Annotated in this window: 106 protein-coding genes, 3 tRNA genes and 1 pseudogene (2 of these 110 only partly in view); 50 read left to right on the top strand and 60 right to left on the bottom strand. The window is 55.5% G+C overall.

Translation table 11 applies throughout. The annotated features are described in order from the left end of the window. Positions 1–1,493, top strand: the 3' portion of a protein-coding gene (locus C1J03_RS13955; protein ID WP_114887153.1) for an FMN-binding glutamate synthase family protein. It extends 100 nt beyond the left edge of the window; 1,493 of the gene's 1,593 nt are visible here — the last part of the coding sequence; the start codon falls outside the window, past its left edge; the stop codon is at positions 1,491–1,493. A gap of 113 nt (positions 1,494–1,606) precedes the next feature. Then, positions 1,607–2,371, top strand: a complete 765-nt coding sequence (locus tag C1J03_RS13950) for a nuclear transport factor 2 family protein (RefSeq protein ID WP_114887152.1) — start codon at positions 1,607–1,609, stop codon at positions 2,369–2,371. 115 nt (positions 2,372–2,486) lie between these two features. On the opposite strand, the gene C1J03_RS13945 is transcribed toward C1J03_RS13950, so the two are convergent. The 4 genes from C1J03_RS13945 to C1J03_RS13930 all read right to left on the bottom strand — a co-directional run bounded on the left by C1J03_RS13945 (position 2,487) and on the right by C1J03_RS13930 (position 5,778). Then, on the bottom strand, positions 2,487–2,987 hold the full coding sequence (locus tag C1J03_RS13945) for a bactofilin family protein (RefSeq protein ID WP_114887151.1): 501 nt from the start codon (positions 2,985–2,987) through the stop codon (positions 2,487–2,489). Further along, a complete protein-coding gene (locus C1J03_RS13940) occupies positions 2,977–4,296 on the bottom strand; it encodes a M23 family metallopeptidase (RefSeq protein WP_114887150.1) in 1,320 nt (439 codons plus the stop codon). Before C1J03_RS13940 ends, C1J03_RS13945 begins: the two co-directional genes overlap by 11 nt. Before the next feature lie 214 nt (positions 4,297–4,510). Continuing rightward, positions 4,511–5,302 (bottom strand): ferritin-like domain-containing protein, encoded by a 792-nt coding sequence (locus tag C1J03_RS13935; protein ID WP_174234502.1) that lies wholly within the window; start codon positions 5,300–5,302, stop codon positions 4,511–4,513. Positions 5,303–5,316: 14 nt separating this feature from the next. Continuing rightward, on the bottom strand, positions 5,317–5,778 hold the full coding sequence (locus C1J03_RS13930) for a peroxiredoxin (RefSeq protein WP_114887148.1): 462 nt from the start codon (positions 5,776–5,778) through the stop codon (positions 5,317–5,319). A 153-nt stretch (positions 5,779–5,931) separates the two neighbouring features. On the opposite strand from C1J03_RS13930, the gene C1J03_RS13925 reads away from it, so the two are divergent. The 5 genes from C1J03_RS13925 (at position 5,932) to lpdA (ending at position 13,941) form a co-directional block, all read left to right on the top strand. Beyond that, positions 5,932–9,321, top strand: a complete 3,390-nt coding sequence (locus C1J03_RS13925) for a YhdP family protein (protein ID WP_114887147.1) — start codon at positions 5,932–5,934, stop codon at positions 9,319–9,321. A 10-nt stretch (positions 9,322–9,331) separates the two neighbouring features. Further along, a complete protein-coding gene (queA, locus tag C1J03_RS13920) occupies positions 9,332–10,384 on the top strand; it encodes a tRNA preQ1(34) S-adenosylmethionine ribosyltransferase-isomerase QueA (RefSeq protein WP_114889009.1) in 1,053 nt (350 codons plus the stop codon). A 95-nt stretch (positions 10,385–10,479) separates the two neighbouring features. Beyond that, a complete protein-coding gene (locus C1J03_RS13915) occupies positions 10,480–11,760 on the top strand; it encodes an MFS transporter (RefSeq protein WP_114887146.1) in 1,281 nt (426 codons plus the stop codon). A 103-nt stretch (positions 11,761–11,863) separates the two neighbouring features. Further along, positions 11,864–12,451, top strand: coding sequence for a DUF924 family protein (locus tag C1J03_RS13910; protein ID WP_114887145.1), 588 nt, complete (start codon positions 11,864–11,866; stop codon positions 12,449–12,451). Positions 12,452–12,546: 95 nt separating this feature from the next. Further along, positions 12,547–13,941 carry a dihydrolipoyl dehydrogenase gene (gene lpdA, locus C1J03_RS13905; protein WP_114887144.1) on the top strand — a complete coding sequence of 465 codons (1,395 nt, stop codon included), beginning with the start codon at positions 12,547–12,549 and terminating at the stop codon, positions 13,939–13,941. Here lpdA and C1J03_RS26090 read toward each other — a convergent pair. Then, complete coding sequence (locus C1J03_RS26090; RefSeq protein WP_368073900.1) at positions 13,932–14,249, bottom strand: hypothetical protein; 318 nt, start codon at positions 14,247–14,249, stop codon at positions 13,932–13,934. The two genes, lpdA and C1J03_RS26090, sit on opposite strands and share 10 nt — an antisense overlap. Before the next feature lie 38 nt (positions 14,250–14,287). Here C1J03_RS26090 and C1J03_RS26085 point away from each other — a divergent pair, with 38 nt between their 5' ends. Together C1J03_RS26085 and uvrA are read left to right on the top strand one after the other, a co-directional pair. Next, entirely contained in the window at positions 14,288–14,575 is a 288-nt protein-coding gene (locus C1J03_RS26085) for a hypothetical protein (protein WP_368073899.1), read from the top strand. A 279-nt stretch (positions 14,576–14,854) separates the two neighbouring features. Further along, positions 14,855–17,713 carry an excinuclease ABC subunit UvrA gene (uvrA, locus tag C1J03_RS13895; protein ID WP_114887143.1) on the top strand — a complete coding sequence of 953 codons (2,859 nt, stop codon included), beginning with the start codon at positions 14,855–14,857 and terminating at the stop codon, positions 17,711–17,713. Here uvrA and C1J03_RS13890 read toward each other — a convergent pair whose 3' ends face one another. The 4 genes from C1J03_RS13890 to C1J03_RS13875 all read right to left on the bottom strand — a co-directional run bounded on the left by C1J03_RS13890 (position 17,714) and on the right by C1J03_RS13875 (position 22,508). Further along, the gene (locus C1J03_RS13890) at positions 17,714–19,288 is read right to left on the bottom strand and encodes a Hint domain-containing protein (protein WP_114887142.1); all 1,575 of its coding nucleotides are present in this window, start codon (positions 19,286–19,288) and stop codon (positions 17,714–17,716) included. 160 nt (positions 19,289–19,448) lie between these two features. Beyond that, entirely contained in the window at positions 19,449–20,324 is an 876-nt protein-coding gene (gene mmsB, locus C1J03_RS13885) for a 3-hydroxyisobutyrate dehydrogenase (protein ID WP_114889008.1), read from the bottom strand. 10 nt (positions 20,325–20,334) lie between these two features. Next, positions 20,335–21,369 (bottom strand): enoyl-CoA hydratase/isomerase family protein, encoded by a 1,035-nt coding sequence (locus tag C1J03_RS13880; protein WP_114887141.1) that lies wholly within the window; start codon positions 21,367–21,369, stop codon positions 20,335–20,337. After that, positions 21,366–22,508: an acyl-CoA dehydrogenase family protein gene (locus C1J03_RS13875; protein ID WP_114887140.1), complete on the bottom strand. Its 1,143-nt coding sequence runs from the start codon at positions 22,506–22,508 to the stop codon at positions 21,366–21,368. The genes C1J03_RS13880 and C1J03_RS13875 overlap by 4 nt, the downstream gene beginning before the upstream one ends. A gap of 320 nt (positions 22,509–22,828) precedes the next feature. On the opposite strand from C1J03_RS13875, the gene C1J03_RS13870 reads away from it, so the two are divergent. Next, the gene (locus C1J03_RS13870; protein WP_114887139.1) at positions 22,829–23,494 is read left to right on the top strand and encodes a VPLPA-CTERM sorting domain-containing protein; all 666 of its coding nucleotides are present in this window, start codon (positions 22,829–22,831) and stop codon (positions 23,492–23,494) included. Positions 23,495–23,565: 71 nt separating this feature from the next. On the opposite strand, the gene C1J03_RS13865 is transcribed toward C1J03_RS13870, so the two are convergent. Continuing rightward, positions 23,566–25,065, bottom strand: a complete 1,500-nt coding sequence (locus tag C1J03_RS13865) for a CoA-acylating methylmalonate-semialdehyde dehydrogenase (RefSeq protein WP_114887138.1) — start codon at positions 25,063–25,065, stop codon at positions 23,566–23,568. Positions 25,066–25,174: 109 nt separating this feature from the next. Between C1J03_RS13865 and C1J03_RS13860 the strand changes: the two genes are divergently transcribed. From C1J03_RS13860 to coaD, 3 genes are all read left to right on the top strand, one after another. Beyond that, complete coding sequence (locus tag C1J03_RS13860) at positions 25,175–26,071, top strand: LysR family transcriptional regulator (RefSeq protein ID WP_114889007.1); 897 nt, start codon at positions 25,175–25,177, stop codon at positions 26,069–26,071. 59 nt (positions 26,072–26,130) lie between these two features. Further along, positions 26,131–26,565 carry a CBS domain-containing protein gene (locus C1J03_RS13855; RefSeq protein WP_114887137.1) on the top strand — a complete coding sequence of 145 codons (435 nt, stop codon included), beginning with the start codon at positions 26,131–26,133 and terminating at the stop codon, positions 26,563–26,565. 84 nt (positions 26,566–26,649) lie between these two features. Next, positions 26,650–27,144 carry a pantetheine-phosphate adenylyltransferase gene (gene coaD / locus C1J03_RS13850; protein ID WP_114887136.1) on the top strand — a complete coding sequence of 165 codons (495 nt, stop codon included), beginning with the start codon at positions 26,650–26,652 and terminating at the stop codon, positions 27,142–27,144. Positions 27,145–27,150: 6 nt separating this feature from the next. Here coaD and gap (C1J03_RS13845) read toward each other — a convergent pair whose 3' ends face one another. The 3 genes from gap (C1J03_RS13845) to gap (C1J03_RS13840) form a co-directional block, all read right to left on the bottom strand. After that, the gene (gap, locus tag C1J03_RS13845; protein ID WP_114887135.1) at positions 27,151–28,146 is read right to left on the bottom strand and encodes a type I glyceraldehyde-3-phosphate dehydrogenase; all 996 of its coding nucleotides are present in this window, start codon (positions 28,144–28,146) and stop codon (positions 27,151–27,153) included. A 108-nt stretch (positions 28,147–28,254) separates the two neighbouring features. Then, entirely contained in the window at positions 28,255–28,398 is a 144-nt protein-coding gene (locus C1J03_RS25555) for a hypothetical protein (RefSeq protein ID WP_174234467.1), read from the bottom strand. A gap of 57 nt (positions 28,399–28,455) precedes the next feature. Then, complete coding sequence (gene gap, locus C1J03_RS13840) at positions 28,456–29,457, bottom strand: type I glyceraldehyde-3-phosphate dehydrogenase (RefSeq protein WP_114887134.1); 1,002 nt, start codon at positions 29,455–29,457, stop codon at positions 28,456–28,458. A 196-nt stretch (positions 29,458–29,653) separates the two neighbouring features. Here gap (C1J03_RS13840) and C1J03_RS13835 point away from each other — a divergent pair, with 196 nt between their 5' ends. Continuing rightward, positions 29,654–30,634 (top strand): DUF808 domain-containing protein, encoded by a 981-nt coding sequence (locus tag C1J03_RS13835; protein WP_114887133.1) that lies wholly within the window; start codon positions 29,654–29,656, stop codon positions 30,632–30,634. Positions 30,635–30,663: 29 nt separating this feature from the next. Here C1J03_RS13835 and C1J03_RS25360 read toward each other — a convergent pair whose 3' ends face one another. Together C1J03_RS25360 and tkt are read right to left on the bottom strand one after the other, a co-directional pair. Then, complete coding sequence (locus tag C1J03_RS25360; protein WP_162798541.1) at positions 30,664–30,828, bottom strand: hypothetical protein; 165 nt, start codon at positions 30,826–30,828, stop codon at positions 30,664–30,666. A gap of 228 nt (positions 30,829–31,056) precedes the next feature. Next, entirely contained in the window at positions 31,057–33,072 is a 2,016-nt protein-coding gene (tkt, locus tag C1J03_RS13830) for a transketolase (protein WP_114887132.1), read from the bottom strand. Positions 33,073–33,315: 243 nt separating this feature from the next. On the opposite strand from tkt, the gene C1J03_RS13825 reads away from it, so the two are divergent. The 3 genes from C1J03_RS13825 to C1J03_RS13815 all read left to right on the top strand — a co-directional run bounded on the left by C1J03_RS13825 (position 33,316) and on the right by C1J03_RS13815 (position 34,886). Beyond that, positions 33,316–33,807, top strand: a complete 492-nt coding sequence (locus C1J03_RS13825; RefSeq protein WP_114887131.1) for a hypothetical protein — start codon at positions 33,316–33,318, stop codon at positions 33,805–33,807. After that, positions 33,807–34,199, top strand: a complete 393-nt coding sequence (locus C1J03_RS13820; protein WP_114887130.1) for a cell division protein ZapA — start codon at positions 33,807–33,809, stop codon at positions 34,197–34,199. Before C1J03_RS13825 ends, C1J03_RS13820 begins: the two co-directional genes overlap by 1 nt. A 114-nt stretch (positions 34,200–34,313) precedes the next feature. After that, positions 34,314–34,886, top strand: coding sequence for a GNAT family N-acetyltransferase (locus tag C1J03_RS13815; RefSeq protein ID WP_114887129.1), 573 nt, complete (start codon positions 34,314–34,316; stop codon positions 34,884–34,886). 124 nt (positions 34,887–35,010) lie between these two features. Here the strand turns inward: C1J03_RS13815 and grxD are convergent, their stop codons facing one another. Together grxD and C1J03_RS13805 are read right to left on the bottom strand one after the other, a co-directional pair. Then, positions 35,011–35,373, bottom strand: a complete 363-nt coding sequence (gene grxD / locus C1J03_RS13810; protein WP_114887128.1) for a Grx4 family monothiol glutaredoxin — start codon at positions 35,371–35,373, stop codon at positions 35,011–35,013. Between the two features lie 234 nt (positions 35,374–35,607). Beyond that, positions 35,608–35,844 carry a BolA family protein gene (locus C1J03_RS13805; RefSeq protein ID WP_114887127.1) on the bottom strand — a complete coding sequence of 79 codons (237 nt, stop codon included), beginning with the start codon at positions 35,842–35,844 and terminating at the stop codon, positions 35,608–35,610. A gap of 152 nt (positions 35,845–35,996) precedes the next feature. On the opposite strand from C1J03_RS13805, the gene C1J03_RS13800 reads away from it, so the two are divergent. The 5 genes from C1J03_RS13800 (at position 35,997) to C1J03_RS13780 (ending at position 41,916) form a co-directional block, all read left to right on the top strand. Continuing rightward, complete coding sequence (locus C1J03_RS13800) at positions 35,997–36,965, top strand: XdhC family protein (RefSeq protein ID WP_114887126.1); 969 nt, start codon at positions 35,997–35,999, stop codon at positions 36,963–36,965. After that, positions 36,962–37,954 (top strand): molybdopterin-binding protein, encoded by a 993-nt coding sequence (locus tag C1J03_RS13795; RefSeq protein WP_114887125.1) that lies wholly within the window; start codon positions 36,962–36,964, stop codon positions 37,952–37,954. Before C1J03_RS13800 ends, C1J03_RS13795 begins: the two co-directional genes overlap by 4 nt. Before the next feature lie 132 nt (positions 37,955–38,086). Then, complete coding sequence (locus C1J03_RS13790) at positions 38,087–38,572, top strand: (2Fe-2S)-binding protein (RefSeq protein WP_114887124.1); 486 nt, start codon at positions 38,087–38,089, stop codon at positions 38,570–38,572. A gap of 86 nt (positions 38,573–38,658) precedes the next feature. Then, the gene (locus C1J03_RS13785) at positions 38,659–41,022 is read left to right on the top strand and encodes a xanthine dehydrogenase family protein molybdopterin-binding subunit (RefSeq protein ID WP_114887123.1); all 2,364 of its coding nucleotides are present in this window, start codon (positions 38,659–38,661) and stop codon (positions 41,020–41,022) included. 105 nt (positions 41,023–41,127) lie between these two features. Continuing rightward, on the top strand, positions 41,128–41,916 hold the full coding sequence (locus C1J03_RS13780; RefSeq protein WP_114887122.1) for an FAD binding domain-containing protein: 789 nt from the start codon (positions 41,128–41,130) through the stop codon (positions 41,914–41,916). Between the two features lie 205 nt (positions 41,917–42,121). Here C1J03_RS13780 and infC read toward each other — a convergent pair whose 3' ends face one another. Further along, the gene (gene infC / locus C1J03_RS13775; protein ID WP_114887121.1) at positions 42,122–42,691 is read right to left on the bottom strand and encodes a translation initiation factor IF-3; all 570 of its coding nucleotides are present in this window, start codon (positions 42,689–42,691) and stop codon (positions 42,122–42,124) included. Between the two features lie 179 nt (positions 42,692–42,870). On the opposite strand from infC, the gene C1J03_RS13770 reads away from it, so the two are divergent. After that, positions 42,871–43,647, top strand: a complete 777-nt coding sequence (locus C1J03_RS13770) for a translation initiation factor 3 (protein WP_114887120.1) — start codon at positions 42,871–42,873, stop codon at positions 43,645–43,647. A gap of 102 nt (positions 43,648–43,749) precedes the next feature. On the opposite strand, the gene C1J03_RS13765 is transcribed toward C1J03_RS13770, so the two are convergent. The 6 genes from C1J03_RS13765 to cysG all read right to left on the bottom strand — a co-directional run bounded on the left by C1J03_RS13765 (position 43,750) and on the right by cysG (position 49,212). Next, on the bottom strand, positions 43,750–44,598 hold the full coding sequence (locus C1J03_RS13765; RefSeq protein ID WP_114887119.1) for a ferredoxin--NADP reductase: 849 nt from the start codon (positions 44,596–44,598) through the stop codon (positions 43,750–43,752). A gap of 71 nt (positions 44,599–44,669) precedes the next feature. Beyond that, the gene (locus C1J03_RS13760; RefSeq protein WP_114887118.1) at positions 44,670–45,089 is read right to left on the bottom strand and encodes a DUF934 domain-containing protein; all 420 of its coding nucleotides are present in this window, start codon (positions 45,087–45,089) and stop codon (positions 44,670–44,672) included. A 2-nt stretch (positions 45,090–45,091) separates the two neighbouring features. Then, complete coding sequence (locus tag C1J03_RS13755) at positions 45,092–45,853, bottom strand: phosphoadenylyl-sulfate reductase (RefSeq protein WP_114887117.1); 762 nt, start codon at positions 45,851–45,853, stop codon at positions 45,092–45,094. Further along, positions 45,843–47,507, bottom strand: coding sequence for a nitrite/sulfite reductase (locus C1J03_RS13750; protein WP_114887116.1), 1,665 nt, complete (start codon positions 47,505–47,507; stop codon positions 45,843–45,845). Before C1J03_RS13750 ends, C1J03_RS13755 begins: the two co-directional genes overlap by 11 nt. Next, a complete protein-coding gene (locus C1J03_RS13745; protein ID WP_114887115.1) occupies positions 47,507–47,803 on the bottom strand; it encodes a DUF2849 domain-containing protein in 297 nt (98 codons plus the stop codon). Before C1J03_RS13745 ends, C1J03_RS13750 begins: the two co-directional genes overlap by 1 nt. After that, the gene (cysG, locus tag C1J03_RS13740) at positions 47,803–49,212 is read right to left on the bottom strand and encodes a siroheme synthase CysG (RefSeq protein ID WP_114887114.1); all 1,410 of its coding nucleotides are present in this window, start codon (positions 49,210–49,212) and stop codon (positions 47,803–47,805) included. Before cysG ends, C1J03_RS13745 begins: the two co-directional genes overlap by 1 nt. Positions 49,213–49,353: 141 nt before the next feature. On the opposite strand from cysG, the gene C1J03_RS13735 reads away from it, so the two are divergent. Beyond that, entirely contained in the window at positions 49,354–49,815 is a 462-nt protein-coding gene (locus tag C1J03_RS13735; protein WP_114887113.1) for an Lrp/AsnC family transcriptional regulator, read from the top strand. Here the strand turns inward: C1J03_RS13735 and C1J03_RS13730 are convergent. Continuing rightward, positions 49,812–50,993 carry a cytochrome P450 gene (locus tag C1J03_RS13730; protein ID WP_114887112.1) on the bottom strand — a complete coding sequence of 394 codons (1,182 nt, stop codon included), beginning with the start codon at positions 50,991–50,993 and terminating at the stop codon, positions 49,812–49,814. The genes C1J03_RS13735 and C1J03_RS13730 overlap by 4 nt on opposite strands. A gap of 60 nt (positions 50,994–51,053) precedes the next feature. Between C1J03_RS13730 and C1J03_RS13725 the strand changes: the two genes are divergently transcribed. The 5 genes from C1J03_RS13725 to C1J03_RS13705 all read left to right on the top strand — a co-directional run bounded on the left by C1J03_RS13725 (position 51,054) and on the right by C1J03_RS13705 (position 57,471). Next, the gene (locus C1J03_RS13725; RefSeq protein ID WP_114889006.1) at positions 51,054–52,820 is read left to right on the top strand and encodes a sensor histidine kinase; all 1,767 of its coding nucleotides are present in this window, start codon (positions 51,054–51,056) and stop codon (positions 52,818–52,820) included. Next, the gene (locus C1J03_RS13720; protein ID WP_114887111.1) at positions 52,817–54,046 is read left to right on the top strand and encodes a sigma-54-dependent transcriptional regulator; all 1,230 of its coding nucleotides are present in this window, start codon (positions 52,817–52,819) and stop codon (positions 54,044–54,046) included. The genes C1J03_RS13725 and C1J03_RS13720 overlap by 4 nt, the downstream gene beginning before the upstream one ends. 234 nt (positions 54,047–54,280) lie before the next feature. Next, positions 54,281–55,282 carry a DctP family TRAP transporter solute-binding subunit gene (locus C1J03_RS13715; protein ID WP_114887110.1) on the top strand — a complete coding sequence of 334 codons (1,002 nt, stop codon included), beginning with the start codon at positions 54,281–54,283 and terminating at the stop codon, positions 55,280–55,282. Between the two features lie 79 nt (positions 55,283–55,361). Continuing rightward, positions 55,362–56,090 (top strand): TRAP transporter small permease, encoded by a 729-nt coding sequence (locus tag C1J03_RS13710; RefSeq protein WP_114887109.1) that lies wholly within the window; start codon positions 55,362–55,364, stop codon positions 56,088–56,090. Between the two features lie 4 nt (positions 56,091–56,094). Beyond that, the gene (locus tag C1J03_RS13705; RefSeq protein WP_114887108.1) at positions 56,095–57,471 is read left to right on the top strand and encodes a TRAP transporter large permease; all 1,377 of its coding nucleotides are present in this window, start codon (positions 56,095–56,097) and stop codon (positions 57,469–57,471) included. Between the two features lie 86 nt (positions 57,472–57,557). On the opposite strand, the gene tpiA is transcribed toward C1J03_RS13705, so the two are convergent. After that, positions 57,558–58,307 (bottom strand): triose-phosphate isomerase, encoded by a 750-nt coding sequence (gene tpiA, locus C1J03_RS13700; protein WP_114887107.1) that lies wholly within the window; start codon positions 58,305–58,307, stop codon positions 57,558–57,560. 86 nt (positions 58,308–58,393) lie between these two features. Here tpiA and C1J03_RS13695 point away from each other — a divergent pair, with 86 nt between their 5' ends. Further along, complete coding sequence (locus tag C1J03_RS13695; protein ID WP_114887106.1) at positions 58,394–59,311, top strand: isopenicillin N synthase family dioxygenase; 918 nt, start codon at positions 58,394–58,396, stop codon at positions 59,309–59,311. Here the strand turns inward: C1J03_RS13695 and C1J03_RS13690 are convergent. The 8 genes from C1J03_RS13690 to C1J03_RS13655 form a co-directional block, all read right to left on the bottom strand. Further along, positions 59,308–59,652, bottom strand: coding sequence for a HesB/IscA family protein (locus C1J03_RS13690; RefSeq protein WP_114887105.1), 345 nt, complete (start codon positions 59,650–59,652; stop codon positions 59,308–59,310). The two genes, C1J03_RS13695 and C1J03_RS13690, sit on opposite strands and share 4 nt — an antisense overlap. Positions 59,653–59,711: 59 nt before the next feature. Further along, entirely contained in the window at positions 59,712–60,419 is a 708-nt protein-coding gene (locus C1J03_RS13685) for a DUF3307 domain-containing protein (protein WP_114887104.1), read from the bottom strand. Between the two features lie 65 nt (positions 60,420–60,484). Continuing rightward, positions 60,485–61,102: a hypothetical protein gene (locus tag C1J03_RS13680; RefSeq protein WP_114887103.1), complete on the bottom strand. Its 618-nt coding sequence runs from the start codon at positions 61,100–61,102 to the stop codon at positions 60,485–60,487. Between the two features lie 77 nt (positions 61,103–61,179). Then, on the bottom strand, positions 61,180–61,542 hold the full coding sequence (locus C1J03_RS13675) for an SUF system Fe-S cluster assembly protein (protein ID WP_114887102.1): 363 nt from the start codon (positions 61,540–61,542) through the stop codon (positions 61,180–61,182). A 79-nt stretch (positions 61,543–61,621) separates the two neighbouring features. Further along, positions 61,622–63,001, bottom strand: coding sequence for a 30S ribosomal protein S6--L-glutamate ligase (gene rimK / locus C1J03_RS13670; RefSeq protein WP_114887101.1), 1,380 nt, complete (start codon positions 62,999–63,001; stop codon positions 61,622–61,624). A gap of 103 nt (positions 63,002–63,104) precedes the next feature. Next, the gene (locus C1J03_RS13665) at positions 63,105–63,842 is read right to left on the bottom strand and encodes an aquaporin (RefSeq protein WP_114887100.1); all 738 of its coding nucleotides are present in this window, start codon (positions 63,840–63,842) and stop codon (positions 63,105–63,107) included. Positions 63,843–63,936: 94 nt separating this feature from the next. After that, positions 63,937–64,212: an NfeD family protein gene (locus C1J03_RS13660; RefSeq protein ID WP_114887099.1), complete on the bottom strand. Its 276-nt coding sequence runs from the start codon at positions 64,210–64,212 to the stop codon at positions 63,937–63,939. Next, positions 64,212–65,105 carry an SPFH domain-containing protein gene (locus tag C1J03_RS13655; RefSeq protein ID WP_114887098.1) on the bottom strand — a complete coding sequence of 298 codons (894 nt, stop codon included), beginning with the start codon at positions 65,103–65,105 and terminating at the stop codon, positions 64,212–64,214. Before C1J03_RS13655 ends, C1J03_RS13660 begins: the two co-directional genes overlap by 1 nt. Positions 65,106–65,342: 237 nt before the next feature. Here C1J03_RS13655 and tgt point away from each other — a divergent pair, with 237 nt between their 5' ends. Continuing rightward, a complete protein-coding gene (gene tgt / locus C1J03_RS13650) occupies positions 65,343–66,467 on the top strand; it encodes a tRNA guanosine(34) transglycosylase Tgt (protein WP_114887097.1) in 1,125 nt (374 codons plus the stop codon). A 9-nt stretch (positions 66,468–66,476) separates the two neighbouring features. Here tgt and paaZ read toward each other — a convergent pair whose 3' ends face one another. From paaZ to pcaF, 7 genes are all read right to left on the bottom strand, one after another. Further along, entirely contained in the window at positions 66,477–68,510 is a 2,034-nt protein-coding gene (gene paaZ / locus C1J03_RS13645) for a phenylacetic acid degradation bifunctional protein PaaZ (protein WP_114887096.1), read from the bottom strand. Between the two features lie 73 nt (positions 68,511–68,583). After that, positions 68,584–69,651, bottom strand: a complete 1,068-nt coding sequence (paaE, locus tag C1J03_RS13640) for a 1,2-phenylacetyl-CoA epoxidase subunit PaaE (protein ID WP_114887095.1) — start codon at positions 69,649–69,651, stop codon at positions 68,584–68,586. Between the two features lie 12 nt (positions 69,652–69,663). Next, positions 69,664–70,125, bottom strand: coding sequence for a 1,2-phenylacetyl-CoA epoxidase subunit PaaD (gene paaD, locus C1J03_RS13635; protein WP_114887094.1), 462 nt, complete (start codon positions 70,123–70,125; stop codon positions 69,664–69,666). Next, complete coding sequence (gene paaC, locus C1J03_RS13630; RefSeq protein WP_114887093.1) at positions 70,126–70,884, bottom strand: 1,2-phenylacetyl-CoA epoxidase subunit PaaC; 759 nt, start codon at positions 70,882–70,884, stop codon at positions 70,126–70,128. Next, a complete protein-coding gene (gene paaB, locus C1J03_RS13625) occupies positions 70,884–71,207 on the bottom strand; it encodes a 1,2-phenylacetyl-CoA epoxidase subunit PaaB (protein WP_114887092.1) in 324 nt (107 codons plus the stop codon). The genes paaC and paaB overlap by 1 nt, the downstream gene beginning before the upstream one ends. After that, the gene (gene paaA / locus C1J03_RS13620; RefSeq protein ID WP_114887091.1) at positions 71,204–72,196 is read right to left on the bottom strand and encodes a 1,2-phenylacetyl-CoA epoxidase subunit PaaA; all 993 of its coding nucleotides are present in this window, start codon (positions 72,194–72,196) and stop codon (positions 71,204–71,206) included. The genes paaB and paaA overlap by 4 nt, the downstream gene beginning before the upstream one ends. A gap of 3 nt (positions 72,197–72,199) precedes the next feature. Further along, entirely contained in the window at positions 72,200–73,405 is a 1,206-nt protein-coding gene (gene pcaF / locus C1J03_RS13615; protein ID WP_114887090.1) for a 3-oxoadipyl-CoA thiolase, read from the bottom strand. Positions 73,406–73,766: 361 nt separating this feature from the next. Here pcaF and lon point away from each other — a divergent pair, with 361 nt between their 5' ends. The 6 genes from lon to C1J03_RS13585 all read left to right on the top strand — a co-directional run bounded on the left by lon (position 73,767) and on the right by C1J03_RS13585 (position 78,302). After that, positions 73,767–76,175: an endopeptidase La gene (gene lon, locus C1J03_RS13610; RefSeq protein WP_114887089.1), complete on the top strand. Its 2,409-nt coding sequence runs from the start codon at positions 73,767–73,769 to the stop codon at positions 76,173–76,175. Between the two features lie 154 nt (positions 76,176–76,329). Continuing rightward, positions 76,330–76,845, top strand: a complete 516-nt coding sequence (locus C1J03_RS13605; protein ID WP_114887088.1) for an HU family DNA-binding protein — start codon at positions 76,330–76,332, stop codon at positions 76,843–76,845. Positions 76,846–76,926: 81 nt separating this feature from the next. Then, positions 76,927–77,001 (top strand) — tRNA-Val (locus tag C1J03_RS13600). Between the two features lie 37 nt (positions 77,002–77,038). Then, entirely contained in the window at positions 77,039–77,623 is a 585-nt protein-coding gene (locus C1J03_RS13595) for a histidine phosphatase family protein (RefSeq protein ID WP_114887087.1), read from the top strand. Continuing rightward, positions 77,608–78,192 carry a histidine phosphatase family protein gene (locus tag C1J03_RS13590; protein ID WP_254694043.1) on the top strand — a complete coding sequence of 195 codons (585 nt, stop codon included), beginning with the start codon at positions 77,608–77,610 and terminating at the stop codon, positions 78,190–78,192. Before C1J03_RS13595 ends, C1J03_RS13590 begins: the two co-directional genes overlap by 16 nt. Before the next feature lie 34 nt (positions 78,193–78,226). Next, a tRNA-Val gene (locus C1J03_RS13585) sits at positions 78,227–78,302 on the top strand. A 140-nt stretch (positions 78,303–78,442) separates the two neighbouring features. On the opposite strand, the gene C1J03_RS13580 is transcribed toward C1J03_RS13585, so the two are convergent. Beyond that, a complete protein-coding gene (locus C1J03_RS13580) occupies positions 78,443–82,357 on the bottom strand; it encodes a non-ribosomal peptide synthetase (protein ID WP_114887086.1) in 3,915 nt (1,304 codons plus the stop codon). A 565-nt stretch (positions 82,358–82,922) separates the two neighbouring features. Here C1J03_RS13580 and C1J03_RS13570 point away from each other — a divergent pair. Both C1J03_RS13570 and C1J03_RS13565 read left to right on the top strand, forming a co-directional pair. Then, positions 82,923–84,368: an amidase gene (locus C1J03_RS13570; protein WP_114887084.1), complete on the top strand. Its 1,446-nt coding sequence runs from the start codon at positions 82,923–82,925 to the stop codon at positions 84,366–84,368. 306 nt (positions 84,369–84,674) lie between these two features. Beyond that, positions 84,675–84,751, top strand: a tRNA-Asp gene (locus C1J03_RS13565). Positions 84,752–84,824: 73 nt separating this feature from the next. Here the strand turns inward: C1J03_RS13565 and C1J03_RS13560 are convergent. Then, a complete protein-coding gene (locus tag C1J03_RS13560) occupies positions 84,825–85,130 on the bottom strand; it encodes a hypothetical protein (RefSeq protein ID WP_114887083.1) in 306 nt (101 codons plus the stop codon). A gap of 856 nt (positions 85,131–85,986) precedes the next feature. Here C1J03_RS13560 and C1J03_RS13555 point away from each other — a divergent pair. Continuing rightward, positions 85,987–86,944 (top strand): IS630 family transposase gene (locus C1J03_RS13555; protein ID WP_216825856.1). Its coding sequence is split into 2 segments (ribosomal slippage): positions 85,987–86,328 and positions 86,330–86,944, totalling 957 coding nucleotides; the frame shifts between segments, so codons are not numbered across the junction. A gap of 93 nt (positions 86,945–87,037) precedes the next feature. Here the strand turns inward: C1J03_RS13555 and C1J03_RS13550 are convergent. From C1J03_RS13550 to C1J03_RS13535, 4 genes are all read right to left on the bottom strand, one after another. Then, the gene (locus C1J03_RS13550) at positions 87,038–87,703 is read right to left on the bottom strand and encodes an ankyrin repeat domain-containing protein (RefSeq protein ID WP_114887082.1); all 666 of its coding nucleotides are present in this window, start codon (positions 87,701–87,703) and stop codon (positions 87,038–87,040) included. A 56-nt stretch (positions 87,704–87,759) separates the two neighbouring features. Next, positions 87,760–88,242 (bottom strand): GlcG/HbpS family heme-binding protein, encoded by a 483-nt coding sequence (locus C1J03_RS13545; RefSeq protein WP_114887081.1) that lies wholly within the window; start codon positions 88,240–88,242, stop codon positions 87,760–87,762. Positions 88,243–88,360: 118 nt separating this feature from the next. Further along, positions 88,361–88,966, bottom strand: coding sequence for a response regulator transcription factor (locus C1J03_RS13540; protein ID WP_114887080.1), 606 nt, complete (start codon positions 88,964–88,966; stop codon positions 88,361–88,363). Next, positions 88,963–90,297, bottom strand: coding sequence for a sensor histidine kinase (locus C1J03_RS13535; protein WP_254694042.1), 1,335 nt, complete (start codon positions 90,295–90,297; stop codon positions 88,963–88,965). Before C1J03_RS13535 ends, C1J03_RS13540 begins: the two co-directional genes overlap by 4 nt. Before the next feature lie 671 nt (positions 90,298–90,968). Between C1J03_RS13535 and C1J03_RS13530 the strand changes: the two genes are divergently transcribed. Next, positions 90,969–91,328 (top strand): group I truncated hemoglobin, encoded by a 360-nt coding sequence (locus tag C1J03_RS13530; protein WP_114887078.1) that lies wholly within the window; start codon positions 90,969–90,971, stop codon positions 91,326–91,328. A gap of 232 nt (positions 91,329–91,560) precedes the next feature. Here C1J03_RS13530 and C1J03_RS13525 read toward each other — a convergent pair whose 3' ends face one another. Next, entirely contained in the window at positions 91,561–92,394 is an 834-nt protein-coding gene (locus tag C1J03_RS13525; protein ID WP_114887077.1) for a cytochrome C, read from the bottom strand. Positions 92,395–92,979: 585 nt separating this feature from the next. Between C1J03_RS13525 and C1J03_RS13515 the strand changes: the two genes are divergently transcribed. From C1J03_RS13515 to C1J03_RS13505, 3 genes and pseudogenes are all read left to right on the top strand, one after another. Further along, on the top strand, positions 92,980–94,647 hold the full coding sequence (locus C1J03_RS13515; protein ID WP_114887075.1) for an adenylate/guanylate cyclase domain-containing protein: 1,668 nt from the start codon (positions 92,980–92,982) through the stop codon (positions 94,645–94,647). Between the two features lie 166 nt (positions 94,648–94,813). Then, a complete protein-coding gene (locus tag C1J03_RS13510; protein ID WP_114887074.1) occupies positions 94,814–95,365 on the top strand; it encodes an ankyrin repeat domain-containing protein in 552 nt (183 codons plus the stop codon). A gap of 622 nt (positions 95,366–95,987) precedes the next feature. Continuing rightward, positions 95,988–96,086, top strand: a pseudogene (locus tag C1J03_RS13505) (DUF411 domain-containing protein); the annotation flags it as partial. An 83-nt stretch (positions 96,087–96,169) separates the two neighbouring features. On the opposite strand, the gene C1J03_RS13500 reads toward C1J03_RS13505, so the two are convergent. The 3 genes from C1J03_RS13500 to C1J03_RS13485 form a co-directional block, all read right to left on the bottom strand. Further along, positions 96,170–97,081 (bottom strand): methylenetetrahydrofolate reductase, encoded by a 912-nt coding sequence (locus tag C1J03_RS13500; RefSeq protein WP_162798540.1) that lies wholly within the window; start codon positions 97,079–97,081, stop codon positions 96,170–96,172. Between the two features lie 98 nt (positions 97,082–97,179). After that, the gene (locus C1J03_RS13495; RefSeq protein ID WP_114887072.1) at positions 97,180–97,587 is read right to left on the bottom strand and encodes a universal stress protein; all 408 of its coding nucleotides are present in this window, start codon (positions 97,585–97,587) and stop codon (positions 97,180–97,182) included. Positions 97,588–98,524: 937 nt separating this feature from the next. After that, a complete protein-coding gene (locus tag C1J03_RS13485) occupies positions 98,525–100,060 on the bottom strand; it encodes a winged helix-turn-helix domain-containing protein (protein ID WP_162798539.1) in 1,536 nt (511 codons plus the stop codon). A gap of 126 nt (positions 100,061–100,186) precedes the next feature. Between C1J03_RS13485 and C1J03_RS25355 the strand changes: the two genes are divergently transcribed. Next, a complete protein-coding gene (locus C1J03_RS25355; RefSeq protein ID WP_162798538.1) occupies positions 100,187–100,342 on the top strand; it encodes a hypothetical protein in 156 nt (51 codons plus the stop codon). 322 nt (positions 100,343–100,664) lie between these two features. On the opposite strand, the gene C1J03_RS13475 is transcribed toward C1J03_RS25355, so the two are convergent. Further along, complete coding sequence (locus C1J03_RS13475) at positions 100,665–101,918, bottom strand: NAD(P)/FAD-dependent oxidoreductase (RefSeq protein WP_114887068.1); 1,254 nt, start codon at positions 101,916–101,918, stop codon at positions 100,665–100,667. 280 nt (positions 101,919–102,198) lie between these two features. Here C1J03_RS13475 and C1J03_RS13470 point away from each other — a divergent pair, with 280 nt between their 5' ends. Next, positions 102,199–102,882 carry a rhomboid family intramembrane serine protease gene (locus tag C1J03_RS13470; protein WP_114887067.1) on the top strand — a complete coding sequence of 228 codons (684 nt, stop codon included), beginning with the start codon at positions 102,199–102,201 and terminating at the stop codon, positions 102,880–102,882. Positions 102,883–103,155: 273 nt separating this feature from the next. Here C1J03_RS13470 and C1J03_RS13460 read toward each other — a convergent pair whose 3' ends face one another. Further along, positions 103,156–103,356 carry a hypothetical protein gene (locus C1J03_RS13460; RefSeq protein ID WP_114887065.1) on the bottom strand — a complete coding sequence of 67 codons (201 nt, stop codon included), beginning with the start codon at positions 103,354–103,356 and terminating at the stop codon, positions 103,156–103,158. A 269-nt stretch (positions 103,357–103,625) separates the two neighbouring features. On the opposite strand from C1J03_RS13460, the gene C1J03_RS13455 reads away from it, so the two are divergent. Beyond that, complete coding sequence (locus tag C1J03_RS13455) at positions 103,626–104,165, top strand: RNA 2'-phosphotransferase (protein ID WP_114887064.1); 540 nt, start codon at positions 103,626–103,628, stop codon at positions 104,163–104,165. Positions 104,166–104,289: 124 nt separating this feature from the next. Here the strand turns inward: C1J03_RS13455 and C1J03_RS13450 are convergent, their stop codons facing one another. From C1J03_RS13450 to C1J03_RS13435, 4 genes are all read right to left on the bottom strand, one after another. Continuing rightward, the gene (locus tag C1J03_RS13450) at positions 104,290–104,733 is read right to left on the bottom strand and encodes a tyrosine-type recombinase/integrase (RefSeq protein WP_114887063.1); all 444 of its coding nucleotides are present in this window, start codon (positions 104,731–104,733) and stop codon (positions 104,290–104,292) included. Between the two features lie 11 nt (positions 104,734–104,744). Continuing rightward, positions 104,745–105,050 carry a helix-turn-helix domain-containing protein gene (locus C1J03_RS13445; protein WP_216825855.1) on the bottom strand — a complete coding sequence of 102 codons (306 nt, stop codon included), beginning with the start codon at positions 105,048–105,050 and terminating at the stop codon, positions 104,745–104,747. Positions 105,051–105,127: 77 nt separating this feature from the next. Next, positions 105,128–105,514 carry a hypothetical protein gene (locus C1J03_RS13440; RefSeq protein ID WP_114887062.1) on the bottom strand — a complete coding sequence of 129 codons (387 nt, stop codon included), beginning with the start codon at positions 105,512–105,514 and terminating at the stop codon, positions 105,128–105,130. Between the two features lie 58 nt (positions 105,515–105,572). Continuing rightward, a complete protein-coding gene (locus tag C1J03_RS13435) occupies positions 105,573–106,862 on the bottom strand; it encodes an LssY C-terminal domain-containing protein (RefSeq protein ID WP_162798537.1) in 1,290 nt (429 codons plus the stop codon). A 505-nt stretch (positions 106,863–107,367) separates the two neighbouring features. Here C1J03_RS13435 and C1J03_RS25975 point away from each other — a divergent pair. Further along, positions 107,368–107,499 (top strand): hypothetical protein, encoded by a 132-nt coding sequence (locus C1J03_RS25975; protein WP_302661602.1) that lies wholly within the window; start codon positions 107,368–107,370, stop codon positions 107,497–107,499. 243 nt (positions 107,500–107,742) lie between these two features. Next, positions 107,743–109,659, top strand: coding sequence for a DUF3604 domain-containing protein (locus tag C1J03_RS13425; protein ID WP_114887059.1), 1,917 nt, complete (start codon positions 107,743–107,745; stop codon positions 109,657–109,659). A gap of 988 nt (positions 109,660–110,647) precedes the next feature. On the opposite strand, the gene C1J03_RS13415 is transcribed toward C1J03_RS13425, so the two are convergent. Together C1J03_RS13415 and C1J03_RS13405 are read right to left on the bottom strand one after the other, a co-directional pair. Next, entirely contained in the window at positions 110,648–110,845 is a 198-nt protein-coding gene (locus C1J03_RS13415; protein ID WP_114887058.1) for a hypothetical protein, read from the bottom strand. Between the two features lie 1,292 nt (positions 110,846–112,137). Next, positions 112,138–112,650 (bottom strand): hypothetical protein, encoded by a 513-nt coding sequence (locus C1J03_RS13405; RefSeq protein ID WP_254694041.1) that lies wholly within the window; start codon positions 112,648–112,650, stop codon positions 112,138–112,140. Positions 112,651–112,994: 344 nt separating this feature from the next. Here C1J03_RS13405 and C1J03_RS13400 point away from each other — a divergent pair, with 344 nt between their 5' ends. Next, positions 112,995–113,867: a glycosyltransferase family 2 protein gene (locus C1J03_RS13400; RefSeq protein WP_114887057.1), complete on the top strand. Its 873-nt coding sequence runs from the start codon at positions 112,995–112,997 to the stop codon at positions 113,865–113,867. Here the strand turns inward: C1J03_RS13400 and C1J03_RS13395 are convergent. Then, a protein-coding gene (locus tag C1J03_RS13395) for an alpha/beta fold hydrolase (RefSeq protein WP_174234466.1) crosses the window boundary here: on the bottom strand, positions 113,864–114,496 show its 3' portion. It continues 243 nt past the right edge of the window; 633 of the gene's 876 nt are visible here — the last part of the coding sequence; its start codon lies off the right edge, out of view; its stop codon occupies positions 113,864–113,866. The genes C1J03_RS13400 and C1J03_RS13395 overlap by 4 nt on opposite strands.

Below are 114,496 nucleotides of genomic sequence, written 5' to 3'. Positions count from 1 at the left end.
CTTTTCTGTTGTCGCTGCTGGGGTTGAACGATCTGTTTCAAAACAAAAGTGCTGTTCTCAAGAACTACCCGCTGGTCGCGCGGTTGCGGTTTTTGTTTGAACATTTCCGCCCCGAAATACGTCAGTATTTCCTAGAGAGCGACCACGAAGAAACACCATTTTCCCGCGAACAACGTGCCTTGGTCTATCGCCGTGCGAAAGGTATGGAAGGGCTCAGGCCTTTCGGCACCCTGCGCAATGTCAATGAAGTCGGGCACGAATGGATCAACCACTCCATGATGCCGCAACATCTGCCTGCTGATCCTTTTACGGTTACGTTTGGCGGTCCGGGATGCACAAAGCCCTACAAAGGATCCGTCCTGAATATTTCCGGAATGTCGTATGGCGCATTGTCCCCAAATGCCATCGAGGCCCTAAACGGAGGGGCAAAGATGGGTGATTTCGCGCACACTACCGGCGAGGGCTCTATCTCAAAGTTTCACCGCAAGCACGGCGGCGATTTGATCTGGCAGATTGGCAGTGGATATTTCGGATGCCGCACAGCGGATGGTCAATTTGATCCAGAAAAGTTTGCGACCACCTCTGCCGAGGATCAGGTTAAAATGATCGAAATTAAGCTGTCGCAGGGGGCAAAACCCGGACATGGCGGCATTCTGCTTGGGGCGAAAGTTACCGAGGAAATCGCAGAGGCGCGCGGCATAGAAGTTGGTGTTGATTGTATAAGCCCAAGTTCGCATAGCGCGTTTTCAACGCCGCTGGAGCTTTGCGCTTTTATCCAAGAACTTCGGACTTTGTCAGACGGCAAACCGGTAGGCATTAAGATGTGCGTGGGCCATCCATGGGAATGGTTTGCGATTGCAAAAGCGATCAAGGAAAGTGGCATCAGCCCAGATTTTATTACCGTGGACGGGGCCGAAGGCGGCACTGGTGCTGCGCCGGTAGAATTTGCCGATCACAAAGGCGCTCCTTTGCGCGAAGGTCTGATGCTTGTTCACAACACGCTCGTGGGCCTTGGCATCCGCGACCAGATAAAGGTGATCGCGTCTGGCAAGTTGATCAGCGCCTTTGACATGTGCCGGGTATTTGCTTTGGGGGCAGATGGCTGCAACGTCGCCCGCGGTTTCATGTTTGCGCTTGGCTGCATTCAGGCCCAAGCCTGCCATACGGGGAAATGCCCGACGGGTGTGACAACCCAAGACCCCGGTCGCTACAAAGCCTTGGTGGTTGAGGATAAAAGCACACGGGTCGCGAATTTCCATAAGAACACAATGACCGCTCTGCGGGAGGCCGTGGAATCCTCCGGGCTGTCTCATCCATCAGAATTTACGCCACATCACCTCATGATCCGGATCAGCAGCAGGGAAGCACGATCTGCTGCCAGCCAGTATCTGTGGTTGGAATCCGGAGACCTTGAAGCAAATGATGCGGTTCATCCTGCGTTCGCCAAATATTGGGATCACGCGCAAACTGGCTCCTTTGTGAGCGCAGCGTAAAATTGCAACCTCCTGAGGTGGCAGGCGGTATGTGAGCTTTTGCGTGGTCGAGCTCGGTTCATGCCCCGATCATACAGAAGCGTCTCAGATTACTCAGCACGGGGATCATGCGGATGACCGTATCAAAAATAGCTCAAATCTGGAATTTGCTCAAAAGCATTGAGACAGGCGATCCGGGCCCAGTCGCCGTGGTGAATGAAGCGAAATACGTTCAGCATAATCCTCAGACCCACGAGGGGAGCGAAGGGCTTGCCCTGTTGTTCAAACGGCTCTCAGAAACTGAACCACAGGTCAACATGGTCAGAGGATTTGAGGACGGCGAATTTGTCTTTGCCCATATGGAATATGACTTTGCCACGAGGAAGATTTGCTTTGAGGTCTTTCGATTCGATGATGGCCGTGCGGTTGAGCACTGGGACAATATCCAAGAGAGAACTGGACCAAATGACTCAGGCCGCAGCATGGTGGATGGTCCGACCGAGGTCGCGGACCTTGAATTGACTGAGGCCAACAGGTCTCTTGTTCGGTCCTTTGTTGAAACGGTACTGCTCGACGGGCAGCTCGACCGCATCACCGATTTCATTCAGTCGGATGGATTTTCCGATCATAATCCAACCTCTGCGGATGGGACTTCTGCGCTTCGCCTGGCTCTAGAGAACAAGACAAATGGCGCGCGCCATATCGACTACAAACATATCCACCGCGTTCTGGCGCAGGGCAATTTTGTACTTTGTGCAAGTGAAGGTCAGCGCGGCGGTATTCACTCAGCCTTCTACGATCTGTTTCGAGTCGCAAACGGCATGATTGTTGAACATTGGGACACCACCGAATCCATCGCACCGCGCAGTGAATGGAAAAATACCAACGGCAAGTTCTAGAGCGCTGCGCGCCAGCGTTAAGGGCGCGCACACCCGCACAACATCATTCGTATCCCAGAATGCAAAACGGGCACCGCATATCTCTATGCGGTGCCCGTCAAATCTGTGAAGTCGCTTAAGAAGCGGGGTTTGGCTTTTGCGCTGGTGCTGATTTGGCACCAGGGTTCAGCGGGTCATCTTGACGCTGCACGGAACCTTCAAAATGCGCGCCGCTCTCGATAGCGATGGTCTTGTGGATGATGTCACCCTCAACGCGTGCCGTCGACGTCAGACGCACCTTAAGGCCGCGTACACGGCCTACGATGCGGCCATTGATCACCACGTCATCGGCAATCACTTCGCCTTTGATTGTCGCCGTCTCGCCGATGGTCAGCAGATGCGCGCGGATGTCGCCTTCCACTGTGCCTTCGACCTGAATGTCGCCGGTGGTCTTCATGTTACCCGTGACGTGCAGGTCGGCCGAAAGGATCGACGCTGGTGGCTTGGCCTTTGGGGCGCTTGCCTTGAATTCATTTGGTTTGGGTGCCGCCGAAGGGGAGGGGATCGCAGAGGCCTGAGGCCGCTCCGCATCACCGTCTTTGGGGGAAGGGTCGTTGATTTTGCTCTTAGAAAACATCGTTTGCAGCCTTGATATAAATCATTGGGTTTACCGCTTTGCCGCCGACACGCACTTCGTAGTGCAGGTGAACGCCAGTAACCCGTCCTGAGGCTCCCATATCACCAATCCGCTGGCCGCGCGAGACCCTTTGCCCAACTTTAACGCGCATTTTAGACATGTGAGCGTAGCGTGTCTCAATGCCGAATTCATGCTGTATCTTGACCAAACGACCATATCCTGCGGACCAGCTTGCGCTGACCACTACACCGTCTGCGGTTGCGTAAAGTGGTGTGCCCATACCCGCAGCGAAATCAACGCCTTTGTGCATGCGGCGTCCGCCAGTTTTTGGATCGCGACGAAAGCCAAATTGCGAAGTAAAGCGGAATGCGTTCTTAACGGGTGAGGCAAAAGGCGCTTTTTCAGCGGCGATGCGGTAAAGGTTCAGCCGGTCCATTTGTTCAATCAGACGGTTGGCACGCAATGTGTCAGCCGTTGGTTCTTCGCCGCGGGTTGTAAAGCTTAGCGGCGTGAGTGGGCCGCCTTGGCCGGAGTATCCCCGTCGTACGGTTTTGATAATGCGGTCTGTCGGCATGCCTGCGTTGCGAAACATCTTGTCGAGGGGTGCTACAGAGACGGTCATTGCTTCTTCGAGCTGGCGGAAAATGGTGTTGTTCTGGTCGCGCATTTGGGCGATCTGTTGGGCCATTTCGTCGGCGTGCAGCAGGGCGTCTTGCGCATCAATAATGACCTGATCACGCTCGGCTGCGGTGCGTGCCAGCGCTTCGGCGAGGAAATCCATGGGCGCGCTGCTGGCAGCGATCTGTGCCGCACTAACCCCGTCGCCGGTTTCCAATTCGGCCAGCTGGCTGCGGGCTGCCTGACGGTCTTGCATAGTATCGCGCAGGGTTGATTGGATCACTTCGATCCCGGTTTCCAATTCGCGACGGCGTGTCTCTGAGGACAAGAGCTCTGATTGCATGATGGAAATTTGGGAAAGCGCTGCGTTAAAGCGTTCTTGCGCGGCGAGAGCTTCCTCGGCACGTCCGTCGCGTTGGCCAGAAAGGTCATTCAGACGCGCCTGATAGGTGCGTTGATCGCGCTTGGCTTGCTCACGGAAATTGCCGGATCCGATGCTGTCCATCAAGATGATCGCGGTCGCCACAATGGCCCAACCAATCAGCAGGCCGGACCCTGCGAGGGCCACCAACTGCGTGCCGGGTTTGAGGCGGATAAAACGGGTGTCGTTATCGGACTTTAGAAAAACGCGGCGTTCAGGAAAGAAGTGTTCCAACATGGCGTGGGTTTTAATTGCCAGCTTTGTGCGCACGTTCTACGTTCCTCTTCTGTCCCAGTTCAGCACATCCGACCATCTGCGTGGTCCTATACTGTTAACCAGGTGAGGCATAGCCACCCACCGCCAGTGGGGCAACCCTGTTGACCTGCCAATTCACGGCAATAGCCCGCTTGCCGCCAGTTTTACGGATGGTGGGCAAAAAACCGCCTATTTCAGCGGCTTGGGCTGCCTAGCTGATGTGCCCCAATCAGGCCCCTTCGGCCAATGGCCAATAGAAATCCGGGGGGATGCCAGCCTCCGCCCGCTTTTCCTCGTTGAAAGGGGGTTTTAGATTCCCATGAAAATACTTTCGGACCAGCATGTGAAATTGCTGCGTGGGGTCCAGATCGTGCCGTCCGCACAGAAAGTGAAACCATTTGGACCCGTAGGCAACATGGTGCACTTCTTCCGAATATATAACTTCCAATGCGGCGACGGCCTGATCGGCTTTGGCGCGTTTGAACACCTCAATCATCCCCGGCGTTACATCAAGGCCGCGCGCCTCAAGGACCATGGGCACTACTGCCAAACGTCCCATGAAATCTTCCGCCGTATCTTCGGCGGCGCGCCACATTCCCGCGTGTGCAGGTAGGGCACCGTAATGGCTGCCCAATGCTTCAAGACAGTCGCACATCAGATTGAAATGCTTGGATTCTTCATCCGCGGCTTTCACCCAGTCATCGTAGTATCCAATCGGCATCGGCACATCTGCAAACCGCGCAAGGATGTCCCAATGCAGATCCACTGCGTTCAACTCAATATGCGCGACAGCGTGCAAAAGTGCGATCCGTCCTTCGGGTGTGCCGGGACGGCGGCGCGGCACATCGCGCGGGCTTAATAGCTCCGGCCTTGGCGGCCGTGCAGGATGCATCGGCGGATCGGCGCGGCCAATTTCAGGTGTCTCTCCTTTGGCGCGGGCGGCCTGCCACGCGGCAGCGTATCCGCGTGACAACGCGGTCTTTTCGCGACCGACTGCACATTGCAAAACCGCTTCCGCCATCTGGGCAAGAGGGATCACAGCGCGCGCACAGCCTCCAAGACTTCCTCCACATGGCCGGGCACTTTGACCTTGCGCCAAATGCGCGAAATGTTGCCCTGCGCGTCGATCAGAAACGTAGCGCGTTCGATGCCCATGGATTTCTTGCCGTACATGTTTTTCTCGACCCAAACACCGTAATCTTCGGTGATCGTTTCCTCAAACCCCGAAAGCAACGGCACGGTCAGCGCGTGCTTGGCGGCAAATTTGTCATGCTTGGCCATGGTGTCGCCAGACACGCCGAATACCTTGGCGCCCGCGGCCTCAAACTCTGCCAAATGCGCGGAAAATCCGATCGCCTGTGTGGTGCAGCCGGGGGTGTCATCGCGCGGATAAAAATAGAGGACGACAGGGCTGCCTCGCAAGGCGCTCAGCGTAACTTCGCCGCCGCCAGTGACCGGAAGGGTGAATTTAGGCGCAGGTTCATTGATCTGTGGCATGGTTCTCTCGTCTTTGACATGGAAAGGGGATCGACCTAATGGCATAGTAGGGCAGCACCGGCAAAGTTAAAGCCCCGGCGTTGGATCAAGACCTAAATCTTGGTCGAGTTTTACAACCCCTTGGCGCTGGCCTGCGCCCCCGGTCGGAGTAAGATGCCAGAGCCTGATACCTCCAAAACCTCAGCGCCGAGACAACGTCGCAGTGCCGCGCGCCGGGTTGGCCGGGCTTCGGTGATTGTTGTGCTGTTGCTGGCCGGTTTGATTGTGGGCGGCACGTTGTGGCTGTTTGACCGGCCCTTGCAAGTGCCTGCCTGGGCCCAAGACCGCATTGAAACCCGGCTTGCCCAAGATATCCCGCTTGCCCGTGTGACGTTTGGCGAAATCCGGGTCGTGGTTGAGCGTGGTTGGAAACCACGCGTTCGCCTGCGCAATGTCCGGGTCGAAACCCTTGCCGGTGTGGAGATCATCGCCTTTCGCGAATTCAAAGCGCGTCTGTCCACATCCGCGCTCTTGCAGCGCAAAATAGCCCCGGGCGAGGTTTCATTGGACGGTGTTGTACTCAAGCTTGAGCGCAGCGCAGATGGCCGTGTGTCCTTGCAGGGCGGGACGGGTCGTGCCGGGCCAATGCGCGAATTTGAAAACTTGGGCGCTCTTGTTGACGATCTAGACAGCCTGATGTCGCGCCCCGTCTTGGCGTCGCTAGAGCAAGCCGAACTGCGAGCTTTGACAGTCCAATTCACCGATCTGCGCGCCAACCGGGCTTGGACAGTGGATGGCGGGCGGCTTATTTTGAACCGCGATGGCGATACGCTTTCGATGGCGGCCGATCTGGCCGTGCTTGGTGGTGAATCAGGGATCGCGACACTGGCGGCAAATTACACCAGCGACATCGGCGCATCCGAAGCGGGGTTTGGTCTTACATTTGATGGGTTTTCCGCACGCGATATCGCCACGCAAAGCCCCGCGTTTGGCTGGCTTGATGTGTTACGTGCGCCCATTTCGGGCTCGGTACGCACTGGCGTTTTGCCAGATGGCAGTCTGGCACCGCTCAATGCGACGCTCCAGATTGGTGCGGGTGTGGTGCAACCCAATCGGCAAACCACACCAATCCCCTTTGACGGTGCACGTAGCTATTTATCTTACGATGCCTCTGAGGGTGTGTTGCGCTTTGATGAGTTGTCGCTGCGCAGCAAGTGGGTCTCTTGCCAAGCTGAAGGGACCGCAACGCTGGGCCGCCTAGAGAACGGCCAATTCAGCGATCTGGTCGGGCAATTCAGCGTTAATAACCTCAGCGCCAATCCGCAGCAGATTTACCCCAGTGCTGTATCGCTTGATTCCGCAGAGATGGATTTCCGTCTGCGCCTCAATCCGTTCCGATTTGATCTGGGGCGGCTACAGCTCAATGATCAGGGGCAAATCTTGCAAGCGACTGGCCAGCTTGCTGCCGGGCAGGGCGGTTGGGACGTGGCCGTTGATGCGCAGATGGATGCGGTGTCTTTGCCGCGGTTGATGGCACTGTGGCCTGTGACGTTGAAGCCCAAGACACGTGCGTGGCTGGCCAAGAACCTTAAGTCGGCGTCGGTTTCGAACGCTGATCTGGCACTTCGGTATGGCCCCGAAACTCCGTTGCAGACCTTTCTGGCGTTTGATTATGAAGATGCCGAAGTCACGTTTTTGCGTCACCTGCCGCCCATCACCCAAGCGCGTGGTCATGGCAGCATGGAACGGGACCGGTTTGTGATCTCGCTTGATGGTGGGCAGGTAGAGGCGGCGGTGGGCGGCGCTGTGGCGTTGACCGGATCGTCCTTTATCATTCCTGATGTTAAGGCCAAACCCGGAACCCCGGCGGTGATCCGGTTTAATTCGCAATCCTCGGTCACGGCGGCGTTGTCATTGTTAAACCAGCCGCCAATGACTGTGATGGACAGAGTGCGCCTGCCGGTAGAGATTGCTGACGGCCAAGCGGTGCTGTCGGGTACTTTAGCATTGCCGCTGCGCAAAGGCGGCAAGCCTTCTGATGTGCGCTACGACGTTGCAGGAAACCTGCTGGCGCTGGGGTCTGATACACTGGTCAAAGGCCGCAGTCTGCGCAGCACGCAGATGCAGTTGGTCGCCAATAATCAAGGTGTGGAGATCGGCGGCGAGGGCAGTTTGGACGGCATTCCCTTCGAGGGAAAGTGGACGCAACCTATCGGCAAAGGCGCCGAGCGCAGCACGCTGACCGGCAATGTTGCACTGAGTCCCGAAGCGCTAACCGCCTTTAACGTGAGCCTGCCCCCCGGCACCGTCGCGGGCACCGGCAGTGGCATTCTTGATCTGGTGTTCCAGCGCGGATCCTCCCCGACATTTGCATTGAACACGGATTTGCGCGGCATGCGTATGTCCGTTCCGCAACTGGGATGGAGTAAAGCAGCAGACACAACCGGCAGCTTACGCGTTACAGGGGCGCTCGGTGCGGCACCCAGCGTTGATGCAATTGTGCTGGATGCGCCGGGGCTCAAGGCGGATGCAACGTTGTCGCTACGCCCGGGAGGCGGAATGGAGCGGTTGCGGGTCAACCGTCTGCAACGCGGCGATTGGTTGGATATCCCTGTTGATTTGCTGGGCAAAGGTTCTGGGCGCGCGCCGCAGGTGGTGGTTCGTGGCGGCACACTGGACCTGCGCCGAGCGACATTTGGCGGAAACAGTAGTGGCGGTAGCAACACTGCAGGAGGCCCCGCGGCCCCGCCAATGTTGGTGAACCTTGATCGGTTGCAGGTCACCGACACAATATTTGTGGATCAGATGAGCGGCCAGTTTAACACATCTGGGGGCCTTGATGGCCCGTTCCAAGCGCGCCTGAATGGCGGCACCACAATCAACGGCACAGTCGTTCCGCAAAACGGACGCAGCGCCGTGCGCATTACGTCAAATGATGCCGGTGGGGTGTTTCGCTCTTCTGGTGTGCTCAAACAGGCCGTGGGCGGCGATTTGGAGTTGACCTTGCTGCCAATCGGCAGCGGTGGTGCGTTTGACGGGCGTCTGAACGTCAAGAAGACCCGGATCAAGGACGCGCCCGCGATGGCTGCCTTGCTCAATGCTGTCTCAGTTGTCGGGCTGCTGGATGAGATGAACGGGGCAGGTATCTATTTCGAAGAGGTTGAGGCTGATTTCCGGCTGACCCCGAACCGCATGACACTCAGCCGCGCCAGTGCTGTTGGGCCGTCCATGGGCATCTCAATGGACGGCGTCTTTGCGACAGACACAGGTCAGATCGCATTTCAGGGCGTGATCACACCTGTCTATATCCTCAATGGCATTGGTTCGATTTTCACCCGAAAAGGTGAGGGGGTATTTGGGATTAACTACGGGCTCTCAGGGGCTGCGACTTCGCCCAAAGTGTCGATCAACCCGCTGTCCGCTTTGGCTCCAGGTGCGCTGCGCGATGCCTTTCGTGCACCCCAGACACAACTGCCCAGCGTTGAGGGTGTGACGGGGTCAACCCTGCCGCAACCTGTCGAGCGGCCAAAAGAGGACGTTGTCCTTCCCTCGGATGAACGCTAAAGCGCCGCAAATGAAGCTCAGTGATTTTGATTTTGACCTCCCCGAAGAGTTGATCGCCGTGCGGCCCGCGCAACCGCGCAGTGCCGCGCGTCTGTTGGTGGCCGATGGGGCCAAAACCCATGATGCGCAGGTGCTCGACCTTACCCAATGGCTGCGCCCCGGTGACCGGTTGGTGCTAAACGACACCCGTGTGATCCCGGCGCGTCTGACGGGGCTGCGCCACCGCGATAGCGGGCAGGGGCCGGTTGCCGCCAAGATCGAAGCCACTTTGCTGGAGCCTGCCGCAGATGGCACTTGGTCCGCGCTGGTCAAGCCACTGCGCAAACTGAAACCCGGTGAGGTCGTTATCTTCAGCAATGATCTGACTGCCACGCTGGAGCGGATCAGCGACGGGCAGGCGCATCTGCGGTTTAACCTGACTGGCGATGATTTTGACGCGGCCCTCAACGCGGCGGGCGCAATGCCGCTGCCGCCTTATATTGCTGCAAAACGCCCGGCGGACGCGCGCGACCGTGATGATTATCAAACCGTCTGGGCGCGCCATTCAGGGGCAGTTGCCGCACCAACAGCGTCCTTGCATTTTGATGCCCCTTTGCTGGACGCGCTCACTCAAATGGGCGTCACCATCAGCTATGTCACCCTCCATGTGGGGGCCGGCACTTTTCTGCCGGTGAAAGTCGACGATATTGCCAATCACAAGATGCACAGCGAGTGGGGTCAGGTCAGCGAAACAGCCGCCCAAGAAATCGCGGATACCAAAGCTGCTGGAGGCCGTATCATTCCCGTGGGCACCACTGCGCTGCGTTTGATCGAAACCGCTGGAAAGGCTGGGGAAATCACCGCTTGGGAAGGTGACACAGACATCTTTATCACCCCTGGATTCACCTTCAATGTGACCGATGCATTGATGACAAATTTCCACCTGCCACGCTCAACTTTGATGATGCTCGTGGCCGCTTTGATGGGCCAAGATCGACTGCGCGAAATCTACGCTCATGCGGTCGAAAGTAATTATCGTTTCTTCTCTTACGGAGATGCATCCTTGCTGATACCGGCGGCGTAAATAGACCTAAGAATGTCGGGAGTTGGTGCGAATCCCTCTGCATTGCTGCGTTAGGGCTAAGGCGAAGGCGAAGGCGAAGGATAAGGATTGCCGCGATGTTGAAGGTTTTAGGGAGCGCATGGGCGCTTTTGCTGGGCATCTGTCTGCTGATGGTGGGCAACGGGATGCAGGGTACGATGCTTGGTATTCGCGGCGGGCTTGAAGGTTTTGACACCTTTGAGATGTCGATTGTGATGTCGGCCTATTTCGTGGGTTTCTTGGGTGGTTCTCGTATGGCCCCGGGGATGATCCGACGGGTTGGCCATGTCCGCGTTTTTGCGGCTCTCGCGTCCTTGATCTCAGCGGTAATGATCCTCTATCCGACCTTTCCGAATGTTATCGCCTGGTCCTTGGGCCGAGTGTTGATCGGGTTCTGCTTTTCCGCAGTTTACGTGACGGGCGAAAGCTGGCTCAACAACGCGGCGACAAACGAAAACCGCGGGCAGGCGTTGTCACTTTATATGATCGTTCAAACACTGGGGATCGTTCTGGCCCAGGCGTTATTACTGACCGCGGATCCGTCGGGTTTCATCCTCTTTATTATCCCGTCGGTGCTGGTGAGCATCGCAGTCACGCCGATTTTGCTGTCGATCAGCCCTACGCCGGCGTTTGAAACCACCAAGCCGATGACGTTGCGACAAATCGTTGCATTTTCGCCACTGGGTTGTGTGGGGATGTTCCTGCTGGGCGGTGTGTTTTCTGCGCAATTCGGCATGGCATCTGTTTATGGCGCGGTTGCGGGGCTCAGCGTTGCGCAAATCTCAACCTTTGTCGCAACCTTCTTTATTGGGGCCGTGTTCCTGCAATTTCCCATCGGGTGGATTTCTGACCGGATGGATCGGCGTTTTTTGATCATGATCACGTCGTTGATTGGGGCGGCTGGATCTGTGCTGGGAATGTTTATGGGGCACATCTTTCCGCTCCTGCTCACCTCAGCCTTTATTGTCGGGGGCATGGCCAACCCGCTCTATTCACTGCTTATTGCCCATACTAACGACTTTCTTGAGCACGAAGACATGGCAGCGGCATCCGGCGGGCTGATCTTTATTAACGGGCTGGGGGCCATTGCAGGCCCGATCATCACAGGTTGGTTGATGAGCACCACGCTTGGGCCAGGCGGGTTCTATCTGTTCACGGGTGTGCTGTTTGTCTCGTTGGCTGGCTATGCGGGCTTCCGCTCAACACGTGGCCGGACCATTGCGGTGGAAGACACAGGCAGCTACGTGGCAATCTATCCCGCAGCGACAGCTGTTGCGTTGGAAATCGCCCAAGAATACGCGATTGAGAGTGACCTAGAAGAGGCTGAGAACACCGAAGATCAGGACACGCAGAAGTAGAGAAACAGTTTGTGTCGGTTTTGTAGCAAATCGTGTCTGTAAAACGTGCTATTTTAGGTTCTTAGTAGTGATTAATCGACGGTAACGGTTCAAGGAGAAAGCCATGATTGGCCCACAGGAAGTCTTGGAATTTTGGCTCGATGAAGTTGGCCCATCCGGCTGGTACGATTCGAGTGATGCACTGGATGCGCAAATCATCGACCGCTTTGGTCCCGCATGGGAGGCCGCGCGTGCAGGCAGCTTTTCGCTATGGCTGACGTATCCCTCAGGCGCGCTTGCTTATCTCATTCTGACTGACCAGTTTCCGCGCAACATGTTCCGCGGCAAAGCAGAGGCATTCGCCACAGACCGGGCGTCATTGGCTGTAGCAAAATCTTCGATCAAGAAAGGGTGGGACATGGCGATCGATGAGCCAGCTCGCCAGTTCTTTTACATGCCGATGATGCATTCCGAAAACCTGTGTGATCAGGAACGGTGCATCCGGTTGATGATCGAACGGATGCCGCAAACCGGTGCCAGCAATATGCTGCATGCACGGGCGCACCGCGAAGTGATCCGCCAGTTTGGCCGCTTTCCGTATCGCAACGAGGCGCTGGACCGGGCCGGAACACAGAACGAAAAAGTTTATGTGACCCAAGGCGGGTACGGCACCACCATTCGCAGCCTTCAAGCAGAGGCCGCTGCCGCCTGACCAAAGCTGCGTGCCGGAATCTCGCCATTGCTGACAGGGTCAGAGTAGTTTAACGGTAAACTATATCTGAATGCCCCAAGCTGCGAGGTCCCGACATGGCTGATAAATCCTTTGATCTGATTGTGATTGGCTCCGGTCCGGGAGGCTATGTTGCGGCCATCCGGGGCGCGCAACTGGGCATGAACGTGTGCTGTATTGAACGTGAGCATCTGGGCGGCATTTGCCTCAATTGGGGCTGTATCCCGACCAAAGCGATGCTGCGGTCTTCTGAAGTGTTTCACCTGATGCACCGCGCCAAGGAATTTGGCCTCAAGGCGGAAGGCATAGACTATGACCTTGATGCTGTGGTGGACCGATCGCGCAAAGTAGCCGCACAGCTGTCTGGCGGCATTGGGCATCTCTTTAAGAAGAACAAAGTCACAGCCATCATGGGCGAGGCCAAGCTGGATGGCAAAGGCAAGGTCCGCGTCAAGACCGACAAAGGCACCGAAGAGCTAACGGCCAAAAACATCATCGTTGCCACCGGTGCGCGAGCACGCGAATTGCCGGGTCTTGAGGCAGATGGGGAGCGGGTTTGGACCTACAAACACGCGTTGAAGCCGCCGCATATGCCCAAAAAACTGCTGGTCATCGGATCAGGGGCCATCGGCATTGAATTCGCCAGCTTTTACAACACGCTTGGTGCTGAGACGACCGTTGTTGAAGTCATGGACCGGGTTCTGCCCGTAGAAGACGCCGAAATCTCGGCTTTTGCGAAAAAGGCGTTCGAGAAACAGGGCATGAAGATCATGCAAAAGGCGATGGTCAAAAAGCTTGATCGCGCCAAGGACAAAGTCACAGCACATATCGAAGTGGGTGGCAAAGTTGAGACGCATGAGTTTGACACCGTAATTTCGGCGGTGGGCATTGTCGGCAATGTCGAAGGGTTGGGCCTTGAAGAAGCGGGCGTGAAAATTGACCGCACCCATGTTGTAACAGATGAATACTGCCGCACCGGCGTCGACGGGCTTTATGCCATTGGCGACATCGCGGGCGCGCCTTGGCTGGCTCATAAAGCGTCCCATGAGGGTATCATGGTCGCGGACCTGATCGCTGGCAAACATGCGCATCCTGTGAAGCCAGAAAGCATCGCGGGCTGCACCTATTGCCATCCTCAGGTCGCGTCCGTCGGATATACCGAAGCCAAGGCCAAAGAGCTGGGCTATGAGATCAAGGTTGGACGCTTTCCTTTCATTGGGAACGGCAAAGCCATCGCGCTTGGTGAATCCAGCGGTATGATCAAGACGATCTTTGACGCCAAAACTGGCGAGCTGTTGGGTGCGCACATGATTGGCGCAGAAGTGACCGAACTGATCCAAGGTTACGTCGTGGGTCGCCAGCTTGAGACGACCGAGGAAGACTTGATCAACACCGTTTTTCCGCATCCGACTCTGTCAGAGATGATGCACGAATCTGTGCTTGATGCATATGGGCGCGCTATTCATATGTGACAACCTACGGGGTAGTCCTGTGCACCGTTTTCTGAAAAGGTAACGGTGCGCAACAAAGGAATATCCCGATGGTCAGCCTCAACCGTGTCGTCATGGGCCCGGCCAGCCGCGAGATGGTCCAAGCGCTTCATCCGCGCACCCTTCAGGTCGCCGAGATATCCGGCAATTGGGGCGAGATGTTCGCCTTCAAAAGCTACAAACAGTTCCGATATCCTGAGCATGACATTTGCGAAGGCCCGTTTTTGGATGAAACAGGCGAGCGGGCGCAGAAATTTGACCTGATCCTTGCCAATCAGGTGTGGGAACACCTCGACCGGCCCTATGCCGCGACACGAACGTGCGGCGGATGCTGCGCAAGGGCGGGCATTTCTGGGTCGCGGTGCCGTTTTTTGTGCCGTTCCACGCCGCTCCGATGGACAATTCGCGGTGGTCTGCGCGCGGGCTCAAGAATTTCCTGATTGAATGTGGCTTTGAAGAGGATGCGATCCAATCTGCCCAATGGGGCAACCGGCATGCCGCGCTGCGCAATCTGGATGGGGGCGGCTGGCCGCCACAATACGACGCGGCGACTGATGATCTGACGGATGATCCTGCGATGCCGATATGTGCGTGGGCGCTGGCCAAGAAAACGTAAACAGGGGTAGCTCCATTTGGGTTGGCTAGTACAGGACTGGCAGGTAAAAATTTGATCGTGACTGCATTGTTCATTTCACGGAACGGGTAGCGATTTGGGATGCTGGCCGGCGGTAACTCTCCGAAAAGACGGGCGTTTTCGCGCTGTGCTCGGCTTGTCCTCTACAAAGCCTTGGTGAAGCTCCGTTAATTCAATGGCGGCGTTCGCATAATGTTCTCATATTTCTATTGGAGAATCCGGACACGCCGCCTATGTACAGTGTGTTAATAGGGGTCCGACATGGCAGAGCTGAAACATATCGAAGTGCGCGGCGCGCGTGAGAACAATCTCAAGAACATCGACGTGGATATTCCCCGCGATCAGCTGGTGGTCATAACCGGTCTGTCTGGTTCGGGCAAATCAAGCCTCGCGTTCGATACGATCTATGCCGAAGGTCAGCGCCGCTATGTAGAATCGCTGAGCGCATATGCCCGCCAATTCCTTGATATGATGCAGAAACCGGACGTTGATCATATCTCCGGTCTCAGCCCCGCGATCTCGATTGAACAAAAGACGACCTCAAAAAACCCGCGTTCCACCGTCGGGACCGTGACAGAAATTTACGACTATATGCGGCTTTTGTTTGCGCGGGTTGGCACGCCTTACTCGCCGGCCACGGGCAAGCCCATTGAGGCCCAGCAAGTGCAGGATATGGTCGACCGGATCATGACCATGGAGGAGGGGACGCGTGCCTATTTGCTGGCCCCAATCGTGCGCGACCGTAAAGGTGAGTACCGCAAGGAATTCCTTGAGCTGCGCAAAACCGGCTTTCAGCGGGTTAAAGTAAATGGTGAATTCTACGATCTGGACGAGCCACCAACGCTAGACAAGAAGTTCCGCCATGACATTGATGTCGTGGTTGACCGGATTGTGGTCCGCGAAGGGCTGGAGACACGGCTGGCGGACAGTTTGCGCACCGCACTTGATCTGGCCGATGGAATCGCGATCCTTGAAACGGCCCCGAGTGAGGGCGATCCAGAGCGTTATACGTTCTCCGAAAAGTTCGCCTGTCCTGTCAGTGGCTTTACCATTCCCGAAATCGAGCCTCGGCTGTTTTCGTTTAATGCGCCTTTTGGGGCCTGCCCGGACTGTGACGGCTTGGGGGTCGAGCTGTTTTTTGACCAACGCCTTGTGGTGCCGGATCAGAATCTCAAGATTTATGACGGTGCATTGGCTCCGTGGCGTAAAGGGAAATCACCGTATTTTCTTCAGACAATTGAAGCCATCGCCAAGCATTACAAGTTCGACCAAAGCACCAAGTGGAAAGACCTGTCTGAGGATATTCAGCAGGTGTTTTTGTACGGATCTGGTAAGGAAGAAATCAAGTTTCGCTATGACGAAGGGGGCCGCGTTTATGAGGTGAGTCGCGTGTTCGAAGGGGTGATCCCCAACATGGAACGCCGCTACCGCGAGACCGATAGCAATTGGGTCCGCGAAGAGTTTGAACGCTATCAAAACAACCGTTCTTGCGGCACCTGCGAAGGATACCGTTTGCGCGCCGAAGCATTGGCGGTCAAGATCGCAGGCTTGCACGCAGGGCAGGTTGTTCAGATGTCGATCCGCGAGGCATTTGCCTGGTGTGAGACTGTTCCAGAGGCGTTGACTATTCAGAAAAACGAGATCGCCAAGGCCATTCTCAAGGAGATTCGTGAGCGACTTGGTTTCTTGAATAACGTTGGTTTAGAGTATCTTACGCTCGCACGGTCAAGTGGTACATTAAGCGGCGGTGAGAGCCAGCGCATTCGGCTTGCGTCCCAAATTGGGTCTGGTCTGACGGGCGTTCTCTATGTGCTTGATGAGCCATCCATTGGCCTTCACCAACGCGACAATGACCGCCTTTTGCTGACGCTGAAGAACCTGCGTGATCAGGGCAATACCGTGATTGTTGTGGAACACGACGAAGAGGCGATCCGCGAGGCTGATTACGTGTTCGATATCGGCCCGGGCGCAGGGGTGCACGGGGGCCAAGTTGTAAGCCACGGTACGCCCGAAATGGTCGCTGCTGACCCCAATTCTGTGACGGGGCAATACCTGACGGGGGTGCGTGAAATTCCGGTGCCTGCCACCCGCCGCAAGGGCAACAAGAAAAAGGTTCAGGTGGTCAAGGCGAGTGGCAACAACCTGCAAAATGTCACCGTTGATTTCCCTCTGGCGAAGTTTGTTTGTGTGACGGGCGTCTCGGGTGGCGGCAAGTCGACGTTGACGATTGAGACGCTGTTCAAAACCGCGTCAATGAACCTAAATGGTGCGCGCCAAACGCCAGCGCCCTGTGAGACGATCAAAGGGTTAGAGCACCTCGATAAGGTCATCGACATCGATCAGCGTCCAATTGGCCGGACGCCGCGGTCAAACCCGGCGACCTACACCGGGGCCTTCACTCCGATCCGTGATTGGTTTGCTGGATTGCCGGAATCCAAAGCACGCGGATATAAACCAGGCCGCTTTAGCTTTAACGTCAAAGGGGGCCGCTGCGAGGCCTGTCAGGGCGACGGGGTCATCAAGATCGAGATGCACTTCCTGCCAGATGTCTATGTGCAATGCGAAACCTGCAAAGGTGCGCGCTACAACCGCGAAACTCTTGAGATCAAGTTCAAGGGCAAATCCATCGCGGACGTGTTGGACATGACCGTAGAAGACGCACAAACTTTCTTTGCCGCTGTCCCCTCTATTCGCGAAAAGATGGACGCGTTGATGCGGGTGGGTTTGGGTTATATCAAGGTCGGCCAGCAAGCGACAACGCTGTCTGGCGGCGAGGCACAGCGGGTGAAGCTGTCCAAGGAACTCAGTAAACGTTCCACTGGCCGTACGCTTTATATCCTTGATGAGCCTACCACCGGCCTGCATTTCGAAGATGTGCGCAAGCTGTTGGAAGTGCTTCATGAATTGGTTGATCAGGGCAATTCGGTTATTGTGATTGAGCATAACCTGGACGTGGTAAAAACAGCCGATCACATCATCGATATCGGTCCTGAAGGGGGCGATGGCGGTGGTCAGATCGTGGCCAAAGGCACACCTGAACAGGTGGCCGAGGTTGCGGAAAGCTATACTGGTAAATACCTCAAGACGATGCTGAATGCGCGCAAGGTGGCGGCTGAGTAATCAGCTGGCCCTAACCTGCAAAGCACGCGCGTCACTACTCCGGATGAGTGGGCGCGCCGCAGCCCCGTATCCATTACCGTCTAGGTCAAGCTCTGGGAAAAGCTCGAGAATTTCTGTTTGTGTGGCCTCGTCAAATCCCCGCATTGTCGCAGGCCCGGGCAAGTAGCTTTCACAGGCCACGCCATTTGCCGTGACAACTTGATGGGCGTCAAACATGATGTGCACATAAGTGACAGTGCTGCGGGCCCGGTCGTCGGTAACCGACATGTCGTTGCGCATATCCTTGGCCTTTATAAAGACTGCGTCATACCCATACAGCAGCTCGGCTTGATACCCCTCCACCAACACGCGATGTTGCGGCGATAGCCATAAATCTTGCGTGGCACCACAGGCCCCTGCGCGGAAGTGGATTGGGCGGTTGGCCCCCTCAGCTGGTACTGTGCGTTGGCCGATCCACCGCAGTGGTTGCGGCCCATCATCTTGCGTCAAAATCATGTCGCCAGGCAGCAATGCTTCGATGGGCCGGGGGCCCTGAGGCGTGTCAATCAATGAGCCGGCAACAAAGCACGGCACCTGGGTCACCTGAACCAGAGCCGTGTCTACTTCGCCATTTTGATCCTCGATGGAGTAGGTGAACTGGATCGTTTCATCGTCGCCGTCTGCCACGATCTCAAAAGTGCCATCGGGGTTCAGAGTTACCTCTTGGCCGGTTCCCAATATTATTGTTTGACCCACAACCACGGGCTGGCCTTGAATATGCGTGATCGTCAGTGCGCCACCGGTTGAGCTGTCATTGGCCAACACATCCAACGTTGTGACGTCGTTGTTGCCCATTGTGATTGAATCGTCTTGGGCCACGATGGTAGACTGCACTGAGCCACCCGCGATCAGCAGATTGGTGTCGTAGTTGGCGTCAGCAACGTCAGCGACGCCGATCTTGAGCGTGTTTACTTGCCCTGAAATTACTGGGGCCACAAAGCTGAGCGTGATGGTCATCCCATCCATTTCAGTGTTGTATTCGTCGCCTGTGTTATCGAGGTAGATGTTCGGGCTGGTGTTGCCATTGATGTTGCCAATAGAGGCGTTGCCGTTCCCAACCGTTACAGTAGCCTGCTGGCCGTTTACCCAAACGCCTACGACGTCATTGTACTGGGAATTCGCAAACTCGGGGTATTCTTCGGAGCTGATGACAAAATCAATGGTCAGGAAATCGCCCAGCGGGGTGAACGTTACTTCAAGAAAGGCGGCATCCTGAGTGGCCGAGGGGGCGATGGAGTTGAAATCTGCATCACCATCAACGCCGGCGGTGTTGGTCGAGCGGCCGGCGACTTGGTTGGTGTTGGTCGTGCCATCGCTGTTGGTGATATCATCGGCACGGCCCGTCGATAAGATGACGCCACTATCCGCAGGGGCCACGCCCGGCGCGATGGCGTCTGCATTTGTGTAAATGCCCGAGCTTACAGCATCGCCGGAATAGCTCGCTGTATTGACCGTGACGCCAGATCCAAAGATCTCCGCGGCCATTTGATCTGCGGTTGCCGATGTATCAATCGGCAGCTCATTTGCGATAGGCATTTGCCCGGCTCCAGTTTCGGCCCGACTCGGAGTGGGCCAAAGAACAAAATGCCGTGCAAATGGAGCAGCTTTAGGGACTTCTTGGTATAACTATAGGGCATTCCACGAGGTTTTCCCGATTGTCGCCATATTGAGGACAAAGTTGGGGCACCGATTTTGGCTAGTCGCCGCGGCCTCGTTTTTCAAATCGCGGTAGCATGGCGCTGAAGTCCATCCCTTGGCCATTCTCGTCCTGAACAAAGCTGCGGTACAGCTCCAGCGCACGCGCGCCCATGGGCGTATCTGCGTCAGCGGCCTCAGCAGCTTGTTGGCTCAGGCCAAGGTCCTTGAGCATCAATTCGGCAGCGAAACCAGGGGTATAGTCGTTGTCCGCGGGCGATTGAGGGCCGACGCCCGGGGCAGGGCAATAGGCATTCATCGTCCAAGAATATCCAGATGACGTGCTGACCACATCAAACATCTTTTGCCGGTCAAGCCCCAGTTTATCGGCCAACGCAAAGGCTTCGCAGGTCGCAATCATCGTCACGCCGAGGATCATATTATTGCAGATTTTTGCAGCTTGGCCGGCACCCGCGTCGCCACAATGCACGGCCTTTTGGCCCATGACTTCAAACAACGGCGCGGCAGCGGCAAAAGCTTCGGGTGATCCGCCCGCCATAAAGGTCAACGTGCCTGCAGCCGCACCGCCGATACCGCCCGAAACGGGTGCATCAACGAACAAAAGACCCTTTTTATCAGCATCTTGCGCCACACTACGTGCGCTTTCTACATCAACGGTCGAGCAGTCGATTAACGCGGCACCGGCCTTCATATGTTGGGTAATCTGTGCCGCAACAGCGCGTAGGATTTCACCATTTGGCAACATGGTAATCACGGCGTCAGCCCCGCGCACGGCCTCTTCAATCTGAGCCACAGAAGTCACCCCGACAGCGGTCGTCCCCGCGGTGTCAAAGCCCAAAACCTCATGCCCGTCCGCCGCCAAATTGGCCGCCATTGGCGCGCCCATATTGCCCAGTCCTATAAAGCCAATCTTGATCTTGCTCATGCTAACCCTCTAATTTTAATGCGTTACTTCCCAATGGCGCCAACATCGCGTCGATCCGATCTTGTGGCACGCCGCCGTCCGCAAATTGCCATTGTGGATTGCGATCCTTGTCGATGATTGCAGCGCGAATACCTTCGAGCAGATCGCCATGGGCCATCGCGCGGTAGGTAAAGCGGTATTCCAAGTCCAGCGCTGTGGCCATATCCGGCGTTTCGCGCAATCGGCGTAGCATTTCAGCAGTGCAGGCCAGCGATAAAGGGGCGTTGCGCGACATTGCCTTGAGTGTTGCACGCGCAAAATCGGTCTCCTCGCGGGAGAGGCTCTCTTTGATCGCGGTGGGCTTGGGGTTTTTGAAATGCGTGTTAATCAGGGTCGACTGAGCCTTGAGCTTGCCGCCGGGTGCTTGGTGCGGCGTGTGGTCCAACAGCGTGACATCGCCGGTCCGTTCAAGTTGATCAATCAACGAAGGCCACAGTTCCTCTGGTATATAAATATCTGCAAAACCTGCATAAATAGCATCAGCAGCGTCCATCCGCGCAGCCGTCATCCCCAGATATTCGCCAATAGACCCAGGGGCCAGGGCCAACATCAGCGAGCCGCCCACATCCGGCACAAGGCCAATCCCACATTCTGGCATGGCGATCTGGCTGGTCTCTCCTACGATCCGGTGCGACCCATGACAGCCGATGCCCACGCCGCCGCCCATGGTGAATCCATTCAAGAACGACACCACGGGCTTGGGGTAGGTGAAAATTTTGTAGTTCAGCCGGTATTCATCGGCCCAGAACTGCTGCCCGAAGGCGAAATCGCCTTTTCGGCCCGTGGCATAAAGCTCCGCGATGTCGCCACCTGCGCAAAACGCGCGGTCGCCTTCTGCGTCGATCACAATCACAGACACCGCCGGATCGGCCCGCCACCCATCAAACGCAGCTTCGATAGCGAGGCACATCTCATAGGTCATCGCATTGAGTGCTTTGGCGCGGGTGAGGGTGATCCGACCCACGGTCCCGACCACCCGGATATCGATATCGCTCATCGGTTTTTTAGCATGTCGCGGGCGACGATCACGCGCATGATTTCATTGGTTCCCTCAAGGATTTGATGGACCCGCAAGTCACGCACCAGTTTCTCGATTCCGTAATCGGCCAAATATCCGTAACCGCCATGCAGCTGCAGGCATTGATCAACGACCTTCGATCCGGTTTCGGTTACAAACTTCTTGGCCATGGCGCAAAACTTGGTGGCGTCGGGCGCACCAGTGTCCAGCTTCCATGCGGCTTGGCGCAAGAATACCCGCGCCGCCTGCATCTCAATTTCCATATCAGCGAGGCGGAATTGCAGCCCCTGAAACTGGTCGATTGGTTTGCCAAAGGCCTGCCGTTCTCCCATGTAGGCCAGTGTTGAGGTCAGTGCGGTTTGCGCAGCGCCAAGCGAACAGGCCGAGATGTTCAATCGCCCGCCATCCAGCCCCATCATCGCATATTTGAAACCTTTTCCCTCTTCTCCGATAAGATGTCCGGCAGGAATGTTGCAATTGTCAAACTGCACTTGCGCCGTAGGTTGGCTCCGCCAGCCCATTTTATCTTCTAATCCGCCAAAAGAAAGACCCTCTGCGCCATCTTCGATATAGACGGTTGAGACGCCAGCGGCACCCGCATCACCGGTGCGTACCATCGTGACATAGGCGTCGGAATAACCGCCACCTGAGATGAACGCTTTGGTTCCGTTAAGGGTGTATCCTTCGTTGGTGCGCTCTGCGCGTGTCTTGAGGGCGGCGGCGTCAGACCCTGATCCAGGCTCGGTCAGGCAATAGCTCAGGACCGTGTTCATGGCCAAAACGTCCGACATAATTCGTGCCTTGAGGTCGTCGTTGGCGAAGGTATCGAGCATCTTGGCGCACATGTTGTGGATCGACAGGAAGGCCGCAACCGAAGGGCACGCCATCGACAGTGCTTCAAACACCAACGTTGCATCCAGCCGAGTAAGACCAGAGCCGCCCGTGTCCTCAGACACATAGAGCCCGCCAAAACCAAGCTCCGCAATTTTGGGCCACAGATCTTTTGGGATGGTCTCGTCTTTTTCCCAAGCCCGCGCGAATGGGGCGATATGCTCTTGTCCAAAGCTGTACGCCATATCGAAAATGGCCGTCTGCTCTTCGCTTAGTGCAAAATCCATGGTCGTCGTCCCCCAAAAGTAACGATTATTGAACACATGTTAAATTAGCTGGGAGCAACTGGTCTGGCAAGTATTCAAAGGGGATTTAGGCGTTTTTTTGCGGATAGAATCACTCCTCATTCAAGTTAGTCCGTGTAAACAATGACCCGTAAAAGACGAGTTTGTTTCCAAAGGAGGTTTGATTTTCTCGTGTAAAGGGAAAAGTGGCAGATTTAAGGCAGTTTTGCCTGTATTTTGTTGTTATGGGTTAAAAAGGTGATAAACGGTGCCCTGCTCGTTAGGTCGGGTGTCAATAACGATGAACCTTAGGGGAAGATTATATGAAAAATTTGTTTAGAGGCGGCATAGTTGCCGCATCGCTTTTTGTTGCATCAACCGCATCGGCCGCGGTGGTGTCATTCGAAAGCTATACATTCAACGACACACCTAACAGTGTTCTACCGTTTGTAACTGTGACAGACACCGGCGTCGTCGGTGAAGTCGAAGTAAATGTTGGTTTGCTCGGATCAACCGTGAACGTAGGTACGTTGACAGGGTTGTTCTTCGACTTTGGTGGTTCCGCAAATTACGACGACATTTACTTCAATCTTGGTTCGGACCCACTCGCGGCGTTTGAGGCTGTTTCATTTGATACCAATGATGCGGGAATGGGTGCCAACCTGGAGGGTGATATGGACGATATGACGGTCGGAATGCAGTCGTCGGGAGATTTCGACCTGGCTATCCGGTTTGATAAGCTTTCGGTCTATCCGACTTCGCAGAGCTTCTTTCTGTCTGGTGAGTTTTTCGCAATGGACTTCACACGCGTTGGCTTGCGTTTCCAAGAAGTTGGCGTGGGCCAGCTTGGTGGTGGCAGCAACAAGATGATTGGCATTCCGGGTACACCACCCCCGGTCAACGAAGTGCCGCTGCCTGCGGCTGGTTGGATGCTGATGGCGGGTCTGGGCGGTTTGGCCGCTGCGCGCCGGCGTCGTCGCGCTGCCTAACGCAAGACAGCTATATCGAACGAAAAAAGGCAGCCTCAGGGCTGCCTTTTGTTTGTGTCGGGGGCGGATCGTTATTCCATTACAGGGATGGAGAATTCGCCGCCTTCTTTGATGCCTGAGGGCCAGCGGGCCGTCACAGTTTTGGTGCGTGTGTAGAATTTGAATGCATCCGGTCCGTGCTGGTTCAAATCACCAAAGACAGATTTTTTCCAACCGCCAAAGGTGTGATAGGCCAGCGGCACAGGGATTGGCACGTTGATGCCGATCATGCCGACATTGATCCGGTTCGCAAAATCACGTGCCGCATCGCCATCGCGGGTAAAGATCGCGGTGCCATTGCCGTATTCATGATCCATCGCCAGCGCCAACGCCTCTTCGTAGGTTTCGGCGCGCACGCAGGTCAGAACAGGGCCAAAGATCTCGTACTTATAGATGTCCATGTCTTTGGTCGCGCGGTCAAAAAGATGTGGGCCGATGAAATAACCATCCTCGTAGCCCTGCAGTTTGAAATCGCGTCCGTCTACAACCAGCTCGGCACCTTGATCGATGCCGGTTTGAACCAAGCGTTCGATATTGGCCTTGGCAGCAGCCGTTACAACGGGGCCGTAATCGACGTCCTTACCGGAGGTGTAGGGGCCAACCTTGAGCGCTTCAATACGGGGCACCAGTTTCTCGATCAACCGGTCCGCCGTGTCATCGCCCACCGGAACCGCAACCGAGATCGCCATGCAACGTTCGCCTGCAGCGCCGTAACCGGCACCGATCAGCGCATCTGCGGCTTGATCCATGTCAGCGTCTGGCATGATGATCATGTGGTTCTTGGCACCACCAAAGCACTGAACGCGTTTGCCGTTGGCACAGCCCGTGGCGTAAATATATTCCGCAATCGGGGTCGAGCCAACAAAGCCAACAGATTGGATGACGTCGTTGTGCAAGATCGCATCAACGGCTTCTTTGTCACCGTTCACAACCTGCAAAATGCCTTTTGGCAGGCCTGCTTCTTCGGCAAGTTCTGCGAGCATCAATGGAACAGATGGATCGCGCTCTGATGGCTTGAGGATAAAGGCGTTGCCGCAAGCGATGGCCGGGGCAAACATCCACATCGGGATCATCGCTGGAAAGTTAAAGGGCGTGATGCCCGCTGTGACGCCCAAAGCCTGACGCATGGAGTACATGTCGATGCCGGGGCCTGCGGAGTCAGTATATTCGCCTTTGAGAAGCTGTGGTGCGCCAACGCAATATTCCACGACCTCAAGGCCACGCTGCACGTCACCAGCTGCATCTGGCAGGGTTTTGCCGTGCTCGCGCGAAAGCGCTTCGGCAAGTTTGTCCATATCGCGGTTCAGCAGGTCCACCAGCTTCATCAACACGCGTGCGCGTCGCTGTGGGTTGGTCGCGGCCCATGCAGGCTGTGCGGCTGCGGCATAGGCAACGGCTTGATCCATCTCAGCGCCATTTGCGAGCGGCACCTTGGCTTGCACTTCGCCAGTGGAGGGGTTCATCACATCAGCAAAGCGGCCAGAGGTGCCTTTGACATGGGCACCGTTGAGATAGTGGGTCAGTTCTTGCATGGAAATCTCCTTTGAGGGTTGGCGGTACGATAGCCTTGCAAAAAGAGATGTAACAGGGGCAAGGTTTCAAAATCATTTTGCATTTTTGCAAAACCAAGAAGGAAACGACGTGGAAAGCAATTGGGATGACCTGCGGCTGTTTCTGGCGGTGGCGCGCGAACAAAGCCTGTCAGGTGCGGGCAAACAGTTAAGGCTGGACCCTGCAACGCTCGGGCGGCGGATGGCACGATTGGAAAAATCGTTGCAAGCGGTGCTATTTGCCAAATCCCCCCAGGGCTATGCGCTGACGCAAGCCGGGGCGGATTTGTTGGCCCGCGCTGAGGCAGCAGAGCAAGCGATGCGCGCTGCCACGGCCGGTGTTGCCGAGCAAAGCGACCGACTGAGTGGGCAGATTAGGGTAGGAGCCCCGGATGGTTGCGCAAACTATCTATTGCCGCAGGTGTGTGCCCGGATCGCCGAGGAAAACCCAGAGCTGGATATCCAGATTGTCGCCTTGCCCCGGGTGTTTAATCTGTCACGGCGCGAAGCGGATGTGGCGATTGGCGTTAGCGCACCCACCGCGGGGCGATTGCTGGTACAGAAAATCACCGCTTATCAGCTGCATCTGGCGGGGTCAGACGCCTATCTGGATGGCCATCCCCCGATCCGGTCCGTGGCGGATTTGAAGGGGCACCGTTTGGTGGGGTATATTCCGGACATGATATTTGACCGTGAGCTCGATTACCTCGCCGATCTTGGCGTGGGGCGGGTGCCGATGGCGTCAAATTCGGTATCGGTACAGGTCAATATGATCCGACAAGGCGCAGGCATTGGCGTCGTTCATGACTTTAGCCTGTCGCAGGCTCCGGGCGTTCGGCGCATTCTTGTGGATGAAATTGCGCTTACGCGGGCGTTTTATCTGATCCGCCACGCAGATGATCAACGCAACTTACGGCTTTCGCGATTTACACAATGTTTGGTGGCGGGGTTGCGGGCAGAAGTGGCCGCGTTGGAGGCAAATGCTTGACAGGTCACTGCTTTATCGTGACGCTGGAAATATAACTGATCAAAAATGGGGAAGTCGACATGCTTGTATCGCAAATTCTCAAGACCAAGGCCGACGATGCGGTTGTGACGGTGCTGCCCAGTATGACGGTAGCAGAGGCTGCCAGAATGCTATCCGAAAAGCGGATCGGGACCCTGATCGTTTCCGCCAGCGGCAAATCACCCGACGGTATCCTGTCAGAACGTGACATCGTACGAGAGTTGGGGCGCAGTGGTTCGGGGTGCCTGGACCAAACCGTTGAGGCCTTGATGACGCGTAAATTGGTGACCTGCACAAAAAGCGACCGCTCTGACGCTGTGCTTCAGCAAATGACAGATGGGCGTTTTCGGCACATGCCGGTTCTTGAGGACGGTGTCCTTGTTGGCTTGATTTCACTTGGTGATGTGGTCAAGGCGCGCTTGATGGAACTTTCGATGGAAAAAGAAGCGCTAGAAGGCATGATCATGGGGCATTGAGCCTCCGCCCCACCGGGTTGCACTTTTGCAAATCTCGTGGGCATTATGCCTGACCTGACACTTGACGATCCAAGGAGCGTGCCGATGCGCATTGGCCTTTATCCCGGTACGTTTGATCCCATAACTTTGGGTCATATTGATATCATCCGCCGCGCTGCGCGCTTGGTGGACAAGCTGGTCATCGGAGTGGCGATCAACCGCGACAAGGGACCACTTTTTGATCTTGAGGAACGCGTGGCGTTGATCGAAGCGGAGTGTGTTTCTCTATCAGAGCAAACGAGCACTGAAATCGTCGTGCACCCTTTTGAGAACCTATTGATCAAATGCGCGCGGGACGTGGGCGCACAAACGATCATCCGAGGCCTTCGTGCTGTAGCTGATTTTGAGTATGAATATCAAATGGTTGGTATGAACCGCCAGCTTGATAATGAGATTGAGACGGTGTTTTTGATGGCCGAGGCACAGCATCAGGCCATTGCCAGTAAGCTGGTCAAAGAGATCGCGCGGCTTGATGGCGACGTCAGCAAATTTGTGACGCCGCGGGTGAATGAGGAGCTGCGCAAGCGCTTTGGCAACTAGCCTCGCTTAGACTTGCGCCATCACAGTTGCGGTATCCAACATGCGGTTGGAAAATCCCCATTCATTGTCATACCACGCCAGCACCCGCAGCAGGTTACCTTGCTGCATCGAAGTTTGATCACTGGCAAAAATTGCCGAACGGGCGTCGTGGTTAAAGTCAATCGACACCAGTTTACGAGTTTCCACACCCATCACACCGTTCATGCCCGCCGCCGCAGTTTCCATCGCCGCGTTCACTTCGGTTTCGGTCGCTGAGTTTGACAGTTCAACCACCAGATCAACGCAGGATACGTTTGGCGTGGGCACCCGGATCGCGGTGCCCGTTATCAGGCCATCAAGATGGGGCAACACGATGCCTAAAGTCTGCGCAGCACCCGTGGTGGTGGGGATCATCGACAACGCAGCAGCGCGCGCGCGGTAAAGATCTTTGTGCGTGCGGTCATGGACCGGCTGGGTGCCGGTATAGCTGTGAACCGTGGTCATGTGGCCGCGGATAATGCCAAATGCCTCGTGCAACGCATGAGCGATGGGCACCAGGCAATTTGTGGTGCAGGAGGCGTTTGAAATGATGCGGTCTGCGTCGGTGATCAGGTCATGGTTGACGCCGTACACCACCGTTTTGATATCACCCTTACCGGGTGCCGAGATCAGGACCTTGCCCGAGCCGTTTTTGAGATGCAGGCCTGCCGTCTCTGGGCTGCGGAAAAACCCGGTACATTCCAGCGCGATATTGACGTCATCCCAAGGCAATTTGTCAGGCTCGCGCTCAGCGGTGACACGGATCGGGCCATATCCAACGTCCATGACCCCGTCACCGGTGGTAACGGGCGCACCATACCGCCCATGTACACTGTCAAATTCAAACAGATGGGCGTTGGTTTCAAGCGGAGCCAGATCATTGATCGCCACGACGCGCAGGTCGTCCCTGCCACTTTCGATCAAAGCACGCAGAATATTGCGGCCAATGCGGCCAAAACCGTTGATAGCAAGGGTTGTTGTCATGGGGCACCTTTTGATCAAATTGTGTAAATCGATGATGAACAGGTAAATGGAACTGTCAACGCTTGTTGTATCCAGCCGGCATCGAAATCTGCAATAATGCGGATGCGTCTAACGCCAGAACGCCATCCATTCGATCAGCTCAGCCAGTTTTTTGCCCAGAAAAATCAGGTGCTCGTTGCCGTAGATATAGCCGTCCAACACCATGGCAGCGATCAGCAAAAGACCCAGCACAATGGCGATGCGGTTGGTCATGGATGATCCTTTGCTGTCCTCGGCTCCGTGATAGGGCAGGGCCGCGGCGCGTGCAAGTCAGCCCAGATTGCCCATCGCAACGGCAACATCCGCCATCCGCACCGAAAACGCCCATTCATTGTCATACCAGCCCAGAACTCGGACCGTGCGACCGGCGACGACGATGGTCTGATCGGGCGCAAAGATGCAGCTTTCTTCGGTATGGTTGAAATCAATCGAGACTTTTTGTTCCGGATCATAGCCCAGGACGCCCTGCATCGGTCCACTGGCGGCCGAAAAGGCTGCAGCGTTGACCTCTTCGACGCTCACTTCGCGCGACGCCGTGAAGGTCAGATCAACTGCGCTGACGTTGGGTGTCGGGACCCGCATCGCGGTTCCATCAAGCTTGCCCATCAGTTCTGGCAGCACTTCGCCCAATGCTTTGGCCGCACCCGTGGATGTTGGGATCAGGGCCATGGCAGCGGCACGTGCACGGTAGAGGTCGTTGTGGCGACGGTCCAACGTGGGTTGGTCGCCAGTATAGCTGTGAATTGTGGTCATCAGACCGCTCTCAATGCCCACCGCATCATGCATAACCTTGGCCAATGGTGCGAGGCAGTTGGTGGTGCACGATCCGTTTGAAATCATCGTGTCGCTGGCCTGAAGCGTGTGATGGTTCACACCGTAGACGATGGTCCGATCAACGTTTTTGCCAGGCGCGGACAAAAGAACCCGCTTGGCACCACGCTCAATATGTTTTTGCGCCAGCTTGCCATCGTTAAATTGGCCGGTGCACTCCAACACCACATCGCAGCCAGACCAGTCGAGCGCCTCAAGATCATAGCTCGACATCACTTCGATATCGTTTTGACCAAGGTTCAACATCTTGTCGCCGACTATGATCTCGCCCGGAAACCGTCCGTGAACAGAATCGTATTTGAGCAGATGCGCTGCGGTCTCGATGGGGCCCGTCGCATTCAGTTTGACCACTTCGATGTCAGTGCGGCCCGACGCCGCGATCGCGCTAAGCGTACAGCGGCCAATCCGGCCAAATCCGTTAATACCAACTTTGATGGTCATTTTGCGTATCCTCTAAAGGTGCAGGTTGCACATTCTATAGCGGGGGATTGTGGCGAGATTAAAGTGCGAAAGGCCCTATATTTCGGGGTGTTAGCGCTAAAGTCGAGTGTTAGCGGTAACCCTTTGTGGTCCCAATCGGCACTTTGCAATTCTACCGTGTTTCGTTAGCTATGGTGGAGGTCAAAAGGAGAGCGTTATGAGTGGACTGATTGCCTTGTTCGATGATGTTGCAGCCATTGCAAAAGTGGCGGCGGCCAGTGTCGACGATGTGATTGGTCAGGCGGCCAAAGCGGGGACCAAAGCTGCGGGTGCTGTGATTGACGATGCCGCTGTGTCTCCCAAATACGTGCAAGGCTTTGAGGCCAGCCGCGAGCTGCCGATCATCTGGCGCATCACCAAAGGCTCGCTCAAGAATAAACTGGTGTTTTTGCTGCCTGCGGGTTTGGCGCTGTCGGCATTTGCACCTTGGCTCATTGCACCTCTCTTGATGCTGGGCGGCGCTTACTTGTGCTTTGAAGGGGCTGAAAAGATCGCCCATGCTATTGGGATGAGTGATGCGCATAAGGATTACGCCGCGGCAGCGACCACAGTAGAAGATCCCGCTAGCCTGGAAGAAGAAAAGGCGAAGGGAGCGATCAAGACCGATTTCATTCTCTCAGCCGAAATTATGACAATTGCTCTTGCTGCGATCCCTGAGAGTAATTTTTGGATGGAAGCCGCAACCCTCGCTACTGTGGCCGTTATGATTACCGTCGCGGTCTATGGATCGGTCGCGCTGATCGTGAAAATGGATGATCTGGGGCTTGCGATGGCAAACCACGGACGGCTCGGCGTGACGCGGTCACTGGGGCGTGGTCTTGTGAAGGGGATGCCAGGGTTTTTAAACCTTCTGACGATTATTGGAACGGGCGCGATGCTTTGGGTCGGCGGTTCAATCATTGTCCATGGGCTCGAAGTGCTCGGCTTTGGCACGATAGGGCATTGGATCCATGATGTGGCTGTGTCCATCGGGCAGGCTGTGCCGCTATCGCTGCAAGGGATCACGCAGTGGATCGCAAAAGCCGCAATGGATGGTGTGTTTGGTGTGGTGCTAGGACTGTTGTTCATCCCCATCGGGGAAAAGATTGTCACACCGGCATGGCGCGCACTCTTTAAGAGCAGGGCGAAGAAAGCCTGAACCGGGTTTTCGTAAGCTGCTATTTCGCCTTAACGGCGACGCATGAAATTTGTGTTCGCCTTGTAGGTCAGGCTGATCATCATGAGCATACCGAGATGCCCAAAAATCACGTAAGCCGCCACCGACGTCATGATTGTTCCGCCGACATACTGATTTGAAACAGCCGCAAGGCTGCCCCAAAAAACGGCGCTCATTACATATATTGCTGCCACTGCATTACCTCGCCAATTACGCGCTAACCGCGTTTCATATTATTGGAGTTCAATCGTTAAAGTAGAATGAACCCGATACAAGTCGCGAGCTTGTTATGTTTTGTGAACGGCGGAAGATCGCCTGTTTTGCGGGTCAAAACGTGTATTTTGACCTTTCTAAATGCCCGCTAGGGGAAAATTGGCGCGGGGCGCTTGGCCCCGCGCGCATTTTTACAGTAGCGCTTTTGCTTTTTCGGCAACGTTTTCGGCGGTGATTCCGAACTTTTCAAACAGTTCACCAGCTGGTGCAGAGGCTCCAAAACGGTCCATGCCGACAAAATCTGACTTGCCCCATTTGCCGCGCTCACCGAGCAGCCATTGATCCCAGCCTTGGCGCACGCCAGCTTCAATTCCGACCCGGACAGCACCACCTGGCAAAACCCGCTTGCGGTAGCCATCGTCCTGCTGGGCAAAAAGCTCCATACAGGGCAGGGACACAACCCGCGTCCCGATCCCTTGGGCTTGCAACAATTCACGCGCAGCCATTGCGACCGACACTTCAGAGCCGCTGGCAATCAAGATTACCTGACGTTTGCCTTCCGCATCGACCAGAACATAACCGCCCTGTGCCGTGAGGTTTTTGGTCTTATGCTCGGTGCGCACAGTCGGCAGGCCCTGACGGGTCAGTGACAAGACAGAAGGCGTCTTGGCCTGTGTCAGCGCGATTTCCCATGCTTCAGCCGTTTCAATGGTATCGGCCGGCCGGAAAACCAACGTGTTTGGTGTTGAGCGGCTGATGGCCAGATGCTCGACAGGCTGGTGGGTGGGGCCATCTTCGCCCAAGCCAATGCTGTCGTGGGTCATCACATAGACAACCGGGATCTGCATCAACGCAGACAGGCGCATTGCAGGCCGCGCATAATCGGTGAAACACATGAACGTGCCGCCGTAGGGGCGGACGCCGCCATGCAGCGCCATGCCGTTCATTGCAGAGGCCATCCCATGTTCGCGGATGCCCCAATACACATAGCGCCCACCCCGGCTGTCGATGTCAAAAACGCCCAAATCGCTGGTTTTGGTGTTGTTCGAGCCTGTCAGATCCGCAGATCCACCCACAGTCTCAGACATCACCGGGTTGATGACTTCGAGCACTTTTTCAGAGCTTGAGCGGGTCGCAATCTTGGGCGCAGCTTCGGCCATCTGCTTTTTGAACGCTTTGATCGTGGCGCTCAGCCTTTTGGGGGCATCGCCCGCATGGGCGCGGTTAAACACGTCCCGCTTGCCACGGGGCATATCGTCAAAGCGTTCTTCCCAAGCACGGCGCGCATCTGCACCTTGCGATCCGATGGCCTCCCAAGCGGATTTCACGTCCGCTGGAACCTCGAAGGGACCTGTGGTCCAGCCATATGCCGCTTTGGCGGCGGTCAGCTGATCAGGATCAGTTAATGCGCCATGCCCTTTGGAGGTGTCCTGTGCGGCGTGACCCAATGCGATATGCGTCTTGCAGGCGATCATGCTGGGCAGATCAGAAGCGCGCGCCTCGGTCAGAGCGGCGTCGATTTCATCGGGGTTGTGACCATCGATCTCAACCACATGCCAACCTGCTGCAACAAAGCGTCCGACTTGGTCAGTGCGGTCTGACAGGCTCAGCGGGCCGTCGATGGTGATGTTGTTATTGTCCCACATCACGATTAGCTTGCTCAGCTGATGCCGCCCGGCGAGGGTGATCGCTTCTTGGCTCACGCCTTCCATCAAGCATCCGTCACCGGCGATGACATAGGTATAGTGGTCCACAACCTTGGCACCGTATGTGGCGCGCTGGATTTCTTCGGCCATCGCAAAACCAACAGAGTTGGCAAGTCCCTGACCCAGCGGGCCGGTCGTTGTTTCAATTGCGTCAGCCAGGAAATTCTCAGGGTGGCCCGCAGTGCGCGCGCCCATCTGGCGAAAATTCTCCAGCTCGCTTAGCGGAAATTCGCCGTAACCCGTGAGGTGCAGCAACGAATAAAGCAGCATCGATCCGTGGCCTGCCGACAAGATAAAACGGTCACGATCTGGCCAAAGCGGAGCAGAGGCATCAAACTTAAGGTGCTTTTCAAACAGCACCGTCGCCACATCGGCCATGCCCATCGGCATACCAGAATGGCCTGAATTCGCCGCCGCAACAGCGTCGAGTGTCAGGGCACGGATGGCAGTCGCTTTGGACCAGTGATCGGGGTTGGCAGTGCGCAGTGCGTTGATGTCCACGTGTAGGGGCTCCTATGGAGGGCAAAATGGCGTTAACGCTGAATAACAGTGCCGCGCCAAAGATCAAGCGCAGGTGGTAAACGGCTGTCTCAGCACATCAAGGTCGGGCTTCAAGCCGCTGATCTCAAAGGGGGGGCGCAATTGCCCAGCAGTTTGGGTAGGATTACGGGAAATTAGGTGACAACATCGATTCGCGCCCACTGATGGGGCGTAACAGATCAAAATGGACGGGAGACAGCACCCATGAGTGAAATTGACGAGCTGCAGCGACGTATTACGGCAGCGATGGATCAAATCGCGTTTGGGCTAGAGAAACTGGGGCCACGTGCGGATTCTGAACCCGACGCGGATACCTCACGCGCCCTAGAAGAAGAGCGCACTGCCAATGCCCAGCTTCAAGAGCGGGTAAAGTCGATGCGCGAAAAAAACCAAGCTGAGACCGAGGGCTTGCGTGCGCGAGCCGAGGCCGGTGAAGCGCGAATGGCCCAGCTTGATATCGATCTGCAACGGGTACGCCGCGCCAATGCGCAACTCTCTGAAGCATGCAAAGCCTTGCGCGACGCCAATGCCGAAGGGGTGGGGGATGCCCATCTGATTAATAAGTCGATGATGACAGAACTGGATGCCTTGCGCGCCGCCCGAACCGCAGATGTGGCCGAGGCGGACGCAATTCTAGCAAACCTGCAACCATTGTTGGATGCTGCGGGCAACACCGCAAAAGAGGAGGACGCATAATGCCAGAGACCAACATTGTTATTGGTGGGCGTCAGTTTGAGGTCGCTTGCCAAGAAGGCGAAGAATCCTATCTGCAAGCCGCCGCAAAAATGCTCGATGACGAGGCTCAGGTATTGTCCGATCAAGTCGGCCGGATGCCCGAAGCGCGTATGTTGTTGATGGCGGGCCTGATGCTCGCTGACAAAACCGCCAGCGTCGAAGACCGGATCACTGAGATCCGCTCAGAACTTGCCGAGCGCGAAGCCGAACTTGCTGGGTTGCGCGGCACAGTGGTCGAGCCTGAGCGCGTCGAAGTGCCTGTGATTCCACAAGCGGTCAACGACACCCTCGCCGAGATTGCCGCCCGCGCGGAATCGCTAGCTGCCGAGGTAGATGAGAAGGTCGGAGGGTAAGGTCGGGTCACTCAAACCTGCAGTTCTTAAGGGCTGAAGCGTTATTCAGGTGCCCAAACACATAAGCAACGTGAACCCCCCTCTAACAAAAGCAACGACAAAGAGAGTGTCGAAATGTTTACAGCATCGGACAGAAGCGAAGCATCCAAAGTCTTAAGCAGTCTAACGCTTGGATTTTCTGCGGACCCTTTTATGCGGTGGCTGTATCCAGAGCCGGCGGAGTTTCTGACCCACTTTCCGCGCGTCATGGATTTCTTTGGAGGGCGCGCATTCGACAACGGCAGTGCCTTTCGAAACGAAGATTTTACTGCCGGCGCTCTTTGGCTTCCACCAAGCATACACCCCGACGAGGAACAGCTGGTTGCGTGTTTCGAGCAGACCGTAACGCCAGAAAAGCATGATGCGCTTTTCGAAACTTTTGGACAAATGGATCAATACCATCCCGACGAAGACTGTTGGCATCTCGCGTTTGTTGCGGTCGATCCGACGTGCCAAGGCAAGGGGCAGGGCTCTGCTTTGCTAGAGGCGAGCCTCAAACATTGCGACAATGACGGAAGGCCAGCCTATTTGGAATCAACGAACCCGGCGAACCTGTCGCTGTATAAGCGTTATGGTTTCGAAGAGATGGGCGTCATCAAAGCCGATCAGGCACCGCCTCTGTTCCCTATGTTCCGAGCCGCTCAATAGAAGTCGATAAAATCGGCAGCACCTCTTCAGTGCAATCTTTGCAGTCAGCCCAGTTAACCAGACGCCAACAAAAAAACGCGCCCCGGCATTCCGGCGGCGCGTTTGTTCTTATAGCCGCTTAGCTTCAGGCGTTGCTTTCGCGGATCTTATCTGCGGCGTCTTTGTCAAATGCCACGCCGTTTTCGGCAAAAAGCGTGTCCAGCTCGCCTGACAAAGTCATCTCAGTGATGATGTCACAGCCGCCAACGAATTCGCCTTTGACATAAAGCTGCGGGACAGTCGGCCAATCGGAGAAATCTTTGATCCCTTGGCGAAGACCCTCATCGGCCAGCACGTTCACATCCGCAAACTCAACGCCCATGTAATTAAGCACCCCAGCCACGCGGCTTGAGAAACCACATTGCGGCATCTCCTTGGTGCCCTTCATGAACAAAACCACGTCGCTGGTGGTGATGGTCTCTTTGATCTGTGTTGATGCGTCGGTCATTTCTTTTTCCTTGCTGAGGCAGGCACAAAGGCCTTTGCGTATGTCTGTGGGTCACGCGCGACTCGCGTGACGCTGGAGTGTTGGGTACCTTGTCCGAGATCTACACTGGTAAAGATCACGTTTGGGCCGTGCCATGTGGGCGCTTGGGGCGGTTTCGAGTTATTCGCGCATTTAGTAGGACCGCGGCGCTCCCAATAAGAGTGATGCCAACCGGCCAAAGCCAGGAGAAATCCATCAGTCCGGCACTTTTGTCGTGAGGGCCAACGCGTGCAATTCACCGCTGGGGCCGTCCATTTTGCCTTTGAGCGCTGCATAAACTGCGCGTTGCTGCTGCACCCTGTTCATGCCCGCAAAGCTTTTGTCGACAACCATCGCTGCCATATGCACGCCGTCATTTCCTTCGACAGTGATTTGGGCGTCGGGGAAAGCCGCGCGGATGAGGTCTTCGATTTCTTGGGCTTGCATCGGCATCAAGGGCGCTCCGGGGGTATGGAAATTTATGGTCCACTACTATGTAGTAGGGCCACTGCACAGGTGCAAGAGACGGCGCGCTGTTGGATTATTCGTTTGACGGTGCCGGGGGTGGCGCGCACAACTCTGTATCAATCGAGAGGGTTTGAGACATGCAAGATTTGCGCGGCGCGCCGGAACAGGCATTGGCCTGGATCACGGCAGGTCAGGGAGTGGTACTCGCCACGGTGATTGACACATGGGGGTCGGCTCCGCGCCGTGTGGGCGCACAAATGGTGGTGTCCTCAGAAGGTGCTATGGAGGGCTCCGTGTCGGGCGGTTGCGTTGAAGGGGCCGTGGTCATTGAGGCGCTCGAGGCGTTGGAACAAGGCCAAGCCCGATTGTTGGAATACGGGATCAGTGACGGTGATGCCTTTGCTGTGGGCCTTGCGTGTGGTGGGACAATCCGTGTGTTGGTGGAACCTGTGGGCGGGCAGGGGATGAGCATAGAGGCATTGCAGGCGCTCGTTGACGCCCGCGCGGCGCGCCGGCCAATTGCCTATGATGTGGCCCTCGACGGAACGAGCGGCATCCTAAGCGAGGACGGCAACGAAGAGCGATTTCGCAAGGATAAATCCGGCCTAAGCGAGGACGGCAGCCGTTTCATTGCCATTCACAACCCACCCTTGCGCCTGATCGTTGTGGGCGCGGTGCATATCGCCCAGGCATTGGTCCCGATGGCACAGATTGCCGGGTTTGATCCCATTGTTGTCGATCCGCGCGAGGCGTTTGGGTCGGATGCGCGCTTTCCTCAGGCCCGGGTGCTAAATGACTGGCCCGATGCAGCCCTGAACGAGGTGGGCGTGGATGCCCGCACCGCCGTTGTGTTGCTCACGCATGATCCCAAGCTTGATGATCCCGCACTGCATGTGGCCCTTAAATCGAAAGCGTTTTACGTCGGCGCGTTGGGGTCCAAGCGAACCCATGCCGGCCGGATTGAAAGGCTGAGCGAAGCGGGCTTTGATCCTCACACCATCGCACGTATTGCGGGCCCCGTTGGTCTGAATATTGGTGCTGCCAGCCCGGCCGAGATCGCTGTTTCAGTTCTGGCGCAGATGATCGAAACGCTGCGCCGCCCATGAGGTTCGGTCCGATCTTGGTGAAAGATGCGTGCGGTTCGGTGCTGGCGCATTCCGTTGCTTTGTCTAAGGGGCGGTTGCGCAAGGGGCATGTGCTCGGCATTGCTGATCTGGCGTCGCTGAAGGATGCTGGCCACGCCGAAGTGATCGTCGCCCGGCTGGATTCCGGCGATGTGGACGAAAACGCCGCTGCTGATGTGCTTGCGGATGCTTTGATGGCCGACGCAAACGGATTGCGACGCACCAACGCTTTTACCGGGCGGGTTAACCTGATTGCGGATGGACCCGGTGTTGCCGTGCTGAATGTCGCCGCCCTTGAGGCTGCAAATGCAGTTGATCCGATGATCACCATCGCAACCGTACCGCCGATGCTGCAAATGGCCGAAGGCGGCATGGTGGCAACGATCAAGATCATTGCTTATGCCGTCGGGCAGGCGGCCCTTGAGCAAGCGGCAGACGCTGCGCGTGGGGCGATCCGTGTTGCCCAACCGGTGCTCAAGGATGCGACGTTGATCATCACAGAAATACCCGGTGGCGCTGGCGACAAAGGCCGGGTTGCGATTGAAAACAGGCTCACCGCCTTGGGTGTTGCATTAAATTCGGTTCAGATGGTTCCCCACCGCACAGACGCGTTGAGCGCTGCGATTGCTGCATCAAACAGCCCACTTGTGCTGATCCTTACCGGGTCGGCCACCTCTGACATCAAAGATGTGGGTCCGCTGGCACTGGCGCAGGCTGGGGGGCATATCGAACGCTTTGGGATGCCGGTTGACCCGGGCAACTTGCTGTTCTTGGGCCACAAGGGCAGCCAGATCGTCATAGGCTTGCCGGGATGCGCCCGTGCACCGGCACTCAATGGAGCTGATTGGGTATTGTCCCGCGTCGTGTGCGGCATCGATGTCACCGCGCGCGATATTGCTGCCATGGGTGTGGGTGGTCTGCTCAAGGAAATCCCAACACGGCCTCAGCCGCGCAATCGCCCGCCAAAATAACCGGCGCGGTGACATGCACTATCCTGCGAAAAAGGGGACCTATAACGCGATAGTTGAAAATTTAGGTTCTCAACTGAGGGACCACATGCTTAACTCCGCTTAAACACGCTACAAAAAACTGGGAGGATACCAATGACACAGGTCAAAATGACCGTGAACGGCAAGGCCGCATCTGGCACTGTCGAGGGGCGCACGCTTTTGGCGCAGTTCCTGCGCGAAGATCTCGGACTGACTGGCACGCATATCGGCTGCGACACCAGCCAATGCGGCGCATGCCTTGTGCACGTGAACGGCGAAGCGGTTAAAGCTTGCACCATGCTGGCGATCGAAGCCGACGGCGCAGAAATCGCTACGATCGAAGGGCAAGCTAGCCCAGATGGCACGTTGAATGTGATCCAGCAGGCGTTTCAGGACCATCACGGCCTGCAGTGCGGTTTTTGCACACCCGGTATGGTGATGTCTGCCGCAGCCTTGTTGAAAGAAAACCCCAAGCCAAGCGAAGCAGAAGTTCGTCACTATCTGGACGGCAACATCTGTCGTTGCACGGGGTATCACAACATCGTTAAGGCGATCATGGCCGCATCCGGTCAGGACGTCGAAACAATCGCAGCAGAATAATCATCCGGGCGGCGGATGAACGCCGCCACAAGACATATGATGCTTGGAGTGCCGAGGCGCTCCACTTTCTGGGAGGAGAGATCACAATGCCTAAGGACAGCGGTATCGGCGCCAGCAGCAAACGGCGCGAAGACATCCGGTTTTTGACCGGCGAGGGAAACTACACCGACGACATCAACATCCGGGGGCAGGCGCATGTGTTTTTCCTGCGCTCAGACATAGCGCATGGAACGCTCAATAGCGTGGACACGGCGGCAGCGGCTGCGATGGACGGGGTCGTTCAGATCTTTACCGGCGCGGACTTTGAAGCCATCGGCGGCATACCGTGTGGCTGGCAAATTACTGATAAACATGGCGAAGTCATGCAAGAGCCCAAGCACCCGGTGCTGGCCCACGGCAAAGTCCGCCATGTTGGCGAACCGATTGCAGCCGTCGTGGCCGAAACGCTGGAACAGGCCCGCGATGCGGCCGAGGCGATTGAGGTCTCGATCAGCGAACTGCCTGCCGTCGTGAACATGAAGGATGCCGTCAAGGATGGCGCGACCAAGGTCCACGACGATTTGACCAGCAACATGTGCTACGACTGGGGTTTTGTTGAGGAAAACAAAGAAGCGGTGTGGAAAGCCTTTGACGACGCGGCCCATGTCACCACCCTTGAGCTGGTCAATAACCGCCTTGTGGCCAACCCGATGGAACCACGCGTGGCTGTCGGTGATTTTGCCCGCGGCACTGGCGATTACACCCTATACACAACCAGCCAGAACCCCCATGTGATCCGTCTGTTGATGGGCGCATTTGTGCTGGGTATTCCAGAGCATAAGCTGCGTGTTGTGGCCCCTGATGTGGGCGGCGGGTTTGGTACCAAAATCTTCCATTACCAAGAAGAAGCGTTCTGCACATTCGCTGCCAAAGCCTGCAACCGGCCGGTCAAATGGACATCAAGCCGCTCTGAGGCCTTCATGTCTGACGCCCATGGTCGCGATCACGTCACCAAGATCGAACTGGCCTTGGACAAAGACAATAACTTCATGGCGATCCGCACGGATACCCATGCGAATATGGGGGCATACCTCAGCACGTTTGCGCCTTCAGTGCCGACATGGCTGCATGGCACATTGATGGCGGGTAACTACAAGACACCGCTGATTTATGTGAACGTCAAAGCCGTCTTTACCAATACGGTGCCGGTTGATGCCTACCGCGGTGCCGGGCGCCCCGAGGCCACGTATCAGTTGGAGCGGTTGGTCGATATGGCCGCGCATGAGCTCGGTGTCGATCCAATTGCGTTGCGGCGGCAGAACTTCATCACCGAATTCCCCTATGCCACGCCTGTGGCTGTGGAATATGACACCGGTGACTATGTGGCGACGATGGACAAGCTTGAAGAGATGGCTGACATCGCGGGCTTTGACGCACGTCGCACAGCATCTGAGGCCAAAGGCAAGCTGCGCGGGTTCGGTATGAACTGCTATATCGAGGCTTGCGGGATTGCACCGTCCAACCTTGTGGGACAGTTGGGTGCGCGTGCGGGGCTCTATGAAAGCGCCACTGTGCGGGTCAATGCAACTGGCGGCTTGGTTGTCATGACCGGCAGCCACAGCCACGGCCAAGGCCACGAGACATCGTTTGCGCAAGTTGTTGCAGACATGATCGGCATTCCTGAAGATATGGTCGAAGTTGTGCACGGCGATACAGCCAATACCCCAATGGGCATGGGCACTTACGGCTCACGCTCCATCGCGGTTGGTGGATCAGCCATGGTGCGCGCAACAGAAAAGATCATCGCCAAGGCCAAGAAAATCGCAAGCCATCTGCTGGAAGCCTCAGAAGGGGATATCGAGCTGAAGGATGGTGCGTTTAGCGTGGCTGGCACGGATAAATCCGTCGCGTGGGGTGATGTGACTTTGGCAGCTTATGTGCCACACAACTATCCTCTGGAAGAAATCGAACCGGGCTTGGAAGAGACGGCATTTTACGATCCGTCAAACTTTACCTATCCGTCTGGTGCTTATGCCTGCGAAGTGGAGCTGGATCCTGAAACAGGGCAGGTCACCATCGAGCGGTTCTCGGCAGCCGATGATTTCGGTAACATCATCAACCCGATGATCGTGACCGGACAGGTCCATGGCGGGCTTGCACAAGGCATTGGTCAGGCGCTGATGGAAAATTGCGCCTATGATGAAGACGGCCAACTGCTGAGCGCGTCCTATATGGATTACGCAATGCCGCGGGCCTCGGATCTGCCAATGTATGACGTTGATCATTCGTGCCAGACACCTTGTACGCATAACCCACTGGGCGTCAAAGGTTGCGGCGAGGCGGGTGCGATTGGATCGCCACCTGCTGTGGTCAATGCGGTTCTGAATGCGATGCGTTCAGGCGGTCATGACGTGGCGCATATCGACATGCCGGTGTCGCCCGCACGTGTTTGGGCGGCAATGCAAGGCTAAGGTGACGGGGTTCCAGGGGGCAACCCAAGGAACCCCGCCTGAGTTCATTTGAAAGATGAAGGGCAAAGGGGCGCGTGCGCCCGGCCCGGATTGGAAGGAAACAAGATGTACAACTTTGACGTAGAAAAACCCGCGACGATCGCGGATGCGGTCCAGGCGATGACTCGCGACGAGGCCCAGCCCATGTCGGGGGGGCAAACGCTGATCCCGACGCTCAAGGCGCGGCTGGCTGCCCCATCGGTGCTGGTATCGCTAACGGGCATTGATGAAATGAAGGGCGTAAGCGTCGACGCAGAGGGGTGTCTTTGCATTGGCGGTGCCACATCCCACGCGGTGGTGATGCGCGAAGCGGCAGCGCATTACCCGGCGCTGGCTGGCCTTGCCGGCCGGATCGGCGATCCCGCGGTGCGTAATCGCGGCACCATCGGCGGCTCAATCGCAAATAACGACCCATCTGCATGTTATCCCGCGGGCGCGCTTGGCTCTGGGGCCACGATCCTAACAAACAGCCGCGAGATTGCGGCGGATGATTTCTTTCAGGGTATGTTCGAGACGGCCCTTGAGGAAGGTGAGATTGTGACGGAAGTGAAATTTCCAATCCCGCAAGCCGCGCATTATGAAAAGCACCTGCAGCCTGCATCGCGCTTTCCTTTGGTTGCGGCCTTTGTTGCGCGTTATGCGGACGGCGTGCGCGTTGCGATCACGGGTGCATCTGAAAGCGGTGTGTTCCGCTGGACAGAGGCCGAAGCGGCGCTGAACGGCTCATTTGCAGCAGATAGCATCGCGGGCCTAAGCGTACCTGCGGATGGTATGATCGGCGATTTGCATGGCACGGGTGAATACCGGGCACATCTGGTCGGGGTCATGACGCGCCGCGCTGTAGCCGCCGCGTAAAGCTAAAGGCGACGACAGATTTAGAAAGCCGCGTTCGGGGTTACCCCAGACGCGGCTTTTCCGCGTTTAGGGATGTGTCTGCGCAAGACGGCAACATCAACGCGCAGAACGTCGCTGGACCAACGCCCAGGGGCCCAAAAAGCAAAAACGCCCTCGCAGTGATGCGGGGGCGTTTTGCAACTTAAATTCGTTCAGCGTGGCAGCCTTATTTCGGCAATGGACCGATCAGCATGACCATCTGGCGGCCTTCCATCTTCGGAAAGTTCTCGACTTTGCCAGCTTCTTTGGTGTCCACGGCAACGCGCTCCAGCAATTCACGACCCAAATTCTGGTGTGCCATCTCGCGGCCCCGGAAACGCAAAGTGATCTTTACCTTGTCGCCGTTTTCCAGAAACTTGAAAACATTGCGCATTTTAACTTCGTAATCATTGGTGTCGGTGTTGGGCCGAAACTTCACCTCTTTGATTTCGATGATTTTCTGCTTCTTGCGGGCCTCAGCCTCGCGTTTTTGCGTCTCATATTTGAATTTGCCAAAATCCATGATCTTACACACAGGCGGACTTGCGTTCGGCGAAATTTCTACGAGGTCCAATCCCGCCTCTTCGGCCATTTCCATGGCGCGGGCAGGGGTAACAACGCCAGCGTTCTCACCATCAGCGCCAATAAGGCGGATTTCGGTGGAGCGGATATTGTCGTTGACGCGCGGGCCGGTGTCTCGTTGGGGCGGCGCGTTATGTGGTCTGCGAGCGATGATGGTCTTCCTTTGATTGTTCATGAATCCGAGTATGCAAAGTAGACCCGCGTTGCTCCGTCTTCAAGCCGAAATACAATCTGAATGACGGAAGTATGGTTGATTTCCCCTTGAACCTTTGGCCGCTGCCGCGCATTTGACACACAAGAGGTGCCAGAACCCGCATTTGGGACTGGCCTTGGATCAAATCAGGGGACTTGAATATGAAGAATGTAATCTGGATCGTTATTGCAGCCATTATCGCAGTAGGCGGCTATATGCTGTATTCTGGTCGGTCAGTGACTGAAATCGCGACGGACGTGAGCGACACAGCAACGAGCGCCACACAAAGCGCAGTGGATGCAACATCAGATGCAGCAGATGCTGTAACGGATGCGGTTGATGGTGCAGCTGACGCGGTTGCCGACACAACTGCCGTTGTCGTCGACGAAGTCACCGAAGCAGCAACAGACGCCGCTGATGCAGTGACAGACGCTGCTGAAGGTGCCGTTGAAGCCACAGGCGATGCGGTTGACGCAGCGACAGAAACTGCTGGCGAAGCCGTTGATGCCGTCACCGACGCAGCCGAAGAAGCAACTGCTGCCGCAACGGATGCCGTAGGCGACGCCGTTGATGCAACTGCAGAAGCAGCCGACACGGCTGTCGACGCTGCTACAGAAACTGCAACGGATGCCGCAGAGGCAACTGCAGACGCAGTTACAGACACCGCTGATGCAGCTACAGACGCCGTAGAATCGACCACCGATGCTGCGACTGACACTGCTGCGGCTGCTGATGTTGCCGAAGAAGGCACCGCCGGCATGGCAGAGCTGCTGACTGTTGATGGGTTTGACATGGATAAAGTCAGCACGATGATCGAAGATTCCGATCTTGATGCTTTGCAGAAAACCACGCTGACCACAGGTCTCGACGCGGCCAAAGACAATCCTGAGCTGCTGTCTGGTATGCTGGATAAAATCCGCGAAGCGATGGGTCTCTGAACCCGACGCACCAGCATTAAGAACAAATAAGCCGCGCTCCAGCATATGGGGCGCGGCTTTTGTGTGTCTGCGTCTTAGGTCTATTACGGTAGGACTATCGCCTTAGCCCACGAATGCTTTCTCGACCACGTAGTGCTGAGGATCGGAATTAGCACCTTCCTCAAGGCCGAATCCCTCAAGGATCTCCTTGATGTCTTTGTTCAGCCCTATGGAGCCGCAGACCATCGCGCGATCCGTCTCAGCCGATATCCCATCAATCCCCAGATCGCGGAATACCGTGCCATCTTGCAGCAACGTCGTGATGCGGCCCATCTTGGGGCTCTGCTCGCGCGTGGTCGTGGGGTAATAGCGTATTTTGGCAAGGTTCTCTGCGCCCAGCAATTCCAGCATCATTTCGTCGGACTGCAGATCCGCGATCAGCTTTTCGCTGTAAGCAAGTTCTGCCACATCGCGACAGGTGTGCGTGATGATGATCTCATCGAAGTTCTCATAGGTCTCCGGCTCGCGCAGCAACGATGCGAACGGCGCAAATCCTGTGCCGGTTGCGAACATCCACAGCCGTTTGCCGGGCAGCAAAGCGTCATGCACCAGCGTTCCAACAGGTTTGGGGCGCAAAATCATCTCATCGCCGGGCTGAATGTGCTGAAGCCTGGAGGTCAGCGGGCCGTCTTGGACCTTGATCGAATAAAACTCCAACTCGTCATCCCACGCAGGTGACGCAATCGAATAGGCGCGCAACAGCGGCTTTTGCTTGCCCGTCTCAGGATGCGGATCGCCCATGAGGCCGATCATCACAAATTCGCCGGAGCGAAACCGCAAAGATGCAGGCCGCGTCACGCGAAACGAAAACAATCGATCCGTCCAATGCGTGACAGAGGTAACGGTCTGCGCATCAGGCAGGGTCGGGACGGGTTTGGAAGTGGTTATGTTCACTGGAGTCGCTTCGGTCATGGGAATATCCGCAAGGCATGCTTGCGGCCTTTGTCTTAAAAGAAGGAAAGGGGTGTGGCAACGGGGGCTGTTCAGGCCATGGCTGTGTCAGACCCGCGCAGGCGCGACTGATAATTATTGTCCTGCCAATCGGCGCGAAAGAGCCACTGATCTTCAGGTTGACGTGTGGCAAGTTCTTGGTTGATCTCAACCTCGTCGAAACCGGATCTCCGCGCCATAGCATATTGATCGGCAATCACATGGCCGCGTGCCCGCAAACGACCCTCAAATCCACGCAGTCGCAGCGCACGTGCGATGGTAAATCCGCGGCCATCAGCAGAGGATGGGAAGTCGACCCGGATCATCTTGAGTGAGGCGGTCAGCACAACCTCTTCGGGGTTTGCATCTGATGCCAGATCCAGTGCGGCGCAATCATTCGCCGCCCCCTGACCGCAATAGCCTTGGGTCCAGTCGTCGCTGGCAAAACCTTTGTCATTTACAATAACGCTCATATTCATGCTCCTGTTCGGGCCATTTTGCCATCGACAAAATGGATGCCACATTCATTTTTTTCGCTTTGACGCCAACGACCTGCGCGGGGATCTTCACCCGGTTTCACCGGTGATGTGCAAGGTGCGCAGCCTAAAGACGGATACCCACGTGCCACCAACGGGTGACGCGGCAGGCGGTTTTCTGCGATGTACTGCGCAACATCTGACGCGGCCCAATGGGCAAGCGGGTTGACCTTGATGCGTGGGGCGGCGTCGCGGGGTGTTTCCACTTCGAAAAACGGCAATTGCGCGCGCGTGCCCGATTGAAACCGTTTGCGTCCGGTGATCCAGCCACCGTACACCTGCAACGCAGCATTTAGCGGCACCGTTTTGCGCAAAGCGCAGCAGGCATCTGTATCGCGCTGGTGCAGGGTCCCGTTTGGGTCGCGTTCCGCACTGTCTTTTGCGCGAATGATCTGCAGGTTGCGCAAGCCCAACCGTTCCGTCAGCTCTTGTTGGTAGACCAACGTTTCCGCAAACAGCATCTCGGTATCGATAAAAATTACCGGCAAATCGCGTTTCACCATCGCCGCGACATGCAGCAAAGCTACTGATTCCGCCCCAAAGCTCGACACCAAGGCCAGCTTTGGGATCGTCTCAACTGCCGCTTGGAGCACATCCGCCGCTGCGTGGTGACGTAGCCGTGCGTTCAGCCCGTGGGCCTGCGCGCTCAGCTCCGCTAGAGCGTCAGATCCACGGGGGAAGGGTGCTGTTTCAGGCCGCATCAGCTTGTGCTTCTGGGTACAGGGCCGCCTTAAACGGGGCAAGGCCCAGGCGACGGTAGGTTTGCAGAAACGTCTCAGATTGCTCAGTGCGCAGGTCAAGATAGGCCAAGACCAACCGCTCGATCGCTGGAATAATCGCATCGGCCGAAAATCCGGGACCTGCACGTTCGCCAATTGCTGCAGCTTCGGTTGCATCGCCACCAAGCGTGATCTGGTAGTTCTCAACCCCCGCACGATCCAGTCCAAGGATGCCGATATGACCCACATGGTGGTGCCCACATGCGTTGATACAGCCCGAGATTTTGATCTTCAGCGGCCCTACGTCATGCTCCAGTTTCAATTCGTCAAAACGGGTAGCGATCTCTTGGGCAATGGGGATCGAGCGAGCCGTTGCCAGCGCGCAATAATCCATACCGGGGCACGCAATGATGTCCGAGATCAGGCCAATGTTTGCCGTCGCCAACCCGAACTCCTTGAGCCGCGCATGCAGTGCAGGCAAGTCGCCCCGGTGGACATGCGGCAGGATCACGTTTTGCTCATGGCTGATGCGCAGCTCATTATGGCCGAACTCCTCGGCCAGGTCCGCCATCACACGCATTTGTTCAGTTGACGCATCGCCCGGCGTTTTCCCGTGTGCTTTCAGAGAGATGGACACAATCGCGTACCCCTGTGCGCGGTGCACCGCGAGGTTCGTATCCGCCCAAGAACGGAATACCGGATCATTGGTATAAGCACTCTCATAGGCTGCGAGCGATTGCGTCTTAAATGTCGGCTTCGCGAAATCCGCTTCGATCCGGCTTAGCATTTGTTGATCGACGCCGGTGAACTGCGGACGAATAAGCGCATAGCGCGCGTCAACGCGGGCCCGAATGTCCTCGATGCCATTTTCATGCACGGTGATCTTGATGCGTGCCTTGTATTTATTGTCGCGCCGTCCCAGCAGGTTATAGACCGAAACGATGGCTTCCAACGTGGGCAGCAGGTCTTCGGCGTCTACAAAATCATAGAGGACCTTGCCAATCATTGGCGTGCGGCCAAGGCCCCCACCAACGATGACTTCAAAACCTTGCACACCGTCGCGCTCTACAATGCGCAGTCCAATATCATGCGCTTTGATCACCGCGCGGTCATGGGCGGCCCCAGAGACGGCAACTTTGAATTTGCGCGGCAGGAACTGGAATTCTGGATGGTCGGTGGACCATTGACGGATTAGCTCCGCAATCGGGCGTGGATCGGCAACCTCATCCGCGGCGGCCCCTGCAAAATGGTCCGCGGTCACGTTGCGGATCGTGTTGCCTGATGTCTGAATGGCATGCATATCAACCTCGGCCAATGCATCAAGCATGTCCGGCACATCGCGCAACTCAGGCCAATTGTACTGAATGTTCTGGCGCGTGGTGAAGTGGCCGTAGCCCTTGTCCCATTTGTCCGCGATGAACGCGAGCTGCCGCATTTGGCCGCCATTCAACGTCCCATAGGGAATCGCAACCCGCAGCATATAGGCGTGCAGTTGCAGATATAGACCGTTCATCAGCCGCAAGGGTTTAAACTCATCCTCGGTCAGCGATCCGTCCACGCGCCGCTCAACCTGAGCGCGGAATTGCGCGTTGCGCGCGGCGATGAATGTGTCGTCAAATTCGGTGTAGCTGTACATTAGAGTGTCTCCTGCTTGCCGTGGATGTAGTTCGACGGACCTTTGGCCCGGAACGCTTCGCGGAAATGAGTGCTAACGGGGGTGCCGCTGCTGGCGTCGACGTTGGCCAAATAGACACCAACGACCTGGTCAGTTTGTGCGGAGGCCTCAATCAAGCGGTCTTCGGCGATGGCTTCGTCGTCAAAAACTTCGGCCTGGGCCAAATCGCGTGTCCAGCCTTGCGCGGTCAGATAGATCACATCGCCTTCAAGCAGCGCGTTGGCGGTGATGACGGATGGGGTGAATGCTTTGGCCATTATGCAAATTCCTCGATGGGGTGGGCAGGGGCGTGAACAGTCGGTGCGACAGCAAGTGCTGCGCGGGGGGCAAGCCCCAGAAAAGTAAGCGCAGGACCGGTCATATCGGCTGCTGCAAGGGCGGCGGGCAGGGCGTCTAGCGTTGTGTCCAGCACCCGTTGATTAGGCCGGCTGGCGTTTTCAATAACCGTGACAGGCGTTTGGCGGTCCGCGCCGTGCATGATCAGACGGCCTTGCACAAAACGGGCAGATTTCTTGCCCATATAGATCGCGGCAACTTCGTCTTTACGCGCCAGGGCGGCCCAATCATGATCGGCAAAGCCTTTCATATCGTGCCCGGTCAGGAACCGAACAGAGGCGTTGCGGCCGCGCTTCGTCAGGCTTTGTCCAATGGCGGCCACAGCCGCAGAGGCCGACGTGATTCCCGGCACGATGTGCCAGCCAATGCCGTGGGCATCGACCGCGTCAATCTCTTCGTCAAGACGCCCGAATACCGTTGCATCACCTGATTTCAAGCGCACGACTTGTGCACCTTTTTCAGCATGCTGAACCAGCAGGTCATTGATGGTTTCTTGCGAGGTGGACGGGCCAAAGCCTTCTTTGCCGACGTCGATCATGACTGCTTCTCGGCGGGCAAGTTCCAGAATTTCGGGTGTAATCAAGCGGTCGTAGATCACCACATCCGCCTCATCCAACGCGCGGCGTGCCTTGAGGGTCAACAATTCAGGATCACCTGGGCCACCGCCAACAAAGGCCACGTGGCCCTCACGAGCGGTCCGGCTTAGATGGTCTTTCAGCAGACCATCAAGTGCAGGCTGCACTGCATTTGTGCCGTCTGCCATGGCGCGGGGGCCTGTGGCGAAATAATAGTCGCGCCAGAAATCTCGGCGCGCGCGGCCAAAGGGCAGGGCATCTGCCATCTTGCGAAACGATTTACCGATCCGGGCGAGAGTGCCAAGCGTGCTGGGCAGGCGCTCCTCCAAGTCCGCTTTGATCGCACGGGCCAACACAGGGGCTGCCCCTTCGGTGCCAATGGCGATCGTCACCGGATCGCGGTCCACAATGGCGGGCGTGATGAATTGGCTGTCGTGCAGATTATCGACCACATTAACCAACGCGCCACTTGCATGGGCAATCGCTGCAGTGCGTGCATCCTCGGTCGCGTCTTCGTCGGCGGCATAAAACAGGCGCGCGCACAGCGCATCACCTTGCTGCATGGCACGCCGGTGCAGGGTTAGGCGGCCTTCGTCTTCCCACGTTTCAATTTCGGGGGCAGGCTTGGATGCAAAAACGCTGATCCGGGCGCGTGTCTTCATCAACAAGCGCAGCTTTGCCAGTGCTGCATCGCCGCCGCCTGACAGAACAATGTGTTGGCCTTGCGTGGCGAGGAAGATTGGAAAATGATCCATGGGGTGGCCCGATCCTTGTTTGACTTACCTCAATATAGGAAATATTCCCGGTATTGCGCCAGATAGCCCCGTAGATAAGGAATTTTGTTCCAATACAGTCGCCGAATGGAACATTTTCGTTGGATTTGAAGGAAAAGTAGAATGGCCGTCCGAATAGATGACACAGACAGGAAAATCTTGGCGGAGCTGCAACGCGATGCCAGCCAATCCCTAGACGATATTGCCCGCGCGGTGGGTTCTTCCAAGACGCCAGTGTGGAATAGGATTCGCAAATTGCGCGAGGCGGAAGTGATCGGTCAGCAGACCGTGGTCTTGGATGCCGAAGCGCTGGGATTTGAGGCGTGTTTCTTTGTTCTTATCCGCACGTCTGAACACGAAGCCGACTGGCAGGCGCGGTTCCTCAAAGCGTTGCAGGACCGTCCCGAAGTGCAAGAAGCGCACCGTCTGGCGGGCGACATCGATTATATCCTCAAGGTCCGGGTGGAAAACGCGCGCGCTTATGATCGCTTTTATCAGGCGCTGATCTCAGAGGTGCGCGTGCACAACGTCACGGCGTTGTTGTCGATGGAGCAAATCAAATCGACCACCATGCTGCCGCTTTAGCCGGTCACCAGCAACCGTTCTAGTTTGTGGAAATGGTAGCTGTCGGCGTAACGCGGCGTCTCGACCAATTGCATCTTTGGCAGGTGATCGAACAACGCGGGTAGGGCGATGTGCAGCTCGAGCCGGGCCAAAGGGGCCCCAACGCAAAAATGCAAACCTCCACCAAAAGCCGCGTGCGGTTTGGCTGGACGCGCGGGATCAAACGCTGCCGGCGCAGGATACGTCGCCGGATCACGGCCCGCAGACCCCAGCATTAACGCAATCTGCGCGCCCTTTTTCAGGGTGACGTCGCCAAGCTGGACGTCTTCGTAGGCATAGCGTGTGAACATATGCAGAGGCGGGTCGAACCGCAGCAATTCTTCGGTTGTGGCTGCAATTGTATCAGGGTCCAGTGCGGCACGGGGCGTGTCCGCTTCAAGCAAACACTTCACCGCATTGCCCAAACTATGCACCGTGGCCTCGTGCCCGGCGTTCAGCAGCAAAATGCAAGTCCCGATCAGTTCTGGAGTGCTCAGGCGTTCGCCACCTTCTTCGGCGGCGATCAGGTGGGTGATCAAATCGTCGCGCGGATCGCTGCGGCGTTTCGCAATGTAGCTCTGCAAAAAATCGGTAAATTCAGCGGCGGCTGTGGCGGCGGCATCCTCAATCGCGCGACTGCGGTTGGCCTGATACATCGCCACCATCGCGTTCGACCATGCCAACAAGTCAGGCGACATTTCTTCGGGGACGCCCAACAATCGCGCGATAATGCGCACAGGGAGTTGCGTGCAGAAATGCGGGATCAAATCGACCTCGCCCTGTGGGAGTGTGGCCAAGAGTTCAGCCGTGACCGCTTCGATGTCAGGGCGCAGCCCCGCAATCGTCCGAGAGGTGAAGGCCCGCAGCACCAGTCCGCGCAGTCGCGTGTGGCTTGGCGGTTCCAACTCAAGCATGGAGTGGCGTTCGACCGCATCAAAGGGGCCAAGGTGCGGGGCCGCCTCTTGGCGCTGGTCGGCTGGTATTTCGCGGCCCAACCGACGGTCGCGCAACAGCGCCTGCACTGTGGCGGCATCAAAGGCAGCCAGCATATTGTAGTCTTGCCAGAACACGACCGGCCCAACATCGCGGGCGTGATCGTAAAACGGATAGGGGTTCTGAATGAATTCAGGATCAAGCGGGGATTGGTGCAGAGTTGTCATAGCGCTCACATGAACGCGCAAGGCTGGTCAACGCAAGGGGGTGTGCATAAAGTTGCCAAGATGAAAAATGCAGCAATCAGTCGCGCCGTTGTGGTGTTGGTGTTTCTTGGGGCCGTGGCGGCAGGGTCGCTCGGTGTCTGGCGCTATGGCACTGATCAGGCGATGGGCCAATTGGCGGCGCGCGGGCAGGCCGATCTGGCGCTGGCCAGCGACCGGTTGGTGGGGCAATTGCAACGCTACCGCGATCTTGCTGTATTGATGGCGGGTCATCCGCAGGTGGATGAAATGCTCCGGCGTGATCCGCAACCTGCCGATATTGCGCTGTTGCAGGAGGTTGCCGATAAATCTGCGGCACTTGATGTGCAGGTGCTTGACCGAGATGGCAAGCTGCGCGCGGCTGCGAATTGGGCGCTCGCCAGTCGCACTGAAGTTGATTTTATCAGCAAACCCTACATTCGCCGGGCGTTGCAAGGCGCGCTTGGGTGGGGCCATGGGCCAAGGAACGCGCAGACCCCGCGGGTGTTTTTTCATGCCTCTCCCATTTTTGACGACGCAGCGCAGGTTAACGGCGTGTTGGTCGTGTCCACCGATCTGAACGGAATTGATTACAGCTGGCGTGGGGCAAATCCGGCGGTGTTCTTTACCGATCCACAGGGCGTTGTCCAAATCTCGAACCGGTCGGAACTCGTTTTTTGGCGCAGACCGCCGGGGGAGCCGGGATTGCAGCCCGCGCAAGGCAAAGCACCTCCGTTTTCATCGAGTATGGAAGGCACACTTGAAATTTGGCAACTGGGCTGGGGCCCATATCTGCCGCGAGAGGCGCTTCACTTGACCCAAGCCTTGCCTGTGATTGGCATGACGGGAGAGGTGTTGCTTGATGTGGCTCCTGCGCGCCGCCTTGCTGCAAGCCAAGCCGCCGCCGTGGCAGCGCTGTGCCTTGCTTTCGGGGCGCTGTTGTTTTTGGCGACGGAGCGGCGGCGCACTCTTGCGCGCGCCAACGCTCAGCTTGAAGAGCGGGTCGCCAGCCGCACAGCCGCCTTGGCCGAGATCAATACCGCTTTGCATCATGAAGCTGCAGTGCGCGAAGAGGCGCAAGCCGCGCTGCGTCGTGCCCAAGACGAGTTGGTGCAGGCCTCAAAGCTGTCGGCCCTTGGGCAAATGAGCGCTGGGATTAGTCACGAGCTGAACCAACCTTTGATGGCGATCCGGTCTTTTTCCGAAAACGCAGTGCAGTTTCTGGAACGTGATAATCCTGCGCGGGCTGCTGAAAACCTGACGCGTATCTCTGACATGGCCCGGCGTATGGCGCGGATTATCAAAAACCTGCGCGCTTTTTCACGACAAGAAAACACACCGCAGGGACATGTTGATCTGGGTGCTGCACTTGATGCCGCGTTTGACCTCACGCGCAGTCACATCGAAGAGGCGGGCGTGACGCTGCAGTATGATCCGGCACCGGGCCCGATCTGGGTGCGCGGCGGCGAGGTCCGGCTTAGTCAGGTGTTCGTGAACCTGATCACCAATGCGGTGGATGCGATGGCCACAAGCGAGATAAAAGTACTGCGGGTGCAGGTGTCGCAGGGCAAAATGTTGACAGTCAATTTTCAGGACACAGGCCCGGGCGTCGAGATGCCGGACAAAATTTTCGACCCGTTCTATACAACAAAAACGGACGGAGAGACCGGGGGGATGGGCCTTGGCCTGTCGATCAGCTATGGCATCGTGCAAAGTTTTGGCGGGCAGATCAAAGGCACCAACTGCGAAGGCGGCGGCGCACTTTTCTCGGTGACGTTGGAGCGCGAGCTTGAACAGGAAGACGCGGCATGAGCACCACAGTATTGTTGGTTGATGATGATGCCGCCGTGCGCGAGGCCTTGGCGCAGACGCTTGAACTGGCGGATCTGACCTGTTTGCCGGCGGCGTCGTTTGTCGTGGCAAAAGACAAGATTACCCCCGACTTTGATGGGGTGATCCTGTCAGATATGCGGATGCCGGGACGCGATGGGTTTCACCTGTTGTCGCACGCCCATGCAGTGGACCCTGATCTGCCGGTGATTTTGCTGACCGGCGAGGGTGACATCCCCATGGCCGTGCAAGCAATGGGGCAGGGTGCCTTTGATTTCCTTGAAAAACCCTGCGCGCCGGCTGACCTGTTGGCGGTGTTAGAGCGTGCGTTGAAAACCCGTGCGTTGGTTTTGGAAAACCGGCGGCTGACGCAACTGGTCGAAACGGGCGATCCGGCGGCCCGGATGATCTTTGGCGCGTCACCTTTGTCGCAAGAACTGCGCGTTCGGGTCCGCCGTCTGGCACAGGCCGAAGCGGATGTGTTGGTCACAGGTGCGGCGGGCACTGGGATTTCCAAGGTTGCCGAAGTGATCCACCTGAGCTCGGCCCGCTCGAAGGCTCCGTTTGTGAAATGCGCTGGCGGCGGGCTGCACCCCAAAGAGCTTGCTGCGGTGTTGGAAGATGCCGACATTGGCTGTTTGTTCATTGACGAAATTGCCCAAATGCCTCCTGCGACTCAGCTTGCATTGATCGAAACACTTGAGGGCGGCACCGCGGCGCGATTGATTGCCGGGACAACGCGTGACTTGAGCGCTGAAGTTGCTGGTGGCCGGTTCAACACCGAGCTTTTCTACCGTCTGGATGGTATGGCGGTACGTATTCCGAGCCTGTCCGAGCGGCCCGAAGACATTCCAATTCTGTTTCAGCAATATGTAATGCAGGCCTCCGAGCAGGCGGGCCTTGCGCCACCCAAGATCAGTTCTGAGCATTTGAACGGCCTGATGGTGCAAGATTGGCCCGGCAATGCACGGTCCCTGATGAGTGCCGCAATGCGCTTTGTGCTTGGTATGCCCGAGGAAATCTCTCACACGACGGAATTGGGCCTGACTGATCAGATGGCTCGGATTGAACGCAGCCTTCTGTCCGCTGCCCTTGGCCGTCACAATGGCAACGCCACAGACACTGCTGAGGCGTTGAAACTGCCGCGCAAAACCTTCTACGACAAACTGGCTCGCTATGGCATCCGCCCCGAAGATTTTCGCCGCTGATCTGTGCGGATTTCCGCACAGGGGCCATTTGCCCTGTGCGGTTTATCGCACATTGGGTCACGGATGGTTTCTGCGGGCACTTAAAATATCACTGCAACGCACTGAAATATAACGCCTTTGGCGATAGTTGTATCGCGTTCATCACAACCTTGCGAGCCCGCCCGCGTTGGTGTTTTCTAAAATAGTACTGTCACAAAATCGGCAGACCCCTTTGATTCTCTGGGAGGAGACACCATGAAAATTCTTACCGCGGCCACAGTGGCCCTAAGCCTTTCTGTCAGCGCCGGTGCCGTCGCAGCGGCCTGTGATGATGGCGAAATCGTCATCAAGTTGAGCCACGTCACCAATACCGACAAGCACCCAAAGGGCATCGCAGCCACTTTGCTGGAGCAGCGCGTGAACGACGAGATGAATGGCAAAGCCTGCATCGAAGTTTTCCCGAACTCGACGCTTTATAACGATGACCAGGTGCTCGAAGCTCTGCTGCAGGGGGATGTTCAACTGGCCGCCCCGTCGCTGTCCAAGTTTGAGCAGTTCACCAAGCAATTCCGTATCTTCGATCTGCCGTTCATGTTCAAAAACATCGACGCTGTAGACGAATTCCAGACCTCCGAAACAGGTCAAGCGATGAAGGAAAGCATGACACGTCGTGGGCTTCTTGGCTTGGCGTTCTGGCACAATGGCATGAAGCAAATGTCTGCCAACACGCCACTGAACTCACCTGCAGACGCAAATGGCCTGAAGTTCCGGGTGCAAAACTCTGAGGTGCTCAAAGCGCAGATGGCGGCAATGGGTGGCTCACCCCAGCCAATGGCGTTCTCCGAAGTTTATGGCGCGCTGCAAACTGGCGTTGTGGACGGTCAGGAAAACACCTGGTCCAACATCTATGGCAAGAAGTTCTTTGAAGTTCAGGACGGTGTCACAGAAACCAACCACGGCATCATCGATTATATGCTCGTGACGTCCACCGACTGGTGGGACAGCCTGCCAGATGACGTCCGCACGCAGCTTGGCACCATCATTGATGAAGTCACCGAGGCGCGTAACTCTGAATCCACCAAAGTGAACGCAGAAGCCAAGCAGGCCATTCTGGACGCCGGCGGCGTTGTACGTGAACTGGATGCAACACAGCGCGAAGAGTGGGTTTCAACGATGAAGCCTGTTTGGGAGCAGTTCATCGGTGACGTTGGCCAAGAAAATGTCGACGCGGCACAGGCGATCAACGCCAAGCACTAAGCGTTAGATTTTTGACATCACTCCTCGCCTGTTTCGGGCGGGGAGTATTTTTTTCGGCACCTTGGGGAGGGGTTGGTTCATGTCGGCGGATCATGACGAGCAGACGCTACTTGGGCGAATTGTCAGCGAAATCGAAGAGACTGCCATTGCGGTGATCCTCGGGCTGATGACCATCATCACCTTTATCAATGTGGTTCTGCGCTATGTGCTGAACTCGGCTTTTGGCCGCAAGGTTGAGGCAATGCTGGGGGTCGATTTTCCCGGTGGTCTGATTTGGGGCCTCGAAGTGGTGACGTTCCTGTTTGCGTGGCTGGTGCTGTTTGGCATGAGCTATGCGGTCAAAGTGACTGCGCATCTGGGCGTAGATGCGATCATCAACCTATTCGCACCGGGCCCGCGTAAAGCGGTAGCCGTTCTTGCAGGGCTGGTCTGTGTAATCTACGCGGCGCTCTTGTTTAAAGGTGCGTGGGATTATTGGGCGCCTTTTGCAGGGCTGGATGCGACGTCTGGCCGTTGGTTCCCCATAGGGTTTGAAAACAGTCGCGATCAGGCATGGTACGAAGTTATCGACATACCGTTTCCAGAATGGCTCCGCTTTATTGAGCCGATCATGAACGAAGGCGAGGCTTACGAGAAGCTGCCGCGTTTCATTCCATATTTCATGCTGCCTTTTGGGGCCTTTCTGCTGCTGCTGCGCTTTGTGCAAGCCACGCTAAAGGTCATGTCGGGCCGCCAAGACAGTCTGATCGTCAGCCATGAGGCAGAAGATGCAGTCGAAGACGTCAAACACTTGAACGCCGAGGGTTAAGACCATGGAAGTTATCGTCCTTTTTACCATGGTTGTCGGCCTGATGCTGATCGGGGTGCCGATTGCGGTGTCGCTTGGCATGTCGTCCATCGTGTTCCTACTTGTGCTCTCAGACACATCGCTTGCGTCCATCGCGCAGACGTTTTTTCAAGCGATGGCCGGGCATTACACGTTGCTGGCCATTCCGTTTTTCATTCTGGCGTCGTCGTTTATGTCGACGGGCGGTGTGGCGCGGCGGATCATCCGGTTTTCCATCGCATTGGTAGGACATTTGCCCGGCGGTCTGGCGATTGCGGGCGTATTCGCGTGTATGATGTTCGCCGCTTTGAGCGGATCCTCACCCGCGACGGTTGTGGCCATCGGATCAATCGTGATCGTGGGCATGCGTGAAGTTGGCTACACCAAGGATTTTGCCGCAGGCGTCATCGCCGTGGCGGGCACGCTTGGCATCTTAATCCCACCGTCCATCGTGATGGTGGTCTATGCCTCTGCCACGGATGTTTCCGTGGGGCGGATGTTTCTAGCGGGGGTGATCCCAGGGCTCATTGCAGGTCTCATGCTGATGCTGACGATCTACATCATCGCTCGGGTCCGCGACCTTCCCAAAGGCGACTGGAAAGGCTGGGGCGAAGTGCGCCGCAGCGGGATCGAAGCAGGCTGGGGCCTTTTTCTGATCGTGATCATCTTGGGCGGTATTTATGGGGGCATTTTCACGCCAACCGAGGCTGCGGCCGTTGCTGCGATCTATGCGTTCTTTATCGCCACATTCGTCTACCGCGATATGGGGCCGTTGCACGTGAAAGGCGACGCGCCGAACATTCCATTCATGAAAAAGCCGATGGCGTTGGTCACCGTATTTTTCCACCGCGACACGCGCGATACCCTGTTCGAGGCGGGCAAGCTGACGGTGACGTTGATGTTCATCATCGCCAATGCGTTGATCCTAAAGCACGTACTGACTGACGAACAAATTCCGCAGCAGATTTCAGCAGCTATGCTGAGTGCGGGCTTTGGCCCAGTGATCTTCTTGGTGATTGTGAACGTCATCTTGCTGATTGGTGGGCAGTTCATGGAGCCGTCGGGCTTGTTGGTGATTGTCGCGCCGCTGGTATTTCCAATTGCGATCGAGCTGGGGATCGATCCCATTCACCTTGGTATCATCATGGTGGTCAACATGGAGATCGGGATGATCACACCGCCTGTGGGGCTCAATCTGTTTGTGACCTCAGGGGTGGCGAACATGCCGATGATGCGAGTTGTGCGGGCGGCACTGCCATTCCTCGCGGTGCTCTTTGTGTTCCTGATTATGGTGACCTACATCCCGATCCTGTCGACATGGCTACCGACGCTGATGATGGGCCCCGAGATCATAACCAAATAGAGCAGGCCCTGAAAAAGGGTCTGCACGACACATGGCATAAAAAGAGGGCGGTAGGATCAAACACCTACCGCCTTTTTCTATGTCGGTCAGGACGCGGCGAGGGCCGCGATGATGGGGGCGAAATCGGACGCCTTCAAAGAGGCACCGCCAACTAGCGCGCCATCCACATTCTCCGCCTCAAAGATGGTGGCGGCATTGTCGGGTTTGACCGATCCGCCATAAAGCAGGGAAAACCTATTGCCGATTTCAGCGCCAAAGCGAGTGACAAGGCCGGCGCGAATAAAGTCATGCACTTCGACGATCTGCTCAAGCGTTGGCACCTTGCCGGTTCCAATCGCCCAGATCGGTTCATATGCGATGACGCAATTGGCACCTGTGGCTGCGTCGGGCAGGGAGCCTGCCAGCTGAGCTGCGATGACTTCAAGTGTGGTGCCTGCCTCTCGGACCGCGCCACTTTCGCCGATGCACAAAATCGCGGTCAGGCCTGCGCCCCAAACCTGTTGGGCCTTAGCGTTCACATCTGCGTCGCTTTCTGCATGCGCGTCGCGGCGCTCTGAATGGCCGATGATGACGTATCCCGCCCCAGTATCTGCGACCATTGAGGCCGAAATATCGCCGGTATAGGCCCCGCTGGCTTGCATGTGGCAATCTTGGGCACCAATCGAAACGCCAGTCCCTGCACAGGCCTCTGCGCTGGCAATGAGCAGCGTCGCAGGGGGGCAAATCACCACATTAGGGGCGTTCGCAGGGATCTGACCTGCAAGGGTGGCAAGCTCCGAGAGAGCCGTAGTGGTTCCGTTCATCTTCCAGTTGCCAGCAGCAATTTTACGTCTCATGAAGCGCTTTCCCGATTGATTTCACTGGCGTTAGCATCCCATACGGGGCTCGGAAACGTAAGGCTACGGACGAAAATGAGGGCGATATGATACCAAAAATCGATTTGGCACGGCTGATCGCAGCAGATCCAGACGCCCTTGCCGCCATGCGTGAAGCCGCCACAGATATCGGTTTTGCCACGGTTTATCACACGCCCCTTGGTGCTGACCGCGTAAACGAGGCAATTGGGCTATACCGCGCGTTCTTTAACCTGCCGGAAGCCGAAAAGCGCGCCTATGATATGGCATTAACTGGGTCCAACCGCGGCTGGGGCGCGACAGGCTCTGAGCAGGTCGATCCAAACTCAAACCCTGACTATAAGCAGTTCTTTGACAGTGGATTTACTCTGCCCGAGGGTGATCCGCGCCTGAAGATGCGCGTCTATGCCCCCAATCGTTGGCCAGAGCACCCGACAGGTTTCCAAGCTGGGATCAGCCGATATTACGACGATGCGCGCCGCTTGGCGCTGGATGTCTTGCGCGGAGTAGCGCAGTCCATTGATGCGCCGCGCGATGTATTTGACGCGGCATTTGAGACGCCGATGGCGCTAATGCGCGGTAATTACTACCCTCAGCGGCCTGCAGGCGCTGGCGCCAAGGACTTTGGTATCGCGACCCATACGGATTATGGGTGTCTGACGCTGCTGGCGACAGATGGCGTGCCAGGCTTGGAGGTGCGCAAGCGCAGTGGCGGATGGATCCCTGTGCGCGCAGAGCCGGGCACGTTTATCATCAATTTCGGTGAAATGATGGAGCTGTGGAGCGATGGTGTCGTGCGCGCAACGCCGCACCGTGTGGTCGGGGGGCAAGATGAGCGCATATCAATTCCGTTGTTTTTCAACCCGTCCCACGATACGAATGTTGCCCCAATGGGGTCAGGTCAGGTGATGCTGGCGGGCGAACACCTTGAGCGGCGGTTCAATGAAACCTACGTACACCTCAAGACCAACGAGACCCGAGATTAGCCGAATTTGATGGATTCGCCGCAGCCGCAAGCTTCGGTCACATTGGGATTGCGGAACTTGAATCCGGACTCGAGCAGCGATGTCTCGTAATCGATCTCAGTGCCAAATAGGAACATCTGCGCCATAGGGGCAATCATGACGCGTGCGCCGTCCTGTTCGACCACTTCGTCGTTAGGGTCGGTGTCGGTGACATATTCCATGGTATATTCCATACCCGCACAGCCGCCTTTTTTAATGCCGATGCGCAAACCTGAATGTCCCGCTGACTGCATCAGCTTGGAGATTTGGCTAGCGGCCTTAGGCGTGATGGTCACAGCTTGCTTGCCGGGGATGCCGAACATGGATGTGTCTCCTTTGCGCATAAGATAGGGGGGCGGTGTGGCAATCTCAAGGCCCAGCGCTAATAGCCCAGACGAAATAACGTGCTGGTCGCGATAAGAGAGACGGCAAGCGCCCAACCAAATGAAGCCAGCGTGCCGATGATAACATATTCGCTGATCTTCTGGTCCTTGGACACGGTGTCAAACCGTAGGATCGACTTTGCAGCGATCAGAAAACCAATGCCGGCTGGCTCCCCTATAAGGATCATAAGATATATCAACCCGCGTTCCATCAATCCGATGATACGGCCTGCGTTTTCAAGCCCTTGGGGCTGTGCGGCAACTTTGTAGCGCGCCATCAGATATCCAACTGCCGGACCACCTGCCATGCTGGCCGCGATCAACCCGCTGATCATAAGGCTTAGTTTAATGCCATCGGGCGGCAGCAGCGGCCACAGGCCTGTGAGCGCGCTATTTGGCACCCACAATGCCACACCAAGCAAGATCGCGATATGTGCGGCCTGATCGGTGAGGTAGGTGCGCAGACTGTCTGGCGCGAAGTAAACCTTGATCGCGTCGATCGCGATATGGCTGGCGGCAATTGCGAGGCTCAACCACATGGCCCCACCCGAGAATAACGCCGTTAGGACAAAGACATGGATGCCGTGCATCAACAAAGCCGCAGGGCGCTTCTTGTTTAGCACCATGCCCGTGGTCTGGAATACGAAATCAGCCAGCATATGGGCGGTGAGGAGGGCTATGAAAAGCTCGGTTGTGGCGAGGGTCATCAATGGGCCTTTCGTCTGCCTTAGGTGGCACGCAGCCTATTTTGGCTGCTTTTGGTTGATGCAGCCTATTTTGGCTGCTTTTCACTCTCTAAAAGCTCAAACACTTCATACAGCGCAGTGATACCTGCCGCCTCTGCTTGTTTTTGTGCTGTCTGGCGCGTGGTGCCCAGAAGATCGGCCACAGCCGCCTGTGAGGGTGCTTGTGGCGGCAGAAGGCCCAGTACGACTTCGGCCTGTCGTGCCGTCCAGCCTGCAACAACCCTGTCCGCCAAGGGCAAAGCCACGCGCAGGGCAAGCGGGCCAGTCGGCGCAGCCATCCGCGCGGTACGTTTCATGTGATCCAGTGCATGGCCTGAAGTGACAAAAGCCTCGCCCTCGGCCCCATTCAGCGCTCCGTTTCCAAGCTTGCCTGCGCCAAGTCCGATGCCGATGCGGGTATCATACCCTTTGCCTTGGCTGCGGACTGACGCGCGCAAAGCCAAGGCTGCTCGGAACGTAAATTCCGGTGCCAGCGCCATCTGCCAGCCATCACCACGATACCGTGCAAAAGGGGCAGGGCCGTCTTGCCAACCTGCGATGTCTCGCGCGGTCTGGTCAAGCCGCGCAAAGATTGCGTCCAACGCCTGCGAAGACAAGTCGGTTGATTTGACGATATCGCCGGTGAAAACAGTCCATTGAGCCATAGCGGCAATGTTGCAGGAACCGTCAGCTGGCGCAAGAACGCCAAAGGGCCTGAGCCGCTAAACCTAACAAGCGTGGCTTACATGAAACCCAATTCGAGCCGCGCTTCGTCAGACATCATGTCCATGCCCCACGGTGGCTCCCAGATAAGCTCAACATAAACCGTCTTAACGCCGGGCAAAGGTTCGACTGCATCGGCAACCCAACCAGGCATTTCACCCGCCACAGGACAACCTGGCGCGGTCAGCGACATCTTGATGTTAACTTCGTTTTCGGCGTTGATGTCGATCGTGTAGATCAACCCAAGTTCGAAAATATTCACAGGAATTTCAGGGTCATAGACGGAACGGCATGCATCTGCCACCTGCTCATACATCGGATGATCAGTGGAGGAGGGTGCAATCAGTGGGGTTCCCTCAAGCGGTAGTGTGGTGTCGGTCATGCGCTCTTCATCCTATTAGCTTACTAATTATATAGGGATTGGCCCGGCCCACGTCCAGAGGGGCAATGGCTACATCTTGTCACTTGCGTTTGCGGCGGGTCGGCTGCGGCTTTACCCGTGCCTCAATCTCATCATAAAGCAGTCCGGCAATGTCTTTGTTGGTGGATTTCTCAATCCCCTCCAACCCCGGAGAGGAATTGACCTCAAGCACCTTTGGCCCGGTTTCAGAGCGCAAAAGATCAACGCCCGACAGCCCCAAATTAAAGGCACGCGCCGCGCGAACGGCCGTGTCGCGTTCCTGTTTGGAGATACGCACAACCTTGGCCGATCCGCCCCGGTGCAGGTTGGAGCGAAAATCGCCATCCGCCCCGGTGCGCTTCATGGCGGCAACAACTTTGCCTGCAACGACCAGACAGCGAATATCCTCGCCTGCGGCTTCTTTCACAAAATCCTGCACCAGAAAATTGGCTTTTAGCCCCCGAAACGCGTCAATCACGCTTTCTGCGGCCTTTTTGGTTTCTGCCAGCACGACGCCCTTGCCTTGGGTCGATTCCAGCAGTTTCACAATCATCGGCGCCGTCCCCACAAGGCCCATCAGGTTTGATGTATCCTTAGGCGATGCGGCAAAGGCAGTTGTTGGCATCCCGATCTTTTTGGCAGCAAGAACCTGATGAGCATGCAGTTTATCGCGGCTGGCCATGATCCCAGCTGAGCCATTAACGCAATAGGTCCCGATCGTCTCGAACTGGCGGATCACTGCGCAGCCATAGGGCGTGATTGATGCGCCGATACGCGGAATGACGGCATCATAGCGGGGCAGGCGGGCGCCATCATAATAGACCTCGGGGGCCATGGCATTGATGGCCATGTAGCAACGCGTGGTGTCGATGACTTCGACCGTGTGACCGCGGGCTTCGCCGACATCTACCAGACGGTTGGTGGAATAATTGGCCTCTCGGCTAAGCACCGCGATACGCAGCGCTCGCTGAGGCGCAGTGCGCCGCAGGTTGGCAGTGTGATAAGCGTCATAGCTCAGCACGGGTTGCATCATTTTTTCGGTGGGCGAGATGCTGATGTGATCGCCAAGCGCCTGACGGCCCAGCAACATTCGGCTTTGCATGGTGCTGCGGTCGCTGAGGGTCACTTCGATGGGCCAGTTTTGGCCCCCAACATCCAGTGAGGTGGAAATAACATAGCGCAGTTCCGCTTCGCCATTTGATGATGTCACTTCGCGCCGGTCCACAATGGCCGCAGAGCAGGTGATCGAAACGTCGCGGTTGCCCGCAATCGGATGAACATTAAAGCGAACTTTGGGTTTTGCTGCTGGTCCAAAGACTTCAATGTCGTTGGCATATAGCGCGGAGGTGCGGGCCCCAGTGTCGATCTTGGCCTTGAGTGCGGGCAACCCCAATTCAGGCAACGCCACCCATTCTTCCCAGCCGAATGTGAGATCTTCCATGGCCTGTTGCCCCTTCTTCACTGTTTACAAAGAGGTAGCAGGGCTGAGTTTGGACCTCAAGGCGGCCGCCAAAACCTTGGCAGTGACCGCCTTGAGGAATGTTTTAGTCAGCTGCGACGATGCGTACCTTGTGCAGCAAGCCACCAATGGCACCACCGATCAGCGGTGCAACGATGAAGAGCCACAACTGGCTCATTGCCGTGCCGCCCACCAACAACGCTGGCCCAATGGAGCGCGCTGGGTTCACAGATGTGCCCGTCAACGTAATACCCACAAGGTGGATCATCGTCAGTGTCAGACCGATTACCAAGCCCGCCATGATGGGAGAGCCCTTGTCCGAAGTAACGCCAAGGATGACGACCAAGAACACAGCTGTCGCGATCACTTCAAAGAGGAAGGCGGAGATCATGAAGAATTCGGCACCATAACCCGGACCCCAACCATTCTGGCCCAACCCATTGGCTGCAACATCGTAACCGCCGACCGAGTTGGTCGCGATAACGTAGATGACAATAGCCGCGACGATAGCGCCGATGGTCTGAAAGATAGCGTAGCCAATGAAATCAGTGACTGACATGCGGCCTGCGACCAGCACACCAAAGGAAACGGCGGGGTTCAAATGCGCCCCGGAGATCGGGCCGATGGAATAGGCCATTGCGACAACCGAGATCCCGAAAGCGAGGGCGATGCCAGTGACTGAAATTGGGACATCGATGCCCATACCGCCGCCCGCAAGGACAGCAGCGCCGACACCGAAGAAGACGAGGACAAAAGTGCCGATGGCTTCGGCGATATATTTTTTCATGAGTTCAATTTTCCGTATTGTGACAAGGATGCGCATTCATCTGTACCGCAACTGGTACATCAGCCAATATCAAATTCGAAAAAATGGGAGAAAATGTTCGGCCTTCCCCGTTAGCGAGGAAGGAACACGCCTAGTTGTCGTTGATATCGTGGGTCACAACCCGTGCACCGCTGGATTGGCGGCGAAACACCATCCGCAGCACAACCCACGCAATCAGCGATAAACCCGCGAACACGGCCAATAGTGCTGGCACATTGGTAACGCTTAACACGCCAACCAGCACCGCCACAGCCAAGGCCCCAAGCGCGAATCCTAAAAAAATCGTGCCCGGTACCAGCAACTCGATCACACCGAGACCCAGCGAAATACACAGCCAAACCCACCAGATTGTCAGAAAACTCTCCATTACCCGCGGCCTTTAAGCAGTTTGAACGCGTCGCCAAACGCAGAAAGCGCCTCTGCGGGGACAATGACTGTCTGACTGCCATCGCTCTTGCCCATCGCGCTAAACGCCTCAACCTGCTTGAGCGCGATCTGGTATTGTGCGGCCTCCAGCCCGTTTTCATTGATCGCAGTGGCGACCACTTGGGTGGCATAAGCTTCGGCGTCAGCCAACACACGGCGCGCTTTGGCCGTCTGTTGAGACGCGTAAAGCTCCGCATCCGCAGAAAGCTCAACAGCGCGTTTGGACCCTTCGGCCTCCGTCACTTGGGCGCGGCGGGCACGCTCGGCATTCAGTTGCTGCATCATTGCTGCACGCGTGGCGGCATCAAGATTCACGTCGAGGATCTCAGCGCGGGTGACTTCGATGCCCCAGTTATCAACGGCATCCTCAACCGAAGCCTTGATCGTGTCGATCAAAGAATCCCGGTTTGATTGTACCTCGTCCAGGTCCATCTTGCCGATCTCGGCGCGCACGATCCCGGTAACAGTGGTCGAAATCGCGCTGTCCACATCGCGAATACGGTAGACGGTCTTTTCGGGTTCGATAATGCGGTAAAATACAGACGTATCGACCTGCACCAACACGTTGTCGCGGGTAATTGCGTCCTGGCTTGCTGTTGGCAGCTGACGCTCAAGGATCGAGATCTTATGGGCAATTTTGTCGATAAAGGGCACGATCATATTGATCCCTGGTCCAAGCACCGCGCGCAATCTGCCAAAACGTTCGATCACATGCTTCTCAGACTGCGGAACGATTTTGACCGATTTGAATACCAAAACGACGAAAAGCAGCGCCAGAAGCAAAAAAACCAAGTTGTTTTGCAGCGCATCTAATAGAAATTGTTCGAAATCCAAACCCGTTACTCCTTACACAGTGTTGGTGCTAATGTGGGGAGGGAACAGGGGAAATGCAAGGTTGTTGGGCGTTGAAACGTTCAGCTTTTGCTCCATCTGACATTGTTGAAAACCCACGCAAAAGAGTTGGTTCGGTGGGCAATTTGGCGGGGCCTTGCCGAAAGAAACCACCACACGTGGCTTGAGGCGCGGGTCCTTGCGCGCTATGCGGCGGTCATGCGATAGGAGCAACGCACCATGAGTTTCGGCTTTGAGATCACAGCCACAGATGGCAAGGCCCGCACCGGGGCAATTTCCACCACGCGGGGCGATATCCGCACGCCAGCGTTTATGCCAGTGGGCACGGCCGCGACCGTCAAGGCGATGATGCCTGACAGCGTGGCAGCGACAGGGGCCGATATCTTGTTGGGCAACACCTATCATTTGATGCTGCGCCCCACGGCAGAACGGATTGCGTCCCTTGGGGGGTTGCACAAATTCATGAACTGGTCCGGTCCGATCTTGACCGACAGCGGTGGCTTTCAGGTGATGAGCCTTGCTGATCTGCGCAAGCTGACAGAGCGCGGCGTGACCTTCAAAAGCCACATCGACGGGTCCAAACACGAAATCACGCCTGAGCGCTCAATGGAAATTCAAGCGCTTTTGGGTTCTGACATCGTGATGTGTTTCGACGAATGCCCAGCACTCCCTGCGGACCGCGCGCGCATCAATGAGAGCATGCAGCTGTCGATGCGGTGGGCGGCACGTTCAAAAGAAGCATTTGGCGACCGGCCGGGCCATGCGCTCTTTGGGATCCAGCAAGGTGGGTTGGAAAGAGACCTGCGCGGTGAAAGTGCAGAGGCTTTGGCGTCGATTGGCTTTGACGGCTACGCAGTTGGCGGATTGGCCGTGGGCGAAGGGCAAGAAGCGATGTTTGATTGCCTCGATTACGCGCCCGATCAATTGCCCCAAGACAAGCCGAGGTACTTGATGGGCGTGGGGAAACCTGATGACATCGTGGGTGCTGTTGCACGCGGGATCGACATGATGGATTGCGTGCTGCCCTCCCGTTCGGGGCGCACAGGTCAGGTGTTTACCCGGCGCGGTGTGCTGAACATCAAAAACGCGCGCCACATGGATGATCCGCGTCCCTTGGACGAGGCCTGCACATGCCCTGCGTGCAGCAATTACTCGCGCGCCTATCTGCACCACGTTTTTCGCAGCCAAGAGATCATCAGTTCCATGCTGCTGACGTGGCATAATTTGCACTACTATCAGGACCTAATGGCGGGCATGCGCGAAGCGATTGCTGCTGGGTCTTTCACAACGTGGCAGTCAGAGTTCCACGCTACCCGTGTGCAAGGCGATATTGATCCGCTTTAATGTTGGGCTTTACTCAAACGACACCATCGTAAGCAGCTCGTATTCCGCGACCTGATCGGCGTCTTGATTACTCAGCGCGACGTGCCAGCGCACTTCGCCGTATTCGTCATTGCGCGGCGTCTTTTGCTTGACCGTGAGGTGCACCGTGATGCTGTCACCGGGCGATACCGGCTTCATGAACCGCAGATTGTCGAGGCCGGTGTTTGCGAGGACAGGTCCCGGATCGGGCTGCACGAACATGCCTGCCGCAAAGCTCAGCAGCAGATAGCCATGAGCCACGCGCCCCGGAAAGAACGGATTTGCCTTTGCTGCGTCCTCGTCCATGTGGGCGTAAAACGTATCGCCTGTGAAATGAGCAAAGGTCTCAATATCTTCCAACGTGACTTTGCGCGGACCAGCAATGAGCGTCTCGCCAATCTGCAAATCGTGAAAGCTGCGGGTGAAAGGATGCACACCGCTGTCTGTCTGCGCCGCACCGGGCACCCATGTGCCGCTGATTGCACTTAGGATATCGGGGCTGCCCTGAATGGCGGTGCGCTGCATGTAATGCATAACCCCACGAATGCCGCCCAGCTCTTCGCCACCACCCGCACGCCCTGGACCGCCATGCACCATATGAGGCAGGGGCGCGCCGTGGCCTGTAGCCTCCGACATGCTGTCACGGTTGTTGAAATAGAGCCGCCCATGCCAGGCAGCAGCACCCAGCGCCACCTGTCGCGCCACATCGCCGTCGCGGGTTACAACAGACGCCACCAGCGAACCGCCCCCGCGATTTACCAGCGCGATGGCATGATCGATGTCGCGGTAAGGCATAATGGTGCTGACAGGGCCAAAGGCTTCGGTGTCGTGCAGATGCGTCGCCGCATCCGGATCGTCGCAGTGAAACAGCATTGGCGGAACAAACGCGCCGTTTTGGGCGTCAGCCCCATGCACGGTGAAATCATCTGGATCGCCGTAAACGCGTGTGGCTTCAGTCCCGATCAACGCCGCCTTTTCCAGCACGTCGTGTTTTTGGGGTTGCGATACCAGCGCGCCCATCCGGGTTTCCGTGTCACGCGGATCGCCAATGACGGTTTTGGCCAGCCGTGCGCTGAGCGCTTCAATCACCGCGTCGATATGGGCGCTTGGCGCCATGATGCGCCGGATCGCGGTGCATTTCTGGCCCGCTTTGACTGTCATCTCGCGGTGCACTTCCTTTATGAACACATCGAACTCTGGCGTGCCGGGACCGGCATCAGGGCCAAGCACCGAGGCATTCAAACTGTCTTGTTCGGCCACAAAACGGATAGAGTTTTCCAGGATATGCCTTTGGGAGCGCAGCTTTAGCGCCGTGTGAGCCGAGCCTGTGAAACTCACCACATCTTGGGCGTCCAACATCCCCAACAGATCGCCCAGACCACCTGATACAAGCTGCACAGCGCCCTCAGGTAAAATTCCGCTCTCGTGCATCAGGCGCACGGCGGCATGCGTGACATAACACGACACCGTGGCAGGCTTTACTATGGCGGGGACCCCCGCCAACAGGGTCGGAGCGAGCTTCTCAAGCATGCCCCAAACCGGAAAGTTGAACGCGTTGATGTGGACCGCAACGCCTTGCAGCGAGGTGGCGATGTGTTGGCCGAGAAACGCGCCCGTGCGGCCCAGTTGTTCGACCTCACCGTCGAGATAAACATGCGCATCCGGCATCTCGCGCCGGCCCTTGGAGGCGTAGACAAACACCGTGCCAATACCGCCATCGATATCGACCGTCCCATCGGCCTGTGTGGCGCCGGTGTGAAACGACAGATCGTAAAGCTCTTGCTTGTGGGTGTTGAGATGCGTCGCCAACGCTTTGAGCATCCGTGCGCGGTCATGAAATGTCATCGCGCGCAGGTTTGGCCCACCAACATCACGGGCAAAGCTACGCATTGCCGCCACATCGAGAGTGTCATTACCAGCCTCGGCCATGATCTGTGCTGTGATCGCAGACTCGATTGGCCGCGCGCCGGGGCCGGGGGCAACCCATTGACCCGCAACAAGGGACGGAATGGCGTGAAAGGTCATGGGGCGTATCCTTTAGACGGGTGCCGTGAGGCCCGGCGTTTTGAGTGTCTGCGTGCAAATGAGGGGACGTTGGTCACTGATCATAGTCGAACACCACTTTGTCACCCAAGGGATAGCACTGGCAGGTCAGCACAAAACCTGCGGCGACTTCGTAATCCTCAAGCGCGTGGTTGGTCAGCATCTCAACTTCGCCCTCGGTAACTTTGGCGCGACATGATGAACAGACACCAGCCTTACAGGCAAACGGCGCATCAATAGAATTCTCAAGGGCGGCGTCCAAGAGGCAGGTATCTTTGGACATCTCGAACTGGCGCGTGGCCCCGTCAATCGTCACGGACACTTGTGTCATGGTATTGGCTTGGCCTGCATCTGCGATCTTAGCGCGATGCTTGGCACGGCCCGGCTGCGACGCGCCAAACAGCTCAAACTTGATCTGAGCGTCGTCCAATCCGTGGTCCTTCAGCGATTTTGCAATCCCGAGCATCATGGGTTCGGGGCCGCAAATAAACGCTGTGTCAATCGATGCAATGTCGATCCAACTGCTAAAGAGGCGGGCGCATTTTTCCGCGTCAACGCGGCCCGTGAACAGATCAATATCTTGCGCATCGGTTTCCAGCACGTGGATGACATTCACGCGGCCCATATAGGTGTTCTTGAGGTCTTCCAGCTCGTCACGGAACATGATCGAATTGACCGCACGGTTGGCGTAGACAAGCGTGAAACGCGACTGGGGTTCCTGCGTCAACACCGTTTTTAAGATCGACAGCACCGGCGTGATGCCAGAGCCACCTGCAAAGCCCAGATAGTGACGCCGCGTTGCTGCATCGAGTGGGGTGTGGAAATTACCCATGGGCGGCATGGCCTCAAGGGTGTCGCCAGGTTTGAGGCTGTCGTTTGCCCAAGTTGAAAACGCACCACCCTCGACCCGCTTTATCCCGACCTGCAAGATACCCTCATCACGGCCCGCGCAAATTGAATAGCTGCGGCGTAATTCGTCGCCTTCAAACTTATGGCGAAAGGTCAGGTATTGGCCTTGGACGAAATCGTAACTACCGTCCTCAGGAGCGGCAAAGCTGACCACAACTGCGTCTTTGATTGTCTTGCGAACGTCTGTAACTGTAAGGGCGTGAAATTGTGCCATATCAGAGCCTTATTAGATGCATTTAAAGTAATCGAACGGCTCTAGGCAGCTTAGGCAGCGCCAATGTGCCTTGCAGGGCGTGGAGCCGAACTGGCTGACCTTTTGGACGTCCACCGATCCGCATTGTGGGCATTTTGAGGGCCCGCCCGAGGGACTTGGTGGTGCGATGCCATAAGCCTCAAGCCGAGCACGGCCTTTGTCAGACAGCCAATCGGTTGTCCAAGGCGGCGAAAGCTGACGTTTCAATGTGATCTTGTCGATGCCGTGAGCGCGCAGAGCAGTTTCGACGTCTAAGTTGATGATGCTGGTCGCAGGGCAGCCCGAGTAAGTTGGCGTGATCGACACCTCAAGCGTGTCGCCGGCCCATGCAACGTCGCGGATAATTCCGAGATCAACGACTGAAATCACCGGAATTTCTGGGTCGGGCACGGCATCAAGCCATTCCCAAACGGTGGCAACATCAGGCTGCGACATCTACCAGCTCGCACCGGGGTAGGCGCGCTGCAACCACTGCATCTGGGTCAGGATGCGGCCCAGATGTTCCGTGTGTTGTCGGCCGGTTTTGCCGCCTTGATGGGCGAAATCATCCTCAGGGATGCGCAACGTCGCCTCTGACAGTGTTGCACGGACCGAGGCCTCCCAATTGTCGCGCAGGTCTGCAGGGTCGGGCGCAACACCAGCCTTGGCCATCGCTGCGTCCACGTCATCGCTGGCGAACATCTCGCCGACAAAGGGCCACAGCAAATCAAGCGCGTTTTGCATGCGCGCATGGCTTTCTTGAGTGCCGTCGCCCAAGGACACGACCGTCTCGGCCGAACGATCAAGGTGATAAGCAGCCTCTTTTACAGCTTTTGCTGCAATCTCGGCCACGCGCGGATCGCTCGACTTTGCCATTGCACCTAGCAGTGGATGTTGAAACGCATCGAACAGAAATTGCCGCATCATGGTATGGCCAAAATCGATATTGGGCCGCTCAAGCATCAAGACATTCCGAAAATCCCAGACGTCGCGCAAAAAGGCGAGATCATCGGCGGACCGACCAGCGTCTTCGACCTCGGCCGCATATCCCAGCCACATCTGCGTCTGGCCAATCAGGTCCAGCGCCGTGTTGGCCAGCGCGATATCTTCTTCGAGCACCGGTGCCTTACCGCACCATTCCGAAATACGGTGACCCAACACCAATGTGTTGTCGCCCATCCGCAAGAGGAACTGAAAAAGTGCCGCATTTTCCATTACATGTGGCCTATTTCATCGGGGATATCAAAGAACGTCGGGTGCCGGTAAACCTTGTCATTTGCCGGATCATAAAGCGCGTCTTTGTCGCCGGGACTTGAGGCCGTGACCCGCTCTGCCTCAACCACCCAGATGGACACACCCTCGTTGCGGCGGGTGTAGACGTCGCGCGCATTTTTGATCGCCATGTCGGCGTCAGGCGCGTGCAAGCTGCCGACGTGGCGGTGGCTCAGGCCATGCTGGCCGCGGATGAACACTTCCCACAAGGGCCATTCGCCCGTGCGGCGTGGTTTGTTTTTTGGATCAACGTTTGGATTGGTCATTCTGCGGCCACCTTTGCTGCGCGTTTCTTGGCCGCGTGGGCCAGCATGCCGTCGCGCACCCACGCGCCGTCATCCCATGCCTTCTTGCGGGTCGCGAGCCGTTCGGTGTTGCATGGCCCGTTGCCCTTGAGCACCTGATAAAACTCGTCCCAATCCGGCTCAGCAAAGTCGTAACCGCCCTTGTCGCCGTTCCATTTCAGCGTCTCATCAGGCACTGTCAGGCCAAGGAATTCGGCCTGTGGTGCGGTTTGGTCGACAAACTTCTGGCGCAGCTCGTCATTGGTGTTCATCTTGATTTTCCACGCCATCGATTGCGCAGAATGCACGCTATCTTTGTCGGATGGGCCGAACATCATCAGCGACGGATACCACAAGCGGTTCAGCGCATCCTGCGCCATCTTTTTCTGAACATCCGTGCCCTTGCACATCTTCATCATGATGTCGAAGCCTTGGCGTTGATGAAAGGATTCTTCCTTACAAATCCGCACCATAGCCCGCGCATAAGGCCCATAAGACGTTCGCTGCAACGGCACCTGATTCATGATTGCCGCCCCATCTACCAACCAACCGACAGCGCCCATATCGGCCCATGTTAGTGTCGGATAATTAAAGATCGACGAGTATTTCATGCGTCCTTCATGGAGCATCTCAAACATCTCATCGCGGGTAATGCCGAGCGTTTCGGCCGCGCAATAAAGGTATAAGCCATGCCCGGCCTCGTCCTGCACCTTTGCCAGCAAGATCGCCTTGCGCTCAAGGGTTGGTGCGCGGGTGATCCAATTGCCCTCGGGCAGTTGGCCGACGATCTCGGAATGGGCGTGCTGGCCAATCTGGCGGATCAGGTTCTTGCGGTAGCCATCTGGCATCCAGTCTTTTGGCTCAATCTTGCCGCCGGCGTCGATGCGCTCCTGAAATGCGCGCTCGATCGGGTCCATTTCATCAAGGGTTTTTAGACCCTCGCCAGTGGATTTTATCATCTGTGCGTACATGTTTCAGACCCTTTCCAGAATAAGAGCAACTCCTTGGCCCACGCCCACACACATGGTGCAAAGCGCATAGCGACCTTGGGTTCGGTTGAGTTGGTAGGTCGCCGTCAGAACCAACCTGGCCCCAGACATGCCAAGCGGGTGACCAATTGCGATGGCCCCGCCGTTTGCGTTTACATGGGGCGCATCATCCGCAACGCCCAAAGCGCGCAGAGTGGCGATGCCTTGGCTGGCAAACGCTTCGTTGAGTTCGATAATGTCCATCTGTTCGATGCTTAACCCTGCACGGGCCAGTACTTTTTGCACGGCGGGAATTGGGCCTGCGCCCATCACCCGGGGTGCCACACCTGCGGCACACATGGCGACAACCCGCGCCATTGGGGTCAACCCCTGCGCTGATGCGGCGTCTTCTGATGCGATCAGCATCGCGGCGGCACCGTCATTCACGCCAGACGCATTGCCGGCCGTGACTGTTTTATCTGGGCCATTGATCCCGCGCAGTTTGGCCAAAGTCGCCGCGTCCGTGTCGGGGCGCGGGTGTTCATCATGGCGCACCACTTTGGGATCACCTTTGCGCTGGGGGATCGTGACGGGGATGATTTCGTCGTCAAACACACCAGCCTCGGACGCTGCTGCCCAACGGTGCTGGCTGCGCAGCGCAAAGGCGTCTTGGTCCGCGCGGCTGACACCGTGGTCTTCGGCAACGTTATCTGCGGTCTCTGGCATTGAATCGACGCCATATGCAGATTTCATCTTGGGGTTCACAAACCGCCAGCCGATGGTCGTATCATAAACGGCATTGGCCCGGCCAAACGCAGTTTCCGCCTTGGGCATCACAAATGGCGCGCGGCTCATGCTTTCGACACCACCAGCGATGGCCAGATCCATATCACCAGCCCGGATCGCACGGGCCGCAATGCCCACCGCATCCAGCCCGGAGGCGCATAGGCGGTTAACGGTAATGCCTGGAACATCGATCGGCAGGCCTGCCAGCAGGGCCGCCATACGTGCAACGTTGCGGTTGTCTTCGCCTGCCTGATTGGCGCAACCCATCACGACATCGTCAACACGGGTCCAGTCTACGGCAGGGGAGCGTGCCATCAGGGCGGCCAATGGGGCTGCTGCCAGATCATCCGTGCGCACCGATGACAAAGCACCCCCATAACGTCCTATGGGTGTGCGAACGGCATCGCAGATGAAGGCATTGGCCATAGTGGGGCTCCGATTGGGTGGTGGTTAGGTGTCATACACCTAACGTCATTCTCGATTCGCTACAAGTATTGCGTTACGAAATTTACAGGAAGATGTCATTATTGGTAACATATTATTTGCCCCTCGTTGCCCAAGGGGAAACAATCGAGGGCAGGGATCGCAGATTCGGTGAAATTTCCGTCAAAGCAGAACCAGTCTGCGGTTGCCGAACCGGCCCCATCGCGCCATGTTATGCCAAAGCCCCGGTACAAGGGATTGAAACAGGCGAATAGGGTGCCCACATTCCTATTCCGACATAGGAAACGGCCAATGGTTGCCTAATTAGGGACCAGCGCTGTTTTGCCAAGATAAGGAATTGAGCATGCAAGAACCCCTGAACGCGTCGTATCCGGTACTGCCGCTGCGTGATATCGTGGTTTTCCCCCACATGATCGTGCCGCTGTTTGTAGGCCGTGAAAAATCCGTACGCGCCCTTGAAGAAGTCATGGCAGACGACAAGCAAATCCTGCTGTCGAGCCAAATTGACCCCGGTGTGGATGATCCAGACGCTGCGGGCATCTTTAAGGCGGGTGTGTTGGCCAATGTGCTGCAACTGCTGAAACTGCCCGATGGCACGGTAAAAGTGCTCGTCGAAGGGCAGGCGCGGGTTCGCATTACCGATTACCTTGAAAACGATAACTTCTTTGAAGCGCGCGCAGAGTACCTGACGGAAATGCCCGGTGACGCGACCACCACACAGGCGCTGCTGCGTTCTGTTGCGGATGAATTTGAGCGTTACGCCAAAGTTAAAAAGAACGTCCCCGAAGAAGCTTTGACAGCTGTAGGAGACGCGACTGAGCCCGCGCGTTTGGCCGATCTTGTGGCTGGGCACCTTGGCATTGAAGTCGAGCAAAAGCAGGATCTGCTGGAAACGCTGAGCATTTCTGAGCGTCTTGAGAAGGTCTATGGCTTGATGCAGGGCGAGCTGTCTGTGCTGCAGGTCGAGAAAAAGATCAAAACGCGCGTGAAAACCCAGATGGAGAAAACACAGCGCGAATATTACCTGAATGAGCAGATGAAGGCCATTCAGACCGAACTTGGCGATGGCGAGGACGGCAAGAACGAAGTCGTTGAGCTGGAAACCAAGATCGCTGAAACAAAGCTGAGCAAAGAAGCGCGCGAAAAGGCCGATGCAGAGATCAAAAAGCTCAAGAACATGAGCCCGATGTCAGCCGAAGCAACCGTTGTGCGCAACTACCTTGACTGGATGCTGGCCATTCCGTGGGGCGTGAAGTCGCGCGTGAAAAAGGACCTGACCAAGGCCCAAGACGTGCTCGATAACGATCACTACGGTCTGGAAAAGGTTAAAGAGCGCATCGTCGAATATTTGGCCGTGCAGCAACGCTCGACCAAGATGAAAGGCCCGATTATGTGCCTCGTTGGCCCTCCGGGCGTCGGCAAGACATCCTTGGGCAAGTCTGTGGCCAAAGCGACGGGGCGCGAATTCATTCGCATCTCGCTGGGTGGTGTGCGCGACGAATCTGAAATCCGCGGTCACCGTCGGACTTACATTGGCTCCATGCCTGGTAAGATCATTCAGGCGCTGAAAAAAGCCAAGACCACCAATCCGCTTATCTTGCTCGATGAAATCGACAAGATGGGTCAGGATTTCCGGGGTGATCCTGCATCAGCAATGCTTGAAGTACTTGATCCGGAACAGAATTCCACATTTGTGGATCACTATCTGGAGGTCGAATATGACCTCTCGAACGTGATGTTCTTGACCACGTCCAACAGCTATAACATGCCGGGCCCACTTCTGGACCGGATGGAGATCATTCCTCTGTCTGGCTACACGGAAGATGAAAAACGCGAGATCGCCAAGCAGCATCTGGTGCAAAAGCAGATCAAGAACCACGGGCTGAAGGCCAAGGAATTCAGCATCGAGGATTCTGCGCTTACCGGCATGATCCGCTATTACACGCGTGAAGCGGGGGTGCGGAATCTTGAGCGCGAGATTGCCAAGGTTGCGCGGAAATCGCTGACCAAGATCATCCGCAAAGAGGCAGAAAGCGTTAACGTGAATGGCGACAATCTGGATGATTTCCTTGGCGTGCAGAAATACCGCTATGGTCTTGCCGAAAAGGACGACCAGATCGGTGTTGTGACAGGTCTTGCCTATACTTCGGTCGGCGGAGAGTTGTTGCATATCGAAGCGCTGCGTTTGCCCGGTAAGGGTCGGATGAAGACAACCGGCAAGCTGGGTGACGTGATGAAAGAAAGCATCGACGCCGCCTCAAGCTATGTGCGGTCGATCAGCCCAAAAATTGGGGTGAAGCCGACGAAGTTCGACAAGATCGATATCCACGTTCACGTGCCTGATGGTGCGACCCCCAAGGACGGACCAAGTGCTGGATTGGCGATGGTGACATCGATCGTTTCCGTGCTGACGCAAATTCCCGTCCGCAAAGACATTGCCATGACTGGCGAAGTTTCATTGCGCGGGAATGCGATGCCGATTGGAGGGCTCAAGGAGAAGCTGCTGGCCGCCCTTCGTGGTGGAATCACAACGGTCTTGATCCCCGAAGAGAACGAAAAGGATCTGCCAGAGATCCCGGATAACGTAAAAGAGGGGCTGACCATTATACCTGTCAGCCATGTCTCTGAGGTGCTCAAGCATGCGCTGGTTCGCGATCCTGAACCTATCGAATGGGATGAAGCCGCTGAAGAAGCCGCGGCAGCTGCCTTGGCCGCGAAATCCTCTGGTGGAGACGCAGCAACTGCGCATTAAGCTGCTATTACCTAAGTAAACTGAACGCCCTGATGTATTGTTGGGGCGTTTTTTATTTCAAATACTCGGGATGTAGGGACCTAGCCTTGGCTGGATTTTTAGACCGCACCGGGTTATGATGTTTCCAAATAAGAAACAATGAGCAGGAAAAATCATGAGCGTGACAGCCAAAAAAACATCTGCAGCCTCCAAGACTGGAGCTAAGACAACCGCGGCCGCACCTGTCGCGAAGTCGACCGCCGTGAAATCCACGTCGCCTAAAGTGGACGTCGCTGCGGCTCCGAGCAAATCTGCGCAAAGCAAAACTGACTCAACCAAGTCTGCCCCAACCACACCGATTAGCACAAAGCCGCCCGCGAGCGCTGCTGCAAAGCCGGTCGTTGCAGACACGTTGTCTCCGGTGGTGGTATCAACAGGCCTGCGCAAACGCGAATTGTTCGACCTTGTTGCAGCCCGGTCTGGCATGAAGAAAAAAGACATCAAGCCAGTCGTCGAAGCAATGCTCGCCGTCATGGGCGAGGCGCTTTCGGAGCACCGCGAAATGGTTTTGCCACCACTAGGTCGGGTGAAAATCCAGCGTGCTAAGGAACTGCCAGATGGGCGGGTGATCGTGCTGAAATTGCGCCAAAAGACACAATCAACGCTTTCGGGTCCAACCGACAAGGTCTGAGCAGAAGCATTCTCAAAACACTCCCGGTTTTGCCAGCAAACCCTTGCATGCGAAGGGTGAATTAGAGTATCCGACCCAAGCGGGTGATTAGCTCAGTGGTAGAGCGCTTCGTTCACATCGAAGATGTCAGGAGTTCAAATCTCTTATCACCCACCATACTCCTTTGATGTTTCGCATGAAGAAAGACACGTAAGTGGCTAGAACTTATCCTAAAATTTGGTTTCTTCGGCATGGTCAAACCGAGTGGAATGCCCAATACCGTTTGCAAGGCCAACTCGACTCAGCGCTGACCCCCCGGGGCATTTCAGACGCACAGGATCAGGCCAGAATTATGCCAGATATTCTGGCGCAATCCCCTCAGGTTTTTGCCTCCCCTTTGGGGCGTGTGCGCCAAACGGCGCAGATCGCTCTGGGTGGCGCGCCGTACATCGAAGATCCGCGTTTAATGGAGATCCACGCCGGTGCATGGCAAGGGATGCTGAGGTCCGACATCTATAAGCAGCACCCTGAATTTATCGAGGATGGTGCCAGTGCTTTGGATATTTACGAAGCGGCCGAGGGCGGCGAGGGTTTAGCGGCTCTTGAGGCGCGTATCGTCGACTTTCTGTCTGAGTTGACGGTGCCTACGGTTATCGTGGCGCACGGGCTGCTGGGTCAGGTTCTGCGCGGGCATGTTTGCAATGTACCAGCGCCAGAGGTTGGGCAGTTGAGCAATGAGCAAGGCTGCGTCTATCTTCTTGAAAATGGACAGGAAACTGTCGTGTGGCCAAGCCCGTGAATCGGATGCCACCGCTTTATATTCTGCGTCACGGTGAAACAGATTGGAACGCGACGGGACGGCTTCAGGGCCGTTTTGACAGCCCACTAACGCAGCGCGGTGTGGCGCAGGCCAAGGCGCAAAATTCGATCTTAGGCAGGCATGACTTAGCTGGTTTCAAAGCCATCAGCAGCCCGCAAGGCCGTGCCTTTCGAACGGCTGAGATCGCCTTGGAGGGCGTGTGCGCTGACATTCAGACGGATGCGCGTTTAAGCGAGATCGGTCTAGGTGACTGGGCGGGCATGGACCGTGGCGCTCTGATCCGGAGCGAAAAGGTGCGAAGCGGTTTTGATCTGTATGAACGCGCGCCAAACGGCGAAGGGTTTGATGTGCTCTACGCTAGATGTGACGCGTTTCTGGGTACGCTTACTGGGCCTTCGGTGCTTGTGACGCATGGTATCACCAGCCGCATGTTGCGCGTGATTTTGCTTGGGAAATCGCTAGCTGAATTGCGCAAAATTGAAGGCGGGCAAGGCATTGTTTTCTATCTTGAGAACAGAGTGCAAAAATTGCTGCGCGAAAGGGCTTGAAGCTCGGCTCTACCTTCGCTATTCAGCCGCTGTCGGGTTGTTAGCTCAGTTGGTAGAGCGCTTCGTTTACACCGAAGATGTCGGGAGTTCGAGCCTCTCACAACCCACCATACTTTACTGGTAAATCCAGCGAAGTTGTTGAAATTACCAACGCCGGTTCGATTTTAGTAATGTTCTGAAATTACCAAGATTCGCTGCATCTTTTTCTTGGTACCGTTGCTTTGACACGCAAAAGACCACGTGGCTTTATTTATTTTTCTGCAGCACCACCGCGGACCGCGCGTTTTACCTCGACCGCCAATTTCTCAACATTTGGGGGATCAAGGATGCCAAGATGGTCACCGGGAACATCTCGCAGATCAAAACCACCTGCTGCAACCTCGCTCCACCCTAGCCCAGTTGCCCGGCCTGCTGGACTGTCAAAGCGGTCGTCCGCTGCATGGATGATCGTTATTTTATGCGGATAAGGCTTCGGCTGATACTCCTCGACCGACAGGGCATTGGCCGCGATGAAGGCATCAATTGTTTGGACAGGGTTGCTGCCCCCAGCGCGCAAATTGTTGCGGTTTATCTCCAGCGCCTTGCGGTGGTGCCTGTCTGCGCTCCGCTCCAGCATTGCTTTGCGAATGTAGGGTAATCCCTTTGTTGCGATCTGGCCGAGATGAACGCCAAAGCGAGCCACTTTACCAATACGCGGGCGCCCGGCAGGGCCCTCGGCATCCAGCAAAATCAGCGCCCGGACGTCGCGCCCCGCCTCGTTAAGTTGTTGCGCCAATTCAAAGGCGACGTAGCTGCCCATCGACACGGAGATTAACGAAAGCGGGCCACTTGGATGGTGGCGTTCAATCTGGTGCAGATAGAACTTCGCAATATCAACGATGTTGGTGGGCGTATTCTGCGACAAAAGACCCACCGTCAAACCATAGAGCGGTTGATCGCTGCCCAAAACGGCCGAGAGGGGACGAAAGAAAGAACAATTATCACCCAAAACATGCACCGCATAGATTGGGGCTTCTGTGCCACCTGATTGGACAGGGATCACCACCAACGGGTCGGTCTCTTTTTCCTGCAAGGCCCTCACGATGCCGCGGGGCGTTGGGTCCGCGTAAACCGCCCCTGGCATGAGCCGTGTCCCCAAGCGCTGCTCTAGCTTTGACAGCAGGCGCAACAACAACAATGAATGCCCACCCAGATCAAAGAATGATGCACCCGGGGCGACGTCCTCGACCTTGAGTAGGGCGGCAAACAGATCAGCGACCTCTTGGGTCAGCGGAGTGGTGTCGTCCGCTTTAGTGGGATCTGTGACAGCCGGGACCGGGTCGGGCAGGGAACGGGTTGCGATCTTGCCGCCGGGCGTTTCAGGCCAATGATCGACCTGCACCAGAGCGGCGCGCATATGGGGCGGCAACACTTCGGCGATCCGCATGGCAACATTGTCAAGGTCGAGGATGTCGGTGTTATTGGCTGGCGAAACCCAACCGACAAGGCGCGGCGTGCTTCCGTGGCTTTCATGCAGGGCGACATAGGCGCGACCAATATCGGTTTGCGCTTCGAGTTGTTCTTCGATCTGGCCCGGTTCAATCCGAAAGCCGCGCAGCTTGATTTGCCGGTCGGTGCGGCCGATGTAATGCAACAGACCGTTGTCCCAATAGGTCCGGTCACCTGTGGCATAGGCGCGATCCAAAGATGCATCAAATGGCGCGACAACAAAATGCTCTGCAGTTAGCTCAGGCGCACTGATATATCCGCGCGCAACCGCGGGCCCGGTAATCCACAATTCGCCCTTCGTGCCTTCGGGGGCGACGGATCCATCAGCGGCCAAAACCCAAGCGCGGGCATGGGCCAGCGGTGATCCAATGGGAACACTGTAGAGCGCAGGAGTTTCGGCAGGTGCCTCAAAGCTGGTGCAGGTGATCGTGGTCTCTGTCGGGCCGTAGCCATTGATCCATCGCACGTCTGGGACCAAAGCACGCCAGCGCCTGAGCACTGAAAGCGGCACGCGCTCTCCTCCGACTATCACGATGCGCACAGACGGCGGCAGCGTTTCTGAAGTGCTGTCTAGCATCTCTGTCAGGGCGACCCAAAAGCCGGTGGGAATGTTCAATACCGTCAGCTCAAGTGCGGCTGTTTCTTCAAGAAACAGGGACGTCGATTCCACCATTTCGAGCGAACGCAGCACCAGATGGCCCCCACAGAGCAGCGTTGGTACAATTTCCTCAAGGGCGACATCAACGCTGAGGGCTGCAAACTGCAGGGCGCGGTCTTGGGGTGTCAGGCCGTATGTTTCGATCACCGCATTCGCATGTGCACCCAAAGCGCTATGTTGAACCATCACGCCCTTGGGCCGCCCAGTCGAGCCGGACGTAAAGATTACATAGGCCAACCGGTCTGGGTCCATCGCACTTCGGTCAGGGGCAATGGTGGGATAGTTTTGTGCCATGTGGGGGGCCAAGGTCAGAGTCGGCAGGCCCAAATCAGGCGCAGTATCCGTGGCCAGCATCAGTTTTGCTGTGCTATCGCTTGCTATCATCGCCAGCGTTTCGAGGGGGTAGGTGGGGTCCATCGGGACAAACGCTGCGCCCGCTTTCCATGCCGCCAGCATCGCAGTCACAAACATAGGGCTGCGCGCTGCATAAAGCGCAATGATGTCGCCTTTTTGCACACCGCTGTCGATCAACTTGTGAGCGAGCTGGTTGGCGTTACAATCGAGCTCCGTGTAGCTTAGCGCGTGTTTTCCGGATTGGCTTAGGGCGGTCGCTTGGCCTTGATCCCGCGCTGCATTTTCAAACCGGGTTACACAGCAAATCGAAGGAGCGGTCACATCTGCACCACTCAGCTTGGTCAGGCGCGCGGTTTGCTTGGCATCCAACATCGATAGGGTGGCCAGCGGTGTTTCGGGGGTGGCCGTGCTAAGCACCGCAAGGAAACGGGCAAAATACGCGGCCAGCTCTGCGCCTTGTGGGACCTGAGCGGGGTCGTATTCCATACGGATCAACAGCGCCTCATCGTGGTAGGCGGCCATTGTGACGGCCATGTCACCTTCTTCGTGCAGGTCAACCCGGCGCTTGGCCCAGCGAGGGTGCCTGTCGCGCATTTGTTGATCAAGACTACCGGTTTCGTACATCACCACCGTATCAAAGAGGGGCTGACCTACGGGCACGTCGGTCTTGCGGCGCATGTCGGTCAGCGGTGTTTGCTCATGGGGCCGCAATGCGATCTGATCATCGCGCAAGCGCCGCATGACGTCGCCTAGGTTTAGTCCCGGTTCAAAGCGCATGCGCATCGCCACTGTTGTGATGAAGCACCCCGGTGCCGTGGCCGTATCAGTAACCAGATGCCGCCCGTTCAACGTGGTGCCAAAGACGGTATCATTACGCCCCGCAAACCGCGCGGTCACAATGCCCCAAGCGGCCAAAATGACGGTACTTGGTGCCACGCAAGCCGCCGCCGCCAGATCGCGCAAGCCCGTGGATTGTTTTACGCTAAGGTTGTGATCTGCGAAATGCTTGCGCGTGCTGGGACAAGTGTGATCGGCAAGGCCTGTGCCTCCCTCCCAATCCCGCAACACATCGGCGAAGTGATCAACGCCAGCATCATGCGACATCTCTGAAAGGGTCTGGGTGTGCTGAAAAAATCTATCGGGCAGCGCCGGGATATCATCGATAAGCGTACCAGACCGCAGTGCATCATAACGGGCGAATGCGCTGTCCAATACACGGGCAAAGCTGCGCCCATCTAGCAGGCTATGTGGGAAACTCCATACCAGTTTGGCGCACTTGGGGCCTTGTTGAATTGCCACCAAACGAAACGCAGGGAACACCCCTGCATCAACGCCACGCGCGCGGTCTTCGGCCAGAAAAGCCTCAAGTGCCGCCTCGGCTTGGGGCGCGCTGAGCGCAGACCAATCAAGCACCTCGATTTCGATCTCTTGGACATCATGAACGTATTGCACCGGAGCATCTGTTCCGGCCGTGTCCACGACAAGCCGCAAAGCAGGATGATCGCGCAAAACACCATTCCACGCGGCCTTCATGGCATCGATGTTCAGGACTTCGTCGGAAAGGTGGCAAACGATCTGCTCAAGATAGAGCCAAGGCCGGTCAGACCCAGTCGATTCTAGATACATTGCAGTTTGCAACGGGGTAAGCGGTAAACTCTTTGTCATGGGCACGCAGAACTACGATGACCGGTTAGACGGATCACCGCACCTGATCTGGCAATCTGCGCCGCATAAAACATCGCTCGCATTCCAATTCGTCGTCAATAAAATACATCGTTTTCTTGCCCTAGAGCTGTGACGCGTAGCGGAAAAAAAGGGCAATAATGAGGTCTGCAAATCACAAAATTAAGGGGCAAATCAAGCTTTGCGTTTAGAGGGTATGCCTTTGTGCGTGTGATTTGATTTTGAATATGCCCCGCGGTGTCGGGAAGAAGGATGCATCTTTGCGGAGCGAGCATGCCGATCATCTCATAAAGAATATTTAAATCAATGGTATGCGATGTTTCTGTTTCGATCAAAGTCTGTGCGCGCCTGTTAAATGGCCGATGCCGCACCGATCAAGAAATTGTGAACCATTCGGAGCCTGCCAGCCTCTGATTTAGGGCGCAGTGGGGAGCAATACCGCTGGCTTACAGAAATGGTTTGTTAACCGAGACCATTGGTAACCTGTAACATCTATGAAATCATCAAAGACAACGTCTCAATGATGGCATTTCGAAAGGCCTAACCTATGACAGACACGCAGCCTCCGTTCACGGGATCCGAATTGACGCGACTTCAAGCCCATGAGGTCGTGGAGCTTTTGCGCAAAGGCGAAGTCAGCCCGGCGGAACTTGTTGACGCATCGCTCGCGCGGATTGAACAGGTCGATGGGGCGGTCAACGCCATGCCGGTGGTCTGCGCTGACAGAGCGCGCGCTGCGGCCAATCATATGGCGGGGGACGTCGATCACCCCGGTTGGCTGGGTGGTTTGCCGATAGGTATCAAGGATTTGACGCCCGTCGAAGGGGTCCGCACGACGTTTGGCACCAAATTCTATGCGGATCATGTGCCAGATCAAAGTGACCCGTTGGTATGCCGTCTGGAGGCGCGCGGCGCAATTGTCATGGGCAAGACCAACACACCGGAACTTGGGGCAGGGGCAAACACGTTCAACGATGTGTTCGGGCCGACATTCAACGCTTACGACACAACGCTGAATGCGGCGGGATCGTCCGGAGGGGCGGCGGTGTCTTTGGCAACGGGCCAAGTTTGGCTCAGCCAAGGATCTGATCACGGCGGCAGTTTGCGCACTCCGGCGGCGTATAATGGCATTGTCGGATTGCGCCCATCTCCGGGCCGGGTGCCGGGAAGCAGCGACACCGCTTTTGGCATCGAAGGCGTGGAAGGGCCGATGGCGCGCTCCGTCACCGATTGTGCGTTATTTCTGGATGCGATGTCTGGGTTCGACGCATCGTCTCCGCTGTCATATCCAGCGCCCGACGCGCCGTTCCAACAGGCGGTTGCACGTGCGGACGGCAAGTTGCGGATCGCTTTCTCAGATGATCTCGGGGGCCTCTCGCCGGTGGATGCGGACATGGCCCGTTACTTGCGCCGCGCCATAGACAAGGTCGCTGCGAATGGTGCTGAAATTGAAGAAACCACTCCCGATTTGAGTGGTCTGGAACGCACGTATCATACGCTGCGTGGGCTTGGCATGGTAGCGCTTGGCCGTAATGCGCCTGCTGAAATGCAGCAACATTTCAAACAGACGTTGTGTGAAAATATCAAATTAGGTCAAACGCTTAGCGTGAACGATGTCGCCGATGCCAACCTGAACCGCACTAAGATATACAACGAAATACGTCGCTTGTTCAGCCGCTTTGACGTGCTTGCTTGTCCTGTGGTTGGCAACCTGCCGCGTCCGCAAACCCAGGAATGGGTGCGCGAGGTTGGTGGTGTTGAGCTGCACGGTTATATGGATTGGCTGCGATTTGCGTTTCTGGCAACGACGGCTGGACTTCCGGCGATTTCGGTCCCTGTGGGCCTGTCGGATGAAGGCTTGCCGGTGGGGCTGCAACTGATCGGACCGCCGCGGGGCGAGGCGGTGGTGTTGGCCGCTGCCCGTGCCGTTGAGATCGCAGTCGGAGGCCCTTTGCCACCGCGCGATCCCAATGTGCGTTCGACTGCTAGTTAGATCACCAAAATCGCTAGCATCGGTCAATGAACCCTAGCACATCCAGATTTTAAGAACTGCTGCACTCAATGGAGGTTCGGGAAAGTTTTTGCGCGCGCGCAATGCCGCGCAACATCACCTGCGAGGTCGTCAAAGGAGTGCGGCACCCGTCATGCGTTTGCCAAGCCAGAGGAACGCAAGACAGCACCAATTTCACGCTGTGAAACTTTCTACGAAAAAGCGAGGTTTTGCGTCTTGACGCAGGCGGGCCACGCCCATATTACGACCGAACGCTCCGAGGCCTTAGGGCCAAGGGGGATGCAGCGGGCGGTTGTAGCTCAGATGGTTAGAGTACCGGCCTGTCACGCCGGGGGTCGCGGGTTCGAGCCCCGTCAACCGCGCCACTGCTTATCTTCAGAAATTGTTTAATAACAACGATTTCTGAAGATCTTAAGCTTGAAAGTATAAGAGTTACTGTCATGCGAAATAAGTGGTATGCCCATATCCTGCCCGGTGGTTTCGATGGGGTAGAGTGCCAAACATTTTGTAGAGCTCATCGATCTTGTTGAGAGCATCCTGTTGGTCTTCTGTGAGGGCTAACTTACGGCCGGCACTTGAGGCCTCTGTCGTATCTAGGCCTACCTCTTGTTCATACAGCGCACGAGCGTGTGCAGAGGGTGACTGATGTCCCTCCTTAATGGCTGCATCCATGCAGTAGTTCCATCTGGTTTCATCTCTGATCTTCCATTGGATCTGCTTAACTGTAAATTTATCTGTCGACATAGTGTATCCCTTCGCGGGATACGGTCGAACAAGGCATGTATTTATCCCGTATCCCTAAAAATTATATAGCTGAAATCTTGCAACTAAGAAGAAGGGATCAGGAGAATATCCCGAAGGGATACAGTCACTTAGAATTTATCCCCCGCCAAATTTCAGGGGGTAAAAAGGTCAGCGACAGGAATAGGTGTGAAGTGGTCCTGCTTTTTAGAACAGGTTTGCGGCTTGGCTAAGATGTACCAGGTTTCTGCTCATGCCGCTTTTCGTATCTCCGCTTGGGTGAAGTATGCGATGTATGATTTATTTAGGGTCAAATATCTGAACGATCTCAACTTATTGCAGCTACTGTTCGGCATCAGTCAACCTCGCACGGTACTGTCACGTTCAGGACAAATTTCTGCCATAATCTGTTGGTGATTCTTCTTTGTTGGTGCGGTTACATCATCTGATGTGGAGGTCTCAATTGCTACGAGGGTAACGGCACTTTTTTGGTTTGGTGGGGTAAAAAGTTTGCCGCCTCCGCACGGCAAACACCCTTCAGTCAAAATAAAGGGAGTAACCAGGCTCGGGGCCCAAAAAACTAAAAGCTGGTGATTGGCCGCAAAGCGGACTTTGGCGCGCTCCGTAGCGAACGGCGGAAGAGAGCCCAAACTGACCGATGCTGCACCATGCACATTTCGACACTAGGGGCGGGAAGCGGCCCTTCGCTGCGGTTTGCATAGAGGTCTGCTGTGCGGGACGGAGCGGCCTTTCGCTGCTGCTGCGCCAAGTTGGAACCTAAAGCGGGGAGCTTGAAACCTGAATCGTGGGATTCCCAATTGGTTTGATTTGTGATTCATCCTGACTGGGAGGATGTTTCATGTCATCAGCACTATCGTCAGAGCTGCGCACGCGGTTTTGTGAATATATTGAAGAAGGGTTAAGCGGTCGCGCGGCGGCAGCCCGATTGAAATTGTCTGCGGCGACGGGTGTCCGCTGGCAGCGTAAGTGGCGCGAGACTGGGGCGATCTCGCCGGATATTCAGGGCCGCCCGCCAGGTCATGGCAAGCTTGCTGCGCACCAGGGGCTTCTTGAAGAACTGGTTGCGCAGGACGGTGACATCACTTTGCCTGAACTCGCAGGAGCCCTGGCGTCCGCCACCGGCGTTATCGCCCATGCCGCATCCATCGGACGATTTCTGCGCAAGCTTGGGTATACCTACAAAAAAGTCACTGGTCGCGACCGAACGGCTGCGCGCACGGGTAAAACACCTGCGACAGGAATGGTTCAAATATCGCATTCCTAAAATGCAGAGGCATCCCGATCAGCTTGTATTCATTGACGAAACTTCGGTCAAAACCAATCTGACCCGCCTGCGAGGGCGCAGCTTGTGTGGCAAGCGCTTGGAAATGACCGCGCCCTTCGGCGCTTGGGGCACGCAAACGTTCATCGCGGGTCTGACCCATGACAGCCTCATCGCCCCTTGGGTGATCAAAGGCGCAATGAACGGAGAAGCCTTCGCCGCATACATTCGGCAGGTCCTTGCGCCGGAACTGCTGCCGGGAACCGTCGTGATCTGCGACAACCTCGCGACGCATCGCAACAAGGATGCTGCGCAGGCTTTGAAAGACGTCGGATGCTGGTTCCTCTACCTGCCGCCATACTCGCCGGATCTCAATCCGATCGAAATGGCCTTCTCAAAACTGAAAGCACACCTTCGAAGGATCGGTGCTAGGACCTTCGATCAGATGTTCGATGCACTGGCCGAAGTCTGCGACCTGTTCACACCGCAAGAATGCTGGAACTACTTTTGCGAGGCAGGCTATGGATCAGCTTAAAGGCGCGAAGCTTTAAAGGAAAGTTACGACGAGGTTGGATGACACGGCAGTTTCCCAAAATAGCACGTTTTGGTAGGGTCATCGCCATACCGTCTACTTCAGCATTTCAACCATTTCGGCATAGCCGCGCGATATAGCGTGTTGTAGAGGTGTAACACCATCGCGATCTCCGATGGATTTATCTGCACCCGCATCAACGAGGATCAGCACAGTCCTTATATGGTCGGACCCACCATCCCCCAAAACAACTGCCTCGATCAAAGCCGTCCACGCCAGATTGTTGATATGATCCAATGGCGCACCACCAGCCACCAGACGCGCCACCACGTCGTGGTGCCCAAGGTGGGCCGCGGCGATCAAGGCGGTTCCGTCATAAACGCTGGTGATCAGGTCCGGTGCATTCCCGAGTTCCATCGCCAGTGACACCATTTCAGGATCGTCCGCAACGGCGGCGATGGTCAGCACGTCATAGACGCGGTTTTCCAAGGCATTCATATCTGCGCCACCGTTTGCGAGTGCGGTCAGCGCGTCATCATGTGACGCAAAGGCTGCGACATGCGCGGGCGTACGCTGTGACCGATCACGGATATCGACATCGGCACCTGCTGCGATCAAACGGTTAATCTCATCCACGTCGCCCTCGTGGGCGGCAAGATGCAAACCTGTGTAAGACGTGATGTCTGATGCTGATGGGGCTGTCTGTGCATGGGCAAAGCCACCGGTGCCAATGGTCACAGCGAGCAGTAAGACACGAAGCATGGTGACACCTTTCAAAGAGGGGGACCCGCCCCAATAAGGGAAGGGCCGCGTTTGGATTATTCAGCGCCGATTGCGTCAAGACCTGCTCGCGCGCATGTCTCGTCAATCGCGCCGGATGGTGCGCCACCAACACCGATACCACCGACCAATGCGCCACCAATTTTGATCGGTAGACCACCCGCTTGGATCACCAGACGGCTGTCCATGTCGCGCAGACCGCCATTTTCAGGGTTGCCGCCGATAAAGCCCGCAAGACCTGCCGTGTCACGGCCCATACTGGCGGATGTGAATGCTTTGCCTTTGCTGGAGCCCACTGTGTGCGGGCCCGCGTTGTCGGCGCGCAAAAGCACTTTGGTCTCACCGCTGCGCGCAACGATTGCGACGCTGACGTTGTGGCCTTCAGCAGAACATGCAGCGACTGCGGCTTGGGCGGCTGTGGTCGCTATATCCAGCGGCAGGTAAGGTGCTGTAGGCAGGTCTTGGGCGAAGGCTGCGATGGGTGTAAGCAGGGCTGTAGCAAGAGCAATAGAACGGATCATTGTGTATTTCCTTTTGTTGAACTGATGCTCTGGTTCTAATTCGCCGCTGTGATCGGCGATATTCGTAGCATCCGCAAAGGTGTCCGTAGTTCTACTGATCCGCGTGTCATTCTGCCCGTTATTCTGCCTGTGCATCCAGCCAATAACGGGTCAATTCCGCCGCCGAGGACGTGCCCGCTTTAGTCGCAATTGCTGCGCGGTGACTTTCAACCGTGCGGGGCGACAGGATGAGCGCATCGGCGATTTGCTTGGTGGTCAGACCCTTCGCGATCATCTCCAAGACTTGCTGTTCGCGTGCGGACAGGTGGCGCACCAACGCCACCGCTTCTGCGCGTTCCTCTGAAGCCTGTCGGCGTGTTTCAAGTTCTGCATGACCCTTTTGGATCGCGTCGATCAGGTCTTGTTCGTCAACAGGTTTGCTGAGGAAATCAATTGCCCCATTGCGAAACGCGCGCCTGCACGCCTCGATATCGCCGTGTCCGCTGATAATAACAGTGGGCCATGAAACGCCTTGATCGGTCAGTTTTTCTTGTAGTTTTAGACCCGAAATCGCGGGCATCCTGATATCAAGGATCAGGCACCCCGGTGTAAGATCTGCGGCTTGCATCAGGAATGTCTCGGGTGACGCAAAGCTGCGCACATTCAGCCCGACAGTTTCCAACAGCAGGCTCAGGGCGTTGCGGACGGCCTCATCATCATCAACGAGGTAGACGTGATTGGTCATGGCGCGACTGCGTTGTTTGAGAGCGGCAGTGATAACCGAAAAGTTGTCTGGGCAGTATCGTCCAAGAGCGCAATGTCACCGCCCATTTCCTCAACCAGCCTTTGGCAAAGTGCGAGGCCAAGACCGGTGCCATCCGGCTTGTCCGTAACGAATGGCTCAAAGATGCGAGGCTTGAGGTGTTCAGGCACCCCTGGCCCGCTATCGCTGACATCCAGAATGACTGACGGGCCATCGACATGCGTGCTAATCGTGACCCGTGCCACGTCCGAAGCGTCCAGTGCGTTGCGCACCAGATTAAACACAACCTGCTCTAACTCGACGGGATCCGCATCAATGAAAAGCGGATCATCGTGCAATGACAGGGTGATAATGGCACCTTTTGTCTTTGCCTCTGATGCCAACAAGTTTTGCACACTTTGGGCGGCAACGTGTACCTCGCAGGATTTGGACGGTGCCCGGCTCGGTTTGCTCCAACGTCTTAGGCGATCTAGAATATTTGCCGCCCGCTGCGCCTGCGACACCGTATCATCCAGAACCGTGCCGAGGCGTTCAACGTCACCGCGCCGCGCTAAATGGCGACCAGCCTGTGCTTGGCTCAGGATGGCGGTCAGCGGTTGCGCCAGTTCATGCGCCATCCCGCTGGCCATTTCACCCATTGCATTGACGCGTGACGCATGGGCCAGTCGCGTTTCCTGCGCGCTGAACTTTGCGCGGCTTTCAGCGTCTTTGGTGCGCGCGCGTTGTTTGAAGCCGAAGGCCGACAGCAAAAAGAGCGCTGTGACCAGTGCGATTACAAAGACCACATTCCCGACCGGCAAGAGGTCAGTCAGTACGATGGCCAAAGAGGTCTCAAACACCAAAGGCTGAGATACACTGCCAAGCGGTTTTGAAAACCCGGTCTCACCCGATGAAACCTGGCCCACCAATGCCGTTTGGCCGTCCGGTGTGGAAAGACGCAAAGAAGCCGATGGCGCGTCCCAAAACGGATCATCTGTGGCAATCAGCGCGCGGGCGTCGATCACCAGCGCCAAACCATGCTGCGCCGCGTCAGAGTTAGGTGTGCGTTTCACAAGCAGATAGTGATCTGGCAGGTCTGGCATTTGCCCTATTTGCAACGCTCCGGTTGTGCGGCTCGCCAACTCAACAACATGCTCCCTTGCCTGTATCGACAGACCGGGCGGCGTTTCTATCACCGGTTGGGATTGGTCATAAGGGACGACATTTACCGACGTAATGCGTGGGTAGAAGCGCGTTATCGTTGCAGCGACATCCAGCAATAAATCTTGCCGCTCCACCCCACCCGCCACAAAAATCGCAGACAACGATGTCAAATGCGCATCATGCTGATCAGCCCGCTGAGAGGCCAAGCGATGCAGTGTTGCACTTTTGACAGTCAGTTCACGAACCAAGTTTTGCCGTTCAAAAAACGCTACCCCGCTGAGCGCGAGTATGACGGCAAACGCCCATAGCAATGCGTATCGCCAGAAATTCTTTAAGTATGAGACAGCCATTTGCATTCATGGCAGGTGCGGGCGCAAACACCAATCCGTATTTCTACGGTTAAAGGGCTGTGCCGCGATGACAATTCGATTGAGATTTCGTATCGAAAGGACCCGTCACTTTCACAATTTCATCGGGGCAAAGGAGCGGACATTAATGCAGCGTGCAGCATTTGGAACTTTGGGCTCTGACCGGTCATTCGCCGCGCTGAGTACCAAGGTCCGCTCTGGGCCGTTTGTGACTAATGCTGCGGTATGCACATTTCGACAATAAGGGCGGACAACAGACGTTCGCTGCGTCGAACATCAACGACCGCAGTGCGGGACAAAGCCGCCATCCGGCGAATTTATCAATTCGCATTTTGGCTGATGGGCGATGTTTCAGAAATCCCACCACACCGACCAATGGGCAACATAATCCTTGCCAAGGCCATATTTCTTAGCCGATGCTGAGAGGACGATGGGCAATTTACAAACACCGGCTCAAAAAAAGGGAAAAACCGATGTCAGCGACACTCTTTGACCGTCTCGGCGGCACCACAGGAATTTCCAAAATCGCATCCGACCTTGTCGACAATCATATGGCCAACCCACTTATCTCTGCTCGGTTCGCTGGCAGCGATGCCGATAATATGAAAAAGAAGGCAGCCGATTTCTTTTCGATGGGATCTGGGGGGCCGCAAGTCTACGATGGAAAAGACATGTTGAGTGCCCATAAGCACATGAATATTTCAGACAATGAATACATGGCCGCCGTAGATGACTTGATGGCGGCACTTTCAAACTCCAATGTGGGCGACGCAGAAAAAGCGGAAGTGCTCTATATTTTTTATACACTTCGTCCGGAAGTTGTCGGCGTATAGACTTTCAGGAACAATTTTTCGTTTCGAAGTCTGCGCTATGAGCGTCGACCTAGAGTAAGGGGAATTGACGCGTTTCTGTTTCCGACAAAGCCTTGCCGTCTGCCCTGTCTGGCACCACAAAAGGATTAAGAAAAACGCCGCCATTCTCTACACGGTGCATGAGCTAACACTCATTTGACATTGCTGTCATTGCGGTGCCTTGGCCGTGCCAAATCTTAAGCATACAGGCTTATTAACCGTCTGGGAGCGCTGGTAGTTGGCGCAAATATACTAAGACGGCATCTAGATCATTTTCCGTCATTGCAGCGTAGTGATGATACCCCATAGGAGGGAGCATTTTTGAACCATCTGGTCGGACGCCTTGGGTAATCATCTTCAAGATTTCTGCATCAGTGTAGTTGGCGAGCCCATCTTCATGTGTGGTCAGGTTGGCGGATACAGATTTGCCCCACGGGCCGTGAAACTCAAAGCCTCCCGCACCCAGATGTGTATCTAACATCGGACCTTGATCGCCCATTGGTGTATGGCATTCCATGCAATGTGCCACCGGACCAGCAAGATACTCACCATACTCGACGGTTACCGCACGAGCAGGTGCTGAAACGCTTTCGACCGGTGGTCCGTAAGCGGGTGGAAGCGGAATGTTGTATGTGGAAAACGGCGTTTCATTCTGACTGGCTGGGACGGTGCGCAGGAAAGCGACAATCGAGTACAGGTCATCGTCGGACAGCCCACGATAAAGGGCCATCGGCATAGGCGGCCCGATCAAAGAGCCATCCGGGCGAATGCCTTCTCGGATCGCCCTAGCAAGTTCGTCATTCGTCCAATCGGCAACTCGCCCCCCTGGCGTTATGTTGACCGCCCAAGCTTCAAATGCCGGATTTTTTTCGACCATAAAGCCACCCAACTCGTTGCTCATGTCCGGTCCATTTGGCGTTTGTGGAGTGTGGCAATTGCCGCAACCTGCTGGCCCTCTGACAAGGTATTCACCTCGTTCGACGGACGGTTCTGCATTCGCCACGGACGCAGCCGTCGACATCAAAAATGCCGCAAAAAATGTACGCATATTGTATCCCCCTAGGTCGCTTTCCTGACGGTTCAACATCAGGGTTTCTGGCAAGAATACCGCGAAACAGAGAAATTCTCCTAGAAAAAACCTAGGCGGCGTATTCCGAGGGCTCTGAACAATCATGCGACGGCGCTGAAAGAAACCAGGTTTCACGGCTGAATAGCTTTATAAATGGCAGCTTTCGACATAGTAGCGTCGTTGGTTTGCCCTCCCATGTGAATCCCGGAGACAAAATGGCCATGGAAATGGTTGGGTAATCTGACCGTCGCGGAGTAAAATTCCGCAATCTAACATCTGGTGCTGTCGTTCCGTCTCCGTTCGTCTATGGGCCGCTTCCAAAATTCGAATGTCCGAGAAGCTGGTCAGGCCGCTGAAATGGCTGGAGCATATGCGTTTGGGAATGGCTGCTTGCGGAGCGTGGTTCAAGCTTGGCCTGCTGCACCGTCGCAAGGTGGCTCTCAGCCCCAAAATCGTCCAATTTTCGGGACGTCTAGACTTACTATGGACCAATGGTTTTGTGGTATTTCCAACTTTTCTTGTAGGAGTTGCTAACATCGCTAGGATGTGAAGCGGAGGTGACCAATGCGTTCACGAATAAAAATTCTGATGTTTGTCGACATCGTTGGATACTCCGCGATGATGGAACGCGATCAGAATGCTGCAATCGAAGCAGTTCGTGAACTCAAAAACCGATACTTTGAGCCGGTTGTTTCAGATTTTGGAGGAGAAGTACTCAAACGCATGGGCGATGCTTGGATCATCGCTTTTTCTTCTATTGATGCGGCCTTGGATAGCGCCATGCAGGTTCAGTCCAATCTCTACTCCCATGGCGAGATCAAGCTTCGGATAGGGTGCCATATTGGTGAAATTGTCCAAGACGACGATGACTTTTATGGTGCTGGCGTCAACATCGTTCAGCGAATTCAGACGGAAGCGCCGCCGGGTGGAATAATGATCTCCGAGGACCTTTTCCGCCAGCTTTCAGATGATAAGGGCAAGGCGCTCAGCGATGCGGGTTCGTTCAGCCTCAAGAACATTTCTCAACCAATGAGGCTCTATCAGTGGCGATCAACGCCTAGCGGAAAACCCAATTGGGGCGACGTTCCTTCGATTGTGGTTCAGCCTGTCGAATTTGCACCCGCTGATACGGAAACCGGTTCGCTAGCTGGCGATCTGCACGATCAGTTGATCGTGCGCATTTCGCGGCGAAAGGGTGTAATGGTCTTTGACGGCCAAAACAAAACTGCGGACAAGGCCACCTATGATCTGCGCGGACGATTGCGTCTCGCCGGTGGCAAGGGGCGGTTTACCGTGACCCTGATCTTGCGAGCCGATGCTCGCCCTGTCTGGTCGCAAACATACGAGGCGGAAACAGACGACATATTTGCGTTTTGCGACGAGGTCCTGGAACTGGCTGAAGGGGATTTGCGGTTACAAACCAACGCATTTGATGGTGATCGGCTGGCGGAAATCTCAAGTGATGAGCTTAGCGTTTCGGAGCTCAGGGCAAGAGCAGCAAACGAGTATTACAAGGTCACGACAGAAAGCTGGAGTTACGGGCTGTCGCTGATGGAGCGCGCCGTCGAGCTGAACCCCTTAGATGGGGTCTCTCTCGCCATGCGTGCCGAGGCTCAGATAATGTTGCATGGAGCACGCTATGCAAAGATCAGGGCTGATTTGAAGTCAGCCCTTTTAGATGATTTGAACACCGCTGTCATCCAGTCGCCGCAGAGCGACTATGTGTTCTGGACGAGAGCGATGTTCCGGCTCACTGTGATGGATGACGTAACCGGCGCGGGCGCAGATCTGCGGCATAGTCGTGATTTGAATCCTGCTTATCTCGAGAATTATGAACTCGAAGGTCAAATATGCCTGCGCGAGTCTAACTTTGCGGCTGCGGACGCGGCTTACTCTCGCCTAATTGAACGCGGCGCTCAAGACCCGCTCCAGCCTTACAGGCTCTTCCAACGCAGCGTGGCGCGTTTTTGTGGCGGTAATTTCGAAGGTGCAGAGCGAGATGCGGCGGCAGCTTCGAACTTGCGCCCCAACGAAGCCGGGCACCTGAAAATGCGTGCGCTGGCACTAAGTAAACTGCAAATGACAGAGCAAGCCGAAGTCTGCCTGAGCGCAGCGCGTCGGCTTTCTTCAGACCCCATGATCACGACTAAGCTACCGGTCCTGCCGCCGGACTTTTACTGGCTATCAGATGAGCTAAAACCGGGCGCTGAAGAATTCATCAGAAAAACTTAAGGTCGCCCTTGCCCACTACTCGGTCATGGCCTGTTCACACGTCGCTACGCCGACGACGAAAGGCTACTTTTGTAGCCGCGTTGCAGCCCCATCTGACTTCCGTTACTTTCATGTCCGCCTTAAAGTTTGTGTGTTATGATGCGGCATTTAAATTGGGGGTAATGCTATGCAAAATGCTCTTTGCATCATAGCGTCAGCATTGGTCTTTGCAGGTGGACCGGTGCTAGCATCTGATGACTGCTTGGACCTTTGCGTTGCTGATTTCTACGTGTCAGCGACTGCCGAAAGCGTACAGCAGTTGATCGACCAAGGCGTCTATGTGGATGCACGGGATGACGTGGGGAAAACGGCCCTGCACTGGGTTGCGGGCGCAAAGCCTGAGGTGATCTCTGCACTGCTTGCAGCGGGAGCTGACGTGAATGCCAAGGACCAATGGAATCGCACACCGCTTCACTTTGTGGCAGCCACTGGCACCGTGGAGAATATCAAGCTGCTTCTTGATGCCGGGGCTGAAGTAAATGCGAAAACATCCAATGATTGGACGCCTTTACACGGCGCTGCCAAATTCGGTTCTGCAAAGAGTGTCACAACGTTGTTGGAGGCTGGGGCCGATGCTGCTGCCAAAACCGAGATGAGGGAAACTGGCTTCGACTTTGGCCAACAAAACGCAAACCTGGCGGGAACTGAGGCACTTAAGATACTGGAGGCTGGCGAATGAACGAGCGTATGCCCAACATCACCTCAGCTGACTATAGTCCGAGCAGTCCCAATCCAGTTGTGGTTACTATGAGGAGAAGAGTCGCACTTAGTTGAAATTTCCGTGCTGTCAGCTCGTCAATTTGCATCGGAGCAAGCTCGATAGAACCGAGTTCATTTTTTCTTTTGTCAGCGGTAAATTGGGTCATCATTCATTCTTTCACTACGACGATAAAGTCGCTTTGGTTTAAAAAGGGTTGCGCAGATAGTGCTGCGCAACCCGAACTAGTTAATCTCGAGCCTAGCTCCTGACTGAAGGGACGAGGTACAGTCTAGAGGGCTCTAAGGTACACTGTGGTTAATCCTAAATAAGCCGTGAAATGAGTATGCCTTGTGCGGTTCAACTGGCCAATTGCTTGAATATTTAATTATTTAAAACAAATACCTACCGCACATGTATGATTTATTTAGGGTCAAATTTCTGAACGATCTCAACTTATTGCAGCTACTGTTCGGCATCAGTCAACCTCGCACGGTACTGTCACGTTCAGGACAAATTTCTGCCACAATCTGTTGGTGATTCTTCTTTGTTGGTGCGGTTAGGCACTGTGTGCCAACCGCTTAACAGTGGGGTAGGAGGTTAGGGCATGGGATCGGAAAATCGGCGAGAAGCATATGACGTGTTCCTGATCCGGCGCAATCGAAGTGCGGAAGTCTTTTCAAGCTACGACGCCGCCACCTGAGTCCACGTGATACTTGTTATCTTTGCCAGCCAGATTGCGGTTGGTAAAATGCGTCCGCGAGCGATGAGATACTTGGCAAACAGCTAGTGCCCAAGCAGTCGGGCTAGCGTTAGAGATAGTGGCCATCGGTTCATGGTGTAAACATGCAGAGCCGGAGCGCCATAGGCGATCAAACGACGCGCCTGTTCGACCATAGCCGCTAATGCAAGGTTCGGCATTATTTCCGGCGTTGTTTCTCCGATAGTGAAAAGCTGATCCAGCCACGCAGGAACACTGGTCCCATTTGCCACCGCAAATGATCGCATGCGTTTCCAGTCATCTAGTGGCATAAGCCCCGGCACGATGGGAGCGTGAATCCCATGGCGGTCGCATTTTTCAAGAAATCGGCCATACGCTGCCGGGTCCAAAACGAACTGACAGTAAGCCCGACTGGCACCGGCATCGATTTTTTCCTTTAGGTGGTCAATGTCGGTGTCCAGATCCGCCGCGTCCGGATGTTTTTCCGGATAAGCGGCGACAGCTATTTCAAAGGGGTGTTGGCGAGACAGGGCTTTCACCAAGTCGCAGGCATGTTCAAAGCCAGAAGGTGTCTCTGTCATGTCTTTAGGTTGATCACCTCTGAGTGCAAGAATGCGATCTACCCCGGAAGACCAAAGGCCGTCAGCACAAGACAAGGCTTCCGTTTTACTCATGCCCAATGTCGTAAGATGAGCAGTCACAGGACGAGCGCACCGTTCAGTAATCGCTACGGCTGTTTCGTGGGTTCCTGTACGTGTCGCACCGCCGGCTCCCATTGTGACGGAAAACCCTTCAGCAGCCACAGGCGCAAGTCGATCTGTAACTTCATATAAATGATCACGACGCGAAGCGGTTTGGGGAGGAAAGAACTCAAAGCTTAGTGGAACCTTGCCACCAGATTGGAAAAGGCGCTTCAGCAGCGCCGCTGGCGGTTGGTCTACGAGCGGGGGATGTGTTGTAGATTGTTCTTTATCCAAAGCAAAGTTTTCCTGATGGTTCGAGCCCGACGATGCGTTGATGCTTGAAGAAAAGTGGCCTGCAAAGGGCGGCGAGCTTTCACATCTGGTTGAGTGGCTTACCTGACAACATGTACTGCGCAGGAAGCGTGACGCACCACATGCGAAGCAGTGCTTCCCAAAAAGTAATCTTCCATACCTGGTCGATGAGACGCGATGATGATCAGATCATTGCGATGCTCCTTTGCATATTCCACAATTGTTCGGCCAGAATGCCCTTCGACGACTTGGCCTTCTGCTCCGGGTAGATGCTTGGCTAGCTTTTCCAGTTCATCATGCAAAGCCATCCGCATCTCATTTTGAAACTCATTTGTGATGTAAGATATCGCATATGACGGTACACGTTCGATTACGTGCAGAAATGTGATCTTTGCTTCTGGTGTCTTTAGAATACCGGCCAGCTTGACCGGTGCGGTTATGTCGTGCTCGTTATCAAAAACTACTGGAACCAATATATTGTGGTACATGACGTTTCTCCTCAGCTGTACTTGATGATGGTCGCATACAGGTCAGAGAAAGGCCTTGTTTTATATCAATTGGCGGGGCGCTTTCATACAAAACTGACTTGAGGCGCGCAGGGCGGATTTGTAGCGCCTCGGGATGATCAAGTCTGATCCATTTCGCTATTTCAAGACGAGCTGTGAGATTATTCACCTTGGGGGTGATGTTGTATGTGCTTTTGACCAGAACACACTGCGGGCGCTTGGTGATTACAAGAGAACAGGACGTCTAGAAGCAATCCCATTGGGCACAAAGAACGATGGCAATGGCTCCATAATGAGGCTGGCAGCTGTGCTGATCCACGCAAAGTCGTATTCCTTGGGGCAGACCAGATGAACAACAACTTGTGGCCGACATGATCGAGCTGGCCAGGCGATATGGTCGATATGGTTATCGCACCTTTAAATCCCCTAGCGCAGGAATTCGAGAAACAGATTGTTTCGAAGTCTCTGCTAATTGAAGGCGATTGTTGCGGTTACATCATCTGATGTGGAGGTCTCAATTGCTACGAGGGTAACGGCACTTTTTTGGTTTGGTGGGGTAAAAAGTTTGCCGCCTCCGCACGACAAACTCCCTTCAGTCGAAATAAAGGGAGTAACCAGGCTCGGGGCCCAAAAAACTAAAAACGGGTGATTGGCCGCAAAGCGGACCTTGGCGCGCTCCGCAGCGAACGGCGGAAGAGAGCCCAAACTGACTGATGCTGCGGTATGCACTTTACGGTACTAAGGGCGGAAACCGGACCTTCGCCGTAAGTGCGAAATCGAAAACGCAGATCGAAGAAAGCGGGCGCTCTGGGCATCGACCAGTTTTTTCTGTCGTGCAAACGCAGCGAAGGTCGGCTCGAAGTGCTTATCTGATTTAGGACGAAAGCAGCATCAAGCAAAGGCATCGGCCCAATTGCTCTCAGCCCGGCAAGCCAGCTTTGCGCATGCCTTCGGCCATGCGCCGCCGATCCTCAGGCCGATAATAGAGCACTGTCTTTTCAATCGTCGATGCCAACGCCGTGGGCACCAAAGCAAGGTAGGTCGAAAGCGCCGCTTCAGCCATTGTCTGCTCGCCACCCAACGCCAAAGCAGAGGTCCTGAACAAGTGAGAACTTGGGTGCCCTGGCTTGATCTGGATCGCATGCTCGGCGGCCATGGCCGCGGCGTCGTAGCGCGCGGCCTGAAACTCCGCGACGGCAAGGTAGAGATAGAACTTGTCGATGAATGTATCGCGAGGACTGAGCGCAATCGCCTTCTCAATATGGGTGCGGGCAAGGTCTGCATTTCCGGCATAAGCGTTGGAAACCCCAAGCAACGCTCTTGCGTATGCAAAGTTCGGGCTAAGATCGACAGCCCGTCCGTAATTCATGATCGCGGCGTCCTCTTCGCGCGCCGTGATTGAGACATAGCCGCGTCCGATGGACGCCCAAGGATCGTTCGGGTCTGCCAGCACAGCTTGATCCGCCGCGCTGCGTGCGCGTTGCAAAGTTTCATCGAACGGCTCCCATCCCTGGATCACCCGCCATGCCAGCGTTGTCGCATAAAGCCCCAAAGCCTGCGCATACTGTGGATCGAGTTCAATTGCGCGCTCAAGCTGCGCCACAGCACTGGCGCTACTGTCTTTGGACTGTTTGCCGTACTCATGCATCGCGTGTACGAAGCACTCCCAAGCATCCAAGTTTTGCGGCCGCCGTCGCTTCAACCGGGCATGTTCAGCAGCAAAAAGTTCAGGTGAAAGCCGGGCAACGAGGCTCTCGGTCAATTCGTCTTGAAGATCGAAGATGTCAGTGAGATCGCGGTCATAGCGTTCGGCCCAAAGTTGGGCATTAGTTTCAGTATCCGTCAAGGATGCGTTGACGCGGATTCTTTGCCCGGCTGAACGCACAGAGCCCTGCAAAATGTAGCGCACCCCCATCTCATCAGCGATGGTGCGCGGATCGCGGCTGGCATCTTTGAGTGCAAAGGTGGTGTTTCGGTCGGTGACGAAGAAGCCCCTCAACTTTGACAGCGCCGTCACAACGTCTTCAGTCAACCCGTCGGCCAGAAAGCGATACTCTGGGTCGATTCCACCATCTGCGAATGGCAGGACCGTCAAAGATGGAACAGAGGGCCGCTCGACAATCAGGGTTTCCGCTATGGCTGGCACACTGTCCAAAAGCTTCGCCACAAAACGATAACCTTTGCGTGGGATGGTTTTGATGATCTCCTGAGTCTCGCCCGTGTCGCCCACAGTTTTGCGGGCGGCATTGATGCGGGCGTTCAACGCGCTGTCCGAAATCGCCCGCCCACCCCAGATCGCGTCGATGAGTTCGTCCTTCGAAACGACCCGATCAGAATTCTCGACAAGAAACAGGAGGAGATCGAGGACCTGAGGCTGCACTGCAATCGGCGCGCCGTCGCGGGTGACTTCCTGTAAATCATCGTCAATGCAGATGTCGCCAAACTCATAGATCATCAAGGAAAACCTCGCGGCAATGGAAATCAAGCAAACGGCAAGCAAATGGCAAGACGGCGATCAAGCGCACCGCAAGGGCAGTCGTTAGGCTTAGATCATACTCCAATGCCCAAAACGAGGTTCAACATGTCAGATTTCCCAGCCACCCCGCAAACTCAAGAGTTAACAGCAAAAAAGACGCCAGAGTTGAGCGGATTGCTACGGCGCGCATCCAATTGGTTTTGGAAGATGACCAATGACGCCAAGGATATGAACATAAAGCCGTTCGATGGCATTTTGTGAAACCGGGCCAAAAGCCGGTCAGTCCGCGTCTCGACTGTTCCAACACCGTGCAGCGAAGAAACAGTTAGGATCTGGCGTCTTACGACGCGGTTGAGCGGCTGCTTTGGTGAGACGGGCCGCATCGCAGCATACAACATGTCCGGCGAGCGGCAGCTAAGGGCCGGAAGCCGACCTTACGAATATGGCAGCACCGGCAGCTTTGACCCGCTTAGCAGGTCTTGATGGTCACCGTAGCGAATGGCGGCTTAGAGCGGTCAAACCAACTGATGGGGCACAGTGCATAGATGACCTGAACCCGTACAAAACTGCCGCTCAGATCCAATCAGGTAAATCGTTGCGGAGCAAAATCGTTAATATTGCAATGGGGTGCTCGCCCCTGCGCAAGATCAGTCACGATTTTGCCGGTTACTCCCCCTAGCGTAAGGCCGATATGTTGGTGTCCAAAGGCAAGAGTGATGCGGTTCGAGGTCGGTGAAGGACCTATTACTGGAAGAGCATCCGGCATCGTTGGGCGATGACCCAGCCATGCGTCGTCAGGCGAACCGATATCTCCAAACATTTCATGTGATTTGCGCTGAAGGTAATCAGTGCATTTGGTGTTGAATGCAGCGTCTTTAGCATTGATTTCAACCGTACCGGCAATTCGCAATCCGTGGGCCATCGGCGTGGCGTAGAAACCCGCTTCGGCCCAGCCAACCGGCCGTGATACCAGTCCCCCGTCGTTGCGGTAAAGGATGTGATAGCCGCGCTCAGTGCCTAGTGGCAGATGTTCAGCGCCAGAGCCTTTTATCTCGTTCGAACGTACGCCAGCTGTTAGCGCTAGGTGACCCGCGCGGAGTTCGGTGCCATCTTTAAGATAAGTTGTCACCCCAGTGTCATCGGCATCACAACGTTCAACACCGCAGGATAGATAGGTCCCGCCAAGTGCTTCAAATCGTTTGTGCATGCGCTCGACTAATTCCTGCGGATTGGTCACATGTCGTGCGCCTTTGAAGTTCAGGCCACAGTGTATGGGTTGTTTCAGGTTTGGTTCCAGTTGGTGGACGTCATCTTTGGAGAGTTCATCGAATTCCACACCCTGCGCGCGCCGCATCGCATTGCTGTCGCGCGCACCTTCATACCCCGTTTTCGTGGACCAGACATAAAGGCAGTCGTTATTTACCATCAGGTCTTCGGCTCCGGCCTCAGCAATCAGCGGGTCGAGGCCGGCATCAGTATGCGTCAGGAGCTGACCTAGTGCTTCGCTGATTTGTTTCACACGAGAGGGGCGGCAGTTGTTTAGGAACGCCAACATCCACCCGGGGTTTCTCAATCCGTGCAACAGGTTAAAGGTTAGTGGGCTTTCCCGGCTGGTCAGCAGATGCGGCAGAGATGTAAAAATCGATGGGTTGTTGACCGGAATGCAAGCATATGTCGCGATGGTACAGGCCGACCCATACGTTGTGCCCGACCCGGGTGGGTTGGGGTCGCAGATGAGGGTCTTTAGACCATCCCTTTGAGCATAGAGCGCAGCTGACATACCAACGATACCAGCACCCACAACGATGAGGTCAAATTCGTTCTGCGGCATTGTCATATTCGTTCCGTCTGTCACGCTCGTGGGAGCTTTCTTGCTGGGTGATGCGGGTTTTCTGCAATAATTACCGCCTTATAGCAAATATCAATAACTTCGACAGTCAGTTTCGTCCTCTCAGCGTCCGCTTCAATTCTCCAACTCAGTTTTCGAAGGAATATCGGACGCGTTTTGGGACACCGCCAAGAAATCAGAAAAACGAATAGGCTACGGTCTAATGGAGGCGCTGTTCGCGTAGCGAAGGCAGCTTTCATTGTCGTCTTGAAGGGAATATTGAAATTTCATGGCAACAGATAAGCGCGATCAATTTCACAGACACCCCAAAAAGGTTGAACCCGGTGCGCCCGGATTTCTTTGGGTTCTGATAGGCGTTATGGCGGTGATTGAGCTGCCACTTACTCTGTCAGATGCAGGTTGGATCGGCTCAAACAGTTGGCGTATAAACGTCTTTTTGTATGGTGCATTCTGGCAACTTTTGCTCGATGGAGGCCTTGCTCCGCTCTATGCAAGTCAGAAAGTGCTGATGTTTCTGACGCACGCGTTTTTGCATGGCAGTATTGCGCATTTTGTCATGAATAGTGTGGTTCTTCTCGCCTTGGGAAAGGGGGTGGCAGCATACCTTGGCGTCGGTAAAACCATTCTCTTGCTAGCCTTATCAGCAATTACTGGTGCCGCCGCTTTCGGGCTGTTGTCAGCCGCGAGCGGCCCAATGATTGGAGCGTCCGGGGCCGTTTTCGGCCTTCTTGGCCTGTGGCAAGCGTGGGACTTCAGGCAGCGACGCCAATTAAACCAATCAGTGCGACCTGTCCTGAGCGGAATAATGGGCCTGCTCCTCGTCAATTTGGTGCTGTTCGTAGTGCTATCTGGGACACTTGCCTGGGAGGCACACTTAGGTGGGTGGATCGTTGGCTGGACTGCCGCTTGGACTTTCGCAAGCCAACGAAAAACAAGATCCCAGAGCCTTTGAGAGACCGATGCTCTGTTTACAAGATGCAACCCCCTTCGCAGGCCCAGGTTCCGGCAAACATTCGATCCCTGCGCGGCAGCTACGCTTGCGAGCGAAATGTCGACCCAAGGTTCATGCCGCTTTTTGAGGATGACTATGATCTGATCGCACAAGGCTTCCAACAGCGAGGTAGCCTGAGGCGCTCACAGGAGATGATCAGAACTCTCGTAAATTTGCGGCAATTGCAGTTACCGAAAGCTTAGATTGAGATGCAAACTGGTGGTGCTAGGAAGGTCAGTCTGGCCACTCAAGTTCAAAATTTTGCACAACAACACTCAACAGATGCTCTTGATTACCTTCCATGGCTTTCGTCATGAAGTTACGAATATCCGCTTCGCTCGCGCCAGCCTCTCGCGCTGCTTTTTGACAGGTTCCTAAAATCTCAAAAGAGTTTGCGCTGCACGCGCTTAGATCAACGGTGGCCAAAGTTTTCATATTTCCGAGTTCCTTAGATGTTTTGTTTCTTGCTGCTTTTTAGCAGCCGATAGTTTCGCCAGAATTTACGAGGTCGCCTTCTGACGTGGCGCATTGAGAGATGTGTTATTGGCTGGTAGCCAAAACCCGGTCGGAAAAGCCAATATCAAGGGGTTGTTGGATAACTACCTTCGTCATAAGCAATCCAGCTGAAGACATTTGGAATTCCTTGGAAGCCTGAGCCAAAAGTCGGTTCTGGTTTTCAAAAATGAGAATTTATGGAGCCAGGAATGAGCAAGGAAGCCAAATTTCTAAGTATGGCGTTGCGCCACAAGCCAGAAGAAATTGGGCTGGCATTAGACAAGAATGCATGGGCTGATGTCGACGATCTACTTCTGAAAATGAAGAAGGCCGGGCGGAAACTGTCACGGCAACAACTTGAAGAGATTGTCGCAACAAACGACAAGCAACGGTTCACTCTGTCACCGGACGGGACCCGCATCCGGGCTGCCCAAGGCCATTCGTTTGAGGTAGATTTAGGTCTTGAGCCGTCGGATCCGCTCGCAGCTCTTTTTCACGGAACAGCACGGTCCAGTTTGGATAGCATCTTTGTCAGTGGGCTTGAGGCCAAAGGTCGATCCCAAGTGCACCTATCAACCGATGAGACAACGGCTAAGAGGGTCGGCGAACGGCATGGAAAGGCGGTCATTCTTTCCGTTGATGCAGAACGCATGCACAATGATGGTTTCCTGTTCTACCGTGCTGACAACGGTGTCTGGCTGACCGACAGGGTTCCCAGGGATTACTTGGGTTTTGGACTGGTTCAGTGAAAAAATAGAAGAGAGCCACTCCCACCATATCATCCGCAAGCGCCTGTGCCTGGCTGAGACGAGGGAAGCTGAGCTGTTGCGCTTTGTCCGGCCTCGTCAGTACAGCTATGGCGAAGAGACCTATTTAAGCCGACTTCTTGTTCTCAAGAATTGTCTCGAGGACATCAGTTACATCATTTGCCGCCGACCAAACGTCCGCCATATTATAGGCTGCATATTTCTGGGTCATTTTTGATGACGTGTGCCCAAGCATTTTCTGAACGTGTTCGAGGGGTGTATTCATGCCCACCTGAATAGTTGCAAACGTATCCCGAAGGTTCTTAGGTGACCGTCGCCCACATTTGGCGATGCTGTCTGGATTGTTGAACCCTAGCTCATCGAATGCCCTGTAAATCGCACGCGGCTTACGCATTGCTGAGTCCTCACGAAGCCAAACCCTCTTGCCGTCTGATCTCTTCTGTGCCTCAGCTTTCTTCTTTGTCTTTAGAGACAATCGAATTCGTTCTGAGCCGATGTAGAAATCTGTGTAGTAGATTTTTGTCTTTTTGTCCTGATAGTAACCCGCCATTGTCTTTATCCTTATTTTTTCATCCGCAAAGCCTCATAGGTTAGCGGGTCATAGTGTTTGATAATCAGTTCAGCGAGCTCAGCCGGTGCCATCTTAAGTGCCCTCGCATAAGCTATGATCCTGTCTGGTGGGACACGGGCTTTTCCGCCCTCGACCTGACTGATGAATGTGTAGAATTCGACGCCTATCTCATGTGCGAGAGCCGCTTGAGTTTTACCAAGAGCCTTCCTTCGACCTTGAAGAATGCTCCCGAGATTTTTTCTCAGCTCCAGTACATGGGATTTATCCATACTGTGCTGTGGGTGTGTGTAAGCCATTGTGATTCCTCCTAAGGGAGAATGGCTCAACTCTGTGTGACGAGTCAATATCACAATTAGTTACTGTAGTTTAGTCATCAAGCAGCGCTCTGGGTGTCTACATTTACAAGAGCAACCAAGTGGTTAGCTGACTGAGAGATGACATCGTCAAACATCGTCTCTGGTTTTGCTGCCCTAAATGAGTTGTCCTCCATTATGAAAACTTGCTGATAATCGAGTGGTTGACCCCAGTCTGTCATGTAGTTTCCAGTTGCCAGTCTTACCTGAAAGTGCATCTCAATGAACACTTGGCCGAACTGACGTAGATCATTGCTAGAATTCAGTGGCATATCTAAGAGGAACTCTTCGTGGCCGTCTGTCATAACCAATGAGACCTGAATAGTGTTGGTATCATCAAGCTCTGCAACGTCGTTGTTCCGACCGTAGAACCCAAACTCGATGCCCTCCAGCGGCCGTTTTCTCAAACATTTCTTGCCTAGGACTACAGAGCAAGAAGATCATTTCGCGGAACCGGTGGCATATCTAATTTCTTCCTGGAGGCTGTTCCCAGGGAAGGTAATTGATCCGGTCGCTGGGAGTTTTTTCATCGGACAGGATTAAGACAACCCTATTGCCATCAGTATAATATGGGTCTTTGGTGTAGTTTATCCTTCCCGATGTGCGGTCTGAAAATCCAACTCCGCTAACATACCCAACTGCTCTTAAGGATCGTGATGCAATCGTATCAAGCGTCACGTACAGTCGGGCTTCGTCCACGATTGGGTCAATCTTGTGGGAAATAAAGGTCACGCTTGAAAGCTTGACTCCAATATCGCGGCTGATCTGACCAACCCAGACAGGTTCACCGTCCAGATTCACCGGTGCCCGCCATAGTCTCAAGTGGTTTCGTTCATTCAGTGTTGCACGCACTTTCTGCAACGCTGCGTCCTGACGACGGCCAAAAAGATAGAGCGGGGAGACTGGCGAAGTTCGATAGTTGGATTTAAAAAGTGATGAAACGACCGTGCGTCCAATCGAGTCTAACCGCGCAGTTTCTGTGAAGTCCCAGCCACGGCGTGCCATAGTTGCGAAAACTAGGTCTCCTCGCCCGACGATCACAAGATTGAGCGGATCACCGGGAGTTTTGCGATCTCCACCTGAGGCACAACAGGGTAGGTCTTCCAAGTATTGGCGTAACTGTGCAAGGTTCAAGTTTTTGATTTTATCTGGAGAATAGATCGTTTGAATATTGGTTTCTGAGTAATCGGATTCAAAACCTGGAATTTCCTGAAAAAATTCAAATGCATGCGCTTCGCTCTTACCAATAATCTCGATTGAATAGGCTTTTCTGCCCGGGTCTAGGTTTGTATACACAAAACCAGAAACAGTGGAGCGCGGCTTAATGATAATAGGAATTTGCGCGTCAAAAAAATACTCAACCTTTTGAGGGAGCGTCATCGATGTATTTGAAATGTCATCGGCGGAAGCCCGAAACCGCCAAGCTACTTCTGCCGGTGAAAAATAGTTTGGATCGACACTGAGCAGCATCAGATATAACTCTTTGTCCTTCCGGTTTTCAATTTCAACCCAGACCGGCTGAATATCCTGCTTGGCCAACGGCATCGAAAATCTGAGAGCGCTTTCCTCTGGACTTAGCACTGCCGAGGAAACCCGAACGCCGTCTTCCGTCTTTGATTGAACCCGCGCCATGAAGTTAAGCGGTTCGGCTTGAGGCACCGTTGTATCGCATCCAGCGAATAAAAAGACGAATAATATGGCCATGATCCGTAGGATTGCGGAATGGTTAGCGTAACATTTTTCTTTCAGAAACATGTATTTCCTTGCCCATGATCTTCCGTACCCGCCGGGAGAGATCAAATCGTACATATTTCTTCGTGGCAAGGAAAATGGTTTCGAGCGGGAACTGTGGTGACGAGATGGATTGGGATCTCCTTTCTTCGCTCAAGCAAACACCTCTAAGCGAAGAGGTTTCGTTAAGGTTAAGGACAATCAATCAGGGACAATGTCCGAGCATTCTGTATGGGGATATGACTAAAGGCACCGATGTCGCGAAATGACCCCATTCTTCTTAGAACTTTTCCAAAAGACAGTGATCTGAGTCAATGTCCCTGAAACAGTTCTGCGATTTACTGCTTAAATATAATTATTTAGGCGGCGAATGCTATGCGTGCTTTGAAGCTAGTGTCCATTGCGACTATGACCTTGGCCCTCCAGACTGCCGGAGCCACAGCGGTTGAGGCCGGCAGCGATTGGGAGTTCAGCATAACGCCCTTTGTATGGGTCGCTGGTCTCGACGGTGACATAGGCACAATATCTGATGCTGCCAGCGGCCGGTTACACGGCGAAATTCCTAGCGACATTCGAGGAATTCCCACCGCGCCAAAAACCCGGCACCTTTACGATTGGCGACGCCAAGGACAAGATATTCAGTCAGGTCGGTTCCAAATAAGCTGGCCTGAAACCGCCAATTGGCCCGCCGTCTCGGCGGCGGGTCATTTTTGCCAACTGTTACTTCCCGTGAGGCAGTATGTCTGTTTCTTGAACAGTTCTGGCTCGAGTTTGTACGTTCAATCCGCACCTCCTAAGCGTGTCGACGAGGCTTAGTCTTGATCAATGCGGGGTAGGAATATCGGGATCATAAACCAACAGCATACATTCTACTTTTGAAATGCTGGAATAATAGAGAGAGACCATGAAAATGACCCTTGGAAAAATCATAGCCAGCACGTTGTTTACATTAAATGCGGTGCTGCCGTCATCGGCGTCTGCCCAACAAGCAAGCGGGCCTGATTTTTCGGTGCCGAAAGGCGAAGTCTCCGATAAAGCAAAGACCTACTCGCCCTTCGTAAACTTTGAAGCTCCCGACAGGGTTTTCTGGGGGGAGTCGCACCTTCACTCGTCGTATTCGTGGGATGCAGGGTTGGTCGGCAACACATTGGGTCCAGATGAGGCTTATCGCTTCGCGAAGGGCGAGCAGGTCATTGCCAGCTCAGGGCAACCAGTCAAACTGGTCCGCCCACTTGACTGGCTCGTTGTGGCTGATCACGCAGAGAGCCTTGGGGTCGCGGTACTTATCGAGCGATCAGATCCTGCCATCCTCAAGAGCGAGGTCGGAAGGGAGACGCATGATCTTTCCAAGGAAGGCAAGATCTACGAAGCTTTTGCAAATTGGGGGCTGAAAGTGATCGTTGAGGGCGATGATCCGCTCAAGGACCCAGTACTTACGGGCACGGTCTGGGGAGAAATTATTGACCACGCTGAACACCACAATACCCCGGGGCAGTTTACGGCCTTGATCGGCTATGAGTGGTCGTCGGCACCCGGCGGAAACAATCTGCACCGTGTGGTCGTGATGCGGGATGGTGCTGCGGAGGCGAAAAAAGTGCTGCCGTTCGCTGCCTATGATTCCACCGATCCTGAGAAACTTTGGGACTGGATGGAAGCCTATGAGGAATCGACCGGCGGTCAGGTGCTTGCGATCCCGCACAACGGGAACCTTTCAAATGGAGTGATGTTTTCCGTCGAGACGCAATCAGGGGAGCCAATAGACCGAGAATACGCAGAGCGCCGTGCGAAATGGGAGCCCCTCTATGAAGTTACCCAAATGAAAGGTGATGGAGAGGCGCATCCGATCCTGTCACCGAATGACGAGTTCGCCGATTATGAGCAATGGGATCGAGGAAATTGGGCCGGTGAGCTTAAAACGCCTGAAATGCTGCAATATGAATACGCCCGTGGCGGATTGAAGGTCGGGCTGCGGATGGAAGAACAGCTTGGCATCAATCCTTTCAAATTCGGCCTAATAGGTGCAACCGACTCGCACACTTCACTTTCAACGACCCGGGAGGATAATTACTTCGGTAAGGTGACGCCAATGGAACCAGGTTCCGACCGGTTTGACGGAGAGATCGTTCCCGATCCCGAAAATAAAGGTACAGCCACTTTTGATTTTGAGACTATAGCGTCAGGCCTTCAAGGCGTTTGGGCTAAGGAGAACACGCGTGAAGCTCTGTGGGATGCCATGAAGCGCAAGGAAACTTATGCAACGACGGGTAGCCGCATGACTGTCCGCGTGTTCGGTGGCTGGGAGTATGAGGCCGACGATGTGTTGCGGCCGGACTTCGCCAAGGCGGGCTATCTGGGCGGTGTGCCTATGGGTGGAGATTTCAGAAGCGCGCCCGAAGGCGTAGCTCCTAAACTGATGATCCGCACACTGCGCGATCCTGACGGAGCAAACCTCGATCGTGTTCAGGTTATCAAGGGCTGGCTCGATACAAACGGCCAAGCTCAAGAGCTTGTCTACGATGTTGTTTGCTCCGACGACCGAGAGATCTTTGAAGCCCGTTGTGAGCATGCCGTCGGCAATACCGTAAACATTGAGAATGCCACGTACACGAATAATATTGGCGATTCACTTCTGATGGCATTTTGGGAAGACCCGGACTTCGATCCATCGCAGCGTGCTTTCTATTATGTTCGCGTTCTTGAGATTCCCACACCGCGCTGGACAACTCATGATGCTGCTTTCTACGGTGTTGGCTTGCCTGAAGGCGTGCCGCCAACGCAGCAGGATCGGGCATACACATCACCAATCTGGTACACGCCTTAAACCCGGATTTCCTAAGTAGCTTGCCAACTTCACGCCACCGATGGCCATTATGTTTTATTTCAGGATATTAATGTGCCGGAGGCGGCAGATCATAGATCACCCTTCGGGTGCAGGCGAAACGGACGATTTCAGGCTCGGTTTTAACCGCCGCGTGATGTTGGAGTTTCATGGTTCGAAGATCAGTTCGGACAGCGGTCTGCTGCTGTTCCGAGAACTGGATGTCCTGCAAGGGCATGGCGTAGAACGAGGTTCGACTGCAACCGCATGCACTCGCCAACAATCTCTGCGTCTTCCTAAGGCGCACCGAATTGCCCAACGTAGTTTTCGACTAGTCGCTGAGCAGCCTGCAAACACGGCTAATCAAAGTCGGTTCGACACCCTCGAATACCAAATCTGCGCGGGCGGTGGGGCATGAGACAGACAACTGGAACACGCAAATGCCAGGCGAGAAGGTCGCCAAAGGTATCAAACGCGCCATGCGCAAGCACTACTTATCCTAAGAGAAGATCAGGATCATCTTGGGTGGCCCTCGTGGCGAAGACAATATTGCTGAGCTGTGCCGTCGAGAGTTTCAGGTAGGATCAATGGCGTGGCGTATGTCATGCAGCGCCACCCGCTTGGGCGGCATTTTGCCAAGCCAAAATCCGCTTATTGAAGCTGCTAAAATGTACCGCTAATTCGATCTATATGAGCATTGACCCAAATCCAAAAAAACCATCCTTTTCATTTTTGGAAGGAGCATTGATGGCATTTGCACTACTGCTGGCCTTCCTATGCTTCATAGCAGCTGGTGCTGTTCTGTTCGACGTTTTCATCGGCTGAACCATCACGCGCACGGTGTGCTTTCTTAGCTCGTCGGCACTTTTTGTTATGCGGTTACAATCAAGCTTTCCCGACCCAAGCCCAGTTGTCGTCCAAGTTTGTGCAGGAATCCGCTGTGGCGCGCGAATAGCAGTCGCTGGTGTAAGATGCAGTGATGCTCGTCGCGTTAGGTGGCACCAGCTCCAGAGTAGCTTGCTGCCTTCATCATGATTTGAGTCATGGTGTCCATTTGGCTATTTCGTTCCGAAATTTCTTTTTCTAAACGTTTGTAGATCGGAAGATAGACTGTCCCATCTGGACGAGTACTGATGGCGAATGCCAAGTATTCCAAATTTTTTTCAAGCTGCTCAATAGTTATTCTCATTGGATATCTTACCTGTTTTTATCTCCTTTCGTTTTTCCAGACGTTGGTTAATCTGATGTTAATAAATTTGTGAATCTTAGTGTCGGGGTTCCTACTCTACCGTGCTGACAGACGGTGTCTGGCTGACCGACAAGGTTCCCATGGATTATTTGGGTGTTGGGTCGGTTCAATTAAAAACGAAAAATTAGTGATTCCCACCATTACGTCATCCAAAAGAAAGAAACTTCTGAAGTTAGATAAAAAAATTCGCATGCTGTTCTAAGGGGCTTTTGACATTCACTAGGGTCTAGACACTTTTGAGATTTTAGGAACCTGTCAAAAAGCAGCGCGAGAGGCTGGCGCGAGCGAAGCGGATATTCGTGACTTCATGACGAAAGCCATGGAAGGTAATCAAGAGCATCTGTTGAGTGTTGTTGAGCAAAATTTTGAAACTGAGTGGCCAGACTGACCTTCCTAGCGCCCCCAGTTTGCATCTTGATCTAGGCTTTCGGCAACTGCAATTGCCGTAAATTTGCGAGAGTTCTGATCATCTCCTGTGAGCGCCTCAGGCTGCCTCGCTGTTGGCAGTCTTGTGCGATCAGATCATAGTCATCCTCAAAAAACGGCATGAACCTTGGGTCGACATTTCGCTCGCAAGCATAAGCCCTTTGGTACGAGACAGTAAAAGCTCCATTGGGGGCGCAAATCTTCAGTATCGATCTGATCTATGCTGTCAAACCTGTCCTAGCGGGAAAGGACGCGTTTTTGTTGCTGTGCGGTATTATCGATTGAGGCAAATCCCGTGATGCGCCGATGATCCTGTTGCATGTGAGTTCACCCCAATAATTGCCGAAGGGGCGTACTGACGAAGAACGCTTGGGCACGGATACACGTTGCCGCAGTGTCGTTTGCAGTTCCCGCTTGGGTGCAGGCCGACAAGCCAAACATTCTGGTGATAAGGGGCGATGATGTCGGCCAATCCAACATCTTGGCCTACATGATGGCTTTAATAGGATATCATCGTTCACTGACGTGTTGTCAGTGCAATACTGGCCATATCCTGTCACAGCCGCCTCATTTTTATGTTATTTATAACAGTAACTTAGTAACAAGATATCACTGTAAGTCATTTATACATATATATTTTTCCTTTTGTAGCAGGGGTTTAGAAATTGTTGCTCCGGCCTGTCACGCCGGGGGTCGCGGGTTCGAGCCCCGTCAACCGCGCCACCGCTGCTTGAAAAGGGTCCTCTCAGAGGGCCCTTTTTTCGTTTCCATGAATTGGTTTCTCAGTGATCTAAGCCCCATCGGGCCTAAAGAGCGTCTTCGCCGTAGCGGTAACCCAATGCGGCCTCAACTTTCAGGTCAAGCTGCGCGCGCAAAAAGCGAATCCCATGCACGCCCATCAGCCGCGGCGTGTTGGGACGTTCGGGAACGGCCGCCATGAACTTTGACCCCAAGCGCTTGTGAACGGGCGCAAACTCAGTCTTTCGCAGCGGCTGGCCCAAGGCTGCGAGCAGAGCGTCGACCGTTGCTTCGGGCACCGCTTGGGCGGTTTCTGTGCTAAGCAAGATGCACGTGCAATCACGCCGCAGGTAACTGAGCAACCCGGTCATTTTGGCGCGCCGCAGGGCAAATAAATTAGGAAAAGTCTGCCCGGTAAGGGGATGGCGGTCAAACTGCAACGGGCGGCCAAGCTGACCTGCTTCCACCGCTCCGGCAAAGTAGCGTTCATGATCCACGACCGTATGCCACCGCGCGCGGATAAAATCCTGAAATGCCAATGTCTGAAGGGCAGGGACCGTGTGCCAAGGCTTTTTATGCATTGATAGCGCCCAACTGTCGGCACGCCTGACCATACAGATCACCGCCAAATCTTGGGGAATCGCCGCGGCATGGGGAAAGCCGTGTTTCCACCCCAAATCCTCTGTGGGTATCAAAGAGGAGTTACGCCCCAACAGGCGTTTGACAAAATTTGTACCCGACGACCGCTCTCCCAGCACCTGAAACCGCGTGATCGGGGCCTTAGAAGGGCGGCTGGAATGAAAACCAGTTAGATGAAAATCGGGAGGGATCAGGGGTTTGTCCTCGGATGCAACATATGATTCCCTTGTAACAGGCGATGGGCTAGGGTGCGAGCGCAGGCAAATAAAAACGGGCAGGTGATGCAATGCAGACAGCGGCTGCGGTAACGATGGTGCGCGACGACGCGTTTTTTATGCGCGCTTGGTTGCGCCATTATGGCAATCTGTTGGGACGTGAAAACTGCTACGTGATCAACCACGGGCGGGGCGAGCAGGTGGCTGAACTGGCACAAGGGTGCAACGTGATCGGCATTCCTGGCGATCCGCACAAGAATTTTGACATCAAGCGTTGGGGGCTTTTGAACAACCTCGTTGGCGGGTTGCGCCGGTATTACCGCCACGTGATTGTAGGCGATGTGGACGAATTGGTGGTTGTCGATCCGGACGCGGGTTTGAATTTGCGTGAGTTTCTCGAAGAAGCGGCAGAGGGTCGGGTACTGACACCTTTGGGGTTGGAGGTGATTCACCGCGTTGATCTTGAAACGGATGCCATCGATGAGACAATCCTTGGCCCACGCAGTCACGTCCGCCCGGCGCCGCATTATTCCAAACCTTGTATCGTTTCGACCCCGACTAAACTCTCGCGGGGCGGCCATTTTGCGCAGGAACGCAAGATCTATACGCCAGATGTGCTGTATCTGATGCACCTGAAGTTTTGCGATTTTGACAATTACGCAGAAGCCATGGATCGCCGCAATGCCATCACCCAAGAAGTTGGCGGTGATATCAAAGAGGCCTCGATTGGTCGACATTGGTATTCAGAAGCGCGCGGCGAAGATCGCGCTGTTTTTGATGCTTTTGCTGATCTGGAACTGGTAGAGGGCTTTGACATGCGCCCGCTGCGCCGCAAGATGCATCGCAGTTTCAAGCCTCGTGGTGACACCGGATATTATCAATTCGACCGACCTGACCATGGGACGCAATATGTCCTGCCGGATCGATTTGACGGCGTGATCTAACGCAAGAAATCCAAGAGCGCATGGGCCGTTTTGTTCGGGTGCTGATCAGGAAAGAAATGCCCGCCGGGGACCGCGACACTGCGCATATCAGCCAGTCTATCTGCCCATGTTGCAGGTACATCATAGGCTTTTGCCATGGCCCCATCGGCACCGTACATCACCAAGGACGGGGCTTTGACACGTCGGGCCAGATCAACGATGTCATGGTCGAAATCCACGTCCAGCGCCGCGCGGTAATCGTTGCACATGCCCGCGATAGCAGCGGGTTCGCGCCAGGCTGAGCGGTAGGCCTCCAGCGCGGCAGGGTCGAAATCTGACAGCTGTGCAGCACCCCAACCCAACAGGCAGCTCTCATAATAGGCATCAGGGTCATGGCCAATCAGAGTTTCTGGGAACGGAGCAGGTTGAGCGAGAAAAAACCAATGGTAATAAGCGCGTGCGACCCGCGTGCTGAGTTCATCAAGCAGCAAATGCGTCGGGACAATATCCATCACTGTCAGGCTCTTTACGGCGGCTTCATGATCCAGTGCCAGTCGGTGCGCCGTCCGTGCGCCCCGGTCGTGGCCAACCAGATGAAACTGATCAAACCCCAGCGCGGCCATCAGCGCCACCTGATCGCCGGCCATCTC

The organism is Sulfitobacter sp. SK012 (genome assembly GCF_003352085.1).
Lineage (GTDB): Bacteria > Pseudomonadota > Alphaproteobacteria > Rhodobacterales > Rhodobacteraceae > Sulfitobacter.
The sequence above is the reverse complement of the archived record's forward strand: the minus strand, read 5'-3'. Positions and strand labels throughout refer to the sequence as shown.

What these genes read in the sequence shown, in the direction of transcription:
- C1J03_RS13950 (WP_114887152.1), top strand. Translation starts at nt 1,607, where the DNA reads ATGACCGTATCAAAAATAGCTCAAATCTGGAATTTGCTCAAAAGCATT.
- C1J03_RS13945 (WP_114887151.1), bottom strand. Translation starts at nt 2,987, where the DNA reads ATGTTTTCTAAGAGCAAAATCAACGACCCTTCCCCCAAAGACGGTGAT.
- C1J03_RS13935 (WP_174234502.1), bottom strand. Translation starts at nt 5,302, where the DNA reads ATGGCGGAAGCGGTTTTGCAATGTGCAGTCGGTCGCGAAAAGACCGCG.
- C1J03_RS13930 (WP_114887148.1), bottom strand. Translation starts at nt 5,778, where the DNA reads ATGCCACAGATCAATGAACCTGCGCCTAAATTCACCCTTCCGGTCACT.
- C1J03_RS13925 (WP_114887147.1), top strand. Translation starts at nt 5,932, where the DNA reads ATGCCAGAGCCTGATACCTCCAAAACCTCAGCGCCGAGACAACGTCGC.
- queA (WP_114889009.1), top strand. Translation starts at nt 9,332, where the DNA reads ATGAAGCTCAGTGATTTTGATTTTGACCTCCCCGAAGAGTTGATCGCC.
- C1J03_RS13915 (WP_114887146.1), top strand. Translation starts at nt 10,480, where the DNA reads ATGTTGAAGGTTTTAGGGAGCGCATGGGCGCTTTTGCTGGGCATCTGT.
- C1J03_RS13910 (WP_114887145.1), top strand. Translation starts at nt 11,864, where the DNA reads ATGATTGGCCCACAGGAAGTCTTGGAATTTTGGCTCGATGAAGTTGGC.
- lpdA (WP_114887144.1), top strand. Translation starts at nt 12,547, where the DNA reads ATGGCTGATAAATCCTTTGATCTGATTGTGATTGGCTCCGGTCCGGGA.
- C1J03_RS26085 (WP_368073899.1), top strand. Translation starts at nt 14,288, where the DNA reads ATGCTGCGCAAGGGCGGGCATTTCTGGGTCGCGGTGCCGTTTTTTGTG.
- uvrA (WP_114887143.1), top strand. Translation starts at nt 14,855, where the DNA reads ATGGCAGAGCTGAAACATATCGAAGTGCGCGGCGCGCGTGAGAACAAT.
- C1J03_RS13890 (WP_114887142.1), bottom strand. Translation starts at nt 19,288, where the DNA reads ATGCCTATCGCAAATGAGCTGCCGATTGATACATCGGCAACCGCAGAT.
- C1J03_RS13880 (WP_114887141.1), bottom strand. Translation starts at nt 21,369, where the DNA reads ATGAGCGATATCGATATCCGGGTGGTCGGGACCGTGGGTCGGATCACC.
- C1J03_RS13875 (WP_114887140.1), bottom strand. Translation starts at nt 22,508, where the DNA reads ATGGATTTTGCACTAAGCGAAGAGCAGACGGCCATTTTCGATATGGCG.
- C1J03_RS13870 (WP_114887139.1), top strand. Translation starts at nt 22,829, where the DNA reads ATGAAAAATTTGTTTAGAGGCGGCATAGTTGCCGCATCGCTTTTTGTT.
- C1J03_RS13865 (WP_114887138.1), bottom strand. Translation starts at nt 25,065, where the DNA reads ATGCAAGAACTGACCCACTATCTCAACGGTGCCCATGTCAAAGGCACC.
- C1J03_RS13855 (WP_114887137.1), top strand. Translation starts at nt 26,131, where the DNA reads ATGCTTGTATCGCAAATTCTCAAGACCAAGGCCGACGATGCGGTTGTG.
- coaD (WP_114887136.1), top strand. Translation starts at nt 26,650, where the DNA reads ATGCGCATTGGCCTTTATCCCGGTACGTTTGATCCCATAACTTTGGGT.
- gap (WP_114887135.1), bottom strand. Translation starts at nt 28,146, where the DNA reads ATGACAACAACCCTTGCTATCAACGGTTTTGGCCGCATTGGCCGCAAT.
- C1J03_RS25555 (WP_174234467.1), bottom strand. Translation starts at nt 28,398, where the DNA reads ATGACCAACCGCATCGCCATTGTGCTGGGTCTTTTGCTGATCGCTGCC.
- gap (WP_114887134.1), bottom strand. Translation starts at nt 29,457, where the DNA reads ATGACCATCAAAGTTGGTATTAACGGATTTGGCCGGATTGGCCGCTGT.
- C1J03_RS13835 (WP_114887133.1), top strand. Translation starts at nt 29,654, where the DNA reads ATGAGTGGACTGATTGCCTTGTTCGATGATGTTGCAGCCATTGCAAAA.
- C1J03_RS25360 (WP_162798541.1), bottom strand. Translation starts at nt 30,828, where the DNA reads ATGAGCGCCGTTTTTTGGGGCAGCCTTGCGGCTGTTTCAAATCAGTAT.
- C1J03_RS13825 (WP_114887131.1), top strand. Translation starts at nt 33,316, where the DNA reads ATGAGTGAAATTGACGAGCTGCAGCGACGTATTACGGCAGCGATGGAT.
- C1J03_RS13820 (WP_114887130.1), top strand. Translation starts at nt 33,807, where the DNA reads ATGCCAGAGACCAACATTGTTATTGGTGGGCGTCAGTTTGAGGTCGCT.
- C1J03_RS13815 (WP_114887129.1), top strand. Translation starts at nt 34,314, where the DNA reads ATGTTTACAGCATCGGACAGAAGCGAAGCATCCAAAGTCTTAAGCAGT.
- grxD (WP_114887128.1), bottom strand. Translation starts at nt 35,373, where the DNA reads ATGACCGACGCATCAACACAGATCAAAGAGACCATCACCACCAGCGAC.
- C1J03_RS13805 (WP_114887127.1), bottom strand. Translation starts at nt 35,844, where the DNA reads ATGCCGATGCAAGCCCAAGAAATCGAAGACCTCATCCGCGCGGCTTTC.
- C1J03_RS13800 (WP_114887126.1), top strand. Translation starts at nt 35,997, where the DNA reads ATGCAAGATTTGCGCGGCGCGCCGGAACAGGCATTGGCCTGGATCACG.
- C1J03_RS13795 (WP_114887125.1), top strand. Translation starts at nt 36,962, where the DNA reads ATGAGGTTCGGTCCGATCTTGGTGAAAGATGCGTGCGGTTCGGTGCTG.
- C1J03_RS13790 (WP_114887124.1), top strand. Translation starts at nt 38,087, where the DNA reads ATGACACAGGTCAAAATGACCGTGAACGGCAAGGCCGCATCTGGCACT.
- C1J03_RS13785 (WP_114887123.1), top strand. Translation starts at nt 38,659, where the DNA reads ATGCCTAAGGACAGCGGTATCGGCGCCAGCAGCAAACGGCGCGAAGAC.
- C1J03_RS13780 (WP_114887122.1), top strand. Translation starts at nt 41,128, where the DNA reads ATGTACAACTTTGACGTAGAAAAACCCGCGACGATCGCGGATGCGGTC.
- infC (WP_114887121.1), bottom strand. Translation starts at nt 42,691, where the DNA reads ATGAACAATCAAAGGAAGACCATCATCGCTCGCAGACCACATAACGCG.
- C1J03_RS13770 (WP_114887120.1), top strand. Translation starts at nt 42,871, where the DNA reads ATGAAGAATGTAATCTGGATCGTTATTGCAGCCATTATCGCAGTAGGC.
- C1J03_RS13765 (WP_114887119.1), bottom strand. Translation starts at nt 44,598, where the DNA reads ATGACCGAAGCGACTCCAGTGAACATAACCACTTCCAAACCCGTCCCG.
- C1J03_RS13760 (WP_114887118.1), bottom strand. Translation starts at nt 45,089, where the DNA reads ATGAGCGTTATTGTAAATGACAAAGGTTTTGCCAGCGACGACTGGACC.
- C1J03_RS13755 (WP_114887117.1), bottom strand. Translation starts at nt 45,853, where the DNA reads ATGCGGCCTGAAACAGCACCCTTCCCCCGTGGATCTGACGCTCTAGCG.
- C1J03_RS13750 (WP_114887116.1), bottom strand. Translation starts at nt 47,507, where the DNA reads ATGTACAGCTACACCGAATTTGACGACACATTCATCGCCGCGCGCAAC.
- C1J03_RS13745 (WP_114887115.1), bottom strand. Translation starts at nt 47,803, where the DNA reads ATGGCCAAAGCATTCACCCCATCCGTCATCACCGCCAACGCGCTGCTT.
- cysG (WP_114887114.1), bottom strand. Translation starts at nt 49,212, where the DNA reads ATGGATCATTTTCCAATCTTCCTCGCCACGCAAGGCCAACACATTGTT.
- C1J03_RS13735 (WP_114887113.1), top strand. Translation starts at nt 49,354, where the DNA reads ATGGCCGTCCGAATAGATGACACAGACAGGAAAATCTTGGCGGAGCTG.
- C1J03_RS13730 (WP_114887112.1), bottom strand. Translation starts at nt 50,993, where the DNA reads ATGACAACTCTGCACCAATCCCCGCTTGATCCTGAATTCATTCAGAAC.
- C1J03_RS13725 (WP_114889006.1), top strand. Translation starts at nt 51,054, where the DNA reads ATGAAAAATGCAGCAATCAGTCGCGCCGTTGTGGTGTTGGTGTTTCTT.
- C1J03_RS13720 (WP_114887111.1), top strand. Translation starts at nt 52,817, where the DNA reads ATGAGCACCACAGTATTGTTGGTTGATGATGATGCCGCCGTGCGCGAG.
- C1J03_RS13715 (WP_114887110.1), top strand. Translation starts at nt 54,281, where the DNA reads ATGAAAATTCTTACCGCGGCCACAGTGGCCCTAAGCCTTTCTGTCAGC.
- C1J03_RS13710 (WP_114887109.1), top strand. Translation starts at nt 55,362, where the DNA reads ATGTCGGCGGATCATGACGAGCAGACGCTACTTGGGCGAATTGTCAGC.
- C1J03_RS13705 (WP_114887108.1), top strand. Translation starts at nt 56,095, where the DNA reads ATGGAAGTTATCGTCCTTTTTACCATGGTTGTCGGCCTGATGCTGATC.
- tpiA (WP_114887107.1), bottom strand. Translation starts at nt 58,307, where the DNA reads ATGAGACGTAAAATTGCTGCTGGCAACTGGAAGATGAACGGAACCACT.
- C1J03_RS13695 (WP_114887106.1), top strand. Translation starts at nt 58,394, where the DNA reads ATGATACCAAAAATCGATTTGGCACGGCTGATCGCAGCAGATCCAGAC.
- C1J03_RS13690 (WP_114887105.1), bottom strand. Translation starts at nt 59,652, where the DNA reads ATGTTCGGCATCCCCGGCAAGCAAGCTGTGACCATCACGCCTAAGGCC.
- C1J03_RS13685 (WP_114887104.1), bottom strand. Translation starts at nt 60,419, where the DNA reads ATGACCCTCGCCACAACCGAGCTTTTCATAGCCCTCCTCACCGCCCAT.
- C1J03_RS13680 (WP_114887103.1), bottom strand. Translation starts at nt 61,102, where the DNA reads ATGGCTCAATGGACTGTTTTCACCGGCGATATCGTCAAATCAACCGAC.
- C1J03_RS13675 (WP_114887102.1), bottom strand. Translation starts at nt 61,542, where the DNA reads ATGACCGACACCACACTACCGCTTGAGGGAACCCCACTGATTGCACCC.
- rimK (WP_114887101.1), bottom strand. Translation starts at nt 63,001, where the DNA reads ATGGAAGATCTCACATTCGGCTGGGAAGAATGGGTGGCGTTGCCTGAA.
- C1J03_RS13665 (WP_114887100.1), bottom strand. Translation starts at nt 63,842, where the DNA reads ATGCGCATCCTTGTCACAATACGGAAAATTGAACTCATGAAAAAATAT.
- C1J03_RS13660 (WP_114887099.1), bottom strand. Translation starts at nt 64,212, where the DNA reads ATGGAGAGTTTTCTGACAATCTGGTGGGTTTGGCTGTGTATTTCGCTG.
- tgt (WP_114887097.1), top strand. Translation starts at nt 65,343, where the DNA reads ATGAGTTTCGGCTTTGAGATCACAGCCACAGATGGCAAGGCCCGCACC.
- paaZ (WP_114887096.1), bottom strand. Translation starts at nt 68,510, where the DNA reads ATGACCTTTCACGCCATTCCGTCCCTTGTTGCGGGTCAATGGGTTGCC.
- paaE (WP_114887095.1), bottom strand. Translation starts at nt 69,651, where the DNA reads ATGGCACAATTTCACGCCCTTACAGTTACAGACGTTCGCAAGACAATC.
- paaD (WP_114887094.1), bottom strand. Translation starts at nt 70,125, where the DNA reads ATGTCGCAGCCTGATGTTGCCACCGTTTGGGAATGGCTTGATGCCGTG.
- paaC (WP_114887093.1), bottom strand. Translation starts at nt 70,884, where the DNA reads ATGGAAAATGCGGCACTTTTTCAGTTCCTCTTGCGGATGGGCGACAAC.
- paaB (WP_114887092.1), bottom strand. Translation starts at nt 71,207, where the DNA reads ATGACCAATCCAAACGTTGATCCAAAAAACAAACCACGCCGCACGGGC.
- paaA (WP_114887091.1), bottom strand. Translation starts at nt 72,196, where the DNA reads ATGTACGCACAGATGATAAAATCCACTGGCGAGGGTCTAAAAACCCTT.
- pcaF (WP_114887090.1), bottom strand. Translation starts at nt 73,405, where the DNA reads ATGGCCAATGCCTTCATCTGCGATGCCGTTCGCACACCCATAGGACGT.
- lon (WP_114887089.1), top strand. Translation starts at nt 73,767, where the DNA reads ATGCAAGAACCCCTGAACGCGTCGTATCCGGTACTGCCGCTGCGTGAT.
- C1J03_RS13605 (WP_114887088.1), top strand. Translation starts at nt 76,330, where the DNA reads ATGAGCGTGACAGCCAAAAAAACATCTGCAGCCTCCAAGACTGGAGCT.
- C1J03_RS13580 (WP_114887086.1), bottom strand. Translation starts at nt 82,357, where the DNA reads ATGACAAAGAGTTTACCGCTTACCCCGTTGCAAACTGCAATGTATCTA.
- C1J03_RS13570 (WP_114887084.1), top strand. Translation starts at nt 82,923, where the DNA reads ATGACAGACACGCAGCCTCCGTTCACGGGATCCGAATTGACGCGACTT.
- C1J03_RS13560 (WP_114887083.1), bottom strand. Translation starts at nt 85,130, where the DNA reads ATGTCGACAGATAAATTTACAGTTAAGCAGATCCAATGGAAGATCAGA.
- C1J03_RS13550 (WP_114887082.1), bottom strand. Translation starts at nt 87,703, where the DNA reads ATGCTTCGTGTCTTACTGCTCGCTGTGACCATTGGCACCGGTGGCTTT.
- C1J03_RS13545 (WP_114887081.1), bottom strand. Translation starts at nt 88,242, where the DNA reads ATGATCCGTTCTATTGCTCTTGCTACAGCCCTGCTTACACCCATCGCA.
- C1J03_RS13540 (WP_114887080.1), bottom strand. Translation starts at nt 88,966, where the DNA reads ATGACCAATCACGTCTACCTCGTTGATGATGATGAGGCCGTCCGCAAC.
- C1J03_RS13530 (WP_114887078.1), top strand. Translation starts at nt 90,969, where the DNA reads ATGTCAGCGACACTCTTTGACCGTCTCGGCGGCACCACAGGAATTTCC.
- C1J03_RS13525 (WP_114887077.1), bottom strand. Translation starts at nt 92,394, where the DNA reads ATGCGTACATTTTTTGCGGCATTTTTGATGTCGACGGCTGCGTCCGTG.
- C1J03_RS13515 (WP_114887075.1), top strand. Translation starts at nt 92,980, where the DNA reads ATGCGTTCACGAATAAAAATTCTGATGTTTGTCGACATCGTTGGATAC.
- C1J03_RS13510 (WP_114887074.1), top strand. Translation starts at nt 94,814, where the DNA reads ATGCAAAATGCTCTTTGCATCATAGCGTCAGCATTGGTCTTTGCAGGT.
- C1J03_RS13495 (WP_114887072.1), bottom strand. Translation starts at nt 97,587, where the DNA reads ATGTACCACAATATATTGGTTCCAGTAGTTTTTGATAACGAGCACGAC.
- C1J03_RS13485 (WP_162798539.1), bottom strand. Translation starts at nt 100,060, where the DNA reads ATGATCTATGAGTTTGGCGACATCTGCATTGACGATGATTTACAGGAA.
- C1J03_RS25355 (WP_162798538.1), top strand. Translation starts at nt 100,187, where the DNA reads ATGTCAGATTTCCCAGCCACCCCGCAAACTCAAGAGTTAACAGCAAAA.
- C1J03_RS13475 (WP_114887068.1), bottom strand. Translation starts at nt 101,918, where the DNA reads ATGACAATGCCGCAGAACGAATTTGACCTCATCGTTGTGGGTGCTGGT.
- C1J03_RS13470 (WP_114887067.1), top strand. Translation starts at nt 102,199, where the DNA reads ATGGCAACAGATAAGCGCGATCAATTTCACAGACACCCCAAAAAGGTT.
- C1J03_RS13460 (WP_114887065.1), bottom strand. Translation starts at nt 103,356, where the DNA reads ATGAAAACTTTGGCCACCGTTGATCTAAGCGCGTGCAGCGCAAACTCT.
- C1J03_RS13455 (WP_114887064.1), top strand. Translation starts at nt 103,626, where the DNA reads ATGAGCAAGGAAGCCAAATTTCTAAGTATGGCGTTGCGCCACAAGCCA.
- C1J03_RS13450 (WP_114887063.1), bottom strand. Translation starts at nt 104,733, where the DNA reads ATGGCGGGTTACTATCAGGACAAAAAGACAAAAATCTACTACACAGAT.
- C1J03_RS13445 (WP_216825855.1), bottom strand. Translation starts at nt 105,050, where the DNA reads ATGGCTTACACACACCCACAGCACAGTATGGATAAATCCCATGTACTG.
- C1J03_RS13435 (WP_162798537.1), bottom strand. Translation starts at nt 106,862, where the DNA reads ATGTTTCTGAAAGAAAAATGTTACGCTAACCATTCCGCAATCCTACGG.
- C1J03_RS25975 (WP_302661602.1), top strand. Translation starts at nt 107,368, where the DNA reads ATGCTGCCAGCGGCCGGTTACACGGCGAAATTCCTAGCGACATTCGAG.
- C1J03_RS13425 (WP_114887059.1), top strand. Translation starts at nt 107,743, where the DNA reads ATGAAAATGACCCTTGGAAAAATCATAGCCAGCACGTTGTTTACATTA.
- C1J03_RS13415 (WP_114887058.1), bottom strand. Translation starts at nt 110,845, where the DNA reads ATGAGAATAACTATTGAGCAGCTTGAAAAAAATTTGGAATACTTGGCA.
- C1J03_RS13405 (WP_254694041.1), bottom strand. Translation starts at nt 112,650, where the DNA reads ATGCATAAAAAGCCTTGGCACACGGTCCCTGCCCTTCAGACATTGGCA.
- C1J03_RS13400 (WP_114887057.1), top strand. Translation starts at nt 112,995, where the DNA reads ATGCAGACAGCGGCTGCGGTAACGATGGTGCGCGACGACGCGTTTTTT.